The 115343-nt window shown below is 65.9% G+C and carries 97 protein-coding genes and 1 pseudogene (2 of these 98 cut by a window edge); 37 read left to right on the forward strand and 61 right to left on the reverse strand.

Annotated elements, in window-relative coordinates; genetic code table 11:
• Window positions 1–239: the start of a UvrD-helicase domain-containing protein gene (locus tag CEY05_RS06095; protein WP_088596525.1), read on the reverse strand. Its footprint begins 2083 nt before the window's first position; only the first 239 of its 2322 coding nucleotides appear in the window; its start codon is at window positions 237–239; its stop codon lies off the left edge, out of view.
• Window positions 240–247: 8 nt separating this feature from the next.
• Window positions 248–1447 carry a fatty acid desaturase gene (locus tag CEY05_RS06100; RefSeq protein WP_088596526.1) on the reverse strand — a complete coding sequence of 400 codons (1200 nt, stop codon included), beginning with the start codon at window positions 1445–1447 and terminating at the stop codon, window positions 248–250.
• 274 nt (window positions 1448–1721) lie between these two features.
• Here CEY05_RS06100 and CEY05_RS06105 point away from each other — a divergent pair, with 274 nt between their 5' ends.
• The gene (locus CEY05_RS06105) at window positions 1722–2204 is read left to right on the forward strand and encodes a hypothetical protein (protein ID WP_088596527.1); all 483 of its coding nucleotides are present in this window, start codon (window positions 1722–1724) and stop codon (window positions 2202–2204) included.
• Window positions 2205–2257: 53 nt separating this feature from the next.
• Here the strand turns inward: CEY05_RS06105 and CEY05_RS06110 are convergent, their stop codons facing one another.
• Together CEY05_RS06110 and purN are read right to left on the reverse strand one after the other, a co-directional pair.
• On the reverse strand, window positions 2258–3682 hold the full coding sequence (locus CEY05_RS06110) for an RsmB/NOP family class I SAM-dependent RNA methyltransferase (protein ID WP_088596622.1): 1425 nt from the start codon (window positions 3680–3682) through the stop codon (window positions 2258–2260).
• Between the two features lie 602 nt (window positions 3683–4284).
• The gene (purN, locus tag CEY05_RS06115) at window positions 4285–4965 is read right to left on the reverse strand and encodes a phosphoribosylglycinamide formyltransferase (RefSeq protein WP_088596528.1); all 681 of its coding nucleotides are present in this window, start codon (window positions 4963–4965) and stop codon (window positions 4285–4287) included.
• A 68-nt stretch (window positions 4966–5033) separates the two neighbouring features.
• On the opposite strand from purN, the gene CEY05_RS06120 reads away from it, so the two are divergent.
• From CEY05_RS06120 to coaBC, 4 genes are all read left to right on the forward strand, one after another.
• Complete coding sequence (locus tag CEY05_RS06120; RefSeq protein WP_088596529.1) at window positions 5034–5999, forward strand: bifunctional riboflavin kinase/FAD synthetase; 966 nt, start codon at window positions 5034–5036, stop codon at window positions 5997–5999.
• Window positions 5989–8850 carry an isoleucine--tRNA ligase gene (gene ileS, locus CEY05_RS06125; protein ID WP_088596530.1) on the forward strand — a complete coding sequence of 954 codons (2862 nt, stop codon included), beginning with the start codon at window positions 5989–5991 and terminating at the stop codon, window positions 8848–8850. The genes CEY05_RS06120 and ileS overlap by 11 nt, the downstream gene beginning before the upstream one ends.
• Window positions 8843–9409, forward strand: a complete 567-nt coding sequence (gene lspA / locus CEY05_RS06130; RefSeq protein WP_255407748.1) for a signal peptidase II — start codon at window positions 8843–8845, stop codon at window positions 9407–9409. The genes ileS and lspA overlap by 8 nt, the downstream gene beginning before the upstream one ends.
• Before the next feature lie 149 nt (window positions 9410–9558).
• A complete protein-coding gene (gene coaBC, locus CEY05_RS06135; RefSeq protein ID WP_088596531.1) occupies window positions 9559–10755 on the forward strand; it encodes a bifunctional phosphopantothenoylcysteine decarboxylase/phosphopantothenate--cysteine ligase CoaBC in 1197 nt (398 codons plus the stop codon).
• A gap of 25 nt (window positions 10756–10780) precedes the next feature.
• Here coaBC and CEY05_RS06140 read toward each other — a convergent pair whose 3' ends face one another.
• Complete coding sequence (locus CEY05_RS06140; protein ID WP_088596532.1) at window positions 10781–11812, reverse strand: metal-dependent hydrolase; 1032 nt, start codon at window positions 11810–11812, stop codon at window positions 10781–10783.
• Between the two features lie 130 nt (window positions 11813–11942).
• On the opposite strand from CEY05_RS06140, the gene CEY05_RS06145 reads away from it, so the two are divergent.
• The 3 genes from CEY05_RS06145 to CEY05_RS06155 all read left to right on the forward strand — a co-directional run bounded on the left by CEY05_RS06145 (window position 11943) and on the right by CEY05_RS06155 (window position 14049).
• Window positions 11943–12590: a DedA family protein gene (locus tag CEY05_RS06145; RefSeq protein ID WP_088596533.1), complete on the forward strand. Its 648-nt coding sequence runs from the start codon at window positions 11943–11945 to the stop codon at window positions 12588–12590.
• A gap of 11 nt (window positions 12591–12601) precedes the next feature.
• Entirely contained in the window at window positions 12602–13264 is a 663-nt protein-coding gene (locus tag CEY05_RS06150) for a hypothetical protein (protein ID WP_088596534.1), read from the forward strand.
• Window positions 13265–13422: 158 nt separating this feature from the next.
• Entirely contained in the window at window positions 13423–14049 is a 627-nt protein-coding gene (locus CEY05_RS06155; RefSeq protein WP_088596624.1) for a dUTPase, read from the forward strand.
• Between the two features lie 90 nt (window positions 14050–14139).
• On the opposite strand, the gene CEY05_RS30815 is transcribed toward CEY05_RS06155, so the two are convergent.
• The 8 genes from CEY05_RS30815 to CEY05_RS06190 form a co-directional block, all read right to left on the reverse strand.
• Window positions 14140–14376 carry a hypothetical protein gene (locus tag CEY05_RS30815; RefSeq protein WP_143220289.1) on the reverse strand — a complete coding sequence of 79 codons (237 nt, stop codon included), beginning with the start codon at window positions 14374–14376 and terminating at the stop codon, window positions 14140–14142.
• A 97-nt stretch (window positions 14377–14473) separates the two neighbouring features.
• Window positions 14474–15589, reverse strand: coding sequence for an NADH:flavin oxidoreductase/NADH oxidase (locus tag CEY05_RS06160; protein ID WP_088596535.1), 1116 nt, complete (start codon window positions 15587–15589; stop codon window positions 14474–14476).
• Between the two features lie 201 nt (window positions 15590–15790).
• The gene (locus CEY05_RS06165) at window positions 15791–16561 is read right to left on the reverse strand and encodes an amino acid ABC transporter ATP-binding protein (RefSeq protein ID WP_088596536.1); all 771 of its coding nucleotides are present in this window, start codon (window positions 16559–16561) and stop codon (window positions 15791–15793) included.
• Window positions 16558–17289, reverse strand: a complete 732-nt coding sequence (ehuD, locus tag CEY05_RS06170; RefSeq protein ID WP_088596537.1) for an ectoine/hydroxyectoine ABC transporter permease subunit EhuD — start codon at window positions 17287–17289, stop codon at window positions 16558–16560. The genes CEY05_RS06165 and ehuD overlap by 4 nt, the downstream gene beginning before the upstream one ends.
• A gap of 43 nt (window positions 17290–17332) precedes the next feature.
• On the reverse strand, window positions 17333–17974 hold the full coding sequence (gene ehuC / locus CEY05_RS06175) for an ectoine/hydroxyectoine ABC transporter permease subunit EhuC (protein ID WP_088596538.1): 642 nt from the start codon (window positions 17972–17974) through the stop codon (window positions 17333–17335).
• A gap of 63 nt (window positions 17975–18037) precedes the next feature.
• Window positions 18038–18967 carry an ectoine/hydroxyectoine ABC transporter substrate-binding protein EhuB gene (gene ehuB / locus CEY05_RS06180; RefSeq protein ID WP_233161375.1) on the reverse strand — a complete coding sequence of 310 codons (930 nt, stop codon included), beginning with the start codon at window positions 18965–18967 and terminating at the stop codon, window positions 18038–18040.
• A 248-nt stretch (window positions 18968–19215) separates the two neighbouring features.
• The gene (locus CEY05_RS06185) at window positions 19216–20355 is read right to left on the reverse strand and encodes an ABC transporter substrate-binding protein (protein WP_158219263.1); all 1140 of its coding nucleotides are present in this window, start codon (window positions 20353–20355) and stop codon (window positions 19216–19218) included.
• Between the two features lie 403 nt (window positions 20356–20758).
• Window positions 20759–21703 (reverse strand): ornithine cyclodeaminase family protein, encoded by a 945-nt coding sequence (locus CEY05_RS06190; RefSeq protein ID WP_088596541.1) that lies wholly within the window; start codon window positions 21701–21703, stop codon window positions 20759–20761.
• 142 nt (window positions 21704–21845) lie between these two features.
• On the opposite strand from CEY05_RS06190, the gene CEY05_RS06195 reads away from it, so the two are divergent.
• On the forward strand, window positions 21846–22268 hold the full coding sequence (locus CEY05_RS06195) for an OsmC family protein (RefSeq protein WP_088596542.1): 423 nt from the start codon (window positions 21846–21848) through the stop codon (window positions 22266–22268).
• Between the two features lie 502 nt (window positions 22269–22770).
• The gene (locus CEY05_RS06200; RefSeq protein WP_088596543.1) at window positions 22771–24057 is read left to right on the forward strand and encodes an Nramp family divalent metal transporter; all 1287 of its coding nucleotides are present in this window, start codon (window positions 22771–22773) and stop codon (window positions 24055–24057) included.
• A 153-nt stretch (window positions 24058–24210) separates the two neighbouring features.
• On the opposite strand, the gene CEY05_RS06205 is transcribed toward CEY05_RS06200, so the two are convergent.
• The 17 genes from CEY05_RS06205 to clpS all read right to left on the reverse strand — a co-directional run bounded on the left by CEY05_RS06205 (window position 24211) and on the right by clpS (window position 55007).
• Complete coding sequence (locus CEY05_RS06205; RefSeq protein WP_088596544.1) at window positions 24211–26091, reverse strand: PhoX family phosphatase; 1881 nt, start codon at window positions 26089–26091, stop codon at window positions 24211–24213.
• Window positions 26092–26499: 408 nt separating this feature from the next.
• Window positions 26500–27555 carry an extracellular solute-binding protein gene (locus tag CEY05_RS06215; RefSeq protein WP_088596546.1) on the reverse strand — a complete coding sequence of 352 codons (1056 nt, stop codon included), beginning with the start codon at window positions 27553–27555 and terminating at the stop codon, window positions 26500–26502.
• 185 nt (window positions 27556–27740) lie between these two features.
• Window positions 27741–29090: a CobW family GTP-binding protein gene (locus tag CEY05_RS31655; protein ID WP_233161376.1), complete on the reverse strand. Its 1350-nt coding sequence runs from the start codon at window positions 29088–29090 to the stop codon at window positions 27741–27743.
• A gap of 43 nt (window positions 29091–29133) precedes the next feature.
• Window positions 29134–30747, reverse strand: coding sequence for an amidohydrolase family protein (locus CEY05_RS06225; RefSeq protein ID WP_088596547.1), 1614 nt, complete (start codon window positions 30745–30747; stop codon window positions 29134–29136).
• A gap of 74 nt (window positions 30748–30821) precedes the next feature.
• The gene (locus tag CEY05_RS06230) at window positions 30822–32006 is read right to left on the reverse strand and encodes an extracellular solute-binding protein (RefSeq protein WP_088596548.1); all 1185 of its coding nucleotides are present in this window, start codon (window positions 32004–32006) and stop codon (window positions 30822–30824) included.
• A gap of 100 nt (window positions 32007–32106) precedes the next feature.
• Window positions 32107–36009, reverse strand: a complete 3903-nt coding sequence (putA, locus tag CEY05_RS06235; RefSeq protein ID WP_088596549.1) for a trifunctional transcriptional regulator/proline dehydrogenase/L-glutamate gamma-semialdehyde dehydrogenase — start codon at window positions 36007–36009, stop codon at window positions 32107–32109.
• Window positions 36010–36069: 60 nt separating this feature from the next.
• A complete protein-coding gene (locus tag CEY05_RS06240; protein ID WP_088596550.1) occupies window positions 36070–37314 on the reverse strand; it encodes an amidohydrolase family protein in 1245 nt (414 codons plus the stop codon).
• Window positions 37315–37357: 43 nt separating this feature from the next.
• Window positions 37358–38188 (reverse strand): ABC transporter permease, encoded by an 831-nt coding sequence (locus CEY05_RS06245; protein ID WP_088596551.1) that lies wholly within the window; start codon window positions 38186–38188, stop codon window positions 37358–37360.
• 161 nt (window positions 38189–38349) lie between these two features.
• Complete coding sequence (locus CEY05_RS06250; protein WP_088596552.1) at window positions 38350–39420, reverse strand: ABC transporter ATP-binding protein; 1071 nt, start codon at window positions 39418–39420, stop codon at window positions 38350–38352.
• 3 nt (window positions 39421–39423) lie between these two features.
• Window positions 39424–40236, reverse strand: a complete 813-nt coding sequence (locus CEY05_RS06255) for an ABC transporter permease (protein WP_233161407.1) — start codon at window positions 40234–40236, stop codon at window positions 39424–39426.
• A 198-nt stretch (window positions 40237–40434) separates the two neighbouring features.
• Window positions 40435–41148, reverse strand: coding sequence for a membrane integrity-associated transporter subunit PqiC (locus CEY05_RS06260; RefSeq protein WP_233161377.1), 714 nt, complete (start codon window positions 41146–41148; stop codon window positions 40435–40437).
• Window positions 41149–41151: 3 nt separating this feature from the next.
• Window positions 41152–43254, reverse strand: coding sequence for an intermembrane transport protein PqiB (locus CEY05_RS31660; protein ID WP_233161378.1), 2103 nt, complete (start codon window positions 43252–43254; stop codon window positions 41152–41154).
• A gap of 130 nt (window positions 43255–43384) precedes the next feature.
• Complete coding sequence (locus tag CEY05_RS06275) at window positions 43385–44704, reverse strand: PqiA/YebS family transporter subunit (protein WP_088596553.1); 1320 nt, start codon at window positions 44702–44704, stop codon at window positions 43385–43387.
• Between the two features lie 38 nt (window positions 44705–44742).
• On the reverse strand, window positions 44743–47046 hold the full coding sequence (clpA, locus tag CEY05_RS06280; RefSeq protein WP_198952681.1) for an ATP-dependent Clp protease ATP-binding subunit ClpA: 2304 nt from the start codon (window positions 47044–47046) through the stop codon (window positions 44743–44745).
• A 52-nt stretch (window positions 47047–47098) separates the two neighbouring features.
• Window positions 47099–49348, reverse strand: a complete 2250-nt coding sequence (gene pbpC, locus CEY05_RS06285; protein ID WP_088596555.1) for a penicillin-binding protein 1C — start codon at window positions 49346–49348, stop codon at window positions 47099–47101.
• Window positions 49300–54549, reverse strand: a complete 5250-nt coding sequence (locus CEY05_RS06290; RefSeq protein WP_233161379.1) for an alpha-2-macroglobulin — start codon at window positions 54547–54549, stop codon at window positions 49300–49302. Before CEY05_RS06290 ends, pbpC begins: the two co-directional genes overlap by 49 nt.
• 143 nt (window positions 54550–54692) lie before the next feature.
• Window positions 54693–55007, reverse strand: a complete 315-nt coding sequence (gene clpS / locus CEY05_RS06295) for an ATP-dependent Clp protease adapter ClpS (protein ID WP_088596556.1) — start codon at window positions 55005–55007, stop codon at window positions 54693–54695.
• A 225-nt stretch (window positions 55008–55232) separates the two neighbouring features.
• On the opposite strand from clpS, the gene CEY05_RS06300 reads away from it, so the two are divergent.
• Together CEY05_RS06300 and CEY05_RS06305 are read left to right on the forward strand one after the other, a co-directional pair.
• Entirely contained in the window at window positions 55233–55478 is a 246-nt protein-coding gene (locus tag CEY05_RS06300; protein ID WP_088596557.1) for a cold-shock protein, read from the forward strand.
• Window positions 55479–55699: 221 nt separating this feature from the next.
• Window positions 55700–56209, forward strand: a complete 510-nt coding sequence (locus CEY05_RS06305) for a DUF192 domain-containing protein (RefSeq protein WP_088596558.1) — start codon at window positions 55700–55702, stop codon at window positions 56207–56209.
• A gap of 229 nt (window positions 56210–56438) precedes the next feature.
• Here CEY05_RS06305 and pcaF read toward each other — a convergent pair whose 3' ends face one another.
• The 4 genes and pseudogenes from pcaF to xseA all read right to left on the reverse strand — a co-directional run.
• Window positions 56439–57644 carry a 3-oxoadipyl-CoA thiolase gene (gene pcaF, locus CEY05_RS06310; protein WP_088596559.1) on the reverse strand — a complete coding sequence of 402 codons (1206 nt, stop codon included), beginning with the start codon at window positions 57642–57644 and terminating at the stop codon, window positions 56439–56441.
• Window positions 57645–57839: 195 nt separating this feature from the next.
• Entirely contained in the window at window positions 57840–59222 is a 1383-nt protein-coding gene (locus CEY05_RS06315) for a chloride channel protein (RefSeq protein ID WP_088596630.1), read from the reverse strand.
• Window positions 59223–59502: 280 nt separating this feature from the next.
• On the reverse strand, window positions 59503–60081 hold the full coding sequence (sodB, locus tag CEY05_RS06320) for a superoxide dismutase [Fe] (protein WP_088596560.1): 579 nt from the start codon (window positions 60079–60081) through the stop codon (window positions 59503–59505).
• A gap of 251 nt (window positions 60082–60332) precedes the next feature.
• Window positions 60333–61691, reverse strand: a pseudogene (xseA, locus tag CEY05_RS06325) (exodeoxyribonuclease VII large subunit); the annotation flags it as partial.
• A gap of 377 nt (window positions 61692–62068) precedes the next feature.
• Here xseA and CEY05_RS06330 point away from each other — a divergent pair.
• The 10 genes from CEY05_RS06330 to rpsT all read left to right on the forward strand — a co-directional run bounded on the left by CEY05_RS06330 (window position 62069) and on the right by rpsT (window position 70433).
• Window positions 62069–62740 (forward strand): MotA/TolQ/ExbB proton channel family protein, encoded by a 672-nt coding sequence (locus CEY05_RS06330; RefSeq protein WP_088596562.1) that lies wholly within the window; start codon window positions 62069–62071, stop codon window positions 62738–62740.
• Window positions 62737–63153 (forward strand): biopolymer transporter ExbD, encoded by a 417-nt coding sequence (locus CEY05_RS06335; protein ID WP_088596563.1) that lies wholly within the window; start codon window positions 62737–62739, stop codon window positions 63151–63153. The genes CEY05_RS06330 and CEY05_RS06335 overlap by 4 nt, the downstream gene beginning before the upstream one ends.
• Window positions 63154–63238: 85 nt before the next feature.
• Window positions 63239–64309, forward strand: a complete 1071-nt coding sequence (lpxK, locus tag CEY05_RS06340) for a tetraacyldisaccharide 4'-kinase (protein ID WP_088596564.1) — start codon at window positions 63239–63241, stop codon at window positions 64307–64309.
• A 10-nt stretch (window positions 64310–64319) separates the two neighbouring features.
• Complete coding sequence (locus tag CEY05_RS06345; protein WP_088596565.1) at window positions 64320–64514, forward strand: Trm112 family protein; 195 nt, start codon at window positions 64320–64322, stop codon at window positions 64512–64514.
• On the forward strand, window positions 64511–65275 hold the full coding sequence (kdsB, locus tag CEY05_RS06350; RefSeq protein ID WP_088596566.1) for a 3-deoxy-manno-octulosonate cytidylyltransferase: 765 nt from the start codon (window positions 64511–64513) through the stop codon (window positions 65273–65275). Before CEY05_RS06345 ends, kdsB begins: the two co-directional genes overlap by 4 nt.
• 105 nt (window positions 65276–65380) lie before the next feature.
• Window positions 65381–66037, forward strand: coding sequence for an adenylate kinase (gene adk / locus CEY05_RS06355; protein ID WP_088596567.1), 657 nt, complete (start codon window positions 65381–65383; stop codon window positions 66035–66037).
• A gap of 9 nt (window positions 66038–66046) precedes the next feature.
• The gene (locus tag CEY05_RS06360) at window positions 66047–66805 is read left to right on the forward strand and encodes a 3-hydroxyacyl-CoA dehydrogenase (protein ID WP_088596568.1); all 759 of its coding nucleotides are present in this window, start codon (window positions 66047–66049) and stop codon (window positions 66803–66805) included.
• A gap of 146 nt (window positions 66806–66951) precedes the next feature.
• Window positions 66952–68517, forward strand: a complete 1566-nt coding sequence (murJ, locus tag CEY05_RS06365; protein ID WP_088596569.1) for a murein biosynthesis integral membrane protein MurJ — start codon at window positions 66952–66954, stop codon at window positions 68515–68517.
• Window positions 68518–68876: 359 nt separating this feature from the next.
• Complete coding sequence (locus CEY05_RS06370; RefSeq protein ID WP_233161380.1) at window positions 68877–69926, forward strand: FecR domain-containing protein; 1050 nt, start codon at window positions 68877–68879, stop codon at window positions 69924–69926.
• 243 nt (window positions 69927–70169) lie between these two features.
• Window positions 70170–70433, forward strand: a complete 264-nt coding sequence (gene rpsT, locus CEY05_RS06375) for a 30S ribosomal protein S20 (protein WP_088596570.1) — start codon at window positions 70170–70172, stop codon at window positions 70431–70433.
• Between the two features lie 190 nt (window positions 70434–70623).
• Here the strand turns inward: rpsT and garL are convergent, their stop codons facing one another.
• The 3 genes from garL to CEY05_RS06390 all read right to left on the reverse strand — a co-directional run bounded on the left by garL (window position 70624) and on the right by CEY05_RS06390 (window position 73399).
• Window positions 70624–71388 carry a 2-dehydro-3-deoxyglucarate aldolase gene (gene garL / locus CEY05_RS06380; protein WP_088596571.1) on the reverse strand — a complete coding sequence of 255 codons (765 nt, stop codon included), beginning with the start codon at window positions 71386–71388 and terminating at the stop codon, window positions 70624–70626.
• A 47-nt stretch (window positions 71389–71435) separates the two neighbouring features.
• The gene (locus tag CEY05_RS06385; RefSeq protein WP_255407749.1) at window positions 71436–72545 is read right to left on the reverse strand and encodes an Ldh family oxidoreductase; all 1110 of its coding nucleotides are present in this window, start codon (window positions 72543–72545) and stop codon (window positions 71436–71438) included.
• Window positions 72546–72628: 83 nt separating this feature from the next.
• Window positions 72629–73399, reverse strand: coding sequence for a FadR/GntR family transcriptional regulator (locus tag CEY05_RS06390; RefSeq protein WP_088596632.1), 771 nt, complete (start codon window positions 73397–73399; stop codon window positions 72629–72631).
• Window positions 73400–73611: 212 nt separating this feature from the next.
• Between CEY05_RS06390 and CEY05_RS06395 the strand changes: the two genes are divergently transcribed.
• Together CEY05_RS06395 and CEY05_RS06400 are read left to right on the forward strand one after the other, a co-directional pair.
• Window positions 73612–74589, forward strand: coding sequence for a tripartite tricarboxylate transporter substrate binding protein (locus CEY05_RS06395; protein ID WP_088596572.1), 978 nt, complete (start codon window positions 73612–73614; stop codon window positions 74587–74589).
• 117 nt (window positions 74590–74706) lie between these two features.
• A complete protein-coding gene (locus CEY05_RS06400; protein ID WP_088596573.1) occupies window positions 74707–75666 on the forward strand; it encodes a 2-hydroxyacid dehydrogenase in 960 nt (319 codons plus the stop codon).
• Window positions 75667–75734: 68 nt separating this feature from the next.
• On the opposite strand, the gene CEY05_RS06405 is transcribed toward CEY05_RS06400, so the two are convergent.
• The 6 genes from CEY05_RS06405 to CEY05_RS06430 are packed head-to-tail and all read right to left on the reverse strand — an operon-like array spanning window position 75735 to window position 82864.
• Window positions 75735–76760 (reverse strand): formylglycine-generating enzyme family protein, encoded by a 1026-nt coding sequence (locus tag CEY05_RS06405; RefSeq protein ID WP_198952682.1) that lies wholly within the window; start codon window positions 76758–76760, stop codon window positions 75735–75737.
• Between the two features lie 50 nt (window positions 76761–76810).
• Window positions 76811–78454, reverse strand: a complete 1644-nt coding sequence (locus tag CEY05_RS06410) for an arylsulfatase (RefSeq protein ID WP_088596575.1) — start codon at window positions 78452–78454, stop codon at window positions 76811–76813.
• A 47-nt stretch (window positions 78455–78501) separates the two neighbouring features.
• Window positions 78502–79650, reverse strand: a complete 1149-nt coding sequence (locus CEY05_RS06415; RefSeq protein ID WP_088596576.1) for an ABC transporter ATP-binding protein — start codon at window positions 79648–79650, stop codon at window positions 78502–78504.
• Window positions 79647–80501, reverse strand: coding sequence for a carbohydrate ABC transporter permease (locus CEY05_RS06420; protein WP_088596577.1), 855 nt, complete (start codon window positions 80499–80501; stop codon window positions 79647–79649). The genes CEY05_RS06415 and CEY05_RS06420 overlap by 4 nt, the downstream gene beginning before the upstream one ends.
• Entirely contained in the window at window positions 80498–81400 is a 903-nt protein-coding gene (locus CEY05_RS06425) for a carbohydrate ABC transporter permease (protein WP_088596578.1), read from the reverse strand. Before CEY05_RS06425 ends, CEY05_RS06420 begins: the two co-directional genes overlap by 4 nt.
• Before the next feature lie 6 nt (window positions 81401–81406).
• Window positions 81407–82864 carry a sugar ABC transporter substrate-binding protein gene (locus CEY05_RS06430; protein ID WP_088596579.1) on the reverse strand — a complete coding sequence of 486 codons (1458 nt, stop codon included), beginning with the start codon at window positions 82862–82864 and terminating at the stop codon, window positions 81407–81409.
• 234 nt (window positions 82865–83098) lie between these two features.
• Between CEY05_RS06430 and CEY05_RS06435 the strand changes: the two genes are divergently transcribed.
• Window positions 83099–84166 (forward strand): LacI family DNA-binding transcriptional regulator, encoded by a 1068-nt coding sequence (locus tag CEY05_RS06435; RefSeq protein WP_088596580.1) that lies wholly within the window; start codon window positions 83099–83101, stop codon window positions 84164–84166.
• A 74-nt stretch (window positions 84167–84240) separates the two neighbouring features.
• On the opposite strand, the gene CEY05_RS06440 is transcribed toward CEY05_RS06435, so the two are convergent.
• The gene (locus CEY05_RS06440; RefSeq protein WP_233161382.1) at window positions 84241–84546 is read right to left on the reverse strand and encodes a DUF3579 domain-containing protein; all 306 of its coding nucleotides are present in this window, start codon (window positions 84544–84546) and stop codon (window positions 84241–84243) included.
• A 347-nt stretch (window positions 84547–84893) separates the two neighbouring features.
• Between CEY05_RS06440 and argF the strand changes: the two genes are divergently transcribed.
• The gene (gene argF / locus CEY05_RS06445; protein WP_088596633.1) at window positions 84894–85835 is read left to right on the forward strand and encodes an ornithine carbamoyltransferase; all 942 of its coding nucleotides are present in this window, start codon (window positions 84894–84896) and stop codon (window positions 85833–85835) included.
• A gap of 175 nt (window positions 85836–86010) precedes the next feature.
• On the opposite strand, the gene CEY05_RS06450 is transcribed toward argF, so the two are convergent.
• Window positions 86011–86760 (reverse strand): SDR family NAD(P)-dependent oxidoreductase, encoded by a 750-nt coding sequence (locus tag CEY05_RS06450; protein ID WP_088596582.1) that lies wholly within the window; start codon window positions 86758–86760, stop codon window positions 86011–86013.
• A gap of 236 nt (window positions 86761–86996) precedes the next feature.
• On the opposite strand from CEY05_RS06450, the gene CEY05_RS06455 reads away from it, so the two are divergent.
• On the forward strand, window positions 86997–87914 hold the full coding sequence (locus tag CEY05_RS06455) for a LysR family transcriptional regulator (protein WP_088596583.1): 918 nt from the start codon (window positions 86997–86999) through the stop codon (window positions 87912–87914).
• 106 nt (window positions 87915–88020) lie between these two features.
• On the opposite strand, the gene CEY05_RS06460 is transcribed toward CEY05_RS06455, so the two are convergent.
• The gene (locus tag CEY05_RS06460; protein WP_088596584.1) at window positions 88021–88626 is read right to left on the reverse strand and encodes a glutathione S-transferase family protein; all 606 of its coding nucleotides are present in this window, start codon (window positions 88624–88626) and stop codon (window positions 88021–88023) included.
• Window positions 88627–88753: 127 nt separating this feature from the next.
• Between CEY05_RS06460 and CEY05_RS06465 the strand changes: the two genes are divergently transcribed.
• Complete coding sequence (locus CEY05_RS06465; RefSeq protein WP_198952683.1) at window positions 88754–89353, forward strand: hypothetical protein; 600 nt, start codon at window positions 88754–88756, stop codon at window positions 89351–89353.
• A 100-nt stretch (window positions 89354–89453) separates the two neighbouring features.
• Here CEY05_RS06465 and CEY05_RS30830 read toward each other — a convergent pair whose 3' ends face one another.
• The 3 genes from CEY05_RS30830 to CEY05_RS06475 form a co-directional block, all read right to left on the reverse strand.
• Window positions 89454–89975, reverse strand: coding sequence for a hypothetical protein (locus CEY05_RS30830; protein WP_143220291.1), 522 nt, complete (start codon window positions 89973–89975; stop codon window positions 89454–89456).
• A 233-nt stretch (window positions 89976–90208) separates the two neighbouring features.
• The gene (locus CEY05_RS06470; RefSeq protein WP_088596634.1) at window positions 90209–91102 is read right to left on the reverse strand and encodes an alpha/beta fold hydrolase; all 894 of its coding nucleotides are present in this window, start codon (window positions 91100–91102) and stop codon (window positions 90209–90211) included.
• 69 nt (window positions 91103–91171) lie between these two features.
• Complete coding sequence (locus CEY05_RS06475) at window positions 91172–92071, reverse strand: LysR family transcriptional regulator (RefSeq protein WP_088596586.1); 900 nt, start codon at window positions 92069–92071, stop codon at window positions 91172–91174.
• Window positions 92072–92327: 256 nt separating this feature from the next.
• Here CEY05_RS06475 and CEY05_RS06480 point away from each other — a divergent pair, with 256 nt between their 5' ends.
• Entirely contained in the window at window positions 92328–93257 is a 930-nt protein-coding gene (locus CEY05_RS06480; protein ID WP_198952684.1) for an aromatic alcohol reductase, read from the forward strand.
• A 2-nt stretch (window positions 93258–93259) separates the two neighbouring features.
• Here the strand turns inward: CEY05_RS06480 and CEY05_RS06485 are convergent, their stop codons facing one another.
• From CEY05_RS06485 to CEY05_RS06500, 4 genes are all read right to left on the reverse strand, one after another.
• Window positions 93260–93838: a hypothetical protein gene (locus CEY05_RS06485; RefSeq protein WP_369825882.1), complete on the reverse strand. Its 579-nt coding sequence runs from the start codon at window positions 93836–93838 to the stop codon at window positions 93260–93262.
• Window positions 93839–93850: 12 nt separating this feature from the next.
• Window positions 93851–94393, reverse strand: a complete 543-nt coding sequence (locus tag CEY05_RS06490; RefSeq protein WP_088596587.1) for a carboxymuconolactone decarboxylase family protein — start codon at window positions 94391–94393, stop codon at window positions 93851–93853.
• A 3-nt stretch (window positions 94394–94396) separates the two neighbouring features.
• Window positions 94397–95350, reverse strand: a complete 954-nt coding sequence (locus CEY05_RS06495) for a tripartite tricarboxylate transporter substrate binding protein (protein WP_088596588.1) — start codon at window positions 95348–95350, stop codon at window positions 94397–94399.
• A gap of 75 nt (window positions 95351–95425) precedes the next feature.
• Entirely contained in the window at window positions 95426–96289 is an 864-nt protein-coding gene (locus CEY05_RS06500; RefSeq protein WP_088596589.1) for an amidohydrolase, read from the reverse strand.
• A gap of 412 nt (window positions 96290–96701) precedes the next feature.
• Here CEY05_RS06500 and CEY05_RS06510 point away from each other — a divergent pair, with 412 nt between their 5' ends.
• Both CEY05_RS06510 and argG read left to right on the forward strand, forming a co-directional pair.
• Window positions 96702–97616, forward strand: coding sequence for a LysR family transcriptional regulator (locus tag CEY05_RS06510; protein ID WP_088596590.1), 915 nt, complete (start codon window positions 96702–96704; stop codon window positions 97614–97616).
• A gap of 254 nt (window positions 97617–97870) precedes the next feature.
• Window positions 97871–99199: an argininosuccinate synthase gene (gene argG / locus CEY05_RS06515; RefSeq protein ID WP_088596591.1), complete on the forward strand. Its 1329-nt coding sequence runs from the start codon at window positions 97871–97873 to the stop codon at window positions 99197–99199.
• A gap of 64 nt (window positions 99200–99263) precedes the next feature.
• On the opposite strand, the gene CEY05_RS06520 is transcribed toward argG, so the two are convergent.
• The 7 genes from CEY05_RS06520 to CEY05_RS06550 form a co-directional block, all read right to left on the reverse strand.
• Window positions 99264–101171 carry a potassium transporter Kup gene (locus tag CEY05_RS06520; protein ID WP_088596592.1) on the reverse strand — a complete coding sequence of 636 codons (1908 nt, stop codon included), beginning with the start codon at window positions 101169–101171 and terminating at the stop codon, window positions 99264–99266.
• Entirely contained in the window at window positions 101168–102193 is a 1026-nt protein-coding gene (locus CEY05_RS06525) for a HAMP domain-containing sensor histidine kinase (protein WP_233161410.1), read from the reverse strand. Before CEY05_RS06525 ends, CEY05_RS06520 begins: the two co-directional genes overlap by 4 nt.
• Before the next feature lie 147 nt (window positions 102194–102340).
• Window positions 102341–103021 carry a response regulator transcription factor gene (locus CEY05_RS06530; RefSeq protein ID WP_088596594.1) on the reverse strand — a complete coding sequence of 227 codons (681 nt, stop codon included), beginning with the start codon at window positions 103019–103021 and terminating at the stop codon, window positions 102341–102343.
• A 174-nt stretch (window positions 103022–103195) separates the two neighbouring features.
• A complete protein-coding gene (locus tag CEY05_RS06535; RefSeq protein WP_088596595.1) occupies window positions 103196–103654 on the reverse strand; it encodes a biopolymer transporter ExbD in 459 nt (152 codons plus the stop codon).
• Window positions 103655–104587, reverse strand: a complete 933-nt coding sequence (locus tag CEY05_RS06540) for a MotA/TolQ/ExbB proton channel family protein (RefSeq protein ID WP_088596596.1) — start codon at window positions 104585–104587, stop codon at window positions 103655–103657.
• Window position 104588: 1 nt separating this feature from the next.
• Window positions 104589–105413, reverse strand: coding sequence for an energy transducer TonB (locus tag CEY05_RS06545; RefSeq protein WP_088596597.1), 825 nt, complete (start codon window positions 105411–105413; stop codon window positions 104589–104591).
• A gap of 365 nt (window positions 105414–105778) precedes the next feature.
• On the reverse strand, window positions 105779–106921 hold the full coding sequence (locus tag CEY05_RS06550; protein WP_088601218.1) for a mandelate racemase/muconate lactonizing enzyme family protein: 1143 nt from the start codon (window positions 106919–106921) through the stop codon (window positions 105779–105781).
• 62 nt (window positions 106922–106983) lie between these two features.
• On the opposite strand from CEY05_RS06550, the gene CEY05_RS06555 reads away from it, so the two are divergent.
• A complete protein-coding gene (locus tag CEY05_RS06555; protein WP_088601219.1) occupies window positions 106984–107712 on the forward strand; it encodes a GntR family transcriptional regulator in 729 nt (242 codons plus the stop codon).
• A gap of 24 nt (window positions 107713–107736) precedes the next feature.
• On the opposite strand, the gene CEY05_RS06560 is transcribed toward CEY05_RS06555, so the two are convergent.
• Window positions 107737–108816 carry a LacI family DNA-binding transcriptional regulator gene (locus tag CEY05_RS06560; RefSeq protein WP_158219264.1) on the reverse strand — a complete coding sequence of 360 codons (1080 nt, stop codon included), beginning with the start codon at window positions 108814–108816 and terminating at the stop codon, window positions 107737–107739.
• Window positions 108817–109125: 309 nt separating this feature from the next.
• Here CEY05_RS06560 and CEY05_RS06565 point away from each other — a divergent pair, with 309 nt between their 5' ends.
• The 5 genes from CEY05_RS06565 to CEY05_RS06585 form a co-directional block, all read left to right on the forward strand.
• Window positions 109126–110121 carry a tripartite tricarboxylate transporter substrate binding protein gene (locus CEY05_RS06565; RefSeq protein ID WP_088601221.1) on the forward strand — a complete coding sequence of 332 codons (996 nt, stop codon included), beginning with the start codon at window positions 109126–109128 and terminating at the stop codon, window positions 110119–110121.
• Between the two features lie 28 nt (window positions 110122–110149).
• Window positions 110150–110950 (forward strand): aldolase/citrate lyase family protein, encoded by an 801-nt coding sequence (locus tag CEY05_RS06570; protein ID WP_088601222.1) that lies wholly within the window; start codon window positions 110150–110152, stop codon window positions 110948–110950.
• Window positions 110951–110975: 25 nt separating this feature from the next.
• Window positions 110976–112763, forward strand: a complete 1788-nt coding sequence (araD, locus tag CEY05_RS06575) for an L-arabinonate dehydratase (protein ID WP_088601223.1) — start codon at window positions 110976–110978, stop codon at window positions 112761–112763.
• 140 nt (window positions 112764–112903) lie between these two features.
• The gene (locus tag CEY05_RS06580) at window positions 112904–113737 is read left to right on the forward strand and encodes an alpha/beta hydrolase (protein WP_088601224.1); all 834 of its coding nucleotides are present in this window, start codon (window positions 112904–112906) and stop codon (window positions 113735–113737) included.
• A 119-nt stretch (window positions 113738–113856) separates the two neighbouring features.
• Window positions 113857–115343, forward strand: partial view of an inorganic phosphate transporter gene (locus tag CEY05_RS06585; RefSeq protein WP_088601225.1) — the 5' portion only. It continues 130 nt past the right edge of the window; 1487 of the gene's 1617 nt are visible here — the first part of the coding sequence; its start codon is at window positions 113857–113859; the stop codon falls past the right edge of the window.

Consider the following 115343-nt stretch of genomic DNA (forward strand, 5'->3'; position numbering starts at 1 on the left):
AGGCCACGCGTATCGATGGGCAGGCTGGCCGTGAGGCGCGTCAACATCTCGCGCGCCGCCTTGTTGGTGAACGTGACTGCCAACAGCCCAAATGGACTGGCCTGGCCGTTTTGAATCAGCCAGGCCATGCGGGTGATCAGCACCCGGGTCTTGCCGCTGCCCGCCCCGGCCAGTACCAGGGCGTGCTGCGGTTCAAGTGTTACGGCTTCACGTTGTTGCGGATTTAGCTTCTCGATCATGCCGCGAATTATGCTGCATAACGACGCAGCCGGACCGCGAACTGCTCAAGACCTTCGATACCGCTTTGCTGGGCGCGCTGGCACCAGGCTTGCAAATCACCGAGCAGTTGTTCGCTGCTGGCGCTGGAGCTTTCCCACAGACGGCCCAGCTCGCGGCGCATCTGCACCAGGGTGGACAGCTTCTCGCTACGGGCGATGGCCTGGTCAACCTGGGCAACCTGCTCCGGCTGCAGGACATCTTCGTTGCGGTGCAACCAGCTACGCACACGGCGCAGCATGGTCACGTCCTCGCCCTGCGGCGTCGACTGCAGCTTGGCCAATTCCTGGCGGGCCGTGCTCTTGATGATGTCGGCGTAACGCGCCATCACTTCGTAGCGGTGGGTGATGACACCCTGCAGCGTGCTCAGGTCGATCATCGGCTTCTGGCCATCTTCCAGCTTGAGCTTGGGCGCAACCTTCTTGACCTTGGCCAGACGGAAGAACTTCAGCACGCTGATGTAGAACCAGCCGATATCGAACTCATACCACTTCGACGAGAACTTGGCCGACGTACCGTGGGCGTGGTGATTGTTGTGCAGCTCTTCGCCGCCGATCACGATGCCCCAGGGGAACACGTTGGTGCTGGTGTCCGGGCTGTTGTAGTTGCGGTAGCCCCAGAAGTGGCCGATACCATTGACCACGCCGGCGGCCCAGAAGGGAATCCAGGCCATCTGCACGGCCCAGACCGTCAGGCCCATGGCGCCGAACAGGGCGATGTCGATTGCCAGCATGGCCAGGATGCCCCACAGGCTGTGGCGCGAGTAGACCTTGCGCTCGAGCCAGTCGTCGGGCGTGCCATGACCGAACTTGGCCAGGGTTTCGTCGTTGTGCGATTCTTCGCGGTAGAGTTCGGCACCGCGGAACAGCACCTTCCAGATGCCGAACAGCATGGGCGAATGGGGATCACCGTCGCGCTCGCATTTGGCGTGGTGCTTACGGTGAATGGCCACCCATTCCTTGGTGACCATGCCCGTCGTCATCCACAACCAGAAACGGAAGAAGTGCATGACGGCAGGATGCAGATCGAGTCCCCGGTGAGCCTGGCTGCGATGCAGGAAGACCGTGACGGAGACAATCGTGATATGCGTCATCACCAGCGTGTACACAAGAATCTCCCACCAGGAAGATTGGGACAAGCCGCCAGAGATGAAGGAAAGGATGTGATCCATAGACCGTGTGTGTGCCTCAAAATTGAGTAAGGCGAGTTTAGCTTACCTTGTGGCGATATGACAGGGGGGTTTCAAAATAGTTCGCGGCATTTTTGACCCTGATCAATGACGAAGGTTATCATTTCGCCGATTTTGACGCCGTTTCAGCCCTACCCAAGGCCAGCGCGGCGGTGTAAACATAGTACGCCAAGACTTTACGGCCGCCCTGTCCCTGTTGTTTTTTCCGTATTTTCCACCTATGCGCCTGCTTTGCCCAGCCCGCAAGGGCACCAGAATGTCCCGCCCACTGTGGTTCCCTGCTCTGCGCTCATGGTTCCCCGCGCGCAGGGCGGGCCGCGCCCTGCTGCCCGCCCTGCTGCCCTATCTGGCGGCCGCCGGCCTGTTTTCGACAGCGGCGGCGCATGCGGCCAACAACAACATTCCCCACCCGCGCGCCTGGTCGGTACCGCCCAGCAAGGCCACCCTGCTGGCCACGTATTACGAGATCGTCGACGCCAACTGCCAGGCTTTGAGGGCGCCGACGGTGCGCATCACCGACCGGCCGGCCCTGGGCACGCTGACGATCAGCCATGACGTGGGCCTGGCCGACAACCCGGCGAAGTGCGCCAACATCCAGGTGCCCGTGACGCAGGTCTATTACCAGGCGGGGACCAAGCTGGGGCAGGACAATTTTTCCTGGGAAGTACGGTTTCAGTCGCAGAACCTGGGTACCCAGCGGATCCAGGGCGCCGTGGCGATCACGCCAGGGGCGCGCTAGGCGGCAGGGGCCTGGGCGCCGCCTGACGAGATTCAGGCGGCGCGCTAATCAGGTCAAGTGTTGTCAGTCGGCAACTGGTCCGCTTCGGGGACCTGGGCTTCCTCGGTGCTCTCGCCGGCTTCCGGTTCGGCCGCGGCCGCATCGGCGACAGCGTCGACGGAGGCGGACGCCGCGGCGGCCTTGACGACGGCGGCGGCTTCCTCTTCGGCCACGCGCGCGGGCGTCTTGCGGCGTTCGAACACGGCCGCGAAGAAGCCATCGGTGCCATGGACATCCGGGCGCAGCTGGACATAGGGACCGGCCAGGATCAGGCCGTCGCAACGGGCCGCCAGCAAGGCCGCGGCGTCCAGGCGCTCGAACTCGGGATGCGAGGCCAGGAAGATTTCGGCCTGCGCCTCGTTTTCCTCCGGCAGCAGGCTGCAGGTGGCATACACCAGGCGGCCGCCCGGCGCCACGCAACGCGCGGCCGACGACAGGATGCGCGACTGCAGGGCGCACAGCTCGGCCAGGGCGTCGGGATGCTGGCGCCACTTCAGATCGGGATTGCGGCGCAAGGTGCCGATGCCGCTGCACGGCGCATCCACCAGGACGCGCTGCGCCTTGCCGGCCAGACGCTTGACCCGGGCATCGTTCTCGCTATCGATCACCACCGGAACCACATTGGACAAGCCGCTGCGGGCGAAGCGCGGCTTGGCCTTGATCAGGCGCGACGCCGAGACGTCGAAGGCGTAGAGCCGGCCGGTCGAACGCATCAGCGCGCCCAGCAGCAGGGTCTTGCCACCGGCGCCGGCGCAGAAGTCGATGACCATCTCTCCTCGGCGTGGGGCCACCAGCAGGGCCAGCAGCTGGCTGCCCTCGTCCTGCACTTCGATGCCGCCGGACTCGAACAGCGGCCAGCGGTTGACGGACGGACGCCCCTGCAGGCGGATGCCCCAGGGCGAATACGGCGACGCTTGCGGGCCGTAGCGCGACTCCGGACCGACCTGCATCGCACCCAGCACTTCATCGCGATCGGCTTTCAGCGGGTTGACACGGATGTCCAGCGGCGCCTGCTGGTTCAGGGCATCGATCAGGGCATCGGAATCTTCCAGGGCGCCCAGGCGCTCGTCCAGCCAGTCCGGCAAGCTTTCCCGCACGGCGCGCGGCAAGGACGCAGGGTCGATGTTCGCGACGTGGTCCAGCCACTCGGATTCCGTCGGCGCCAGGCCGGATTCGAGTTCCCTGCGGCCTTGGGTGGCCGCCAGGCCCAGCACCGCCAGCCGGCGCGAGGCCGGGCCGACGCCGCTTTCACCGTAGTGACGGTAGCGGCGCAGGTTGCGCATGACGTCGAACACGGCCTCGGCGACTTCGGCGCGGTCGGTCGAGCCCAGTTCGCGGTGGGCGCGCAGCCAGCGCGACAGGGTGGCGTCGGCGGGCCATTGCCACTGCAGGATTTCGCCGAGGACGTTTTTCACCTGCTCGATGCGGATGCCGGCCATGGAAAGCGGTGCGCCTTCGACGCCGCTGCCCCGCGCATCGCGGGCGTCGCGCGGGCTGCGCGGGCCGCGGGAATCGCGGCTATCGCGCTGGCCACGGTATTCACGGCTGCCGCGGGCATCGCCACCATCGCGGGGGCCACGGCTGTCTCGGCTGTCGTGGGCAGCGCGGGCGCCGCGCGGGTCGCGGGAATCGCCACCATCGCGGGGGCCGCGGCTGTCGCGGCTGTCGTATGCATCGCGAGAGCCGCGCGTGTCGCGGGCGTCGCCCCCGTCGCGGGGGCCGCGGGACTCGCCGCGAGCGGCTCCCCTGGAAGCGGCTCCCGGGCGCGGACCGGACGGACGGCGAGTGGAATTTCGCGGATTATTCATGGTGATCCCAGTAGGCGAGCGCATCGCGCGACTCGCTAATTCAAAAAAAGATACTGCGACGACAGCCCGGCGGGCAATGTCGCGCCATGCCGCGCCGGCACATTCGATGCCGACGCCCTTCGTATTTCGGCTGCGCCCAGTCACAACGCTCCAGAGCTCATTCAGCGGCTGAGCCCGGCCAGAACGCCCCAGGCTTCACTTCACCGATTGAACCCAGCCAGGGTCCGTACGCCCTATTCGGCCCCCGCGCCACCCGGTAAACCGAACAGCCGGGCCGGCTCGCCTTGCACCTCGACCCGGTGATCGGGGGTCATGCTTACCCGGCCTTCGGCCAGCCAGCGCACCGCCGCCGGGAAGGCTTCATGCTCCACCCGCAAGACCCGCTCCGCCAGCACATCCGGCGTATCGTCGGCCAGGACGGGCACCCAGCCCTGGGCAATGATGGGCCCGTGATCCAGCAGCGGCGTGACGAAATGCACGGTGCAGCCATGCACCCGCACTCCCGTGGCCAGCGCCTGCGCATGGGTATGCAAGCCCGGAAACGCCGGCAGCAGCGACGGATGGATATTCACCAGCCGCCCGGCGTAACGATTGACGAAATTCGGCGTCAACACCCGCATGAACCCGGCCAGGATGACGTAATCCGGGGCATGACGGTCGATTTCCGCTGCCAGCGCGGTATCGAAGGCGTCGCGGCCATCATAATCGCGGTGGTTGACGGCAGCGGTGGGCAGGCCGCGTTCCCGCGCCCACGCCAGCCCCCCGGCGTCCGGCTTGTTGGCGATGACGGCGACGATATCGGCCGGCCAGTTCTCGCGCTGGCAGGCGTCGACCAGCGCACTCATATTGCTGCCACGCCCGGAAATCAGGATGACGATCCGGCGCCGGCCGGGGGTTGGAGCAAGTTGCACCAAGGTAGAACTTCCATTCAAAACAGGCTGGGGTCAGGAGCGCCCCGGTGCAAAATTGTAAACTCTGCGTCGTGAAACCATCGCTGCATATTTTCCGCTCCCTGCCGCCGCCGTCCGCGCGCCGGCCCTGCGCCCTGACCATCGGCAATTTTGACGGTGTCCACCGGGGCCATCAGGCCATGCTGGCGCGCCTGCGCGACGTCAGCCTCGAACACGGCCTGACGCCCACGGTGATGACCTTCGAGCCGCATCCGCGCGAATACTTCGCCACGCTGAACCAGCGGCCCGAACTGGCCCCGACCCGCATTTCCGGCTTGCGCGACAAGCTGGACGCCCTGGCCCGCGCCGGCGTCGAGCAGGTCGTGGTGGAGCGTTTCAACGCCCACCTGGCCGACATGGAGCCCGAAACCTTCGTCGAACGCCTGCTCGTGCGGGGCCTGGGCGTGCGCCAGGTGCTGGTCGGGCCGGATTTCCGCTACGGCCGCAAACGCCGGGGCGACGTCGACCAGCTGGTCGCGGCGGGCGCCCGCTATGACTTCCAGGTGGAAATCCTGGAAGACGTCACCGACACGCACGGCCACCGCGTCTCCAGTTCCGAGGTGCGCACCGCCCTGGCGGTAGGCGACCTTGCCCGCGCCGGCGACCTGCTGGGCCACGCCTACCACCTGAGCGGCCACGTCATCCACGGCCAGAAGCTGGGCCGCACCCTGGGCTACCCCACGCTCAACCTGCGGGTGGCCGAGCGCTGCGCCGCGCGCTCAGGGATCTACGTGGTGCGCGTGCACGGCCTGGCCGACCGCGCCCTGCCCGCCGTCGCCAGCCTTGGCGTGCGGCCGACGGTCGAGGACCACGGCCGCGTGCTGCTTGAAGCACACATACTGGATGAGCGCGTTGACGCTTACGGTAAACTCGTAAGAGTTGAATTCCTGCACAAGCTGCGGGACGAAGAAAAATTCCCCGATCTGCCCACGCTGACCGCCGCCATCGCCGACGACGCGCGTAACGCTCGCGCCTATTTTGCCGTTCATGGACTCTAAAAAGACTCTCAATCTGCCCGATACCTCCTTCCCCATGCGGGGCGACCTGGCCAAGCGCGAGCCGGCCTGGATTGCCGAATGGGAGGAAAACCGTGTCTATCAGGCCATCCGTGCCGCCAGCAAAGGGCGTCCGCGCTTCGTGCTGCACGACGGCCCGCCGTATGCGAACGGTGACATCCACATCGGCCACGCAGTCAACAAGATCCTGAAGGACATCATCGTCAAGAGCCGCAACATGGCCGGCTACGACGCGCATTACGTGCCCGGCTGGGACTGCCACGGCATGCCGATCGAAATCCAGATCGAAAAGAAATACGGCAAGAACCTGCCGGTCGCCGAAATGCAAGCCAAGGCGCGTGCCTACGCGCTGGAGCAGATCGACCGCCAGAAGAAGGACTTCAAGCGCCTGGGCGTGCTGGCCGACTGGGACCGTCCCTACATGACCATGCGCCATGCGAATGAGGCCAACGAGATCCGCGTGCTCGGCCACATCATGGACAAGGGCTATGTGTTCCGTGGCTTGAAGCCGGTCAACTGGTGTTTCGACTGTGGCTCGGCGCTGGCCGAAGCCGAGGTCGAGTACGCCGACCGTGTCGACCCCGCCGTCGACGTGGCCTTCCGCTTTGCCGACAAGCCCGCCCTGGCGCAGGCTTTCGGCCTGCCGCAGGTGGACGACGGCGCCATCGTCATCTGGACCACCACGCCCTGGACCATTCCGTCGAACCAGGCGCTGAACCTGCATCCGGAAATCGAATACGCCCTGGTGCGCGTGACGCCGGCGCCGGCCAATGGCCCGCTGCTGCTGGTGGCGCGCGAACGGGTCGAAGCCTGCCTGCAGCAATGGGGCCTGCAAGGCGAAGTCATCGCCACCGCGCCGGGCGCCAAGCTGGAGGGCATCACCTTCAAGCACCCCCTGGCCCACGTCGACGCCGGCTATGACCGCGTCGCCCCGGTCTACCTGGGCGACTACGTCACGGCCGACTCCGGTACGGGCGTGGTGCACTCGGCGCCGGCCTACGGTATCGAAGACTTCGTGTCGTGCAAGGCGCACGGCATGCGTGACGAAGACATGCTCAGCCCGGTGATGGGTGACGGCCGCTACGCGCCCGGCCTGCCGCTGTTCGGCGGCCTGTCGATCTGGGATGCCAATCCCAAGATCACCGAAGCCTTGCGCGAAGCCGGCTCGCTGATGCACGCCGAAAAGCATAAGCACAGCTATATGCACTGCTGGCGCCACAAGACGCCCATCATCTACCGCGCCACCAACCAGTGGTTCGCGGGCATGGACGTCCAGCCCAAGGACGGCGGCCCGACCTTGCGCGAATCGGCGCTGGCCGGCATCGACGCCACCGCTTTCTACCCCGCCTGGGGCCGTGCCCGCCTGCACGCCATGATCGCCAACCGCCCGGACTGGACGCTGTCGCGCCAGCGCCAATGGGGTGTGCCGATGGCTTTCTTCGTGCACAAGGAAAACGGCACCCTGCACCCGCGCACGCTCGAACTGCTGGAGCAGATCGCCCAGCGTGTCGAGGAAGGCGGCATCGAAGCCTGGCAAGCGCTGGATGCGCGCGACCTGATCGGTGACGACGCCGACCTGTACGAAAAGAGCCATGACACGCTGGATGTCTGGTTCGATTCCGGCAGCACCCATGCCACCGTGCTGGGCGGCAAGGACGGCGCCTACAAGGGCATGCACAGCGAAGAGCTGGCATGGCCGGCGGACCTGTACCTGGAAGGATCGGACCAGCATCGCGGCTGGTTCCACTCGTCCCTGCTGACCGGCTGCATGCTGTACGGCCAGCCGCCCTACAAGGCGCTGCTGACGCACGGTTTCGTGGTCGACGGCCAGGGCCGCAAGATGAGCAAGTCGGTCGGCAACGTCATCGCCCCGCAGAAGGTGTCCGATTCCCTGGGCGCGGAAGTGCTGCGCCTGTGGGTCGCGTCCACCGACTATTCGGGCGAACTGTCGATCTCCGACGAAATCCTCAAGCGCGTGGTGGAAAGCTATCGCCGCATCCGCAATACCCTGCGCTTCCTGCTGGCCAACGTGGCGGACTTCGACGCCACGGCCGATGCCGTGCCCTACGCCGAACTGGCCGAAATCGACCGCTATGCGCTGGCGATGACGGCGCAGATGCAGGCCGAGGTGCTGGCGAACTACGAAAACTACGATTTCCACCCGGCGGTTTCGCGCCTGCAGACGTTCTGCTCCGAGGACCTGGGCGCTTTCTACCTGGACATTCTCAAGGACCGCCTTTACACCACCGGCACGTCCAGCAAGGCGCGCCGTTCGGCCCAGACCGCCCTGGTGGAAATCACCCAGGCGCTGATCAAGCTGATGGCGCCCATCCTGTCCTTCACGGCGGAAGAGTCGTGGAAGGTGCTGGTCGACTCGGCGCTGAAGCATCAGGCCGATGCCGCGCGCACGACGATCTTCACGGAAGTCTTCCATCTGCTGCCGCCGCTGGGCGAAGGCGACCCGCTGCCGGCCAGGTGGACGCGCCTGCGCGCCATCCGCGCCGATGTCCTGCGCAAGCTGGAAGAAGTGCGTACGGCCGGCAATATCGGCTCGTCGCTGCAGGCCGAAGTGGACATCAGCGCTTCCGGTGACGACCTGGCCTTGCTGCGCAGCCTGGGCGACGACCTGCGTTTCGTGCTGATCGTGTCCCGCGCGGACGTGCATGAAGGCGCGGGCGAGATCGACATCCGCATCACGCCGTCGACCCATGCCAAGTGCGAGCGCTGCTGGCACTATCGCGCCGATGTGGGGGCCGACAAGGCCCATCCGCTGATCTGCGGCCGCTGCGTGACCAATCTGTTCGGTACGGGTGAGAAACGCGACCATGCCTGAAGCCACGCCGCAATCGCCGTCGCCAGCACGGCCATCCGCCAGCGCCAGCCCCGCGCAGACGCGGGCGCAGGCCCGCGGCCGCGGCCTGGGTTTCTGGTTGATGGTGGCCCTGGCCATCATCGTGGTGGACCAGGCCACGAAGTTGTACTTCGACCATGCCCTGACCTATGCGCAACGCATCAACGTCCTCCCCGTGTTCGACCTGACCCTGGTCTACAACCAGGGGGCGGCCTTCAGCTTCCTGGCCAACCAGCCCGGTTGGCAGCGCTGGTTCTTCACAGCCCTGGGCCTGGTGGCGGCGGTCATCATCAGCGTCATCCTGCGCCGCACGGCGGGGCGCCAGCCGCGCCTGTCGCTGGCCCTGGCCATGATCCTGGGCGGCGCCCTGGGCAACGTCATCGACCGCGTGGCCTATGGGCACGTCATCGACTTCCTGCTGTTCTACTGGAAGGACTGGTACTACCCCGCCTTCAACCTGGCGGACGTCGGCATCACCTGCGGGGCCATTCTGCTGGTGCTGGACGAGCTGCTGCGCATGCGCAAGCCCAAGGCGGCGTAGCGGCTGCCGCCAGCAACGCAGGCGGGGCCCGGCAAATCGGCGGGGCCGCCAGCGGCAGGGCCGCCGCGGCCGCGTACGGAAAGCGCCGTTTTAGCGGATAATCGGGCCAATACATCGGGCCAACACGAATCCGCCAGCGGCGCTTCTCCATGCAAGATCTAGCCAATAAACGCATTGTCCTCGGCCTTACAGGCGGCGTCGCCTGCTACAAGATCGCTGAACTCGTCCGCCGCATGACGGAACAAGGGGCTACGGTCGACGTCGTCATGACCGAGGCCGCCACGCAGTTCATCACGCCGGTGACCATGCAGGCCCTGTCCGGCCGCCATGTGTATGTCAGCGCCTGGGATGCCCGTATTCCCAACAACATGCCGCACATCGACCTGAGCCGCGGCGCGGACGCCATCCTCATCGCACCGGCCAGCACCGATTTCATGGCCAAGCTGGCGCACGGCATGGCGGACGACCTGCTGTCCACCCTGTGCGTGGCGCGGGCCTGCCCACTGATCGTGGTGCCCGCCATGAACCGCGAAATGTGGGCCAATCCCGCTACCCAGCGCAATGCGGCCCAACTGGTCGAAGACGGCATCACCATCCTCGGCCCCGCTTCGGGCGACCAGGCCTGCGGCGAAATCGGCAGCGGCAGGATGCTCGAACCGCAAGAGATCCTGGCCGACCTCATTGCGTTCTTCCAGCCCAAGCCCCTGGCGGGCAGGCACGTGCTGCTTACCGCGGGCCCCACGGTCGAACCGATCGACCCGGTGCGCGTGATCAGCAACCGTTCCTCCGGCAAGACAGGTTATGCCCTGGCGCGCGCGGCGCGCGAAGCCGGCGCCCGCGTCACCCTGATCAGCGGCCCGACTGCCCTGCCCGCTCCCCGCGGTGTCGACGTCTACCCGGTGCAGACGGCGCGCCAGATGCACCAGGCCGTGATGGCGCAAGCGCGCCAGGCCGACATTTTCATCGCGGTCGCCGCGGTGGCCGACTGGCACGTGAAGAATCCCGCCGCACAGAAAATGAAGAAGACCGAGAGCGGCGCCGGCGCGCCCGTGCTGGAATTCGAACCGAACCCCGATATCCTGGCCGACGTCGCGCGCCTGGAGGGCGGGCCGTGGTGCGTGGGTTTCGCCGCGGAAACGGAAAATCTGTCCGAATACGCCCAGGCCAAGCGCAAGCGCAAGAACATCCCGCTGCTGGTGGGCAACCTGGCCCAGGAAGTCATGGACGCGGACGACACCCGCATGGTGCTGTTCGACGAACAGGGCGAACATCCCCTGCCCGCCGCCCCCAAGCTGGACGCGGCGCGGCGCCTGATCGCGGAAATCGCCACCCGGCTGCCGCGCTGAGCGTGATAGGGGTAGCGGACGGGGCCTAGTTGCCGCGCGCGGCCCAGGTCTGCAGCGGCAAGGGCGGTTCCTGGACGACGATCCGGCGCAGGATCAATTGCAATTCCGGCCAGCCGCCCCGTTCGCTCTGCCAGCGCGTGGGCGTGACCGATACCCAACGGCCGCCGGCGTCCTGCCGTCCCATTTCGTAGCGAAACAGGAAATGCCCCGGCATCCCCATGCGCAGGTCGGTAACCACCAGATCCTTGCCTGCCGCGTCGTAACGCAGCCAACCGCGGGTGAACCAGTTGAACCGGGCCACCAGCGGGTCGCCATCCAACGCCGCCCCCAGTTCCGTATGCAGCGGCTGGCGCAACATTTCGGGCGGGCCCCGATCGAACGCGCCCGTCACGGCTTCGTAGTACTCCCCGCCCGGCACCTTCGCAATGACCCGCCACAGCAGGCTGTTCAACGGCATGGGCGCGGAAAAGATGGCTTGCACGTGCGTGCCCTGCTGCTTCAACGCATAGCGCACGCGGCGTTCGGCCACGTGTTTGCCGACCAGGGTACACGCCAGGTAGAAGGCGCAAAACACCAGGGCGCCCGCGCGCAGGCGGCTCTGCCGTGCCCCCAGCCACAGGCAGCTGACGAAGGCCGCCAGCAAGGGCAAGGTGAACACGGGATCGACGATGTAGATGCTGGAAATACTGACGGGCGGGTAAGGCAAGGGCCAGAACAGCTGGGTCCCATAGGTCGTCAGCGCATCCAGCAGGGGATGGGTGATCAGCAGCAGCCAGATCGTCAGCAGCAGGCGTCCACCGCTATAAGGCGCAGCCGGCCAGCGCTTGCGGATCAGCCACGCCAGCAGCAGGGCCAGCGCGGTCAGCACGAACACCGAATGGCTGAAGCCGCGGTGATGCGTCAAGGACGATACGGGGTCGGGATAGGACGCGAAGACATCCAGGTCGGGGACGGTGGCCAGCACGGCGCCATACAGCATCGCCTTGCGTCCTTGCCAGCGTCCCATCAACGCGCCCTGCAAGGCGGCCCCCATTACCACGTGCGTCAACGAATCCATCGGCGTCCTTGTCCATATTTCGGGTATTGTTGCCGCAACACCGATTACGCGCGCGTGACGCGGGCGTGACATGCAACGACGGTTAAGATAACGCATCCCACTCGCTTTACGCCTCCTGAAGGGTTCGCGCATGGCAGATTTCATCGAACAGGTTCGCCGTTTCATCGAAACCCATCAGGAATGGGCGGGTCTGGTCACGGCGCTGCTGACCCTGGGCGAGTCCCTGGTGCTGATCGGCCTGTTCGTGCCGGCCACGGCGCTGATGCTGGTCACCGGCGGGCTGGTGGGCAGCGGCACGCTGGACGGCCCGACCATCCTGGCCTGGGGCATTGCCGGCGCCATCATCGGCGATGCCATCTCCTATGGCCTGGGCCGCTGGCTCGGACCGGGCATCCTGCGCCGCCGGCCGCTGAACCGGCAACGCCAGACCGTGGCACGGGCGCGCCTGTTTTTCTACCGTTACGGTTTTGCCTCCGTGCTGCTGGGGCGCTTCCTGGGGCCCTTCCGCGCCATCATTCCCACCGTCGCCGGGGTCATGGGCATGCCCAATGGCCGCTTCCAGCTGGCCAACGTGCTGTCGGCCGCGGTCTGGATGCCGGTCATGCTGGCGCCCGGCTACCTGGCCGCGCGCGGCATGGAGGATGGCCTGGCGGGCGGCGGCGGCCAGATCGTGATGTTGATCGGTACCGCCATATCGGTGCTCCTGGGGCTCTGGCTGCTGGCCACCCTGCTGCGTCCGCGGCGCCAGTCGCCGGCGGCGCGCCGGGCGAAGATCTGAGAAGGCCGACCATGGCGCTGGATGGCGAACCCAAGGACGGCGACTACGTCCGTTATGTCGAACGGATGGTGCATCGTGGGATGCCCGCGCCGGGACAGGTCGGACGGCTCGGCAGTGCGTCAGCGGGAGATGCCGCGGCGCCCGGCCGCGTGCAGAGGAAGACGCGGTCAGGCAAGGGCGAGGAGACGCGCACCGTTGCGGGCACCGGTGCAAGCAGCACCACGGGCTACGCTACAGGCAATTCCACGGGCAACACCATGGGCAGCACCACGGGCGCCGGTACGCGCGCGGCCGACCGGGGCCAGCGGAAATATCCCGCGGGCAGCCCGGCGTGGGATGCCGCGCCCGATGACGGACAGGCGCAAGCCATGCAGGCCGGCAGTGGCGGCGGTCAGCCGCCTTCCCTGGCGGCCCGGTCCGCGCAAAGAAAAGTCTCCAGCGTGGTGTTCGTCGTGGCGCTGTTGATCGGCTGGCACGCCGTGCGCATGATCCTGGGCGCCGTCGAAAGCGGTTATGTGGACGGGCCGGCGCTGCTGCCTGGCGTTTTTCTGCTGGTCTTCGCGTTCATGGTGCTGGCCATGAGCCGCAATATCCGCCGCAGTGCCGAGCGGCCCGGGGGCAAGCTGCCGCCGCTGACCACGGTATCCAACAAGAAGCCGGGACAGGGTGGATAAGGGGCGGTCCCGCTGGCATCAATCTGTGGTGCTAACATTCCCCGCTTCCCCTTTTTCGATGACTCGCCGGCCGCCGCAGGTGGCCGCGCGGCCTGCTTTTGAACGGAGTACGCGTGACCCAGACCCCCGCCGGATTATTGCCCGCCCAGGCGGCGACCATGTTGAAGCTGCAAGACCAGCTCAATTGCCGCATCAATCCCGACTGGACGCGGGCCGGCCAGCGCTTCCTGCGCGCCGCTTTCGTCGAAGCGGCCGAAGCGCTGGAGCATCATGGCTGGAAGTGGTGGAAAAAGCAGACGCTGGATCTGCCGCAAGTGCAGATGGAGCTGATCGACATCCTGCACTTCTATCTGTCGCACGTGATCGTGGTGAACGACGGCGCGGAGGGCGCGGCGCGGGCGCTGATGGCGGACCTGGCGGGCAGCGATGACATCGTGCTGGACGGCAAGACGTATGCCCTGCCCGGCCTGGATATTCCCGAATTGCTGGAGCTGCTGGGCGGCCTGGCCGTGTGCGGCCGGGCCAGCTTCAAGGTGCTGGCCACCACGATGGCGAAGTGCCATCTGACCTGGGACGAGGCGTTCAAGCAATACGTCTCGAAGAATGTGTTGAACCTGTTCCGCCAGGACCACGGCTACAAGGAAGGCACCTACATCAAGATCTGGAGCGGCGAGGAAGACAATGTCGTCCTCGCTCGCCTGATGTCCGGCCTGGACGCCGCCCGGCCGGATTTTGCCGAGCAGTTGCTGGCACAGTTGGAACAAGCCTACGCGGCGTTGAATTAGGCCCTGCGCGCCCCCTTCAGGGCGTCACAGATACTCCTGGTGGGCCGTTCCAACTCGGTATTGCAAAGGGACCACACACAACCGGCCAATTCAATGCCCTCCTGAAATGACAGCCTGCCCGGTTGCTGCGCCAGTGAGACGCAGTTTTCCGTCGTCGTGGGTTCCGCCGGCAACGCGGCCGGAACGCCGGATGCTGAAGAAGTGCTGCATACGCTGCTCATGAATCGCCTCCAGGCTGAGGACCTGCTTCGGTTTGCCCGAATAGCCCCGTATGCAGGTCTCGTATTGCGCGCCGTGTCGATCCACGGTCGCGGTACTCTGAACCAAGGCGATTATCAGGGCTGGATGCCCTGGTGAGCAGCGTATTCCCCCCTTATAAGAAGCCGTCCTTTTTACGGTGGCCGGGCAACCCGCTAACCTTGCATCAGCGCCCGCCGAAGCTGGCGTCGATGAACAGATCCTTCAACTCGCGCGGCTGCGAGCGCCAGTATTGCGGCGGAGCCTGCACGTGGTGGCCCAGTTCGGCCGCCGCATGCCAGGGCCAGCGCGGGTCGTACAGGATGCCGCGTGCCAGCGACACCACGTCGGCCTGCCCGCTGGTGATGATTTCGTCGGCGTGACGGGGCTCGGTGATCAGACCCACCGCCATCGTCGGCAAGCCGGTTTCACGCTTGATCTCCGCGGCAAAATGCACCTGGTAGCCAGGCGACAAGGGAATCTTCTGCGCCGGCGACAGGCCGCCCGACGACACGTCGATGTAGTCGAGGCCACGCGCCTTCAAGGCCTTGGCAAAGACCAGCGTCTGCTCGATATCCCAACCGCCTTCGACCCAGTCCGATGCCGACACGCGCACGCCCACCGCCTTCTCGGCAGGGAAGGCGGCCCGCACCGCGTCGAAGACTTCCAGCGGGAAGCGCATGCGGTTTTCCAGGCTGCCACCGTATTCGTCGGTGCGCTGGTTCGACAGCGGCGACAGGAACTGATGCAGCAGATAGCCATGGGCGGAATGCAGTTGCACCGTGTCGAAACCCAGGCGCGCGGCCCGCTTGGCGGCATCCACGAACGCCTGGCGTAGGCGTTGCAGGCCAGCCTTGTCCAGGGCATGCGGCGGCACCTCGTCCTTGCCGTGCGGGACGGCTGACGGCGCATCGCAGATCCAGCCGCCTTCGGCGACCGGCAATTGTTGGCCACCCTGCCACGGCGCCTGGCTGGACGCCTTGCGGCCGGCGTGCGCCAACTGCAAGCCCAGCTTGATGGGGGCATAGCGGCGGATCGCCTGCACCACGCGTGCAAGCGCCTGCTCGTTGTCGTCGTTATAAAGGCCGACATCGGCCGGCGTGATGCGGCCGCCCGGCTCCACGGCCGTCGCCTCGATGGTCAGCAGGCCGGCGCCGGACAAGGCCAGGTGGCCGAGGTGGATCATGTGCCAGTCGGTGACGTTACCGTCTTCGGCCGAGTATTCGCACATCGGCGCGATGGCGATGCGGTTGACCAGCGGCAGCTTGCCCAGGGCAACGGGCGAGAACAGATGATTGCTCATGCGAGCTCCAGATAGGATGAACTCGTCGTTTATACCTTGGCGGACGACACACGGCGCTGAAATCCCCACAGGCGGCGGGGCCGGCCGCGTGGCGGCAGCGGCGCGCCTTCTACCGCCTTCTACTACGTCAGGGCCTTCACTACGTCAGGCGCCGCAATGATCACCACTATCACGACGAGAAGGTGACGGCCCCTGCCCTCATCATTCCCCGCCGATCACCGCCTCCAGGAATTGCTTGGCGCGCGGATGCCGGGGTTCGGAGAAGAACCGTGCCGAGGGCGCGTCCTCGACCACCTGGCCGGCATCGAAGAACAGCGTGCGGTCGGAGGACCGCTCGGCGAACTTCATCTGGTGGGTGACGATCAGCATGGTCATGGTCCGCTGTGCCGAGAGCTCGCGCATGATCTGCAGGATGCCGCCCACCAGCTCCGGATCCAGCGCCGACGTCACTTCATCGAACAGCATGATCTCCGGCCGCATCACCAACGCGCGGGCGATGCCGACGCGCTGTTTCTGGCCACCCGACAATTGCGCGGGATAGGCATCGCACTTGTCACCCAGTCCGACTCTTTCCAGATACTCCCGGCCCAGCGTCTCTGCTTGCGCGCGCGCCATGCCTTGCACGGTCATGGGCGCCTCGATGACATTGCCCAAAGCGGTCAGGTGCGGAAACAGGTTGAACTGCTGGAACACCATGCCTATCTTGCCGCGCACTTCGCGCAGGTGCGCGGAATCGGCCTTGGCCGGCCGCCCTTGCCCATCGACCCACATCGGCACGCCATCGATTTCGATATTGCCTTGCGAGGGGCGGTCCAGCGTCATCAGCACGCGCAGCAGCGTGGACTTGCCCGAGCCCGAAGGACCGACGATGGCCACGGTCTCGCCGGCCGGGATATCCAGGTCGATGCCACGCAGGATCTCCAGGTCGCCATGGCGTTTACGGATGCCGGTCAAACGTATGCTGGCGCTCATGATTGGTTTCCCGCGTGAGAGGTGGAAGGAGTGGCTGCAACGGGGGCGGCACGGCGGTCGCGCAGCGCCAGATGGCGTTCCAGGACGGCCACGCCACGCGCTGCCAGCAGGCTCAAGGCCAGGAAGATGACGCCGATCAGGGTCAGCGGTTCGGTGTAGCGGAAGGAGGCGGCACCGATCACCTTGCTTTGCTGCAATAGCTCGACCACGGTGATGGCCGACAGCATGGGGGTGTCCTTGAGCATGGCGATCAGGTAGTTGCCCAAGGCGGGCACGACGGGCGGCAAGGCCTGTGGCAACACGATGCGCGTCAAGGTGCGCCAGGGCGACATGTTCAGCGCCAGCGCGGCTTCGGGCTGGCCGCGCGGCACCGACTCCAGCCCGGCGCGATAGACCTCCGCGCAATACGAGGCGTAATGCAGTCCAAGGGCCAGGACGCCGGTGGCCAGCGGCGACAGGCTGATGCCGGTCAGCGGCAAGGCGTAGAACAGGAAGTACATCTGCACCAGCAGGGGTGTGCTGCGCACGAACTCGATCAGCAAGGCGGCCGGCATGGACAGCGCGCGCACCGGAGAACGCCGCCAGATCGCCAGCACCAGGCCCAGCACGATGGCGATCAGCATGCCCAGCACGGTGGCGGCCAGGGTCACCAGCAAGGCGCTGCCCAACTGCGGCAGGATGTCCCAGGCGTATTGCCAGTCGAAGCGGACGGGGACGGTAGCGGTCATTGCATGAGTACCTTTGCGTGGGGCGCGTTCATCGGGGCCACGTTCAGCGGACGGCGACCCGTTTTTCCAGCAAGCGCATCACGGCGGAAATGGCCTGCGCCGCGATGAAATACAAGACCAGCACCGCCAGGAACACCGGCGTGGTGCGCAAGGTGTCGCTGCGCACCAATTGGCCGCTGAAGGTCAGGTCGGTGATGGTGATCAGGGAAACCAGCGCGGTGTTCTTCAGCAACTCGATCAGCAGGTTGGTGGCGGGCGGCAGCATGGCGGCCAGCGCTTGCGGCAGGACGATCCGGCGCATGGCCAGCGCGGGCGGCATGTTCAAGGCCCGTGCCGCTTCGCGCTGGCCGGGCGGCACCGCGGCGATGGCGCCTCGCACCACTTCCGCGCCATAGGCACCGGTGTTGGCCGCCAGCACGGCGATGCCCACGGCCATGGCGGGTAACTCCAGGCCGAACAGCGGCAGGACGAAGTAGAACCAGAAAAGCTGCACCAGCGCGGAGGTGCCGCGGAATACCTGCACGTAGATGGTGGCGGGCCAACGCACCCACGGACGCGCGGACAGCCGGCCCAGGCCGGCCAGCAGCGCCAAGGGCAATGCCAGCAGCGCGGCCGCCGCCGTGATCTGCAAGGTCACGCCCAAGCCGCGCAATAACGGCAATAACAATATCTGCAACTCTTCCATTGCTTGATTCCGATTGATTGGTCGCCAGGCCCTTGCAGCGGGTGGCCGCGGCGGATGCGTCTGCTACTGTCCCGCGCACAGGCGCGCGGCCGTCATGCCCTGCGGCAATTCCTTGTCGGTGAAGCCGAACGGCGCCACCAGGCGTCGATGCGCCGGCGTGCCGATGAAGCGCTTGAGCTCCGCATTGAAGGCGTCGGCGAGCGGCTGGTCCTGCTTGCGGAAGGCATAGGCGCCGTAGCCGCGCACCGGCTTGCCATCGATCACCGGATCAGTGAACGGCTCGGCGCGTTCCAGGCCACCGTCGGGCGGCAGCTTGCTCAGCAGATGATTGACGGTCAGGGCGGTCGCGCCGTAGGCGTCGGCGCGGTCGACCTGCACGCCGGCCAGTGCGCTGACGGAGTCCGGAAAGACGACCACGCGGTCGGATGGCACGCCGACAGCCGCGGCGTAGTCGCTCTGGATTGCCCCGACGACGACGCCCAGTCTGGCATCCTTGTCACGCTTCAGGTCTTCGTAGCTATGCAGATTGCGCGGATTATGCGTGGGCACCAGGAAGGCGTCGCCTACGCCGTAGGTGGGGTCTGAAAACACCACTTGCTTGCAACGATCCGGCGTCACGTACATGCCGGCGGCGATGATGTCGAAGCGGCTTGCGTTGAGACCGGGAATCAGTGAGCCGAACTCGGTCAGCACGGCGTCCACTTTCTTGATACCCAGGCGCTGCAGCACCACGCGAGCGATTTCCACGGATTCGCCGGTGACCTGATTGCTGCGGCTGTCCATGTAGGCGAACGGCGCCTCGTTGGCGTAGCCCACGCGGATTTCACCCTTGGCGCGGGCTTCGGCCAGGGTGTCGGGGGGATGATCCTGGGTTTCATGCGATGACCCCGGTGAGGCAGCGCCGCCCTCTCCGTTCGCCCGCACAGCCGCGTAGCCCAGCGCCGTTGCGATAAGCACCGCGGCCACGCCGGCCAGTCTTAGGGCTTTAGCCAAACCCCGACCTCCTCAGCAAAAAATATGTATTGGCGAAATGATATTGCATAAAACTATTTCAGTACAAATCAATTGGCTGCGAATCAATCTTGGCAGACCACGAGGTTTTCGCTTTTGCCATCGGCTGCGGACCTTGCAGCACGGGCCGGTAGCCCTGCCGCAGCCTGCTGTCGCAGGCTGCGGCAGGAATGAGGAGGATGTGAGACTGGGAAAGCCTCTGTCTTGCCGCCGCCGGCGGGCGGACAGCGCTATTCGGCGGGATAGATGTATTGTCCGCCGCGTACACCGCCTATCACTACGGCCTCGGGGCCCAGGCCTTGGTGGTTGGTGGGGGACAAATTGAGTGTGCCGTTGGGGACGGCCAGGCCGCGGGTGTTTTCCAAGGCCTCGCGCAAGGCGACGCGGAAGGCTTCGGTGCCAGGGTGCAGGCCGGCCCGGGTGACCGTCGCCACGGCGTGGTCCAGCAACTGCCACGCGCCATACGCATCGGCGGAGAACTGCGTCACGGTGCCCTTGCCATATTGCCCTTCATACAAATCGGCAAAGGCCACGGCGGCGGACCGCGCCGGATGCTCCGGCGGCAAGGTGCGCACGAACATGGCCGGGCCGGCGGCAAACAAGGTGCCCTCGACATCCTCGACCCCTTCCTGCAAAAAGTTGGGCGTGGCGATGCCGTGCGTCTGATAGACCTGGCCGCTGAAGCCGCGCTCACGCAAGGTGCGTTGGGGTAATACAGCGTCGGCGCCCGTCGCGGCGATCAGCACTGCCGCCGGCTTCGCCGCGATGATGCGTTGCGCCTGGCCCACCAGGGCCTGGGCGCCGCGCGGATAGCGTTCCTCCGCGACGATGTTCAGCTTGCCTGCCGCGGCCTGGTGCAGCGCCTGGCGCCAGTCTTCGCCGTAGGCATCGTCGAAGCCTAAAAACGCGATGTCGTGATAGCCGCGTCTCACCATGCTGTCCACCAGGGCGCGGGCCATCAGGTCATCGTTCTGCGACATCTTGAAGACCCAGGCGCGGTCCGCATCCATGGGCTGGACCAGGCCAGGCGTGCCCGCGAGGAAAATCAAGGGCGTGCGGGTGCGCGCGGCAGCCGGCAGCACCGCCTGGGCCAAAGGCGTCGTTACGAACCCGACCACGGCGTCGGCACGCGCGGTGCCGGTGGCCTGACCCGCAGCCGTGCCTGGACCAGTGCCGGTGTTCGTGCCGGCCGCCTTGTCATCCCCGGCGGATTCCGTGAACGCCCGCATATTGGCGAGCGCGCGCGCTGGCTCGCCGGCGTCGTCCAGAACGACGTAGCGCGCGGGCAGGCCGCCCAGGGTCAGCGGCCACAAACGCACCGCATTGCGGCTTTGCAGGCCGAGGACGTTGGCGCGGCCCGTCAGGGACAAGGAAACGCCCACCACGACGGGGGGTGTTGCGCCGGTATCCGCGGCGAGGACGACGGACGTAGTGGAAACGGGGTAAGCGGGGGAAGCAGCGGAGGCAGCGGAAGACGTAGATGCAGCAGATGCAGCAGATGTTGAGGATGCTGCAGATGTTGAGGATGCTGCAGGCGCGGCCGCGGCTGCGGATAACCCCGGGACCGGCAACCAGCCAGCAAGACTCAATGAAACAACCGCGGCGATCCACCACGGCCGGGCGCGAGGACGCGACGGCAGGACAGCAAACATGGCAAGGCTCCGAATACAGGCGGAAGCGCGTATATCCCGAATTTTGCCCTAATCCTTCAGGTTTGCTTCAACCCGTCAGCGAATCGTGAAAAAGTGGTTACGGCGACACGCCGCGACGCGCTCAACCCGCCTTCTGCTGATGCGCTTCGTAGACCAGTGCCGCGGCGGTCAGGTCTTCCAGCGCGCTGCCGACCGCCTTGAAGATGGTGATCTCATCGTCCCGCTGGCGCCCCGCCACGGTCCCGCGCGTCAGGCCCTGCAGATCGCCACGAATATCGCCACGGGCCAGCGTACCGGCCTCGAAGGCGCGCAGCAAGTCACCCGACTTGGCGGGCGCTTCATCGGTATCGACATAGACCGACGCGCCACGGAAGCAGTCAGGATGCGCTTCCAGCATCTCGGGCTTGAAGCTGCCGATCAGGTCCAGATGAGTGCCCGGCCGCAACCAGGCCGCCTGCACCAGCGCTTCGGTCGACAAGGTGGCGCAACTGACGATGTCCGCCTGCTCGACCGCCGTGCGTGCATCCTCGACGGCGACCGCGTCCATGCCCGCCTCGCGCAGACTGGCCGCCAGCGCCTGGGCGCCCGCCGGCCGCACGTTCCAGACGAGCACGCGCTCGATGGGCCGCACGGCGCACATGGCCTGCGCCACCAAGCCGGCGATACGGCCGGACCCGATGATGGTCAACACGCGCGCATCGCGCCGCGCCAGGTAGTCCGCGCCCAGGGCAGCGGCGCCGGCGGTGCGATACACCGTCAGCACGTCGCCGTCGACATGCGCCAGCGGTATGCCGGTATGCGCGCTGTACAGCGTGTACGTGGCATGCAGCCCCGGCAGGCCCCGGGCCCCATTGCCAGGATAGATATTGATGATCTTCACGCCCAGGTAACCGCGCTCGCTCCAGGCCGGCATGATCAGCGCGGTACCCTGGTGGCCGCCGGATTCGACGGCATGGGTGTGCCGCAGGGGCACCGTCGCGCCTTGCTGGAAAGCCGTGCGCAAGGCGGGAATGAGTGTGTCGAAAGACAGCGCCGAACGGGTCTGTTCGGTATTGATGAGCAACATCGGACTACCTCCTGATAGCCGAGGATTATCCCGAAGAGGGGCCCGGACTGCTACAAGAGATATCCCGCCATGGGGTATATGATGATTTCTCGGCTTCGCTTGGCGAAGCCGTGTCCTTTCAATCCTTCCTGGGAGTAGCAGCATGAAGAAGAAAGCATCCGCAGTATGGAAAGGCGACCTGAAAACCGGCAAAGGCCAGATCTCCACCGAAAGCGGCGCTTTGAAGGACGCGCCCTATGGCTTCAAGACCCGCTTTGAAAACGCACCCGGTACCAATCCCGAAGAGCTCCTGGGCGCCGCCCACGCGGGCTGCTTCTCGATGGCCTTGTCCAATATCCTCGGCGAATCGGGCCTGACCGCCGACAGCATCCAGACCGAAGCCGTCGTGACGCTAGACCAGGCTGATGGCGGTTTCGCCATCACCGCCGTGCATCTGACCGTCGTGGCCAAGATCCCCGGCGCCGATGCCGCCGCATTCGAGGCAGCCGCCAACAAGGCCAAGGCGGGCTGCCCGGTTTCCAAGGTGCTGAAAGCCACCATCACCATGGACGCCAAGCTGGCCTGATCGGGCCGCGTACCGCGAATCCGTGCAGGTAGGTTCTATATAGAGCCCCCTGCGCGAGGCGGGCAGCCTGCTGCCTGCTGCCTCCATTACAGACTGAACCTGCGCCGACCGGGATCCACCGGTCGGCCGGTTCACTGCCGCCGGATTATTCCGGACGCGATATTCCGTCCGGCTCATGTCCCCGCCGGCGGCCACTGCCTATCCTCCCTGGCACTGCACTTGCAGAGAGACCCCGAGAGCTTATTTCTAACGCTTGCCGCGGCGCTCCTGCCAAGGCACACTCCCCAAATAGATGAGATTCGGACTTCGCGAGCGGTCGATAGTTTTTTTAAATCGCAAACTACATTTCTATTTAGTTGACCGAATCCGCCGGAATACTCACAATGGGAATCATTCTCAAATTAGTCCGATCAGCATGATTTTGCTGGGGGACTGCTCGAAAGCGGTAGCTCCCCGGTCACAGGGAGGGCAAACGGCCTAGGGACTTTAACCGGCGGCACCCTTGACCAAATTCATCCTGGCAATCACCGGCAACAGAGCGATCGCCGCCCACGACAGGCAAGTGTCGTTAGGCCTGCGCCGCCTGGTCGGCTCCGGCCTGCTGGTAGCCGTAGGCTATATCGATCCGGGCAACTGGGCCACCGACATCGCGGGTGGCAGCACCTTCGGTTATCACCTGATGATGGTGGTATTCGTCGCCGCATTCCTGGCCTTGGGCTTCCAGGTGCTGGTGTCGCGCCTGGCGCTGGCCACGGGTGAAGACCTGGCCACCCTGACCGTGCGCCACCTGCCCCGCCCGCTGGCACGCATGGCGTGGCTGGCCGGCGAAGCGGCCATCCTGGCCACCGCCCTGGCCGAACTCATCGGCGGCGCCATCGCCTTGCGGCTGCTGTTCAATCTGCCTCTGCTGGTGGGCGTGGGCGTGACGGCCGCCGGTACCTTCGCCGTGCTGGCCGTAGCGCGTGGCAACGCCGATCGGCACGAGCGCATCATTGCCGTGCTGCTGGCCGTCGTTTCGGTGTCGTTCATCTTCCTGCTGTTCAAGGTCAAGCCCGACTGGACTGCCGTGGCCGTCGGCACGGTCAACCCGGTGCAGGCCTTGCGCGATCCCACCGGCTTCCTGATCGCGCTGGGCATCCTGGGCGCCACCCTGATGCCGCACAATCTCTATCTTCACTCCGGCTCGCTGGCCCACCGCGCCCGCGAGCTGCCGCGCGAGGCCCGCACGCTGGCCATGCGCATCGCGCGCAACGACACCATCTTCTCGCTGGGCATCGCCACGCTGATCAATGCCGCCATCATCATCGTCGCCGCCGCATCGTTGGCGGGCGGCCCGATGCCTGTGACCAGCCTGGACGAAGCCCATGCCGTCATCGGCAAGACGCTGGGCGTGGGTGCCGCCGTGGTGTTCGCGGTGGCGCTGTATGCCGCGGGCCAAAGCTCCACCATCACCGGCGTGCTGGCCGGACGCGTGCTGGCCAATGGCTTTCGCGCCAGCAAGTGGTCGGACCGCAAGCGTGCGCTGTTCACGCGCCTGGTTGCCGGCAGCGTGGCCATCGGGCTGCTGGTTGCCACGGGTGGGCATGATCCCGACGAACTGCTCGTGCTCAGCCAGGTGGTCTTGAGCCTGGCCCTGCCCTTTGCCCTGGTGCCGCTGGTGTGGCTGGCCATGCGCAACGACGTCATGGGCAGCTACAAGCTGCGCGGCACATGGGCCATGCTGGCGATCCTGGCGACCGCGGGGATCGTCTTGCTGGATGGCTATCTACTGGTGTTGCAGGCGATTTGAAGGCGTACATGACACCCCGCGAACGCACCAGGTGAAAGCAAACGCCTGGACGTGCGCCCGAGCGCATATTTTTCTCTTCAGAAAGAAGAAAAGGGAATTTCTTGAGAAATTCCCTTTTTCATTCCATGTTGCGGCTAGCAGCGACCGGTTGCTTTATGCGCCGATCGGCTGGCTATCCGGGCGACGGATCACGATGGTCGACGAGCGTGGCGTGCGGCCGCTTTCCGGCCAGGCCTGCGTGGGATGCTGGATGTTGACGAAGAACGTCGTCAAGTCCGGCGTGTAGGCGATGCCCGTGATTTCGCAGCCCACCGGCCCCACCAGGAAGCGCTTGGACACCCCCGTGGCCGGATCGATGCAATACATGCCGTTATTGCCGAACACGGTGGTCGACGCGGTCGAACCCAGGTTCATGTCGGTCTCAACCCACAGGCGGCCGGCGGCGTCCAGGCGCAGGCCGTCCGGGCTGCTGAAGGCATCGCCGTTGATGTTGCCCGCCAGGTTGGGCTTGCTCAGCGCGGCAGCCTGGACCGGATCGCCGGCCAGCAGGAAGATGCTCCACGTGAACGTGGTGGCCAGGGGCGAATTGCCGGCCTCGTTCCAGCGGATGATGTGGCCATGATGATTTTCCGCGCGCGGATTGGCCGCATCGACCGGTGCATTGGTGCCCCGGCCGCTATTGTTGGTCAGGGTGACGAAGATGTCTTTGTTGGGACCCACCGTGATCCATTCCGGCCGATCCATCACCGTGCCGCCCACCGATACCGCGGCATCCTGGGTTTCGATCAGCACGTCGGCCTGGGTGGCGAAACCCTCTGCCGAAGTCAGGCCCGCATTGCCCTGCACCAGGGGTATCCACACGCCGCCACCGCCCGCGTTGAACTGCGCCACATACAACGTGCCGTCATCCAGCAGATTGGTGTTGGCCGCGCGATTGGCGGGATCGTAAGCGCGGGTGGGCACGAATTTGTAGATGCAGCCCGGCGTCGTATCGTCGCCCATGTAGAAGGCGACTCGGTTGTTCTCGTCGACCAGGTAGGCCACGTTCTCGTGCGCGAAGCGACCCATGGCGGTGCGCTTGACGCCTTGCGACAGCAACTGGCCTTGCGGATCCAGTTCGACCACCCAGCCGTAGTTGATGTCGGGCTGACTGCTGTCGAAGTAGTTGCTGGTGGTTTCTTCGCAGGTCAGGTAGGTGCCCCAGGGCGTGGCGCCGCTGGAGCAGTTGTTCAGGGTGCCGATGATGGTGGCGCCCAGGCGGCTGCGCGCAGGGCCGCCGACGCCGTAGGCCGTGTTGCCGGTGTAGCGGCGGTTGTAGGTGGAATCGTGCTTGACGCTCCAGGTGCCGTCGGTCTGGGCCACTTCGATGACCGACACGCCCACGGCGGACAGCGCCAGGCGCTTCTGGTCCAGGGTGGCGGTGGCCTCGTTGAAGGAACCGCTGAAGGTGCCCGTGGGGAAGTAGACCTTCAGGTCGACCTGTTCGTGGTTGATGGCCAGCAGGCCGCCCTGCTGCGGGTCCACGCCCGGCAAGGCGAAGTAGTGCATGCCGTCGTTGTCGCCGCCGGCACGCTTGTCGGTAACGTCCCAGGCCGGGAAGACGCCTTCGGTCCAGGCTGTCGAGCCGGCTTCCACGGCGTCGCCGGTGGAGAACAGCACCTGCACCTGGTAGCCCGACGGCACGGTCACCGTGTCGGCAGTGGTGCGCGCGACGGATTGGAAGCGGATGGAGTAGTCCTTGTCGGGGTCCAGGCCTGGCTCGCGAGGCGTTTCCTCGGGAGTTTCGGCTGGGGGGTCCTGGGCCGGGGGATCGTTGCTGACGGGCATGTCATCGTCGTCGTGATCGCCACCACAGGCCGTCAGCGACGTGGCGCCGAAGACAGAGAGGGCCGCCATGCCAAAACCGGATTTCAGCCAGGTACGGCGCGCCGGGTCGGCGGCCAGGACCTCGTCCAGGGACTGGCCCGGCTTGGGGCTGATGCGGCCGGACGAGGGGGGACAGGTGGCTCTGGCTTCATCGGTGCTGTGGGACATGCGGCTTCTCCAATTGATAGCAGGTTGAAAGCTACGCATGATGCATATGGAATTTGACAGGAAGTTGTCAGTTGTTCATAAGGAAATTGATAGCTAAGCCATTCGTGCTCGCCCGAGTCGGCGATGAGACCGGGCCGGCTGCCGCCGGCCCCTGCGCCGCATCCCGCTATCGCGCATGGCGCGGCACCTGGACCGGAGGGCGGCCGGGGCCGTGCTGGACTGGACTGGACTGGACTGGACTGGACTGGACTGGACTGGACTGGGCTGGGCTGGGCTGGGCTGGGCTGGGCTGGGCTGGGCTGGGCTGGGCCGGGTCAGGACTGGCGCCGGGGCCGGAGGGGGCGGTAGCCCCCTCAAAAAAAAAGCCGGCGTTTACGCCGGCCCTTCCTTCGCCCCCTGCGGTGGGGATCAGATTTTCGCCTTGAACTCCTTGTTCCAGTAATCCAGGAAGTCGTTCTTGCTGTCGACCAGGGCTTTCAGGTCGTATTTGTGGATACGCTTGATCTCGTCTTCGGTGAAGCCCACCCGCGCCTGCAGATCGGGCGGCAACTGCGCGTTGTGAACGGTCGGGGCATACCCCATGGCCTTGGCGAACTGCAATTGGCCAGCAGGATCCAGCATCGCGTTGAGATACTTCCAGCCGCTTTCCGCATTGCGGCTGTTGCGCGCCAGGCCACCTTCGAAGGTGACCGGAATCGCACCCTCCTTCGGAATCACGAATTCCAGCGGCAACCCCGCATCACGCCACTGCAGCGCGCGCGCCTTCCACATGCAGGCCATCCAGATCTCGCCGGACTTGAAGGCCGCCGCCACGGCTTCGTTGGACGGATAGACCCGGGGCTGGTTCTTCACCAGCTCGGACAGGAACTTCTTGCCCGGCTCGAAACTGTTAGTGCCGCCCCCCGCCGCCAGGCCCACGAAGATACCGTTGAAGTTGAACAGGATGTCCGAGAACCCGGTACGCCCCTTGTACGCAGGATCCAGCGCAATATTGAAGCTGTCCGGCGGCGTCTTGAATTTTTCCTTGTTGTACACCAGCACCATGGCGCTGAAGATATGCGGAATCGAATATGGCGTCTTGAACTGGTCGTACACATTGGCCAGGTTCGGCACCTGCTTGGCCGTGACGTCATGCAGGCACTCGCTACGTGCCACGTCGTACATGTCCAGGTCGCCCAGCAAGGCCACGTCCATGGAACCGCGCCGCGAATTCTTTTCCGCTTTCAGCTTGGTCATGCGGGGCACGGCGTTGCCGGTGTCGAACACCACATCCAGGCCCAGCTGCTTGGCGGTGGGGCCGATGAACTGCTGGAGGAAATTCTGGTAATCGCCGCCCCAGGTGCCCACCACCACATCGCCGCCGGCGGCGCGCGCCATGCCAGGGACCAAGGGAAGCGCCGGAGCCAGTGCCAGCCCCGCTGCGGATTTCAGAAAAGTGCGCCGATCGCGATGCCAGTTTTGCATGCCGTGACTCCTTCCATGAACGTTTATCGCGCTACGCCCCCGTGTGCGTAACGCTGGAGATGACCCTGACGCGGAGAGCCGCCGGGCCGGTGCAACTGCTTGATGCTGCGAATTGATGCTGCGAATTGATGCTGCGAATTGGTGTTGCCGCTTGGTGTTGCCACTATCCTCCGCGCGGTTGCACCTCATTGTGGGTGGAGTGCGACCTCGCCTGAATTGGAGGTTACCCGCAAGGAACCCGTGCCCGACGGCCGTGATGCGTGCACCGTGACGGCAGCATGAACCACCATGGTGTTGAGCGCCTGCGCGTCCAGGTCGCGGGTGATGATGACGAACAGGTTGTCCGTCACGTCACCGGCACGCAGGCGGCGCGGCGCGCTGAACGTGGTGCCGACGCTCTGGATCAGGATGGGGTCGTCGCAGTCGCTCACCCGCAGCACGGCCTTCACCCGCAACAGACGCTCGCCGCAATAGGCGGAAAGATCATCCAGCCATAAAGCCAGGTCTTCCCACGCGGCACCTTCCGCCAGCGCGGCGGTCAGCACGTGTATGCGTGGATGCGCGATGCTTCCTGCCTGCGCCGCCTTGGCTTGTGTGGCCGCGCCCTTGCCCGGCGTGGCGGACGACGAGAACGCGCCGGCCTGCCCTGCCCGCCCGCTTGCCCGCAGCGCGGCCACGGCTTGCGCCACGCCGGCGTCACCCGCCGCCTGCGCGACATCTGGGGCGGTATCTGGCGCGGCGTCTGGCGCGATGTCCGGCGCGATGTCCGGCGCGGTGACTGATGCGACGGCTGATGCGCTGCCCTCGAAGGCGCGGCGGGCAGCCTGCTCGCGTGCGGGCTCATGGACGATATCCGCCAGCGGATTGATACCGGCGATCACCGCTCGATGATGCGCAATGTCCTGCTCGCCGGCCAAGTCGAGCTTGGTCAACACGATACGTTGCGCCGCCGCCAGTTGCGCGCTGGCCTCGTCGAAACGTTCGGCCTGCAAAGCGCCCGTGACGCAGTCATAGGTGCTTATCACGGTCAGCCGCAGCCGGCGCTGCGCCAGTTCAGGATCCGCCAAGGCGGCGATGATGGGTCCCGGCCGGGACACACCGCTGGTTTCGAGGATGATGCGACGTAATGGACCCAACGTCTGACCCAACGTCTGACCCGACGCCGGCCCCGGCCCGAGCGCCGCACCGCCCGCCGGCCCATACCCCGCCGGGCGCCGCGCGTCCAGCAAGGCGACCACGGTGTCCACCAGGCTGCTGCGCATCGCGCAACAGACGCAGCCATTGGCCAAAAGCGTCATCGGCACGGCATCGCTGCCATCGGCAACGATGACGCCGTCGACACCGATCTCGCCCACCTCGTTGACGATGACGCCCGTGTCGGCGGTGCCCGCATCATTCAGATACTGCAGCAACAGCGTCGTCTTGCCGCTGCCCAGGAAGCCGGACAGGATGATCAGATCGACCGGCTCCGCTTCGCGCGGCGCCAGCATGGCCGCATGCGACGCGGCATTTGAGGACGCAGCCCCGGATGCCACAGCCCTCGATGCCACAGCCCCGGATGAAACAACCCCTTCTGTCTCAGCGCGCATGGGGCGGCCCCTCGGGATCGCCGTCCCAGCTGCCGCGTACCAGCTCACGCACATCGGCCAGCAACTGCTCGGTGTCATACACCATGCCGGCCTTGATGGTGTAGCGCAAGGCCCGTTGCCACTCGACCTTGCCCGTATCGTCGTTCAAGCGCATCGCACCCGTGCCGTACAGCAACTTGAAATCCTCCAGGGGATTCTGGTCATGCACCAGCAGGTCAGCGCGCTTGCCCAGATCCACGACCCCGGTGTCGCCATCCAGCCCCAGCAGGGCCGCGCTTTCCGCCGTGGCCGCGCGCAGCACCTCCAACGGATGGAAACCGGCCTCCTGCAACAACTCAAGTTCGCGGATGAAGCCGAAGCCATATATCTGGAAGATGAAGCCCGAGTCGCTGCCGGCGCAGACCCGGCCGCCCAGGTTCTTGTACTCGTTGATGAACTGCATCCACAGCCGGTAGTTCTGCTTCCACTCGATTTCGTTGGTGGTGCTCCAGCGATACCAGTAGGCGCCATGGCCGCCGCGCTGCGGCTGGAAGTATTTCCAGACGGCCTTCCACGTGTAGTCGTCGTGCCAGTCGGCGCGCCGCGCCCGCATCAGGTCGCGATTGGCGTCATAGATGTTGAAGGTCGGCACGAATGTGTGGCCTGCCTCCAGAAAGGCATCCATGACCTCGCGCCATTTGGCGCTGCCGGGCTGGGCCGCCTGCATGAAGGTCTGGCCCGCCAGCGCGAAACGGAAGTACTCGTCGCCGTAGTTGTAGTCCGTGGGGAAATTCTGCACCACGCGGTTCTCGAACAGCGCTTCCGGCAGGCCGTAGTAATGCTCGGAACTGGTCAGCCCCCATCGCGCCGACTTCAGGGAGTTCACCCGAGTCACCGCCATCTGCGCATGATGGCAGCCCGAACGCAGGCCTTCGATGCGGGCCTCGTCCAACGCCGCCTGCATGATGGCGGGCGGCGCCCCGAAGAACTTGATGCCGTCGGCACCGCGCGCCTTGATCTTGCGCACCCACTCGCGCGCCTGCTCCGGCGTATGGATAGTCTTGACGCGGTCGTTCACCGCCGGAAAGTAGGCATGCGCCACGATGCGCGGCGCCGCGATTTCGTTCTTCTCCGCGGCTTCCTTCTGCTGCAGGTTCCAGCCCAGGCCATTGATGGAACCCATCTCGCGGATGGTGGTTACGCCATGGGCCAGCCACAGCTTGTAGATGTAGTCGGCCGGCGGCACGATGCCGCTCATCGAGTGATACGGCGTACCGATGTGCGCATGCGCATCGACGAAACCCGGCGTGACGAACTTGCCATGGCAATCGATCTCGTGATCGCCCGGGCCCGGCCGCCGCGCGGGATTGATCTCCTTGAGCGGCGTGCCCACATTGACCAGCCCGACGATACGGTCCTGCTCGATGACGATGTCCACGGGCCCCCAGGGCGGCGCCCCCGTCCCGTCGATGACGGTGGCGCCTCGCAACACCAGGCGCCCGAAAGGCCCTTCCCCGCGATCGCGCGAGGTGGCGGCGACGGCGGGATGCCATCCTTTGGCGGCATTGAGATCCCGCAATTCCTCGCCAACTTCCGAGCTGGCGTAAGACTGGTCGGCAGACATGGTTCTTCCTTCGACACGATGGGGCACTTGCGGCGGCGCAGGGACGCCTGCAGGGTCCGGGTTAGACAGAAAAGCTAGGCATGAAAGGTGGCGTTCCAGAACGTATTCAGATCGGCCTCGCTGCGCACCAGCAGGTCCATGTCGCGCTTGACCACCCGTTCCAGTTCGGCCGGCGCGAACGCCACCGCCTGGCTCTCGGGCGGCAAAGCCGCATCGACGACCGCGGGCGTCAGGTAAAGGCGCGCGGCAAGCGCCTGCTGCACCTTGACGTCGAGCAAGGCATTCAGGAACGCGGCGGCGCAGGCCCGATTCGGCCCCGCGGCGACCGGCGCGGCCTGCGATACCGAGGGAATCAATCCTTCACGCGGCACCACAGACGCCAGGTCCAGGCCGTCTTTCTTCCACTTCAGCGCGGTCGAGCGCCAGACCAGCGCGGCCCGCACCTGGCCATGGCGAAACGCCCGCGCGAGGCTGTTCTCGTCGTAATAGGCACGCGCGCCCTGGCCCCGCAGCGCGGTCAACCAGGCGCGTCCCGCATCGAGGTCCGCGGCGCCCTTGCCCGCCGCCAGCGCACCGGCGATGGCCAGCGTCACGGGCATGCCGTCGAGCAGACCGATGTGGTCCCTGGACTGCCCTGCGCCGGATGCAGCACCGTTGGCCGCGCCCGTTTTTTCCGAGGAATCCTTGCCGCTGGCGTCCTTGGCGGCATCCTTGGATGCGTCCTTGGCGACGTCCTTCGAGGCGCTCTCGGCGGCCGGCTCAAGCAGCGCGGCCAGGCTGTCCGGCGGCGCCTTGAACTTGCTCTTGTCGTAGACCAGCACCAGGCCGGTCCACGCATACGGAATGGCGGATGGCGACTGCAGCGCCGGCAGCACTTGTGCGCCGCGCGTGACCGCCTGGGCATCGATGGGCGCCAGGCCGCCTTCCATCTGGATCGCGCGCAACTCGCGGTCGCGCAGCACGACGAGATCCAGCGTGGGCTTGCGCGCGCCAACTTCAGCGCGGATGCGCGTGCGCTGCGCCAGGGCGCTGGCAACCTGATACGACGGCACCAGGCCGGCCGGCGCCAGCAAGGGATCGAGCACTTCCTGCAGCAAGGCCTGCCGCGTACCCGCGGCTATGCCAACCGAAACGCCGGCCCCACATTGCGCGGCCGCGCGCGCCAGCCCTGGCAGGCCCAGCAGCGTCGACGCCACCGGGCCGGCGGCCAGCAGCGAAGAAAAACGCAGAAATGAACGACGTGTACGCACAGCGGCCATGCCACAAACTCCAGAAACCTGATGGGACCCTCATTTTCATCCCATGTTTAACCGCTTGTCACGCGGTCGTCCGTTACTTTTTCCAGCGCGCCGGGCGTATTCATCCTATGGTCATCAAGTTGGCGTTACCGCCGGCGGCCGCCGTGTTCACGCTGATGGAGCGCTCCGTCACCAGCCGGTCCGGCACATAGCGTGCGCCCTGCCCCAGCGCCTCCGTCGTCAGCCCCTGCACCGGCACGATGGCGCCATCGCGCGCGGCGATGCGCCTTTGGAACACCAGCAGGGCATCGCCATCGCCTTCGAACAGCGCGGCCTGGAAGTCGGCCTGCTCCAGGTCCGCTTCCGCCACCAGCGTCACGGCCTGTTGCTGCGCGGCGTCCAGGCGCTGCCGCGCTGCGCGCGCCGCGGCGTTGTCGATATACATGACCCGATTGCCGGTGGCCCGCGCCACGGCCCATTGCGCCTGCGCGCCCGCCTCGGAGGCCGCTGCGCACAGCACGGTGCCGCGCGGCGCCAGCCGGTAGGTGTTGGACTCGCCCGTCGGACCCGGCAAGGTAATCGAAAGCGGCAAGGAAGCGGGCGCTGCGGAGGCCTGCACCGCATCCGGCGCCGCATTTGGCATTGCAGTCGGCAGCGCAATTGGCGTCCCACGGCCCTCACCCATCGGGAAAACAACCGGCAGCCCCGGCGGACGCACGGACAGCAGGCGATACATGTACAAGGGTCCGCCCGCCTTGGGCCCCGTGCCCGACAATCCCTCGCCGCCGAAAGGCTGCACGCCCACCACCGCCCCCACGATATTGCGGTTGACGTACATATTGCCGGCATGGATACGCTGGGTCACGCGGGCGATGGTCTCGTCGATGCGGGTATGCACGCCGAACGTCAAGCCATAGCCGCTGCCGTTGATGTCGTCCAGCAAGCCGTCGAGCTGGTCGCGCTGATAGCGCAGCACGTGCAGCACGGGACCGAACACTTCGCGCTCGAGTTCACGCAGGCTGTCGATCTCGATCAGCGTGGGCGGGACGAACGTCCCATGTCGCGCCGCCGCCAGCGGCGTGGTCTGCGCGACCGCCTTGCCGGCCGTGCGCATGGCGTCGATATGGCGCTGGATATTGTCCCGCGCCTCGGCGTCGATGACCGGCCCGACATCGGTCGACAGGTGATCGGGATTGCCCACCCGCAACTCGTCCATGGCGCCGCGCAGCATGTGCAGCACATGATCCGCGCTGTCTTCCTGCAGGCACAGCACGCGCAGGGCCGAGCATCGTTGGCCGGCGGAATCGAAGGCCGACGTCAACACGTCGAACACCACCTGTTCGGCCAGCGCGGATGAATCGACGATCATGGCGTTCTGGCCGCCCGTCTCGGCGATCAGCGGGATGGGATGGCCGGCGTCGTCCAGGCGCTCGGCCAGGGTGCGCGCGATCAGGCGCGCGACGTCGGTGGACCCGGTGAACATCACGCCCTTGACGGCGGGATTGCCCACCAGTGCCGCGCCCACCGTTTCGCCGTGCCCCGGCAGCAACTGCACCGCATCGGCCGGCACCCCGGCCGCGCGCAGCATGGCCACGGCCTGCGCCGCGATCAGCGGTGTCTGCTCGGCCGGCTTGGCCAGCACGGTGTTGCCTGCCGCCAATGCCGCCGCCACCTGGCCCGTGAAGATCGCCAGGGGAAAATTCCACGGACTGATGCACAGCACGGGTCCCAGCGGACGATGGCTATGGTTGTCGAATTCGCGTTCGGCCTGGTCCGCGTAATAGCGCAGGAAGTCGACCGCCTCGCGCACTTCCGCGACCGCATTCGACAGGGACTTGCCCGCCTCGCGCACGATGAGGCCCAGCAGCGTCTGCATCTGCTCTTCGAACAATTGCGCCGCGCGGCGCAGGCATTGCGCGCGTTCCGATACCGGCGTCGACTGCCAGATCGGCGCACCCGCCACGGCATGGCGCAGCGCATCCTCGACGTCGGCTTCACACGCTTCGATGACATGGCCCACCACGTCACGCAGATCGGCGGGATTGCGCAAGGGCTGGGCGCGCTCGTCGTCCCACACCAGGCTGCCGCCTACCGTGGGCGCGGCGCGCCAGGGCATGGCCGTGCTGGCCAGCAGCGCCGCGGACAAGGACGCCAGGCGGTGCTCATTGCTCAGGTCCAGGCCTTGTGAATTCAGGCGCGCGCCGCTGGCGGCGCTGCCGAACAACTCACGCGGCAAGGGAATCTTTTCATGCGGCGCCCCCAGGGGAACGATGGCCTGGGCCGCATCGACAGGGTCCTGCACCAGTTCGGCGACGGACACGCTGTCGTCGCCGATGCGGTTGACGAACGAGGTATTGGCGCCGTTCTCCAGCAGGCGTCGCACCAGATAGGCCAGCAGCGTCTCATGCGTGCCGACCGGCGCGTAGATGCGGCAAGGACGATTCAGCTTGCCTTGCCCGGCCGCGCCGACCACCTCGTCGTACAGCGACTCACCCATGCCATGCAGGCACTGGAATTCGTACTGGCCAAGGTAGTAGTTCTGGCCCGCCATCTGGTAGATGGCCGCCACGGTGTAGGCATTGTGCGTGGCGAACTGCGGAAACACCGCTGCCGGCGCGCCTAGCAGTTTGCGCGCGCAGGCCAGGTAGGACACATCGGTGTAAACCTTGCGGGTATAGACCGGATAGCCTTCCAGCCCGTCGATCTGGGCGCGCTTGATTTCGCTGTCCCAGTAGGCCCCCTTGACCAGGCGGATCATCAGGCGATGGCGGCTGCGGCGCGCAAGGTCGATGACGTAGTCGATGACGAAAGGCGCCCGCTTCTGGTAAGCCTGGATGACGAAGCCGATGCCGTTCCAGCCCTCCAGTTCCGCATCGAAGCACAGTGCCTCCAGCAGATCCAGCGAGATCTCCAGCCGGTCGGCCTCTTCGGCATCGATGTTCAGGCCGATGTCGTAGCTGCGTGCCAGGCGGGTCAGCTGCAGCACCCGCGGCAGCAGTTCAGTCATGACGCGATCGCGTTGCGCGCGCGTGTAGCGCGGGTGCAGCGCCGACAGCTTGATCGAGATCCCCGGCCCCTGGTAAATGCCGCGGCCGGCGGAGGCCTTGCCGATGGCGTGGATGGCCTGCTCGTAGGACGCGTAGTAGCGGTCGGCGTCGGCCGAGGTGGTGGCAGCCTCGCCCAGCATGTCGTAGGAATAGCCGTAGCCCTTGGCCTCCAGCTTGCGATTGTTGGCCAGCGCTTCCGAAATGCTCTGGCCCGACACGAACTGCTCGCCCATCATGCGCATGGCGATATTCACGCCCTTGCGGATCAGTGGCTCGCCGCCCTTGCCGATCAGGCGCGTCACGGCGCGCGACAGCGTCTGTTCGCTGTTGACCGCCACCAATTTTCCGGTGAGCATCAGGCCCCAGGTCGCGGCGTTGACGAACATGGACGGCGAGCTGCCCATATGCGACTTCCAGTCGCCATGCGAAATCTTGTCGCGGATCAGCGCGTCGCGCGTGGCCCGGTCAGGAATGCGCAGCAGCGCTTCGGCCAGGCACATCAGCGCCACGCCTTCCTGGCTGGACAGGGAGAACTCCTGGATCAGGCCCTCCACCCCGCCGCCGGTACGCTTCTCGCGCAGGGACTTGACCAGGCCGGCGGCCATGGCATGGACTTTTTCGGGATTGGCCACGCGCGCCTGGCCCAGCAGCAAGGCCACGCACTCGGGTTCCGGGCGCCGGTACGCCGCCGTGATGGCGGCGCGCAGCACGGACTGCGGTTGCACGTCCTGGCCGAATTCGAAGAACGGCGGCATCTGCGCCTGCCGGGGCAGGTCGGCGTCCTCCGCGCCGGCCTGCAATCCGCCGTTGTAATGCGAGATCTCCGCCGGCAGCTGGCCGCGTTCGATGCGGTCCAGATACGACACGATGGCCTGCTTGTGCAGCCAGTGCGGAGTGCAATTGAGTTTTGCCGCGGCGTTCTTCAGTCGATCGCGCAATGCGTCATCGACCTTGACGCCTAGAGTCGTGGTGGCCATGCTGCCTGATGCGTAGCGCTGGTTGGGTTATGGCGGCGGAGTCATGCCAGCCGGGGCCTGCTAGTCCAGGTAATTGTGGTAGATCTTCCCGCCTTTCATGACCAGGGGAATGCGTTCGCCCTGGCCCAGCAGGCAGGAAATATCCTTGTAGGGATTGCCGTCGACTACCAGGACGTCGGCATAGGCACCCGCCATCAGGCGCCCCAGCTTGTCCTGCATGTTCAAGACTTCGGCGCCGATCAGCGTGGCGCTCTGGATGACCTCGTGATTGCCGAGGACTTCGGCGCGGATGCGGAACTCATCGCTCTGCAGGCGCTGCGAAGGGCCCAGCAGATCGGTCCCCAGGCCCATCTTCACGCCGGCGCGCTTGAACAGTTCCAGCGACTCCAGCCCGGCCTGGCGCACCGATGCGATCTTGACCACGCTTTCCTCCGGCAGGCCGTATTGCGCGCCCTCGTTGGCCAGGGCCTCGTACGTCACCAGCGTGGGCACCACGTAAGCGCCCTTCTCCGCCATCAGGCGGGCCACGCGTTCGTCGATCAGGTTGCCGTGTTCGATGGTGCGCACCCCCATGTTGACGGCGCGCTCGATGGCCTCGGCCGTGTAGGAGTGCGCCATCACATACGTCTGGCGCGCCCGCGCTTCGTGCACCATGGCGCGGATCTCGTCGTCCGAATAGCCCCACGACGCGATGGGATCGGTGGGCGACGCCACGCCGCCGGACGCCATGATCTTGATCTGGTCCGCGCCCATCTGCAGTTCCTGGCGCACGGCGCGGCGCACATCGTCCACGCCGTCGGCCACCCGCCCGATGTCGCCAGCGCGGAAGCAGCAGCCGCAGAAGCTCATCGGACGCAGATGGTCCGAGCGCGGCCGCGGATCGCCATGGCCGCCGGTCTGGCTGATGGCGCGGCCCGAGATGAACAGGCGCGGGCCGATCACCGTGTCTTCCTCGACCGCGCACTTCAGGCCCCAACCGGCGCCGCCCGCGTCGCGCAGCGTGGTGAAGCCACGCCGCAGCATGGCTGCCATGATGGGCACCGAACGCATCATCACCAGCGCATCGGGCAGCACGCCCTGCGTGCTCAGGTTCAGCTGGGTGGCCATGACGTGGCCGTGCAGGTCGATGATGCCGGGCATGACGGTCTTGCCCCTGGCATCGATCACCTGGGCCGACGCCGACTGCAGCGGCCGGTCGGACACTTCCTTGACCAGGCCATCCTCGACCAGGACGTCATGGCCTTCCAGCAATTCGCCCACGGTGGGGTCGAGCAGATTTCCATTCTTGAACAGGACGGCGGTCATCTAAGGCTCCGGATGCGGTTCGGGGAAAAGGGTTCGTAAGGGATCATGACGTCATCGTCTTCACATAGCGGCGATGGATCAGCCAGTTCGACAGCAGCGCCATCAGCAAGGTGGCGCAGACCAGCACCAGGGCCAGCGCCGACCCGAAAGGCCAGTTCGAACCGCGCGTGATCTGGTCGTACAGCGCCGGCGCCATCATGGTGATGCCGCTGCCGCCCAGCAGCACCGGCGTGGCATAGGCATTCATGCACAGGATGAACACCAGCACCGTGCCGGCCGCCACGCCCGGCGCCGCGATGGGCAGCACCACGCGGCGCAGCGTCGTGAAGAAGTTGGCGCCCAGGTTCTGCGCCGCTTCCTCCACGGCGAAGTCGATGCCTTCCAGCACGCTCTGCAAGGTCAGGATGAAGTACGGCAGCACCACCGCCGTCGTGCCTATCACCACGGCCAGGGGTGTGTAGAGCAGCTTGATGGGCTCGGCCGCCAGGCCCACGCCCACCAGCAGCGCGTTCACCGCGCCCGCATTGCCCAGGATGATCATCCAGCCGGCCGCGCGCACCACATTGCCGACCAGCAGCGGAAACACCAGCAGGATGATCAGCAGGCTTTTGTAGCGGCTCTGCGTCTTGGCCAGGAAATAGGCCACCGGAAAGCCAAGCACCAACGCCAGCCCGGTGCACAGCGCGGCCACCCACAGGGTGGTGACGAACACATTGCGGTAGTAGGCGTCGCTGAAGAACTTCGCGTAGTTTTCAAGGGTGAAGCCCGCCTGCATGGTCTTCACCGGATCGAAGTGCTCGAAGCTGTAGCGGAACAGCATGAGGATGGGCACCAGCACGATGACCAGTACCACCAGCGAAGCGGGAAAGGCCATGCTGGCGCCGCGCACGCGCCCGTTGCCAGCCGCGACCCTGGGCGCCGCTGGGGCGGACGCCGCAGACGTAGCAGCCGAGGATGAGGAAGCCGAAGATGTGGAAGCAGGGATAGGAGACGCCTGGGGATCAGGCTGTGCCGATGTCTGCATGGCGGGCCTCGTCACGCGCTGAACGCCACGCAATCGGCGGGATGGAAGCAGGCGTACACCGGCGCGCCCTGGGCCAGCGCGGGCGCGGCATGGGCGGACCCAGCGTGGGCTGCCCCCGCATTCGGTGCCCGGCATCCGAGCACATCGCCATTGTCCAACCGCACGCGCACGTCGATATGCGCGCCCAGATACGACACCGCATCCACCCTGCCCGCCAGGGCATTGGGCCCATCGGCCAGGGCGCGCAGTGCCACCCGTTCCGGTCGCACGCCCACCCGCGTACTGCCCGAGGCGGCATCGCCTACCGCCAGGCGCAGGCCGCGCGCCGTGGCGAAGACACCGGCGCCATCCATGCGTCCATCGAAGAAATTCATCTTGCCGAGGAAGTCGGCCACGAACAGATTGGCCGGCTTTTCGTATAACGCTTCCGGCGTGCCCACCTGCTGCACGCGGCCGTCATGCATGATGGCCATGCGATCGGCGATGGACAGCGCCTCTTCCTGGTCGTGGGTAACGAAGATGGTCGTCAGCCCCAAGCGCTGCTGCAAGGCGCGGATCTCGTCGCGCACTTCCAGGCGCAGCTTGGCGTCCAGGTTGGACAAGGGCTCGTCGAGCAGGAAGACCTTGGGCTGGATCACCAGCGCGCGCGCAATGGCTACCCGCTGCTGCTGTCCGCCGGACAACTGGCGTGGATAGCGGTCACGCAGTTCACCCATGCGCACCATGTCCAGCGCATCGGCGATGCGGCGCTGGCGTTCGGCCGCCGCCACCTTGCGCATCTCCAGGCCAAAGGCGACGTTCTCGGCCACCGTCATGTGCGGGAACAGGGCATAGCGCTGGAACACCATGCCGGTGTCGCGCCGGTGCGCCGGCAAGGCGGTGACGTCGTTGGCGCCGATGCGTATGCTGCCCGCCGTCGGCGCGATGAAGCCGGCGATCATGCGCAGCGTCGTGGTCTTGCCGCAGCCGCTGGGGCCCAGGAAAGCGACCAGTTCGCCGTCGGCGATATCCAATGAGAAATCGGCCACGGCCAGCGCGCCGCCGTACTGTTTACGGAGTCCTTCGAGTGCCACATTGGCCATGTTTCACACCACCTGACTGAGTTTGACGTAGCGGTCGGTGACCAGCATGACGATACCGAGCAAGAGGATCTGCACCGACGCCACCGCCGCGATGGTGGGGTCCAGGTTGAACTCCAGGTACTGCATGATGGCGATGGGCAGCGTCGTGCGGCCCGGTCCCACCAGCGACAGGGACAGCTCCAGATTCTCGAATGACACGATGAAGGAAAACAGCGCGGCCGCGACGATGGCCGGCCGCAGCATGGGCAGCGTGACGCGGAAGAACGCCACGCGACCGCTGGCGCCCAGATTGCGCGCCGCCTCCTCGATGGAAGGGTCCAGGCCGCTCATGCTGGCCGAGACCAGGCGTACGGTCCACGGAATGGTCAGGCAGACGTGCGCCAGCACCAGGCCGCCGTAGGTACCGACGATGTCCATGTCCAGCGTGTTTTCCGCGCGCAGGTAAAACAGGTAGATGGCGACACCGGCGACGATGCCCGGCACCAGCAAGGGTGACAACAGCAGCGTGTTGACCGCCTGCGATCCGCGAAAGCGATGGCGGATGATGCCCAGGGCGGCCAGCACGCCCAGGGCCACGCCGCACAGCGCCGCGATCAGCGCCACTTGCAGGCTGAACAGAAAGCCATTGGCGAACGCCGAGTTGTCCCAGGCCTTGACGTACCAGGACAGCGTGTAGCCCGAGGGCGGGAAATAGAGGATGGCGTCCTTGAAGAAACTGAGCCAGACCACGAACAGCAGCGGGCTCAGCATGAACAGGTAGATCAGCGCGACGAAGCCGCGGTGGACCCAGCGCAACCAGGGCCACGGTACGTGGATGCGGCGGTGAGTGCCGCGGGGGTGGAGAGCGTGGCCGGGGGCCGCGCCACCGGCCTGCGTAACGGGAGTTGGCACGACGTGATTTCCCCTTGGAACGCTGGACGGCAGCTACCGTCCGGTCTTCAGTGAAACCACATCCTACGCGCCGGGTTACCTGAAAGAAATCAAGGCTAACCCTGACCTTCGAACAGGTTGAACCTATTCGTTTATCTGGTTGCACCCCATCAACTGGACCTGTGCCGAACCGGGCCGCGGATGGCCGGTGCCGTCCTGGATGGCGCTGGCAATGGTCAGCGCCAGATCGCGTGTGGCGTCGCGTAGCCCGCGCACGGCGCTCTCGGCGTCCGTACCCTGCACCGGCACGCGGCTGATGCTGCGGCACTGCCAGGCCTGGCCCCGCAGATTGGCGGGCCGCACGCGCCACGTGGCATCGACGATGGCCTCGCGGCCAGTGACGCTGTCCAGGCGCTGCACGTCGACCGTGACACGCCATACCGGCGCGCCAGCCGGGGCACGTATGGCCGCCACATCGGGCGCGCCCAGCGTGCGGGTCAGGGTGTCGGCCAGCGCCCCGCGCACCTCATCGGCCAGGGGTGCCGACCAGCGTTCGGAATACAAGGGTGTCAGCCCGCCCCCCTGTTCGCGCATCATCAGCTGCGGCTGATCGGCGGGCGGCGGCACCGTCACCGGCAGCACTTCCAGCATGAAGGCCGGTGTAGCCTGGGTCGGCGTTTGAGCCTGGCCCTGGCTGGCGTTATCCGGCAGTTCAGCGCCGGTGAGGGTGTAGTAATGCACGGGCGGCGACGTGGAGCATCCCGCCAGCAAAGCCATGCCCAGGACACTGGAAAGGGCCGCGCGTTTGATGGCGGAGGAGGTGGCGGCAGCGCCGGCAGCCGACGGACGAAATTTCATCTTCTATTTCCTGTTTGGACTGCGTCCGGGTATCGGATCGTCGCCGCGTCCGCGCAGCAAGGCCTCCGGATTGACCTGCAGGAACTCGGACAGCACGCGCAGCGAACGCGCGGCGCGGGTGAGCTCCTGGATGGCCCGATCCGAATTCGCCAGCACGCCGTTATCCGAAGACAGCATGGTGCTGATGTCGTTGAGCGACTTGCTGGCCTGCTTGATCATGGCCTGGGCTTCCGGCGCCACCTGCTTGTCGAGCTTGTTCATCAAGCGCGAGGCGGCGGTCAGCGTCGTACTCAGGTCGTTGCCGATCTTGTCGAAGGGGATCTTCTCGATCTTGTTGACGATGTTGGTGATCTGCTGCTGCAACTGGTCCAGATTACCTTGCGTGGTGGGAATGTCGGCCCGGCCTACGCCATCCCACTTGAAGTCCACCGGCGGCAGATTGGGGAAGACGTCCAGCGCCACGTAAAGCTGGCCGGTCAGCAGGTTGGCCGTGCGCAGTTGCGCCCGCAAGCCATGCTCGATCATGGACCCGAGCAGGCGGCCGCCCGGATGCACCACGACAGCCCCTTCCTCGGTAATCGCGAAATCACGCACGCGCTCGAACACGGGGCCCAGGCGTTGCGGATAAAGATTGGCGTCGATCACGGCGAAGAAACGCTTCTTCTTGGTATCGAAGTCCATGTTGATGGCGTCGACCTGGCCCAGCACGATGCCGTTGAAGTCGATGTTCGCGCCCACGGTCAAACCGCGGATGGACTGGTCGAAACGCATGCGAACGAGGAAGGGGTCGCCATCGGGCGTGGCCTTGGCGGCGCTTTCGCTGCCGTAAAGCGTGAAGATCGAATCGGCCTTGGCGACCCGGCTGCTGCCTTGTACCGCCGGGGACGGTGCCGAAGGCGTGGCACTGGAACCCGGCGCCTGGATGGCCTGGGCTGATTTCGGCGCGCCCGCACCGGCCTGGCCGGGGGCGGCGTTGCCGGCCTGCTTGCCGGCATTGTCTTCAGGCTGGATCTGCGTGCCTTGCGGGCGTTGGCCGGCCTGGTTGTTCTGGCTGCGTTGCGTGCCCTGGTTGCCGGCATTGCCCTGGCCACCCTGCCCACCCGCCCCGTCCTTGCTGGCCGCGGCATTCCTGGTCTGCGCGGCGGCGGCGGCCGTCCGCAGCGCCGCGCTGGCGCTCTGCTCCGGCGACATGGGTTGGCCGTCCGCCGGGCCACCCTTGCCGGCCAAGGCCGACGGCGGCAGGCCCTGGGGTGCGGTGCTTGCGCCTGGCGCCGCGCCGCTGGTGCTGTCATCCATGTCCTCGAAGGCGATGCCCCCCACGGCCACCGACAGCAGCGATTGCGTGCGCACCTTCAAGCCATCGGCATTGACGGTGAAGTCGACGCCGCTGGCATTCCAGAAGTGCGTGCTGGTGGTGACGAACTTGTCGTTGGGCGCGTCGATGAACACCTGGATGTTGACGCTCTTGCCCGAACTGTCCAGCTGGTAGCCGATCACCTGGCCCACGCTGATGCGGCGGTAATAGACCGGCGACCCCACGTCCAGCGAACCCAGGTTGTCGGCCTTGAGCGAGAAACGCTTGCCCGGCCGGTCGTGGGTCACCTCGGGCGGTGTCTCCAGCCCGACGAATTCGGTTTTATCGGCGGTAGTGACACGCTTGCCGTCGGCGGAAGTCTGCGCCGGCGCATCGACACCGATATAAGCGCCCGACACCAGCGTGCTCAGGCCCGATACGCCGCTCAGGCCCAGGCGCGGCCGCACCACCCAGAAACTGCTGCCTTCGCGGGCCAGGCTGGCGGCGTCCTTGTCGATATCCGCCGTGACGATCACCCTGGAACGGTCTTCGCTAAGCTTGATGGTCTTCACCAAACCCACGTTGACGTCCTTGTAGCGCAACTGCGTCTTGCCGACTTCCAGCCCTTCCGCGGTCTTGAACGAGATGGTGATGCTGGGTCCGGCTTCCAGCCAGGTGCGCAACACCAGCGAGCCTCCCGCCAACGCGGCCACCACTGGCACCAGCCAGATCCAGGAGACACGCCGCTTCTTGCGCGTGACCTCCGGAACCCTGATACGACTAGTCTCGTCGGGAGAATTTTGATCGGCCATGCTCGCTACTATCCTTCTGATTTTTTTGAGGCGCCAGGCACTCGTGCCCGGGCACTGCGGTCCTGAATCGTCCAGTATCCGCAACCCGCGACACCCGTACGCTCACGTGGCCATGCCTGTCTTCTACTGCTCAACGGACCCCGCGCCCGTCCCCACCCACGGACGCAGGCTCGGCGCCGATGGGCGGCGCGCCGTCGGCAATTTCCGTGCCCGCGCCTTCCATATCCCAGCCGCGGCGCGGATCGAAACTCATCGCCGCCAGCATCGTCATGATCACCACCGTGCCGAATGCCGCCGCGCCTGGCGCCGCGCTGATTTCCATCAGGCCCTGGAAATTGGCCAGCGCCGCCAGCAGGATCACCACGAAGACGTCCAGCATCGACCACTGTCCGATGAATTCCACCATGGTGTAAAGCCGTGTCCGCTGGCGCAGGTTCGAAGTGTTGCCGAACTGGATGAAAAGCGCCAGCGCGGCCAGTGACAAGAGTTTGGTCAGGGGCACCAGCACACTGGCGATGAACACGATGGTAGCCAGGTCCCACGACCCCATCTGCCATAGCTCGATCACGCCGCCCAGGATGGTGTGCGCGCTATCCCCCAACAGGGAATCGATCGACATCACCGGCAACACGTTCGCGGGAATATAGAAGACGGCCGCGGAGATGAGCAAAGCCCAGGTGCGCGACAGGTGATCGGGCTTGCGCAGGTGCAGGGTCGCATCGCAGCGATGGCAGTGATGCCGCGCTTCGGGGTCCGCCAGCGCCACCGCCTGCACCTGGCCGCACACATGGCAGCCGGTCAGGACCTCGCCCGGCCGTTCCTGCGGCACCTGCGCCTCGACCACGCCGGTATCTTCCGCATAGCGCCACAAGGCGTGCGGCGACAGGCGGCTGAGTATGGTCAGCAGAATGGTCAGCAGGGCGAAACCGGCCAGGCCGAAGCCCGGCTGCACGGACGCCATGCCGGACAGCTTGACCACCGCCACCAGCACGCCCAGCATGAACACCGGCACCATGCACCAGGGCCGCAGCAGCCCCAGCAGGCGCATGCAGAAACGAAACGCGGGCGGCAGGCGCCCGCGCGACAAGGGAAAGAGCACCCACAGCAGCAACGCCAGTTGGGCCATGGGCAGGGCAAAACCCGCCGCCCCGGTCATCAGGGCGACCACCCAGTGGTGTTGTTGCCAAGTCACGGTCAGGGCATCCACCAGCGACGCCTGCTGTTCCATGCCCTGCACTTGCATCTTCGCCACCGGATAAGCGTTGGCGATCATGAAGACGATGGCGGCGGTCAATGCCAGCGCCAGCCAACCACCAAGCGTAAGGCCGCTGTAGCGCCACAAGGTGGTGCCACAGCGGCCGCAGTTGGCGACTTCGCCCGGTTCGAGTTCATGCCTGCGATAGATGCTGGCGCAGTGCTCGCAGGCAATCAGGGGCCGGGGACGGGTCATTGCTGCACAGGATCCTTAGGCCGCTACGTCAGCCGACATCAATCGGCCAACGCCACTTCCTGCGCATCCGGTGCGTCCGACGACGGCTTTTCGCCGAAGGACAGCACGACCTTGCCATCACCGTCCAGGTCCACCGTCACCGCCCCGCCGTCGACCAGCTTGCCGAACAGCAGCTCGTCGGCTAACGCACGGCGGATGGTGTCCTGGATCAGGCGCTGCATCGGCCGCGCACCCATCAGGGGATCGAAACCCTCCTTGGCCAGGTGGTCGCGCAAGGCATCGGTGAAGACGGCCTCGACCCGGCGCTCGTGCAACTGGTCTTCCAGCTGCATGAGGAACTTGTCGACCACCCGCATGATGATCTCGCGCGACAGCCCCGCGAACGGAATGATGGCATCCAGGCGATTGCGGAATTCAGGCGTGAACATCCGCTTGATTTCCGCCATCTCGTCACCGGCCACGCGCGCATTGGCGAAACCGATGGACGGCTTGTTGAGCGTTTCGGCGCCCGCGTTGGTCGTCATGATCACGATGACGTTACGGAAATCCGCCTTGCGCCCGTTGTTGTCCGTCAACGTGCCATGGTCCATGACCTGCAGCAGGATGTTGAACACATCCGGATGCGCCTTCTCGATTTCATCGAGCAGCAGCACGCAGTGCGGCTGCTTGTTGATGGCCTCGGTCAGCAGACCGCCCTGGTCGAAGCCCACGTATCCCGGCGGCGCGCCGATCAGGCGCGACACGGCATGGCGCTCCATGTACTCCGACATGTCGAAGCGCAGCAGCTCCACACCCAACGTGAACGCCAGTTGGCGCGCCACTTCGGTCTTGCCCACCCCGGTCGGGCCGGAGAACAGGAAAGCACCGATGGGTTTTTCCGGCTTGCCCAGGCCCGAGCGCGCCATCTTGATGGCGGCCGACAGGGCCTCGATGGCATTGTCCTGGCCGAACACCACGGTCTTCAGGTCGCGGTCCAGCGTCGCCAGCTTGCTGCGATCGTCATTGGAGACCGATTGCGGCGGAATGCGCGCGATCTTGGACACGATGTTCTCGATGTCCACCTTGCCGATGACCTTCTTCTGGCGTGAACGCGGCAGCAAACGCTGCGCGGCCCCCGCCTCGTCGATCACGTCGATGGCCTTGTCGGGCAGGTGACGATCATTGATATGGCGCGCCGACAACTCCGCCGCGGCCAGCAGGGCGGCGGACGAGTAGCGTACGTTGTGGTGTTCTTCGAAGCGGGTCTTCAGGCCGCGCAGGATCTGCACGGTCTGCTCCACGCTGGGCTCGCTGACGTCGATCTTCTGGAAACGACGCGACAGCGCGTGATCCTTCTCGAACACGCCACGATATTCGGTGTACGTGGTGGCGCCGATGCACTTGAGCTGGCCCGAGGAAAGCGCCGGCTTGAGCAGGTTGGACGCGTCCAGCGTACCGCCCGACGCCGAACCGGCGCCGATCAGGGTATGGATTTCGTCGATGAACAGGATGGCATCGGGATTGGCGCGCAACTGCTTGAGCACGCCCTTGAGCCGCTGTTCGAAATCGCCGCGGTACTTGGTACCGGCCAGCAAGGCACCCATGTCCAGGGCAAACACCTGGGCCGCCTGCAGGATCTCCGGCACTTCGCCACGCGTGATGCGCCAGGCCAGGCCTTCGGCGATGGCGGTCTTGCCGACACCGGCCTCGCCTACCAGCAAGGGATTATTCTTGCGGCGGCGGCACAGGACTTGGATCACCCGCTCGACTTCGGTCTCGCGGCCGATCAAGGGATCGATGCGACCGGCCAGCGCGGCGGCGTTCAGGTCAGTGGCGTATTGATCCAGCGGAGACTGGCGCGATTCGCCTTGTTCCTCGGGATTGGGCTGCTGTTCCTTCTGCGTCGCGGCCGATTCGACCTGCGGCTGCTTGGTAATACCATGCGACAGGAAATTGACCACATCGAGACGCGTCACGCCCTGCTGTTGCAGATAATAGACAGCGTGCGAATCCTTTTCGCCAAATATAGCCACCAGCACATTGGCGCCAGTCACCGGTTTCTTGCCGGTGCCCCCTGCCGAAACGTGCATGATCGCGCGCTGGATCACCCGTTGGAAACCCAGCGTCGGCTGCGTATCCACTTCGGCGCCGCTCGGAATCACGGGCGTGTTTTCAGAAACGAACTGGCGCAAATTGCGACGCAGGTCGTCCAGATTCGCTGCGCACGCGCGCAACACTTCGACAGCCGAAGCGTTATCCAGTAAGGACAGCAACAGATGTTCGACAGTAATAAATTCATGCCGAGCCGAACGGGCCTCGACGAAAGCCATATGCAGGCTGACTTCAAGCTCTTGGGAAATCACGCTTCCTCCATAACGCATCGAAGCGGGCAAATACACAAGACATATTCTATGCCTATCGAGCAGTAACGCCAGCGATTTCAAAACCTACCCGATCGTAACGCCCACTGGTATCCATAACCGTAAGCGTATAACGACCGTCGTTCGCCAACGACACCGTAAACGGACGACCCGCCGGGCCATGCCCCAGCACGTGCCCGTCAAGCATCCACCAAATTTCCCCCTCAACCCCTTGCGCATCGACGTCCACCGCCACCCGGTTGGCGCCGGGCACTGGCCGCAGCACCGATCCATCGGACAGGCCCGTCAACCGCAAGGGAGCCTGCGTACCGTCCACATAACCCGCGAAGGTCGGCGGAACGGTGTCATTCAATGCCCAGGCGGGCCGCTGCTCGGGGCACGTGCCATCCAGCACACTACCCAGACGCAGCCCCAAGGGCCAACACGTCACTACTGCCTTGACCGTATCCGGCTGTATACGTTCCCGCGCCGGCCCGTCCGGCAAGGCCGACACGATATCCTGTAACAAAGGCGCGGCCACGTTGGCCCCGAAATACCCCGGATTGGGGGTTCCGTCAGGCCGCCCCACCCAGACGCCTATCGTCCAATTGTCCGTGACGCCCACCGCCCAGGCATCCCGGAAACCAAAACTGGTACCGGTCTTCCACGCCAGCCGCTTACCCGGCGAGCCGGACTGCGACTGGTAAAAAGGCCGGTCGGGATGCCCCCCGCCCTCCAGGATGTCTCGCACGATCCATGCCGCACCGGCACTCATCATACGGGACTCCACGCGCGGCTGATCCGGACGCAGGCGCGGCTTGCCGGACAAGCCGCCGCGCGCCAGGGAGCGGTAAGCACCCACCAGTTCTTCCAATGTGGTGCCACCCCCGCCCAAAATCAAGCTCAGGTTGGGAACCGCGCCGGCAGGCATGCGCAGGCGGACACCGCCACCTAGCATAACCGATGCGAAATGGGTGGGACCGACACGATCCAGAAGGTCCACGGCGGGCACGTTCAAGGACCGCTGCAAGGCTTGCGACACGCTGACGGGGCCGGAGAACGAGGCCTGGAAATTACCCGGAGCATAACCGCCGAAGGACATCGGCACGTCCATCAGCCGGCTTTCCGAGTGGATCAGGCCGTCGTCCAGCGCCAGCCCATACAGGAACGGCTTCAGGGTGGAGCCCGGCGAACGGATCGCGGTCACCATATCCACATGTGCGTAGCGGCTGTCGTCGGAGAAATCCGCCGACCCGGCATACGCCTTGACCCCCAGGGTGTCGTTGTCCATCACCAGCACGGCCATCGAGACCTTGGGCGGCAGATTGTCGACACGATCCAGCAACATCTGCTCGACCCGGTCCTGGAGTTCCACGTCCAGGTTGCTGGCCAGCAGCGGCGGACGCTTGTCACGGCGGCCGCCTGCCGCACGGGCTTCGCGCAACAGGCGCTGCGCCGCCAGGGGCGCCACCCAGCGGGCCCGCAGCGGCGGCGCCACCACGGTCTCGATCTTGGCGTCGTCGACCTCTGCCGTGCTCCAGCGGCCCAGCTCCACCATGCGGTCCAGCACTTTGTCGCGGGCCTGGCGCGCGGCTTCGGGGTGGCGGTCGGGACGCAGCCGGGTCGGCGCCTGCGGCAAGGCGGTCAGCAAGGCGGCTTCGGCGGCGCTGAGATTGCGCGCCGACTTGCCCAGCCACAGCCGCGACCCCATTTCCACACCCTGCACGATGCCGCCCATGGGGGCGCGGCTCAGGTACATGGAAAGGATCTCGTCCTTGCTGTAATGCATCTCCAGCTGGACGGCGCGCAAAGCCTGGCGCGCCTTGGCGCCGAAGGAACGCGAAGGCTTGCCGTTGAGTTGCGGGTCGATCAGGCGCGCCACCTGCATGGTCAGCGTGGACCCGCCCGACACGATACGGCCGTGCACCAGCCACTGCCAGCCGGCGCGGGTCATGGCGATCGGGTTGATGCCCGGATGCCAGCGGAACCAGCGGTCCTCGTAGGTAAGCAGGGCCTGCAGGTACAGGGGCGAGACCTGGTCGCGCGCGATCGGATAGCGCCAGATGCCATCTCGGCTGGGATAGTTGCGCAGCGGCGTGCCGTCGGCGGCCACCACCACGGTGGCGCCGTCGGCATAAGGCGCCGGCAGGGGAAACAGCTGGTCCAGCACCAGCAGCAGCACGGCCAGGCCGGCCACCGACACCAACGCCCCGATACCGAGGCGGCGCAGGCGTCGGCGCCAGGGCCGTCGCGGGCTTACTTGCCCCGCGGGGCGTTGCGGTCGCGGACTTCTATCTTGCTCCATTGCTCGCCTACGCCACGCAATTCCGGACGGTACATATCTTCAGCCACCGTCGACGGGACCGCGAACTTGCCAGGCGTGACCACCCGGAGCAGATAGAAGATATCCACCGTGCCGCTGCCCAGCGACACCGCGGCGACATAACGGTCGTCACGGAATTCGGTGTGCTTGATGTTGGGGTTGGACAGGGCGTCGGCCACGCGGCGATTGCCGATGGTCCAATCGTTCATGTCCGGATTCGCCGTCAGGTTCAGGTTCTCCACCTCCAGGCCGGCCGGTACGCGGTCGACCACGAGGCCATCGGGGATGGGACGCGTCGCATCCGCGCGGATCCACGCCACCAGCATGTCGCCCGTCTGCAGCGCACCGCCGTCCCATGCCTTGCCGTCCGGACGATACCAGCGGCGCTGCACGCGGATGACGTCGGCGCGCGGCGCCGGCGGGGCAATGCTGCTGCCCTGGATGTCCAGCTCGACAAAGACCGGCTGGGTACCCGAGTTGACCAGTTGCAGGCCGCCCATGTCGTTGGCCTTCAGGGAGATGCTCTGGTCACCCGTGGCCTGCACCACCTTGCGCACGGTGCCGTTGGCCAGCGTCATTTCCCACGGCGCATTCTGCTTGCCGCCGGCGGTGCGAGCCGCCAGCAACAACGCCATCTGCTCCTGCGTGGAGAAATAGGACCGGCCGCCCAGGCGTGAAGCCAGGTCGGTCAGCAGCACCTCGCGGCGCTCGTGGCGCAGGTCGTACTGCGCCATCAGCGCGTAGGACAGGGCCAGGTCGCGTACGGGGCTGCCGTAGTCGCCCATCCACTCGTCCACATAGGCCGACGAACCGGAGATGAAAGCCATGCCGTATTGGCGCGTCATGGCCTTGTCCAGCGCGGCCTTCATGCGGCCCTCGTCACCCATCAGCTTGAAGGCGGCGGCCAGTTGCACCAGCGGCAACGGTGAACGCGCACGCTCCTGGTAGTTGTCGAACAGTTGGCGCACGGTGGACAAAGGCGCCTTGCCGTCACGTGCCAGCACCAGCGACGCGGCGGCCAGGCCGGCGAAGCGGCGATGGTCTTCGCGCAGCACGCTCAGTTCGTTGCTGCCGACACGGCCCGCTTCGACACCGCGCTTCAGGTTGGCGGACCACGTACCGAAGCTGCTGCCGGTCTGCTGCACCTGTTGCAGCAGCCAGTTGCGCGAACGCTCGACGGCCGCTTCCGGCACAGTGAAGCCGCGCTCGCGGGCGTCCTGCATGAAGCTGGTGGCATAGGCCGTCAGCCACACGTCACGGCTGCTGCTGGAGTCGCCGCCCCACAGGGAGTAGGAACCGTTGGAGGCACGCATGCCCGACAGACGCGCCAAGGCGCCGTTGACCTTGTCCTCGCGCAAGGCCGGCGAGAACTTGTCGACGTTGTAGCGCTTGGCCGTATCGGCATCCATCAGCAGCCACGGCATGGTGGCGCTGATGGTCTGCTCGGTGCAGCCGTAGGGGTAGGACAGCAGGTCGCGGACCAGGCGCGCCACGTTGAACGGCGGCTCGGTGGACATCGTCAGGCTGACCGTGGTGGAGTCGGGGAAATACTTGGCCACCCAGTCGGCCTGCGTGGCCGAGGTTTCGCCCGGCATGATGCGCAGGCGGCGCACCTGGCGTTCGTCGGCCTGGGCCGGCTGCACCTGCAGCACCGACTCGCGCACGATGTGCACCGGCTTGTCGCCGCCCTGCCCGTCCACGGTCAGGCGCATCAGGCCCAGCCCGTAAGAGCCGGACGTGGTGGCATTGAAGCGGACGGTGGTGCGCTGCTTGTCTTTCAGCGTCACGGTGCGCAGGCCGTCGGTGATGGCCAGCGGATCGTTGGCTTCCAGCTTGACGGTGACCTTCTGCGTCGCGCCGCTGAGATTGGTCACGTCCAGCGCGATGGCCGCTTCGTCCCCGGGGGTGATGAAGCGCGGCGTGCTCAGTTCCGCCACGATGGGCGCGGCCAGCACCATTTCGGCGTCGGCACTGCCGTATTGCTCGTTGGTGAAGGCCACGGCCATCAGGCGCAGCGTGCCATTGAAGTCCGGCAGGTCCAGCGGAATCTCCGCCTCGCCCTGCGCGTTCAGCGCCACCGGACCGGAGAACAGGTCCACCAGCTTGACCTTCTTGGGCAGCGTCTTGCTGTCGCCGCGCATGGCCGCGTCACCGCCCCACTTCAGGCGGCCCTGGGTGCCGTCCATCTTCTCGATCAGCTTGCCGTACATGTCCAGCAGATCGGGCGCGTAACGGTGCTTGCCGAAGAAGAAGTTGAAGGGGTTGGGGGTCTGGTACTGGTCGATGTTCAGGATGCCGACGTCGACCGCCGACAGGGTGACCGTGGCCGTCTTGTTGGCCGCGCCATCCACCTTGATCTTGACCGTCGTGCGGGTCTCCGGCACCACCTTGGCCGGCGCCGTCAGGTGCACGTCCAGCTTGCGCCCTTCGGCCTGCAAGGGCAGATAGGCCAGGCCCACCGCGCGTGCCGGCGTGACACGGTCGCCCGCGCTGCCTGGACGGAACACCACCGCGCCCACATACAGGTCGTGGCGCTTCCACGCGGGATCGATGGGGATCTCGACTTCCGTGCCGGTGGCCTTGGCCGCCACCCAGGTCGACCACAGCATGCGGTCGCCTTCCACGGTGACCAGCGCCTGGCCGTCATGGGGCGGGGTCAGCGTCAGCTTGACCTTGTCGCCCGGCTTGGCGGGCACGCCTTCCAGCTTCATCTGCACGCGGTCGGGACGATTGCCGGCGGCTTCGTCGTCCTGTGCGCCCCAGCCAGCGTAGAAGCGGTACTTGAGGGTCTGTTTGGTTTCAGGATCGTTGACTTCCAGGCGATAGCGGCCGTAGTTGACCGGCAGGCTCATCGGCAGGCGGCCCTGCAGGGCCACCACACGTGAATCGACCAGTTCCTCGGTGTCGGTGTAGCCGCTGTTCCAGCCGCGCTGGTCGTCATAGCGCCAGTAGTACTTGCGCTCTTCCTTGTACAGGCGCACCTGGGCCTGCGCCAGCGGGGCCAGTTCACCCTTGCCATCGACGCGGATGACTTCGAAATTCGCCGGCGCGCCTTCGCGCGTGACGTCACTGTCGAACAGCGGACGCACGGCGATCAGCTTCTCGGCGGGCCAGATACTGCGTTCGATCGAACGCACCACGGGACGGCCGCCCGATTCCAGCAGGCTGGCCGAAACGCGCACCTTCAGCGGCGAGGCCGCGTCCTTGTAGTTGCCGGTATCGACGCTGATATTGCCCTTGCCCTGGTCGTCCAGTTGTGATTCGGGCAGTTCTTCATAATGCTTGATGCTGTCGTCGTTGACGTCGCCGAAAATGAAACCCGGCCACTTCTGCGGCTGCGCGTAGCGATCGCGCTTGACGGTGTAGCTGGACAGCAGGCGGTTGCCGGCGGCCGGCGCGCCATACAGGTAGTCGCCCTGCACGTCGATGTCCAGCGCGTCGCCGGGGCCCAACGGACCGTCGTCGGCCTGCAGCGCCAGCTTCATGCGTTCGGGCAGGAATTCCTCGACCTTGAAAGGCCACGTGGCATCGGCCCGGCGCGCGGCGGGGTCGACACGCAGCTCCAGCATCCACGTGCCGGTCTGGGCATCGGGCGGCAGGTCGATGGCGTGCTGTACGTAGTTGGGGCGATCCTTGTCCTTGTCGGCACTCCACAGCGCGGTCTGCACCACGCGGCCGTCAGGGCGCTTGATGGTCGCGGTCAAGGGCGCGCCCGACAGCGGCCGGCCGTCGGCGTCGCGCGGCAGCACGGACACATTGAAGGTTTCACCCGGACGATACAGATCGCGCCCGGCGTAGACGAACAGGTTGTTGTCGACCGAAGCCAGGCCCTGGATGTCGAATTCGGACAGGTCCAGCGCCGGGTCGCCCAGCGACAGCACCGTCATTTCCTTGCCGCGCGTGGCGCGGATGACGCGCGCCTTGTCGAAGGAGCCGTCGAAACGCACATGGCCCTGGGCATCGGCGGCGGCCTTGGCCAGCGTCTTGCCGTTGGCGTCGATCAGCTCGACCGTGTCGCCCGCGATGGCCTGCCCTTCCTTGAGCGAGACCGTGTAGGCCTCGATGCGGTTGGCATAGCGGCGCGCGTGCAGGCCGATGTCGCTGACGTAGAAATAGGTGGTCTGGTATTCCTCGCGGAAATGGCCGGGCTGGCTCATGACCGCGATATAGATGCCGGGTTCCTGCAGTTCCTTGATCTTCTCGACCGGCAGGAAAGTGACGTGGCTGCGATTGGGCTTGTCGTCGGTAAGGAAGCGGCCCTGGTAGATGCTGGTGCTCAGCGTGGTCAGGCGTTCCAGGTCCCAGGAACTGACCAGGCCCTTGAGCGAGCGATTGCCGTAGTAGTCGTCGTAATCGCGACCTTCTTCGTCATCGTCGCTCGAATTGCCACGGCCGCCAACGACGGCATCGAAGAACTCGGGCACGCGTTCGGGCGCGACGCGCAGGAACTGCACGTCGACTTCCGGCATATTGACGGTGGTCACCGGCAAGCCGCCATTCTGGCCGGCCGGCAGCACCACGCCCTTGCTGGCGAAATAGAACGAAGGCGGCATCGCTTCGGTCACCACTTCGCAAGACGTGGCCGAACCCAGCGTCACCTTGTCGCCCGCCCCCGGCAGGTCCGCGCGCATGCGGATGACATAGCGGTGCTGCGGCACGACGTAGGGGAAATAAATCATGCGGGGATTGTCAGCCACCGACCAGGAGCCTTGCACCGTCTTGCCGCTGTCGGCGGCGGTGGCAGCCTGCGCCTTGGATTTGGCGTCGGACTGGGCGGAGTCATCGCTCTTCATCGGGCCCGTGTCGATGACCTCGATGAAGCGGGTGAGCTCTGCCTTGCGGTCGACCGGCTGGGTGAAAGTCACCGCCAGCGACAGGCTGTCCGCATACTGGCGCGCCTTGCACACCAGCGTGCCGAAGGGATCGGCCGCGCCCACGGTGGCCGAGGACGGCAGCGCGGGGGTAGCTGGGGAGGTGCCCGTCCCGGCAGGGGCGTTATTCGAGGCCGTCCCCGCCGCTGGCGTGACGGTGCCCGAGGCCGCTGGCGCCGCCGTGGGCGCGCTGGACGGCTGTACCGTCGACGCTGGAGACTCCGGAGACCGCTTCAGAAATACACCGACGGCCACAAGCAAGACTATGACGACGGCCGCGACCGCCCCCAAAACGCCCTTGTTTTTGCTCACGCTAAACCCCTCTCCCGCGCCGCGAAGGCGAAACTACCCATAAATGTCTTGATTAATATCAATACATTTAAAAAAAACGCATTTTGATTTTGAATTTATACCGGCGTGTTAACGCGCCGGGACTTAAAACTCACGAAACCGGATCAAACCGGTTCCATGACGCATTGCAATGGGTGCTGCTTGGCGCGCGCATATTGGCCGACTTGGGCAATACGTGTCGCCGCGACGTCGCGGGGATAAACCCCGCAGACCCCTCGGCCTTCGTGATGAACTTGCAACATGATCCGGGTCGCTTCTTCTTGATTCTTGCCGAAAAATTTCTGCAGCACCTTCACCACGAACTCCATGGGGGTGTAGTCGTCATTGAGCAGGACGACCTGGTACATGGGAGGGGGCGCAGTCTTCGCGGCCTCCTTTTCTACAACCAGATCGTGTTGGGTATCCGTACTTGAGCTCATAGCGGCCGTATTTTATTTAAACCTTGAATAAGTAGCACAGGGCAGATGCCACTTTTACATGTAGAAATGCGTAGTTTCCATACTTGACGCCCGAAAGAAAATAAGCGCATTATTCGCCGAATTCTTGCCGCTTTCAGGCGACTGTTAGCGCGGGAATGAATAAAGGGGGGGGACGGCATTGCCGGGGAGCCCTTCTGTCAACATACGATTCATGAGGCAGTCCGCATGTCTGATATGACCGCACCCGCTGTCCAAGGGGACAATCCAAAATCAACCGGAACCGTAAAATGGTTCAACGACGCGAAAGGGTTCGGCTTCATCACGCCGGACGATGGTGGCGAAGATCTATTCGCCCACTTTTCGTCGATACAGATGAACGGTTTCAAGACCTTGAAAGAAGGCCAGAAGGTATCCTTCGAGATCATCCAGGGCCCCAAGGGTAAGCAGGCTCTGAATATAACCGCTGCCTGAGCAATCCGGCCTGGTTTTCTCGGCGTCTTCGGGTACCATACGACGGAGGCGGGGCGTTGAACGCCCTGCCTTTTTTGCCTTTCCGCGTCCGTTGCGCGTCGTTGCCGGGTTTGAGACCGGGTCTCCGGCTGGCTCCCGGGCCCGGTTCCTGCCCAGCCTGGCGCGGTCGCGTGCCCTGGCCCGACCTTCCCGTGTTTTCCCCTTTATTCAAGTAGTTGCCCATGCAAACCAGCGCTGCCTTGCCCTCGACTCGATCCAGTTTCACACGAGGGCGCGGCGCGGCGTTGACCGCCCTGCTCCTCGCTTTCGCGGCCACGTTCACCGCCGCCGCGGGCGCCGCCCGGGCGCAGGAGCCGACCACGGCGCAGCCGCCCCTGCGCACGGTGCAGTTGTCGGCGGGCATACACGTCATCCACGCTGAAGTCGCCAATACCGACGCCACCCGGCAGCGCGGCCTGATGTTCCGCAAGGAACTGGAAGCCAACGACGGCATGCTGTTCGTGTTCGAAGCGCCTGACATGCAATGCTTCTGGATGCACAACACGCCGCTGCCGCTGTCCATCGCCTTCATCGCGGACGATGGCACCATCGCCAACATCGCCGACATGGCGCCGGAAACCGACGATACCCATTGCTCGAAGAAGCCGGTGCGCTATGCGCTGGAAATGGCACAGGGCTGGTTCACCGACCACGGCATCAGCGCCGGCAAGAAAATCGACGGCCTGCCCTGAGCACGGTTCATTTGCGGCGGCAACGGCCGCAAGGCGCCTGCCTGAATTTCAGCCGGATAAAAGGTGCCGAAATGCCGGTCCGACAGCCGATCGCGCGAGGCGTGTATCGTGCCTTCGGAATATTTTGCAACGAATTCACCCCTTATTTGTGAATGAATGTAAAAGCCCCCAGGACGACCTGGGGGCTTTTTATCAGGGCAAAGAGTGCGGCAGCCCGGCGGGACTGGATTTACACGCGTTCCAGGATCACGGCGATGCCCTGGCCCACGCCAATGCACATCGTGCACAGCGCGTACCGGCCGCCGCTACGTTCCAGCTGGTTCACGGCGGTAGTGGCCAGGCGTGCGCCGCTGGCGCCCAGGGGGTGGCCCAGGGCAATGGCGCCGCCGTTCGGGTTCACGCGCGGATCGTTGTCGGCAATGCCGAGGTCGCGCAGGACGGCCAGGCCCTGGGCAGCGAAGGCTTCGTTCAACTCGATCACGTCCATCTGGTCCAGCGTCAGCCCGGTCAGGGCCAGCACCTTGCGCGTGGCCGGCGCCGGGCCCATGCCCATGATGCGCGGCGGCACGCCGGCGGTGGCCATGCCCACCACGCGGGCGCGCGGCTTCAGGCCATGCCGGGACAAGGCGCCTTCATTGGCCAGCAGCAGGGCCGCGGCGCCGTCGTTGACGCCGGAAGCGTTGCCCGCCGTGACCGAACCGCCTTCACGCACCACGCCCTTCAAACGGGCCAGCGCCTCCAGGCTGGTCGAACGGGGATGTTCATCCTTGTCCACCAGTACCGCGTCGCCCTTCTTCTGCGGCACCGATACCGGCGTCAATTCCGTATCGAAGAAGCCGGACTGCTGGGCCTTGACGGCCTTTTCCTGGCTGGCCAGGGCGAAGATGTCCTGGTCTTCGCGGCTGATCTTGAAGTCGTCGGCGACGTTTTCCGCCGTCTCCGGCATGGCATCGACGCCGTATTGCGCCTTCATCAGCTTGTTGACGAAACGCCAGCCGATGGTGGTGTCATAGATCATCGCGTTGCGCGAGAACGCCGTTTCCGCCTTGCCCATGACAAAAGGCGCACGGCTCATGCTTTCGACGCCGCCGGCCAGCATCAGGCCGGTTTCGCCGGCACGGATGGCGCGCGCCGCCGTGCCCAGGGCGTCCAGCCCGGAGCCGCACAGGCGGTTGATGGTGGAACCCGGCACGCCGACCGGCAGGCCGGACAGCAGCGCGGCCATGCGCGCAACGTTGCGGTTGTCTTCGCCGGCCTGGTTGGCGCAACCGAAGATGATGTCGTCCAGCTCGTCCCACTGCACTCCGGTGTTGCGGGCCATCAGCGCCTTGATCGGCACGGCGGCCAGATCGTCGGCACGCACCGCGGACAGTGCGCCGCCGTAACGGCCGAAAGGAGTACGGATGGCATCGCAGATAAAGGCTTGCTCGCTCATGGCAGGCTCTCAGAAGATAGGAGCGACGATGGTAGCGCACCAGGCTTTGCGCGCTGGAGGTGCAAGCGAACAATGTCCATCGAATGGACGTCTACAGCGTGGACACTTCAGCGATTCGGAAGGCGCGATGCGGCCCGTGTGAACGCCCAGCGGACGGGGTGGCTGCCGACGGCGGCGCACCTCGGCATATCAGGCTCAGGCCCCGACCGAGTGCTGTGCGCGGCCGGTATCGACCAGGATCTGGCGGCGGAAGCGTCCTGCCGCCATATGGTAGAAGGCATGCGGACTGAACTGGCGCGACACCATCGACGCCGTCAGCGCGGCGGCGATCAGCCAGAACAGCATGGGCTGGCTGCCCGTCATTTCCATCACCACCACGGCCGCCGTCAACGGCGCCTGCGTGGCGGCGGCGAGGAAGGCCGCCATCGACACCAGGACCAGCACACGCTGGTCGACCGAGCCGCCCGTCCAGGACCAGATTTCATGGCCGATGCCCGCCCCCGTGGTGAGCGCGGGCGTGAAGATGCCACCAGGAATGCCGGCCCAATAGGACAGCAGCGTGGCCAGCCACTTCAGCAGGCCGAAGCCGTCATGGCCGACGCCCTGCCCCGCCAGCAGCGCCGCCGCCGCGCCGTAGCCGGTGCCGTAGATGACGCCATGCGTGGCATAACCGATGGCGGCCAGCACCAGGCCGATCAGCGCCGCGGTCAGCACCGGATGGGCGCGTATGCTGGCGCGCCAGGGCAGCGGCGCCAGTACCGTGACGCCCTTGCCCAGCAGGCGCGCGAACACGCCGCCCAGCGCGCCGTTGACCACGCCGCACAACAGCACCCAGCCCAGCATATTGGGCAACACGCTGCCGCCGAAGATGCCGAAATAGGGATTGTTGCCGCTGGCGGCCACCACGAAGAAACCGCAGGCCAGCACGCCGAGCAGGACCAGCCGCTGCCAGCGCAGCGCCGTGCCGCGACCCAGTTCCTCGATGGCGAAGATGACGCCGGCCAGCGGCGCATTGAAGGCCGCGGCCAGGCCACCGGCGGCGCCGGCGGCAATGAGTTCATTGTTGTGAAAACCTTTCAGCGGCAATTGGCGATTCTTCCAGAACCGGCCCCAGGCCAGCATGACGGCCGCGCCCACCTGCACCGACGGCCCTTCGCGGCCGATCGACGCGCCCACCAGCATGCCGGCGAACGTCAGCGGGATTTTCCATAGCGCATGGCCCAGGGTCACCAGCCCGCCCTGGGCCTGCGGTTGGCCCTGCAGGGTCAAGGCACCGATCACCTGGGGAATGCCGCTGCCCACGGCGTAACTGGCGTAACGCAGCGTCAGCCAGCGTATCGCGGCCAGGCCCAGCGGCATGACGATGAAGGCGGCCCAGCCGGCACGCGCCACCCATTGGGCATTCCATTCCAGCGCCTGGTCCGCCAGCTTGGCGAATGCCAATGACGCCAGCGCCACCAGGGCGGCCCCGCCCAGTACCAGGCCCAGTTGCACGGACTTGCGGGAAAGCCGGCGCGCATGGCGCAGTTGCCGGCGGGACAACAGTCGCAGCCGGCGCATCAGGGAGGCAGATGACATGGTCGGGGACGTCCGGGCGAACGGACGAGGCGGGAAACCCATGACCATAGCACTGTCGGCGTCAGGTTGACCTGAATCGCCTGTCGATGACCTGCATCAGATTAAACGTCCGGGTGCAGCGAGGTCCCCCGACGCACGCCCTTCGCAGCCCCCGAAGCTTTTTATAAAAAGCTTCCCGCAAAGCTTCCCTGGGCTTTCGAGGCATCCCCAAGACAAGGGGCCGGCCCCCTTGCGGATGGCCGGCCCCATGCAGATGCCGAAACTGCGGCGTGAAACTGGATCAGCCTAGGTTCTGCGTCGCGAATTCCCAGTTCACCAGTGCCCAGAAATTCTCCAGATACTTGGGACGCGCGTTACGGTAGTCGATGTAGTACGCGTGTTCCCAGACATCACAGGTCAGCAGGGGCTTGTCGGCGGTGGTCAGGGGGGTGGCGGCGTTGCTGGTGTTGACGATGTCCAGCGAACCGTCGGCCTTCTTGACCAGCCAGGTCCAGCCCGAACCGAAGTTGCCGGCGGCCGACTTGTTGAAGGCTTCCTTGAACGCATCGGCGCTGCCCCACTTGGCGTTGATGGCGTCAGCCAGCTTGCCGGTGGGTTCACCGCCGCCCTTGGGCGACAGCGAGTTCCAGTAGAAGGTGTGGTTCCAGACCTGGGCCGCGTTGTTGAACACGCCGCCGGAGGACTTCTTGACGATGTCTTCCAGGGAAGCGTTTTCGAACTCGGTACCGGCGATCAGGTTGTTCAGGTTCGTGACGTAGGTTTGATGGTGCTTGCCATAGTGGAACTCCAGCGTCTCCTTGGAAATGCGGGGAGCCAGGGCATCCAGAGGGTAAGGCAGGGGGGGAAGCGTGTGCGCCATTTTCAGTTCCTTCTTGGTTGAGAGCACGATCACAGCCGAGCATTGTATCGGCTGTTTTTTGAGTGGCCGTCTTATCCCTGCGTGCACCCGGGATAAAAAATCGGTCTTAGGATATTCCAGTGAAGACGGTGCCGGCCGCGGCCGGTTCAGCCGAGCAGATCGCCCTGGCCGCCCGGTTCGAGAGGCGCGCGACGCTTATCCCTGCTGCCTTTGCCGCCTTTGCCGCCCGGCCCGCCTGTGCCGCCTTGCGGGTCCTTGGCGTTCGCCGGATCCACCACGTCGACCAGCGCAGCGCCGCGCGCGAACTCCAGTTGCAGCCGCTGCCCCGGCGCCAGCGCCGCGCCATCGCGCACCAGCTTACCCTCGCTGTCGCGCGCCAGGGTGTAACCCCGCGCCAGCACCTGTCCGGGATCGAAGGCGCGCAACTGCGCCGCCAGGGACTGCAGGCGGCCCCGCCGTTGCTCCAGCAAGCGCCGGTGCGCCTGGAGCAACTGACGTGCCTGTCGCGCCACCGCATCGCGCACTCTCGGCACGTCCGGGCCGCGGTGGCGCAACCGCGCCATCAGCAGGTCCAGACGGGCCTGGCGGCGGCCGCGCGGCCCGGGCCAGGCGCTCTGCAAACGGTGGCGCAAGGCGGCCAGGCGGTCGGCCTGGTGCGCCAGCCGCTGCTGCGGCGACTCCAGTTGCGCGGCAGCCCGGTCCAGGCGTTGCGCGGCACGGTCGAGCTGGCGTTGCTGCACCCGGTGCAACTCCCGCGCCAGGACCTGCACGCGCTGGTACAGCTCCTGCCGCGGCAGGCAGGCCAGCTCGGCCGCCGCGGTGGGCGTCGGCGCCCGCACGTCGGCGACGAAGTCGGCAATGGTGAAATCGGTTTCGTGACCGACGCCGCAGATGATGGGAATGGCGCTGTCGGCCACCTGGCGTGCCAGGGCTTCGTCGTTGAAGCTCCACAAGTCTTCGATGCTGCCGCCGCCGCGCACCAGCAGCAGGGTTTCGACCTCGGCACGCCGGTTGGCGGCGGCAATGGCGGCGGCCAGCCGCGGCGCCGAGTCGGCGCCCTGCACCGGCGCGGGATAGATGATCACGGGCACCTGCGGCGCGCGCCGCGCCAGGGCGCTCAGCACGTCGCGCAGGGCCGCCGCGTGCAGCGACGTCACCACGCCGATGGCGCGCGGCAGCAGCACGGGTGGGCGTTTGCGCGCCTCGTCGAACAGCCCTTCGGCTTCCAGTTTCTGCTTCAGGCGCAGGAAGGCCTCGAACAGATCGCCCAGGCCGGCCCGCCGCATACCCTCGATCTGCAACTGGTAATCGCCGCGCGGTTCATACAGCGTCACGCGGGCACGCACCTCGACCTTGTCGCCGGCCCGCGGCGTAAAGCCGACGGCCGAGGCGCGGCCGCGGAACATGACGCCGCGCACCGCCGCCTGGCCGTCCTTGAGGGTGAAATACCAGTGGCCCGACGCCGCGGCGGTGAAATTGGAAATCTCGCCGCGAACCCACAGGGGCGGGACATTGCGATCCAAAAGCCGCCCCACCGCTTGGTTCAGCTGGGCAACCGTGAGGATATCCCGCGTAAATACGTCGTCTTTGACCGTAAATTCAATTGTCATAAGGCTTTCCGGGGCGAACCTTTCCACAGGCCAAAGAAACACGGGCTGAATGATACCTCGACCCGAAATCCAGCCAAATTGTGCACATTTACATTAAGAAACCGCCATAACCATATGATTTTATTCATATTGTGGCTTAAATGTGATTTTTACCCACTGCTGCGTACCGACGCGCAGCCCGCAAGAATGCGGCTTCCGCCCAAGTTCTGCACAGAATTATCCACAGAATCTGTGGATAGATTGGCCGCTCGTCCTGACGGCTGATGCGGGATGGCCCACTATTGCCAGGGCGGCGCTCCGCCCGTTACAGTTCGCCCTGGTCTTACCGATTCCCGCCCTCCGGACGCCCCGTGCGGCGCCCTACCTGGAGCTCCCTTTTGCTGTCCATCCTTCGTGACGCCGGCTGGCCGATCTGGTTCTTGCTCGCTACCTCGGTCCTGTGCCTGGCCTTGATTTTCGAGCGGCTGCTTTCCTTGCGCCGCAGCCTGGTCGTGCCCGCGGGCCTGCTCACGCAGGTGCTGGACATGGTGCGCAACCGCCAGGACAGCCCGGAAGCCGTCAACCGGCTGGAACGCAACTCCCCGCTGGGCCGCGTGCTGGCCGAGGTCCTGCGCTATCGCCACGCGCCGCGCGACGAGATGCGCCTGGCGGTGGAAGACGCCGGCCGCGCCGTCGCCCATGACCTGAACCGTTATGTCGCGGCGCTGGGCACCATCGCCGTGGTGGCGCCCCTGCTGGGCCTGTTCGGCACGGTGGTGGGCATGATCGACATCTTCGGGTCTTATTCGCCGGTGGGCGGCGACCCCGCGCAGCTGGCCCACGGCATCTCGGTGGCCCTTTACAACACGGGCTTCGGCATCCTCATCGCCATCCCGGCCATGATCTTCCACCGCTATCTGCGGGGCCGCATCGAAGGCTATCTGCACCAGATGGAACAGGCCGCCGGCCGCGCCGCCCGTGTCCTGGGCGGCGGCGCGCGCGCCCGTGGCATGGCGGCCGACGAGGACGCCGGCCCGCGCGACCCGATGTTCCAGGACGCGCTGTCATGAATTTCGGTGGACCGCGGTCGCGCCATGGCGATGAGCTGGAAATCAACTTGATCCCGCTCATCGACGTGCTGCTGGTGATCCTGATTTTCCTCGCCGCCACCACGTCCTTCGCCCGCTTCAGCCAGCTCAAGGTGACCCTGCCGCAGGCCGCTGCCGAGCAGCAGACCGTCGCGCCCATCGAAGTGGCGATCAGCCAGGACGGCCACTATGCGCTGGACGGCAAGCTGCTGGACGCCAGCACCGCCACCGATATCGCCGCGGCCCTGCGCGGCATCGCGGCCGGCCGCAAGGACCCGGTGCTGGTCATCAACGCCGACGCCCTGGCCACCCACCAGACGGTGGTCAATGTCATGGAAGCCGCGCGCCAGGCCGGCATCGCCCGGGTGAACTTCGCCACGCAGACGGCGCGGTGAGCACCTTCGCAGCGGCTTCCTCCAAAATGGCTTCCATCAAGATGGCTTTCTTCACAGTGATTCCCTTCACGGTGACCTCCTTCACGTGACTTCCTCCACTACGCGCCTGATTCAACGCCAATGGCAGCGCGCCGGCTGGCTGTCCAATCTGCTGCTGCCGCTGGCCGGCCTGGCCTGGCTTGCCATCACGGCCAAGCGGACGGCGTACCGGCGCGGCTGGCGCCAGGCCTATCGCCCGCCCGTGCCCGTCATCGTGGTCGGCAACATCTACGTCGGCGGCACCGGCAAGACGCCGGTGGTGGTAGCGCTGGTGAAGGCGCTGCGCGAGCGCGGCTATACCCCGGGCGTGGTCAGCCGCGGCTACGGCGTGAAGGTCGGCCAGCACGCCCACGTGGGCCGCGGCGACCTGTCGGCGGACCGCTTCGGCGACGAACCCGCGCTCATCGCCCGCGCCACCGGTGCGCCCATTTCCGTGCATCCGGACCGGCCGCGCGCCGCGCGCACGCTGCTCAGCGCACATCCGGAAGTGGACGTCATCATTTCGGACGATGGCCTGCAGCACCTGGCGCTGGCGCGCGACGTTGAAATCGTGGTGCAGGACGACCGCGGCGTGGGCAACGGCCGCCTGCTGCCGGCCGGCCCGCTGCGCGAACCGCCCGGCCGGCTGGCCGACGTCGACGTCATCATCGACAACGTGGCCGACGCCGAAGCACCGGGCGCGGCGACGGCTCCACGCCAGAAGCCGCGCCGCATCCATATGTGGATGGAATTGACCGAGGCCTGGCGCCTGCGCGACGGCCAGCGCCGCACCCTGTGGGAATTGCGTGACGACTTCGCCCACGACCGCATCGCCGCGGCCGCCGGCATCGGCAACCCGCAACGCTTCTTCGCGTCGCTGCGCGCCAGCGGCATGCCCCTGGCGGCCACCGTGCCGCTGCCCGACCACTACAGCTACACCCGCTCGCCCTTTCGGCAGGTGCCCGCCGACCTGATCCTGGTCACGACCAAGGACGCCGTCAAATGCCTGGGGCTGGGCGACAACCGGCTGTGGGTGGTGCCGGCCGTGCCGCGTTTTTCCGACCCGCACTTCTTCGACTGGCTGGCCGGCGTGCTGCATTCGACCACGCCCCCGGCGCAGCCCGCCAATCTGCACTAGAATTCCGCCCATGGAATCCCGACTGCTCGACATCCTCGTCTGCCCCATCTGCAAAGGCCGCCTGCAATACGACCGCCAGCAGGCTGAACTTACCTGCAACGCGGACCGCCTGGCGTTTCCCGTCCGTGATGGCATCCCGGTCATGCTCGAATCCGAAGCGCGCCCGCTCGATGGCGAACGCAACGCCGCCAGCCAGCCGCAATGAGCTTCATCGCGATCATCCCGGCGCGCGCCGCCTCCACCCGGCTGCCCGACAAGCCGCTTGCCGACATCGCCGGCAAGCCCATGGTGGTGCGCACGGCTGAACGAGCGGCTGCCTCCGGCGCCGCTCGCGTGCTGGTGGCCACGGACGACGACCGCGTTGCCCAGGCCGCCCGCGCGCATGGCATCGAAGCCTTGATGACGCGCGCCGACCACCCCACCGGCACCGACCGCCTGTCGGAAGCCGTGCAGGCGCTGCAACTGGCTGACGATGCCGTCGTCGTCAACGTGCAGGGCGACGAGCCGCTGATCGAACCCGAATTGATAGATGCCGTGGCCGGCCTGCTGGCCGCGCGTCCCGACGCCGACATCGCCACCAGCGCCTGCCCGATCGCCGACGCCGCGGCGCTGTTCAATCCCAACGTCGTCAAGGCCGTCTGCGCCGCCGACGGCCGCGCGCTGTATTTCTCGCGCGCGCCGATCCCCTGGGCGCGCGACGCGCTGGCGGGTGGTGAGCGCCTGCTGGCGCCCGCCCTGCCCGCGTGGCATCACATCGGCCTGTACGCCTATCGCGCCAGTTTCCTGCGCCGCTTCCCCACGCTGCCGCAAGGCACGCTGGAACGCTGGGAAGCCCTGGAACAGCTGCGCGCGCTCGAACACGGCCATGCCATCGTGGTGCATCAGGTCAACCAGGCGCCCGCCGCTGGCGTGGATACGCCGGAAGACCTTGAACGCGTGCGCCGCGTCTACGCAAATCGGTTATAAGGGCCCATCGTCTGGCGGTCTCGCCCAGCTTCAGCAGGGCAGTACAGCGCGCATTACGGCATAATCGGCCCAACCAAAAAATACACACCCATCCCAGGAGCTTTCATGCGTCTCATCCTGCTCGGCCCCCCTGGCGCCGGTAAAGGCACTCAGGCCGCCTTCATTACCCAGCATTTCGGTATTCCGCAGATCTCCACCGGCGACATGTTGCGTGCCGCGGTGAAGGCCGGCACCCCGCTGGGCCTGGAAGCCAAGAAGATCATGGACGCGGGCGGCCTGGTGTCCGATGACATCATCATCGGCCTGGTCCGCGACCGCCTGACCCAGCCGGATTGCAGCAACGGTTACCTGTTCGACGGCTTCCCCCGCACCATCCCGCAAGCTGACGCGCTCAAGGATGCCGGCGTCAAGCTGGACTACGTGGTCGAGATCGAAGTCCCCGAGGACGACATCATCGAACGCATGAGCGGGCGCCGGGTGCACCCGGCCAGCGGCCGCAGCTACCACGTGCGCTTCAATCCGCCCAAGGTTGAAGGCAAGGACGACGTCACCGGCGAAGCGCTGGTGCAGCGTGACGACGACCGCGAGGAAACCGTGCGCAACCGCCTGACGGTCTACCGCAACCAGACGCGCCCCTTGGTGGACTACTACGCCAACTGGGCCAAGGCCGACGCCCAGCAGGCGCCGCGTTACCGCAAGATTTCCGGCGTCGGTGCGGTCGACGAGATCAAGGCGCGCGTGTTCGGCGCCCTGCAAAGCTGAGGCCCGCGCATGGAGATCGCCAACAAGGTATTCATCGTCACGGGCGGCGCTTCGGGACTGGGCGCGGGCACGGTGCAGATGCTGGTGGCCAACGGCGCCAAGGTCGTCATCGCCGACGTGCAGGACGAAGCCGGCGGCAAGCTGGCCGAGCAACTGGGCCAGCACTACGTCCATTGCGACGTCACGCAGGAAGCCGACGCCAAGGCCGCGGTGGCGGCCGCCGTGGCCATCGGCCCGCTGTTCGGGCTGGTCAATTGCGCCGGCGTGGCGCCCGCTTCCCGCATCGTCGGCAAGAACGGCCCGCACCCGCTGGACCTGTTCCAGAAGGTCATCGCGATCAACCTGATCGGCGGCTTCAACATGATGCGCCTGTGCGCCGAAGCAATGGGCAACAACACGCCCGAAGCCACCGGTGAACGGGGTGTCCTGATCAACACGGCATCCGTCGCGGCCTATGACGGCCAGATCGGCCAGGCCGCCTACGCCGCCTCCAAGGCCGGCGTGGTGGGCATGACGCTGCCGATCGCACGCGACCTGTCCAAGGTCGGCATCCGCTGCATGACCATCGCTCCCGGCATTTTCGGCACGCCCATGATCTTCGGCATGCCGCAGGAAGTGCAGGATTCGCTGGCCGCGAGCATTCCCTTCCCGGCCCGCCTGGGCCGTCCGGAAGACTACGCCAAGCTGGTGCAAAGCATCATCACGAATGACATGCTGAACGGCGAGACCATCCGTCTGGATGGGGCCATCCGCATGCCGCCGAAGTAAGTGGCCTGGGGATCACGGATCTGGCCCGGATCCGCGATCCTTGATGCGCGATCCGCCATCCGTGCCGGCCCGGGGTTGCTTACCGGGCCGTGTTCATCCTGGCCTTGCCGTTGCGGCCGCCTCTCTTTTTTCCCTGTGCTCCCGCCATGAGCCTGTTGCGCTCGGCCTCCACGGTCAGCAGTTTTACCTTGCTGTCGCGCATCGCGGGCCTGGTCCGCGACATCCTGGTGGCGCGCGCATTCGGCGCCGCCCCCCTTACCGACGCGTTCTGGGTCGCCTTCCGCATCCCCAACCTGCTGCGGCGGCTGTTCGCCGAAGGCGCGTTCGCGCAGGCTTTCGTCCCCATCCTGGGCGCCGCGCGCGCCAAGCACGGCGACGAGGGCGTGCGGCCCTTGCTGGACAAGGTCGCCCTGCTGCTCACCGTGGTGCTGATGGCGATCACCGTGATCGGCATGGTGGCCGCGCCCTGGGTCGTCATGGCCATCGCCAGCGGCCTGCGTGGCGGCGCCGACGCCGCCGGCTTCGACGGCGCCGTGTGGATGACGCGCGTGATGTTCCCCTACATCCTGTGCATGTCCCTGGTGGCCTTCGCCTCGGGAGTACTCAATACCTGGCGCCATTTCGCCGTGCCGGCCTTCACGCCGGTACTGCTGAACGTGGCCATGATCGTGGCCTGCATCTGGCTGGCGCCGCATATCGATCCGCCTATCTATGCGCTGGCCATCGGCGTGCTGGTCGGCGGCGTGCTGCAGCTGGCCATCCAATGGGCCGCGCTGCTGCGCCTGGGGATGGCGCCGCGCTTTTCGCTGCGCCTGGGTGAAGCCTGGGCCGATCCCACCGTGCAGCGCATCCTCAAGCAGATGCTGCCGGCGACACTGGGCGTATCGGTGGCGCAGATCTCGCTGCTGATCAATACCAATATCGCCACGTGGTTGCCTGCCGGCAGCGTGACGTGGCTGTCCTATGCCGACCGCCTGATGGAATTCCCCACTGCCATGCTGGGCGTGGCGCTGGGCACGGTGCTGCTGCCCAGCCTGTCGGCGGCCAATGCGCGCGCCGATACCCAGGCCTACAGCTCGCTGCTGGACTGGGGCCTGCGCCTGACGCTGCTGGTGGGCCTGCCCGGCTCGGTGGGCCTGGCGCTGCTGTCCGACGGCCTGGTGGCCACCCTCTTCCACTACGGCGCTTTTTCCGCGCACGACGTGGCCCAGACCCGCATTGCCGTGATGGCCTATGGCGTCGGCCTGATCGGCCTGCTGTCGGTGAAGATCCTGGCGCCCGGCTTCTACGCGCGCCAGGACATCCGCACCCCGGTCAAGATAGCCGTGGTGGTGCTGGTGCTGACCCAATGCCTGAACCTGTTGCTGGTGCCGCGCCTGGCGCATGCCGGCCTGGCGCTGGCCATCGGGCTGGGGGCCTGCCTGAATGCCCTGCTGTTGCTGACTATTCTGCTGCGGCGCGGTGTCTACCGGCCCGGCCCCGGCTGGGGCAAATTCGTTCTGCGTCTGCTGCCGGCCCTGTTGGCCATGGCTGCGGTGCTGGTCTTTGCGCAGCAGCATCTGAACTGGATCGCCCTGCAAGCCCACAGCGGCGAACGTGCAGTCTGGCTGGCCGTCGTCCTGGCGGGCAGCGCCGCCACCTACGGCGCTGTGCTGTTGCTATGCGGCGTGCGGCCGGCCGATTTCAAGCGCCGCGGCCTGGAATCCCACTAAGAAGAAAGACGCCGAGGCAAGAAGCAGAGGCCGCCACCGACCCGAGCGGCGGTGCCATACTTTTCAGGCCCTGAAAGGCGGGATCAAGTCCGAGCACGCACCGCTGGCCCGCCCGATGGCGACCGACAGCGTCAGGGTATGCCCCGAATACCCCTAGACCTGTCCCCGGAATTAAGCGTATTTCAATAAATTTCCGTATATTTCGACTCTGGTCCTCATCCATAAGCACGAGGTCTGCACTACTTCTCTTTAAATTCATTGGGGAAACCGCCCCATAGCTTAGAAAACGCTTTAATATTTACAATCCGATTTACAATGCAATATCCCCTAATACCGATGCAGCTCGCCCTGGAACGCCATTGAGACAGGACGCAATACCGGAGCCCTCTTCGCCCGTAGCAGACCAGGTAGTCAACTGGCTGCTGCTGTTGCGTTCCGGCCGCGCATCGCCAGCCGACTATGCGGACTTCATGGCATGGCGGGAATCGGATCCCCTGCATGAGAACGCCTGGAACCAGCTGACATCCGCGCTGGGTTCTTCCTTCGGCCGCCTGAGCGATTTCTATCCCGCCGGCTACGCTCCGCAGGCCCAGGCCCAGGCAGCGACCGGTGCCAACCGGCTGCAGGTGGGGCCGGCCCGTACTGCCGCCAACACGCCTCTGGTGTCGCGCAAGCTGGTGCACAGTGCCTCGCGGCGCCGCTTGCTGGCAGGCGGTGGCGCCCTGGCGGCCGGCCTGGTCGGGATGAGCGTCGCCAATGAGCTGTATCCGCTGAAGAATCTCTCGGCCGACGCCGCCACGGCCACGGGCGAGCGGCGCCAGTACCTGCTGTCCGACGGCAGCCAGATCCTGCTGGATGCGCGCACGCGTATCGAGCTGGACTTCGCCGGTGCCTCGCGCAACGTGCGCCTGCTGGAAGGCGCGGTCACGGTTTCCGTGGCGCGCGATCCCAACCGGCCGTTCTATATCCACACCGAACAAGGGTCGGTGCGCTCCCTGGGCACGCGTTACATGGTGCGCCAGCAGATGCGCCGGTCGCTGGTGGTGGTGCACGAGCACGAAGTGGAAGTCGTCACCAGCAACCAGGCCCGCGCCACGGTGGGCGCCGGCACCGGGGCGCGCTTCGACGATATGCAGATCGACACGCCGCGCCCGGAGCTGATGGCCGACGCGGCCTGGGAAACTGGCTGGATCGCCGTGCGCAATCGGCCCCTGGCCGATATCGTGGCGGCCTTGCGGCCTTATCGCAGCGGTCTGTTGCGCGTTTCGATGGCCGCCGGCGGCCTGCTGGTCACGGGCCAGTTCCCGCTGGACGACTCCGACGCGACACTGGATACCCTTGCGCGCACAATTCCCATTACAATCAAACGCTTGCCCTGGCTGGTCTCGATCGACGTCTTGCAGGCGTGAAGACGCAAGCTTTCCAAGCCAGAGCACTGTTGTTGTAGAGCTGCAACGCGCTACACCTTCCGCCTGCGATTCGACGCAAACAGATCGAAGCAGCGGGTCCGACGCCACCGCGTCGGCGCACTTCCAAGCCGCCCGGCCGCATTTGCTGGGTATTTATCCAGACAACCCGTAGACAAACGCTTGCATTCGCCTCGATTCTTGTTAGAATGTTGAGCTTTGCCGAATTCTTAACTTAATAGCAATATGGCCAACACTGCCCAAGCCCGCAAGCGTGCCCGTCAATCCGTCGAGCGCAACAAGCACAATTCGAGCCTGCGCTCGATGCTGCGTACCGCCATCAAGCGCGTTCGCCAAGCCATTGAAGCTGGCGACAAGACTGCCGCTACCGCTGTGCTGCAAAAGTCGACCAGCGTGATCGATCGCGTTGCTGACAAGAACATCATCCACAAGAACAAGGCCGCTCGCCACAAGAGCCGCCTGGCTGCCGCCGTCAAGGGCCTGGCCTGATTGTGATTGTCCGGATCCCCGGATCCGGACCTGCACGCGTATCTGATCTCCCAACCGTGGTGTGCAACCCCAGGTTTGAGATTCTTTCTCGCGTGCGCAGCAAGGCAAGATAGGCAAATCAAGGGCTGAGTCCTCGTGGATTCGGCCCTTTGACTTTGATTTTGTCTTCCTGGCTCGCCCTACTTCCGCATCAACGGAACGCCTCTCGCAACGCGAACGTGGCTTGCTTGAACACGCCCAGGTCCGTCCCGACCGCGATGAAGTGCATGCCCATGTCGATATAGCGGCGCGCGTCCTCCACGACGGGCGCCAGGATGCCCACCGCCTTGCCATGCGCGGTGGCGCATTCGTACAGGTGGCGGATGGTCTTCTGCACGTCCGGATGGCCCGGATTGCCGAGATGCCCCAGCGCCGCCGCCAGGTCCGAAGGACCGATGAAGATGCCGTCCACGCCTGGCACCGCGGCGATCTCGTCGATGGCGTCGACCCCCGCCTGGCTTTCGATCTGCAACAGCACGCAGATGTTGTCGTTGATCGTCTTCAGATAGTCCGGCACCGTCCCGTACAGATTGCTGCGATGCATGCCCGCCACGCCGCGGATACCCTCGGGCGGATAACGGGTCGCGGCCACGGCGCGGCGCGCCTCTTCCGCCGACTCGATGAAGGGAATCAGGAAATTGTAGAAGCCGATGTCCAGGAAGCGTTTGATTTCCACCGGATCGTTCTGCGTCGGCCGGCCCACCGGCGCGGCGTCGCTGCCCTGCACGGCCTGCAGTTGCTGCAGGAACATGGGAATTTCATTGGGCGAATGTTCGCCGTCCAGCAGCAGCCAGTCGTAGCCGGCCAGGCCCGCCAGTTCGGCGGTGATGTGGCTGGACATGCACATCCAGAAACCGATGACCCGCTCACGCGCGAGAATGCGCTGACGGAAACGATTGGGTAGTGGTGAAGTCATAGTGCGTACTGCCTCCTGAGTAAATCCGCGATCATGTCGTTTGCTCCTTACGCTGCCAGCAGATACGGCGCGCCGCAGCGCTCGCAGATGGCGCGCAGCTTCTCGGCCAGCGCCGGCGGAATCGGCACGCCCTCGACTTCGCGGCGGGCCCGATGCGCGGCTTCCGGCTCGCCAGCCACCAACACGGGTACGGCGGGATCGGCGCGCGGCATGTCGTGCACGGCATCTATCATTTCGTCCAGGTCGGACTCGAACGCGCCCGCGTCGCGAAACGCCGCCGGGTTCAAGGCCAGGAAGAAGTGGCCGATATTGTCGGGCTGGCCCGCCTGGCGCCGCTGCGAGTAGGTCAGGGCGAACTCGCTGCCGGTCAGCGTCGATCCCAGGATCTGCGCCATCATCGCCAGGCCATAGCCCTTGTGGCTGCTCATCGCGGAGGTGCCGCCCACCGGCGTCAGCCCGCCTTCCGGCCGATCGAAGATGTACGCCATGGCCTCGGCCGAATCGGTTACCGGCTGGCCTTGTCCGTCCACCGCCCAGCCCGGCGGCAGGTCCTTGCCGTGGAAGTCATACACCTTGACCTTGTTGGCCGCCACCGTGGTCGTGGCCATGTCCAGCACGAAAGGTTCATGCCTGCCGGCCGGCGCCGCGAACGCCAGGGGATTGGTGCCCAGCATGGGCCGCGCCGCGCCGGTGGGAACCATGATCACGCCGTTGGCGCTGCTGGTCACCAGGCCGACCACGCCACGGCGCACGGCGATGCGCGCGTACACGCCCGCCGCGCCGAAGTGATGTGAATTGCGCACCGCTACCGCACCCACCCCCTGCGCCAGCGCTTTGTCCACCGCCAGGTTCATGGCCTGCGCGGCGGCCGGATAGCCCAACCCCGCCTGCGCATCGAGCAAGGCGCTGGCCGGACTGTCACGCACCACGCTTGCGCGCGCCGCGATATTCAAGGTGCCGGCGCGCACCTTGTCCTCGTAGCTGGGCAGCATGGAGATGCCGTGCGAGTCGACACCCAGGGCATCCGTCTCGCTCATCAGCGCGGCGGTGGTCTGCGCCAGGTCGGCGGGCATGCCCCACGCCTGCAGCACTTGCAGAATCTGTGCGCGCACCTTGTCCAGGGGCGCTTTGAAGATCTCACTATCCTTGACTGCCACTTCCTGTCTCCTGTGGAATGTTCTGGCTTGCTCCACCGCGCGGCTTCACTCCCCGCGGCGGCCGTTCCATCCTTGCCTGCCGCCTAGTCGCGCTCCCGGTCGACCAGGCGGTTGCGCGCCTGGCCCAGGTGAAACTGCATGGCCACGCGCGCGCGCTCGCCGTCCTGCTCGCGGATCGCGGACAGGATGGCGGCATGCTCGTCCGCCACCCGTTCGGCGCGTTGCCGCGAACCGGTACGGGTCAGGTTCAGCGACAGGCGCATGAAGCCCTGGATGGATTCGTGGATGGTTTCCAGCACGGCAAGATAAAAATCGTTGCCGCTGGCTTCGGCGATGCTGGCGTGGAACGCCAGATCGGCCTCCGAGGACACGCGCCCATGGGCCAGCCCTTCGGAGAACGCGCGGTCCGCATCGACGATTTTCTGCAGCTGGTCGTCCGTACGGCGCATCGCGGCCAGGCGCGCGGCATCGCCTTCCAGCGCCATGCGCACTTCCTGCGCGCGCAGGTAGGCGCTGACATTCTGCACGTCGCCCAAGGCCTTCAGGCGCGGCGCGGGCTGATGGCTGACGAAGGTGCCCAGGCCTTGATAGGCATTGACCAGGCCGTCGGCGCGCAGGCGCAGCAAGGCTTCCCGCACCACGGGCCGCGACACGCCGAATTGTTCGCAGATTTCATGTTCGGAGGGCAGCTTGTCGCCGACATTCAATCGGCCTGAGGCGATCTGGTCGAAGATCTGCCCATACAGCTGGTCCCCCAGCCGCACCCGCTGGCTGCGGTCGACGGACGGCGCTTTCGCATCGGGCCTGGATGCGCCGGCGGACGTGCCGGCCCCGGCGCTAGGGCTCGGTGTCATGCCGTTGCTGGGGGTCGGCTGGTTGCGCGGTCTGGACAAGGATGTCTCCGGTCCCTCGGAAGGGTCGTCAGTATACTTGGTTGACATATTGACGTCGGAATCATACGTTGTTTAACAAGCTAGACATCGGACAACCGATCACATAAGCTGCGAGCGCGGGCAATAGCGCCGATGCCGGGCCAGACCCGCTGACAAAAAAATCAGGAGACAACATGAAGCCCATCATCCGCACCCTTGCCTCGGTCACCGCGGGACTGCTGCTTGGAGGCGCCGGCCTTGCCCAGGCCGCATCCTACCCCGACAAGGCCGTCACCGTCATCGTTCCTTTCGTGCCGGGCGGTTCGTCCGACATCACGGCGCGAGCCGTCACGCCGGGCCTGTCGCAGCAGCTCAAGCAGACTTTCCTGGTGGAGAACAAGCCCGGCGCCAATGGCGCCATCGGCGCCCAGGCCCTGGCCCGCTCGGCCGCCGACGGCTACACCATGATGGTGGGCTCCATCGGTACTTTCGCCATCAACCAGGCGCTGTACCAGAACTTATCGTACAACCCCAGCAAGGACTTCACGTACCTGACCCAGGCCGTGCGCAATCCCAATGTGCTGGTGGCATCGCCCAATTTCCCGGCCAAGGACGTCGCCGAGCTGATCGCCTACGCCAAGGCCAATCCCGGCGCGGTGTCCTATGCGTCGTCCGGCACGGGTTCGTCCGATCACCTGTCCGCCGTGCTGTTCCGGCAGAAGACCGGCACCACGGGAGTGGACGTACCTTACCGGGGCGGCGCCGCGGCCATCAGCGACCTGATGGGCAACCAGGTCAACGTGTCCTTCCAGAACCTGGGCGCGGTCCTGACCCACATCAAGGGCGGCAAGCTCAAGGCGCTTGCCACCACCGGCGAGGCCCGCATTCCCGAGCTGCCCGACGTGCCCACCATGGCACAGGCCGGATTGCAGGACATGGTCGTCTACTCCTGGCAGGGCTTCGCCGTGCCGGCCGGCACCCCCAAGCCGGTGGTCGAGCAGCTTTCCCATGCGCTGCGCACCACGCTGCGTGACAAGCAGGTGCAGCAGACGCTGCACGGCCTGGGCTTCGAGGTGGTTGCCAACAGCCCCGCCGACTTCACCGCTTTCCAGCAGGGTGAGGTCAAGCGCTGGCAGGAAGTGATCGCCAAGAGCGGCATCAAGATGGAGTAGCATTCGTGGACCTTGGCGTTGCTTTCCTCATCCTTGTCGAAAGACAGTGCGCAAGAGGCCGGCAACGCAAAGGTCCGATTTCTTTCCCCTTCCTTTCTCACTTTTCAGATACAGATCATGACCGCCAAGACCCGCATCATCCAGGTCGGCTCGTATGCCGGCTCGCCCACCGCCAACGACCGCCTGGCGCGCGCATACGACATCGTCGAACTCTGGAAATATCCGGATCGCAAGGCGGCGCTGGCCGAGCACGGCAAGGGCATCACCGCGCTGGTGACGTCGGCCAACTTCGGCTGCTCGGCCGAACTCATCGATGCCCTGCCCGATCTGAAAGCCATCTGCAGCTGGGGCGTGGGCTATGAGACCCTGGACATCAAGGCGGCGCATGCGCGCGGCATCCAGGTAAGCAATACGCCTGACGTGCTGACGGACTGCGTGGCCGACCTGGCCTGGGGCCTGATGCTGGCGGGCGCCCGCCGCATCGCCCATGGCGACCGCTTCGTGCGCGCCGGCCAGTGGGGGCAGGTGCATGGCAGCATTCCGCTGGGCTCGCGCGTCAGCGGCAAGAAGCTGGGCATCGTCGGCCTGGGCCGCATCGGCGAGGCCATCGCCAAACGCGGGCTGGGTTTCGACATGGACGTGCGCTACCACAGCCGCCGCCAGCGCGACGACGTGTCCTACAAGTATGAAGCGTCGCTGGTCGAACTGGCCAAGTGGGCCGACTTCCTGGTGGTCGCCACCGTGGGCGGCCCGGCAACCTTCCACCTGATCAACAAGGAAGTGCTGGAAGCCCTGGGTCCGACGGGCACCATCATCAACATCGCGCGCGGCCCGGTCATCGACGAAGCGGCGCTGATCGAGTGCCTGGAGTCGGGCAAGCTGGGCAATGCGGCGCTGGACGTGTTCGAACAGGAACCCAAGGTGCCGGACGCGCTCAAGGCCAATGAGAAGGCCGTGCTGCTGCCGCACATCGGCAGCGCCACCCTGGAAACCCGCAAGGCGATGGAAGACCTGATGGTGGAAAACCTGGAAGCGTTCCTGAAGACCGGCAAGGTGATCACGCCGGTGGAAGGCTGATCCGGAACAGGGTTGCGGGGGGGGTCTTGCGGCCGCGATACGCGGCCCGCGGTTCAAGCGGCGGCATTTCAAGCAGCCGCCACCCTGAACCCGCAATTGCTCGATGTACTGTCCGGCGTATTGGAATTGCGCGCGGCGACGCGGTAGCGGTTGCAGTACGAGACGTGACAGAGAAAGGAGCCGCCGCGCATCGAACGTCGGCCTGTCTGCCCGGTGTGGACGGGGTCGGCCGCGGCGGTGACCGCGTGGTACCCCGGCGTGAACCAGTCCGCGCACCACTCCCAGACATTGCCGGCCATGTTGTACAGGCCATGGCCATTGGGTTCGAAAGCGGTGACCGCCACGGTGCCAGGGTGCCATCCCGGCGCCGGCCGGCCGGGAAACTCGCCGCGCCAGATATTGCAACGGACCTGTCCGCCAGGCTCCAGTTCATCGCCCCACGGATATTTCCTGCCTGCCAGGCCGCCGCGTGCCGCGTATTCCCACTGCGCCTCGCTGGGCAGGCGCTGGCCGGCCCAGGCGCAATAGGCCTGCGCGTCGAACCAGGAGATATGCACCACCGGATGGTCCAGGCGGTCGTGGATATGCGAGCCCGGCCCTTGCGGCCGTTGCCAGCAGGCGCCTTGCACGGGCAGCCACCAGGGCAGGCCGGACGGTACGCGCCGGATGGCGGCGCGATCGGATTCGGGCACCTGCAGGTAGAACACGAAAGACGCGCCCGCGCGCTCGGCGGATGTGACGTATTGCGTAGCGCGGACGAAGTCGGTGAATTCGCGGTTGGTCACCGCGGTGCGCGCAATAGCGAAAGGCTGCAGGAGGACGGCGCGCACCGGACCTTCGCCATCGCTGGCGAAGCCGTCGGGATCGTCACTACCCATCATGAAGCGGCCACCCGGCAAGTGTGCGAAGCGATCGCCGTGATCGCCCTCATCACCCGCGTTACCTGGATTACAGGTATCACCGGCGCGGCAGGCGCGCCACGCCGGCACGCCGGGCGGGCCGGCAGGCAGCGCCGTCGTCGCGTCATCATCGGCGCGATGCGTGCCGCCAGCGGCGGACGGCATGCAGCAGGACTTACCGGGTGGATGGCTCATCGCTCGTTCCAGCATTACCGAGGGGGCGCACGCCTGCGGCTCCAGACGCCTTAATCCTGATCCTCTTCCCAGAACGCCGGCGTGGTCTGTTGCTTCATCAGCGCCAGTATCTTCTCGCGCGGGATGACACCACAGCGCTGCGCCCATTCCTCATAGCGCGCTGCCATGTCCTGCACCCGCTCGGGCTGCTCCGATGCCAGGTCGTGCAGTTCCGTGCGATCGGAGTCCATGTCGTAGAGTTCCCACGGCCCGGGATACCTGCGCACCAGTTTCCATTTGCCGATGCGTACCGCCGCATTGCCTTCGTGCTCCCAGAACATGGGCGGCCGTTCGGTGCCGCCGCCGGCATCGTCGGCGAACGTGGCCCGCAGGCTGCTGCCTTCCAGCGGCGCGATAGCCTTGCCCTCCCATTGCGCGGGATACGTGGCGTCCGCGATATCCAGGATGGTGGCCATGATGTCGGGCAGGTAGCCCGGCGCATGGCGTATCCCGCCCTTGTCGGCGATGCCGTCGGGCCAATGGAAAATCAGCGGCGTCGAAATTCCGCCCTCATGGATCCAGTGCTTGTACAAGCGAAATGGCGTGTTCGACAGATTGGCCCACGCGGTGCCATAGCTCTGGTAGGTATCCTCGGCACCGGGCATGATGGACGGATCGTTGCCGAAGCGCACGGGCTTGCCGTCCCGCGTGTGCGACTTGGCGATCATGAGCTTGTTGACCAGCTCGTCGACCGTCACGGTTTCCGGAATATCCTCGGCGCAAGCGCCGTTGTCGGCCAGGAAGATGACCAGGGTGTTGTCGAGTTGGCCGGTCTGCTCCAGGGCGGCCAGGATACGGCCTATGCCCTGGTCCATGCGGTCGATCTGCGCCGCATAGACTTCCATGCACCGCAACAGCCACGCCTTCTCCTGGGCGTCGTTCCAGGGCGGCTGCGTGGGATCGCGGTCGCTCAGCTTCCAGCTGTCCTTGAGAACGCCGCTGTCCACGAGCCGGCGCAGGCGTTCGGCGCGCAGATCGTCCCAGCCGGCGTCGAAGCGCCCCTTGTACTTGGCGATGTCCTCGTCATGCGCATGCAGCGGCCAGTGCGGCGCGGTGTAGGCGACGTATTCGAAAAACGGCTGGTCGGGATGCGTGCGGGCGTGTTCGCGGATGTAGTCCGCGGCCTGGTCGCTGATGGCATCCGTGTAGAAGAATTCCTTGTCCTGCGTCGCTTCGTGTTCGATGTTGTCGTTGCCGCGCGTCAGCGTATTGGGATCGTAGAAACTGCCCGCGCCGATGATGGTGCCGTAGAACGCGTCGAAGCCGCGCTGCATCGGCCAGGTGTCGGTGGGCTTGACCAGGCTGCTGGCGACATGCCATTTGCCGCTCATGTACGAGCGATAGCCGCTGGCCTTGAGCGCCTGGGGTATGGTCACGCAGCGCTTGTTGAGGTTGCCCGCGTAGCCCTCGGGACCGAAGTCGTAGGTGAGTATGCCCACGCCGGTCTGATGCGGATGCAGCCCGGTCATCAAGGACGCACGCGAGGGACTGCAGCGCGCCGTGTTGTAGAACTGGGAGAAGCGCAATCCGCCGGCCGCCAGGCGGTCGAGATTGGGCGTGTCGATCTCGCCGCCGTAGCAGCCGATATCGGAATAACCCATGTCGTCGTTCAGTATCAGCACGATATTGGGCTTGCGTTGCGTATCGTTGTTCATGCTTCCCTCACCAGAGGATGCTCGGATTCGGCTACAAGGATTTGGCTTCAAATACGTCGTCCCGACGCGCGCTCGAACAGGTGCATCGCGGCAGGTTCGAAAGACAGGCGCACGGCCTGGCCTTCGGCAAGCGGGATACGGTTGTCGTGGCGCGCTTTCAGACGCTGTTCGCCCATCTTCAGGTTGACGATGGCACTGTCGCCCAGGTCTTCCACGAACTCGACGATGGCGGCGATGCCCGCGCCGGTCCCGGCGTCGGCGGCCGCGGCGGTGGCGGTGGCGGCCGCAACGGCATTGCCATCGGGGTCGCCACCAACGCCGCCGCCCGCGACGATGCGCAAATCGCCCGGCCGCACCCCCACGACGATCTCGCCGGCGCCGGCCGCGGCCGCTGTTGCCGCCGGCGGCAAGGGCAGACGAGTCCCGGCGATCTCCACCTGTCCATCCCGCAGCTGCGCCGGCAGCAGATTCATGGCCGGCGTGCCGATGAAAGCCGCCACCCGTACATCGGCCGGGCGCGCATAGACTTCCCTGGGCGTACCGACCTGCACCACCCTGCCCTCCATGAATACCGCCATGCGGTCCGCCACCGTCATGGCCTCTTCCTGGTCGTGGGTCACGTAGACGGCAGTGACGCCCAGCGACCGTTGCAGGCGCCGCAATTCCGCACGCGTCTCGATGCGCAGCTTGGCGTCCAGGTTGGACAGCGGTTCATCCAGCAGGAACAGCTTGGGTTTGCGCACGATGGCGCGTGCCAGCGCGCAGCGCTGTTGCTGCCCGCCCGACAGTTGCCCCGGCCGGCGCGCGAGCAGATGCGCGATATCGACTTTCTCCGCGGCTTCCCGCACCGCGCGGGTGATTTCCGCCGTGGGCGTGCGCACCATCTTCAACGGGAATCCGATGTTCTCGGCCACCGTCATGTGCGGATACAAGGCGTAGCTCTGGAACACCATGGCCACGTCGCGCTCGCCGGGCGCCGCATGCGTCATGTCAGCCTGGTCCAGCCAGACGCGGCCGTCATCGACCGCCTCCAGGCCCGCCAGGATGCGCAGGGTGGTGGTCTTGCCCGACCCCGAAGGCCCCAGCAGCGCGAAGAACTCCCCCGGCTGGATATCGAGGTCGATCCCGTGCAAGGCAGTGAAAGCGCCATGCCGCTTCACCACGCCCTGCATGTTTACACGTCCAACCTGGCTCATCGCCGCCCTCCTCCCTTGACCGCGCCGACGGTGAGCCCCTTGACGATGTGGCGCTGCGCGGCCAGGCCGATCAGGATGACCGGCGCCATCGCCAGCATCGCGCCCGCGGCCAGGCGCGCCCACTGCGTCTGCTCCACCGAGATGAAATTGAACATCGCTACCGTCACCGGCCGCACGTTGTTGCCGCCCAATACCACGGCGAACAGGAATTCGTTCCACGCATTCAGGAACACGAAGATGGTGGTCACCGCGATGCCGCCTCGCACCTGCGGCAGGATGACGTACCAGAACGTGCGCAGGCGCCCGGCGCGGTCGAGCAACGCCGCCTCTTCCATCTCGAAAGGAATGTCCTCGAAGTAGGACACCATCAACCAGATGGCGAAGGGCAGTGAAAATGTCAGGTACAGGACGGTCAGTCCGCTGTACGAGTCCAGGCCGCCGATACGCTGCAGCATCAGGTAGAACGGAATGATCAGTCCCACCGGCGGCAGCATCTGCGTGGCCAGCACGTAGAAGCCCGACGCCCGTTTACCCGGATAGCGCAGCCGCGCCAACGCATACGCCGCCGGCACCGCCACCAGCATGGTCAGCACGGTGGACCACGTCGACAACACCATGCTGGACCACATGTTCGGCAAGATGGACGACGACCCGAAGATGACCTCGCGATAGTTGTCCAGGGTGGGCACGAACAGCAGCTTGGGCGGATACGCGAGGACGTCGCGTTCGGTCTTGAAAGACGTGAGCAGGCCCCACAGCACCGGGAACGCCCATACGGTCAGCAGCAGCGCCGCGCCCAGCCATGCCGTCGTACGGCCTGCCCTGGCCTTGAAGGTCAATGCCGCGCTCATCGTGGTCTCCGCAGGCGAAACATGCAATACGAGATGATCAGCGTGACGATCATCAGCACCACCGCCAGGGCCGACCCATAGCCGATGTTCAGCTCGGTGAAGGATGTGCGGTAGGCATACAGATTGAGGATTTCGGTAGCCGAGCCGGGCCCCCCGCCGGTTGCCGCGAAAATGGCCGCGAACGCCGACAAGGCAGTCATCATGCGCATGATGACCACCACCACGATCGCGGGCCGGATCAAGGGCAAGGTGATGTACACGAAACGCTGCCACGGCCCCGCGCGGTCCAGCCGGGCCGCCTCGTAGATGTCCTCGGGCAGCGTGCTGAGCGTGGCCAGCAACACCAGGAAGGCAAAAGGCGTCCACTGCCACGTATGGATGGCGATGACGGAGATCAGCGCCATGCGCGGGTCGCCCAGCCAGTTATAGCTGCCGAGGCCCAAGGCGCGCGTGACCAGGTCGACCAGGCCGACGTCCGGCGCCAGCACCAGCGTGCGCCAGAACAGGCCCACCACCACCGGCGCCAGCACGATGGGCAGGATGGCGCCCACCCGCAAGATGCCCTGCCCTTTCGGAATGCGCAGCACCAGCAACGCCAGCGACAATCCCACGACGATCTGCAGCGCGACCGTGCTGCTGGTGTAGATGACGGTCAGCCACAGGGAATTCCAGAATCGTGGATCGCCCCCCATCTTGGTGTAGTTGTCCAGACCGGCGAAGCCCGCCAGCCACGGCATGCTCATGTCCAGATGCTGCAGGCTGTTCCACAGCAGATAGACCAGCGGGGCGGTGGTGATGGCCAGCAGCAACACCAGCGCCGGCGCCAGCAACGCCAGGGCGAAGCGGCGTTCCTGCGCGGCCAGGGTGCGCGGCGCGTTTCCCGATTGCGCGTTTCCCATGACGCGTCAGCGCTTCATGAACTGGGCAATGCGGGTTTGCGCTTCGGCCAAGGACTCCTTGGAAGACTTTTGCCCCACCAGCGCCGACTGGATGGCCGTCGCCATGGTGTCGCCGATGGCCGGCCACTGCGGCACGCGCGGACGCCAGTCCACATCCGTGTCGTGTTCCAGCGAATCCAGCGCGGCCGCAATGAAGTTGTCGCCCGCGCCGGCCATCGCCGCCGCGAATTCCGCCGACTTCCAGCTCGACAGCCGGTTCAGCCCGGACCGCTTGGCGGGCCCCTTGAATTTCCAGGAAGTGCGCGCCTGCGTCTCGGCCGCGGCGGCCCAGCTGATGAAGAGCCAGGTGGCGGCCTGCGCGCGCGGCTTGAGCGCCGCATTGATGGGAAAGCCCCAGTTCCAGATCGAGGTGACGCGTTTGCCAGCCGGCCCCTTGGGCCAGCGCGCATAGGCAATCTTGCCGACCACGCGCGATTTTTCTGGATTGTTGATGACCGCGGCGGAGGAGTGCGCGTCGATATAGCACCCCAGCGTGCCTTGCGAGAACGCGTCGGCGATATCCGGCCAGTTCCAGTTGCGCACAGCCGGCGGCGCGTACTGGCCCAGCGCCTTCACATACCAATCCAGCGCTTCGACAGCCTTGGGGCTGTCCACCTTCAACACCCCCCCGTCGAACCAGTCGCCACCGAAACCCCTGAACAGCGACGGGTAGATATACATATTCTGTCCGGCACCCGCGAAGCCGCGCAGCGCCAGCCCATACATGCGGCTGGACGGATCGGTCAGCGCCTTGGCATTGGCAAGCAGTTCCTCATAGGTCTCCGCCGGCTTCAGACCCTTGGCGGCGTACAGGTCCTCGCGATACACCTGCACCGTGACTTCGCCATCGTAGGGAATGCCATAAGGCTTGCCGTCGATGGAGTCGGCGTCGCGCCAGGCCTTGAAAATGTCGTCGTAGTCGAACCAGGCCTTGTCGGTCAGGGCGGGATCGTTCAGGAAGCGGTCCAGCGGCTCGACCCATTTGTTGGCCGCGTAGAGCGGGTAATACATGGGATCGGCGGCATGCGTGGCATACGTGCCCGTGCGCGAGGACAGGTCCAGCATGGCCTTCTGGCGAATCTGCCCGGGCGGCACTTTTTCCATCCGCACCTTCACGCCCGTCAAGGCCTCGAACTGCGGTACCAGGTCGACCAGGTTGTCGAAGTAGCTGGCGGGGATGACGGCGACCGTGATCGATTCGCCTTCGGCCTGGCGCCAGTTGATCCTGGCCTGCTTGTAGGGGCCCAGGTCGTCGGTCCCGGCTTGGGCGGCGGGGGCCGCGGGTTGGGCCCAGGCGCTGCCCAGCGGCAGCATCGTGGAGCCCCCCAGGGCCAGCGCACCCAGGCCGGCCGCCTGCTTGAGAACCGTGCGCCGCGTGGGGTCGCTGACGCCATCCGGACGAATGGAAGCGGGGAAAGTCTTCAAGAGCGTCTCCTCGTGAATTTCCGCGCGACTGGCGCCGGGCGGCTCGTTTCACCGTTCTATGCGACCCACGGCTTTTCATGTAAACGATTACAGATGAATTTATCAGCGTCGTCGTGAGAGAACAATAGGAAGGACTTAGGAGTTTCCCGCAGTCCACCGCCTGCCCTGGACGTGGTTATCATGTAATCGATTGCACTGAGTCTTTGGCCGTGCCTCTGTTTATAATTCCGTGCTATGCCCGAACCGTCCCGAGATTCCCAAGACCCTCCAGGCTCGCAAGGCGAAGAAACCCGCAACCGGGCGGCCGCCCGGGATGTGGCGCGGCTGGCCGGCGTGTCCACGGCGACCGTGTCGCGCGCCCTCAACACCCCGGACCAAGTGGATCCGGACACGCGCCGGCGCGTGCTGGACGCGGCTGCCAAGCTGCGTTACGTCCCGCATGGCGCGGCCCGATCGCTACGCAGCCATCGCAGCAAGATGATAGGCGCGGTGGTGCCCTCTTTCGACTACGCCCTGTATGCGCGCACCACCAGCGCCATCCACCAGTATCTGGACGAACGCGGCTATTCCCTGGTCCTGGCCGAGCAGCATTACGACCTGTCCGCGGAAGTCCGCGTGGCCAGCCAGTTGATACAGCATGGCGTCGATGCCTTCGTCTTCGTCGGCCTGGACCACGATCCCGCGCTGTTCGCGCTGCTGGAGGACTATGGCCGGCCATATGTGCTGACATGGGGCGTCGATCCCCTGCGCCGCCATCCCAGCATAGGTTTCGACAACCAGGCGGCGACGTTTGCCGTCACGCAACACCTGCTGCGCCTGGGACATCGCAAATTCGGCCTGTTGAGCGCCCCCTTGCCCGGCAACGACCGGGCGCTGACGCGGGGCGCGGGTGTGCGGCAAGCCCTGGCCGAGCACGGCCTGGCACTCGATGCACCCTACGTGCAGTACGCGCCGATTTCCCTGAAGGCCGCCGAAGATGCGATGTATCGCCTGCTGGCGCTGCCCGCCCCCCCTACCGCCGTGATCGCCACCAACGACGTGTTCGCGGTGGGCGGCATGATGGCCTGCCGTCATGCGGGTGTGCGGATACCGGATGACATATCCATCACCGGCGTGGACAACACGGATCTCGGCGCCACCCAGACGCCGGGGCTGACGAGCATCGCCACTCCCATCACGGAAATCGGCCGGGCGGCTGCCGCCCAGTTGGTGGCCCGCCTGAATGGCCAGGACTGTGAAGCCTTCCAGTCATTTCCTGTCGAGGTCGTACACCGCGGCAGCACGGCGCCGCCGCGGCGTTAAGGCTGTGCTCGCCGGTGGGTTCTGACCTCCGCGCCCGCAGCGGGTGCCGCCATCCGGCACCGCACGATGGCCTTTCAGGCCGGGGGCGCCGATTCCGGATTGTCCGTATCGTGTTCTTTGGTCTGCAGCTTGTTGTCGCGGGCGAAGTCCACCACGAACTTCCAGGCCAGGGGTTCCAGTTCACGCAGGCGTTCGTCGACGACGACGCTGCGATTGCCGTCGACGATGACAGGCAGGACGTAGGGTGAGTACGTGATATGGCTGGGCGCCATGCCAGGCGGACGGAATTGCGCCATGACGCCGGCCAGGCGCTCCGCCCAGTCGCTGGGGCGGAAGCGATGACCGTCTTCCGTGACACCGAGGATAAAAAGTTGTCGCACGCGGAATACCGTTGATTTGCTACCTGGGACGGATGCATGAAGCGCCCGGGTGGGACGCCCTCGATCATCCGAGCCGCGCTGCGGATTGTATATGATAGGCCTTCACTCTTCATTTTCAGCCCGCTCCGCCCGCCTGCATGCCGGGCCTGGAGCAAGGCCCGGACCCGCCACGAGGCGCGCAACGAGCCACGGCTTCGCAGCACAAAACCGCGCGCAATGCCGGCAATTTCACGTAAGAAGCCCATTTTTCGCCGCAAAAACGCCGAGCTAGGGCTTTTTCATGCGGACAAGGCATAATGAGCACCCCACCCATGAGGTGGCGCGGCCTCAACGACCTGCAAATCATCATGACGACAGCCAGCACCCAAAACGGCCCTCTGCGGCATTTCCTCCAAGTGCGTGACTTTTCGGCCTCCGAGCTTAACTATGTGTTCGATCGCGCAAAACTGATCAAGGACAAGTTCAAGCGCTACGAACCGCACATGACCTTGCACGATCGCACCTTGGCGATGGTGTTCGAGAAGGCCAGCACCCGCACCCGCGTTTCCTTCGAAGCGGGGATGTACCAGATGGGCGGGTCGGTCATCAACCTGACCTCCAACGATTCCCAGCTGGGCCGCTCCGAGCCCATCGAGGACACCGCGCGCGTCATCTCGCGCATGGTCGACATCGTGATGATCCGTACGTTCGAGCAGACCCGCATCGAACGCTTCGCCTCGCATTCGCGCGTGCCCGTGATCAATGGGCTGACCAACGAATACCACCCCTGCCAGATCCTGGCCGACATCTTCACGTACATCGAGCACCGCGGCCCCATCGCCGGCAAGATCGTGGCCTGGGTGGGCGACGCCAACAATATGGCCTATGCCTGGCTGCAGGCGGCCGAGCTGCTGGGTTTCACCCTGCACGTGTCCACGCCGTCGGGTTACGAGCTGGAGCCGGCCCGCATCGGCACACCGCCGGCATCGGTGCTGCGCCAGTTCAAGGATCCGATGCAGGCCTGCGAAGGCGCTCACCTGGTGACGACGGACGTGTGGACCAGCATGGGTTACGAGGCGGAGAACGAACAGCGCCGCGCCGACTTCGCCGACTGGTGCGTGGATACCGAAATGATGCAGGTCGCCGCGCCCGATGCCCTATTCATGCACTGCCTGCCCGCCCATCGCGGCGAGGAAGTCACGGGCGAAGTCATCGACGGCCCGCAAAGCGTGGTGTGGGATGAAGCGGAAAACCGCCTGCACGTGCAGAAAGCCCTGATGGAATTCCTGTTGCTGGGCCGCCTGGACTGATACTTCGTTCGGGCAGCTTTCCCGGATAAACCCGGGAATCGCCATGCCGCTTGCCGCAACGGCCAAAGACAACGCCCCGCTCTGCCGGGGCGTTGTCTTTGGCGGCGCCGGGCCAACATCGCCCGCGCCGACCCGGACCCATTGACAGGTAAACGATCCGCGCGAGTTGCGCCGCTCAGACCTGGGCCATGCCGCCGTCGACGAAGAACTCGATGCCGTTGACGAAGCTGGCGGCGTCGGAAGCCAGGAAGGCCACTGCCTTGCCGATTTCCTCGGGTTCGCCGATGCGGCCGAGCGGCACCTGGGCGGCCAGGGCGTCGAACAGGCCCTGGCGTGCTTCATCGGGCACCAGGCCACCCAGGCCGGGGGTGCGCACCGGACCGGGGCTGACGGCGTTGACACGGATGCCGCGGTCTTTCAGGTCAAGCGCCCAGGAGCGGGCGAAGTTACGCACTGCCGCCTTGCTGGCGCTGTAGACGCTGAAATTGGCGGTGCCCTTGATCGACGTGGTCGACGACGTCAGGATGATGGACGCGCCATCGACCAGCAGCGGCAGCGCCTTCTGCACCGTGAACAGCACACCGCGCACATTGGTGCCAAAGATGCGATCGAAATGCTCCTCGGTGATGGCGCCCAGCGGCATCATGTCGCCGCCGCCGGCATTGGCGAACAGGATGTCGAGCTTGCCCGCGGTCTTGGCGATCTGGGCGTAGACCGCATCCAGGTCGGACAGCTTGGAGGCGTCGGCAGGGATGGCGGTGGCGCCCGCGCCGATGGTGGCCACGGCGGCGTCGAGTTCCGCCTGGCGGCGGCCGGTGATGAAGACACGCGCGCCTTGCGCCGCCAGTTCCCGCGCGGCCGCCAGGCCGATGCCGGTGCTGCCGCCGGTGACCAGGGCGATCTTGCCATTCAGTTGCTTGTTCATGTCTTGCTCCGTTGCGTAAGTTTGTGGATCAGTCGATCGGGATTTGGGTATCGATGCGCCCGGGCCGGTTTTGGCTGCCTGTCCTGCGACGCGTCGTTCAGTGCATGGGTGAACTTTAGCGCCGCCGGATTTATTGATAAATATCGAATAAGCTAAATGACTATCCATGGCCATGTACAATCTTGGCGGCAGGTGGTTTTTTCCTTGCAGGCAGCGGAACCGAGGACGAGGCTCGAATGGATCAGTTATTGGCAATGCGCGCGTTCGCCCGCGTGGTGGAAGCAGGCAGCTTCACCCGGGCGGCGGATTCCCTGGACATGCCCAACGCGACCATGAGCAAGCTGGTGCAGGATCTGGAGGCGCACCTGGGAACGCGCCTGCTGCAGCGGACCACGCGGCGGGTGACGGTGACGCCCGAGGGTCAGGACTACTACGCCAAGGCCACGCGCGTGCTGCGCGATATCGAAGACATCGACACGTCGTTCAACGTGGCGCGCGGCAAACCGCGCGGGCATCTGCGCATCGACGTCGGTGGCTCCACCGCGCGCGACGTGCTGATTCCGCTGCTGCCGGATTTCCTTGGCCGCTATCCGGACATCCGCATCGACCTGGGGGTATCGGACCGCGCGGTGGACCTGATCGGCGATAACGTCGACTGCGTCATCCGTGGCGGCCCGCTCGACAATTCGTCGCTGGTCGCGCGGCATATCGGCGATGCCAGCATGGTCACGTGCGCGACGCCGGGCTATCTGAAGCAATTCGGCGTGCCCGCTTATCCGGAGGAGCTGAAGAACGGGCACCGCCTGGTCAGCTATGTCTCGACGCAGAACGGCCGCGCCATGCCCTTCCGGTTCCTGCGCGACGGCGAGCGCAGCGAGATCAAGATCGATCACCGCATCGGCATCAACGAGAGCAATGCCCACACGGCGGCCGCCGTGGCCGGCATAGGGATCATCCAGACCTTCACCTATGCGGTGGATGCGGCGCTCAAGGACGGCACGCTGGTGGAGATCCTGAAAAAATGGCGCCCGCCGGCCTACCCTTTCCATGTGGTGTACCCGCAGAACCGCTACGTGACGCACCGGCTGCGGGTCTTCATCGACTGGCTGGTGGAGAGCTTTCCCGGCAAGGTGCGCGGGACGGCGCGCCGGTGATCCGGCCACCGCGCGATTTGGTAAGGCAAGGGTCTTTAGAAAAAAAAGGGTTTTTTATAAAACCCCTTTGAAAAAATCCTTGCTCGATCCGAAACGGCGGGATGGGTCAGGCGGTGGCCAAGGCCTGGGTGTCGAACTGGGTTGCGAAGGCCGCGCTGGGGCGCGCTACGCAACGGTCGACCCAGGCGTCGATCAGCGGGTCGCCCGGCTTGCCCGCCCAGGCATAGGCCGAATGCACCAGCAGATCGGCCGCCGTGCACGTGTCGCCCAGCAGGAAGTCACGGCCCGTCAACGCGTCCCGCAGCCGCGCTTCGGCCTCGGTCTTGGTACGGAAGGTACGCACCAGCGCGGGATGTTGGAGGTTGGCGTAGCCCAGGGTGATGAGCGGTTCCAGCACGCCGGCATACCAGGCGAACCAGCTGAGATAGGCGCCGCGCCGAGGATCGTCGAGCGGGATGCCGAGGCCGGTCTTGGGAAAGCGATCGGCCAGGTATTGCATGATCGCCGCCGACTCCCAGATCTGCTGGCCGTCTTCCACCAGCAGCGGCACCTTGCCGTCTGGATGCGGGTTGCGCGGATCGCGCGCGCCGGAGCCGTCCAGGCGCTCGATGGTGACGATCTTTACCTCGACGTCGTCCAGCGCGTCCAACTCATGAAGCAGCCCAAGCACACGGGTGGAACGGCTGCGAGGGGAATGGAAAAACGTCAGCACGGTAAGCTCCTTGAATGGTTGGTCGAGGCAGGTAATATAGCCAGCGCTACTGCCAGTTTCTGTCAGTAGTGAGCGACAGATTGGCCTGGCTCGACTGCGGACCAGCCCCACATCGGAGAGAAACAGCGTGGACGGAATGCTCAAGGAGGTGGAACTTGCGTATGACAACGCCAAGGAGGGCCGGTGGGACCGGGTCATGGCCGGATGGGAGCAATTCCCCGTCCTCGCTCGTCGCTGCAGCCGCTACCGCAAGCCTTCATCCGGCTGGACCTTCCTGCATCAGGCCGCTTATTTCGGTGACGAGGCAGCGAGCCGGCTCCTGATCCGCTGGGGCGCACGGATAGGACATGTAGCAGGCATCGCCGCCGACACCGGCGGCAACGGCGGCAGTGGCAACAGCTGCGCCAGCCAGACCCCAGCGGATGTCGCTGAAGAACGTGGCCATGCCGCTCTCGCAAGCTTGCTGCGCGCGGCCAATCTGGACGACCGGAAACTCTATGCCGCCCCGACCGATGACGACCTGCTACCCAGTAGTTGCCACTGGGACGAAGCCGCCGAGCGCCGCGCGGCGGAACCCATGCTGGTCAGCTACGGCGGCGGCATCGTCAAGATCCCCAAGGGCTCCCGCCATTTCGTCGACGCCTTCGACCGCACCCTGATCGGCTGGCACGGCACCTTCGACCCGCCGCTCGACATGGGCGGATACCCTGCTGTCGGCATCCGATAATCGCCTCGTGTTGGCCCCGCTCCAAAGCCCCGCGGAGGTGCTTACGCGGGTGGCGTGGCGAACAACTTTAGAAAATCAGGATCGTTGAGCAATTTGCCTATCAGTGCCTGAAAAATGGACGATGCTTGCGTAAGACCGTCTTGGACTGCCAACACCCCGATGAACTGCACATCCCAGGATCTGTGCACGTCCAGCTCTTGTCGTAGACGACCTGACCTGCCTGCTGAACCGTGATGCGAGCGCTTGCGTCCGCTTTACCGTCTCTGATTTCGGCGGAAGTCAGCGTGGGAACAATGGTAGTGTCCGCCATCGCATCGAAATTCCCAGAGGTCGTCAGTTCCGCACGCACCGCATCCACTAGATAATCGGACCACGACTGTTCGCCCGGTGCAGCGATCTTCACCACCCGAACAGAAGCGTGTGTGCCCAAGGCCCCACTTGTCGCCGCGTTGACCTTCGCACGCGCCGTTGGAGGCAGGCGGTTGAGAGCGATCTGGTTGGCAAGGCCAACTTGATACGGTGGTGCTTGTTGCGTGACGCACCCCGAGAGCAAAAGCGTAGAAACCAGCGGATAAACCGCCGCGGCCTTTGCGTGGCGTAAAACCGAACGCAGTTTTTTCATTGTTGAGCCAAGTCAGATCCGTCATCGATTTCTTGGAGTGCCTTACCTAGCAGTTGGGCAACGACGGTCCGCACGGCTTGGTCCAGGCTGAGCGGCCTGAGTCCAGGCGGCCCTGCCTTATTGCCCACAGTCGACTGGATCGACAGAGAGAAAGCTTCATCTACGCCGAGTCCCTCGCCTGTGACCCGGGGCGGATAATCAATGCGCGGCGGCGCCCTGCTCAGGCACAGGATTCAAGCCGCCCAGGCGGCAATATCCAGCACCGCGTCGGTGAACGCCCGCGGCGCTTCCTGCGGCAGGTTGTGGCCGGCGTTCGCCACGACGCGATTTTCGTGGCGTCCGGTGAAGCGCCGCGCGCCCGCTGCCCTGCCGCCCGGCGGCGACACGCCATCCGTGGCGCCTTCCAGCGTGATCGTGGGCACGGTGATGGGCGGCATGGCGGCAAGGCGGCGCTCGATATCGTCGAACAGGGGATCGCCCTCGACCAGTCCGAAACGATGCCGGTAAGAGTGGACGACCACGTCGACGAAATCGGGGTTGTCGAAGGCGACGGCGGAACGCGCGTAGGTGGCGTCGTCGAAGGGCCAGGTGGGCGACCATAGCGACCACAGGAGGCGGCAGAACTCGCGTCGGTTTTCCGTCAGTCCGGCGCGGCCGCGGTCGCTGTGCAGGTAGTACTGGTACCACATGCGCAGTTCTTTTTCGGGACTGGCCGGCCGCCCCGCCTTGGCGATGTCCTGGATGTTGTAGCCGTTCACCGAAACCAGCCCGCGTGCCCGCGCCGGATCCAGCGCCGCCACGATGCATGCCGCCCGGCCGCCCCAGTCATAGCCGCCCAGGACGGCCTGATCGATTTGCAGCGCATCGAGCAGCGACAACAGATCCGCCCCCAGCGCCGCCTGCTGCCCCGAACGCAGGGTCGTGGGCGCCAGGAAACGCGTCGGCCCATAGCCCCGCAGATACGGCGCGATGACGCGCGCGCCCTGCGAGGCCAAGGCCGGCGTCACTTCATCGTAGGCATGGATGTCGTAAGGAAACCCATGCAGCAGCACCACCGGCCATCCGTCGGGCGGGCCTTGCTCGTCATACGCAATGTCGAGCTGGTGGCAGGCGATATTCTTGAGCATGAAGGCCTTCTCCAAAGCATTGCAATGTGCGCGCCGTGCACGCTGGTCGTCCAGGAATTCGAACACGAATCACGCCGCCAGTTCGGGCTGCGCGATCTCGATCACCCATGCCACGAAGGCCTTCACCGCGGCGGTGGCGCGGGCTTGCGGATAGACGATGGAAATCGGCACGGGAGCGCAGCGAGCGTCCGCCAGCACTTCCCGCAGCCGCCCGCTGCGCAGATAAATCGACGCGGCCAGTGCGGACAGCTGGATCAGGCCCAGCCCTTCCAGGCCGCAGTGCAGGTAGGCCTCGGTCTCGTTGAGAGCATAGCGGCTGGCATAGGTCATCGCCACCTCCTGGCCATCGATGCGGAAGCGCCAGTCCAAAGGGCGCCCGGTCGCGTTGGACAGATAGTTGACCACGCGGTGCCTGGCCAAGGCGTCGACGGTATCCGGCTCGCCGAAGCGGGCCAGGTACTTGGGCGACGCGCAAGTCAGCCAGGCCATCTGGCCCAGCGGGCGCGCCACCAGGGTGGAATCCGCCAAGGCGCCGCTACGGATCGCACAATCGATGCCCTCGTAGATCAGGTCCGCCGGCCGGTCACTCAAACCCAACACGACTTCGATGTCGGGGTAGCGCGCCTCGAATTCGAGCAGCCGGGGAATCACGATCGCACGGCCGATGAGACCCGGCATATCCACGCGCACGCGTCCACGCGGCGCCTGGTTGGTGGCGGACAGGTCGTGTTCGGCCTGCGCGATATCGGCAAGAATGGCGTGGCAGGCCGCCAGATAACGCTCACCCGCGTCGGTCAGGCTCAGGCTGCGGGTGCTGCGGCGAAGCAAAGCCGTGCCCAGATGAGATTCCAGGTTCTTGACCGTCGTCGTTACCGACGAACGCGGCATCCCGAGCGACTGCGCGGCCTTGCTGAAGCTGCGCGCCTGGACGACCCGTACGAACGTCGCCATCGCGTGAAGTTTGTCCATGGATCCTGTCTGCCTGTCGTACTTGCTTGCGGGAATGCCTTCGCGCCTGCGCCCTATTCGACACGAAGCGCCTGATGTTATCAACCCGCCCCGTTCAAGCGCCTGGCTTCCCGTGCATTGTGCATTCACGCGCGGCGAACAATGGCGAAGGCACGCGCCCCTACACTGGAAATCACACAGGGGGCGCGCTTTCAAGCCGTGAGCGCATCGCGCGGCGCCCCATTACGCAAACACGTATATCTGGGCGAGACCCTTCATGATGAACGACAAAGCAATCCTGGTCCTGGGCGCGGGCCAACTCGGCATGGCCGTGCTGCGCCACCTGGCGGCACGCGCGCGACAGGGTGCCGGCGTTACCCTCTCGGTGCTGTTGCGCGCCGCGACCATCGCTTCCAGCGATCCGGCCAAGCAACAGGACCTGGCGGACCTGGACGCCCTGGGCGTGCGCATCGTCCAAGGTGACCTGGCCGCGCTATCCAGCGCCGAACTGGCCGCCAGCTTCGGCCGCTTCGACACGGTAATTTCATGCACGGGTTTCGTCGGCGGGCCGGGCGTGCAACGCAAGATCGCGCGTGCCGCCCTGGATGGTGGGGTCGGACGCTTCATCCCGTGGCAGTTCGGCGTGGATTATGACGTCATCGGCCGGGGCAGCCCGCAGGACCTGTTCGACGAACAGCTGGACGTACGAGACATGTTGCGGGCGCAGGAAAGGACCGAATGGATCATCATATCCACGGGCATGTTCACCAGCTTCCTGTTTGAACCCGCATTCGGCGTGGTCGACCTGGCGGCCAATACCGTGAACGCGCTAGGAAGTTTGGACACCGCCGTCACGCTGACGACAGCCGACGACATCGGCGCCTTGACGGCCGACATCCTGTTCGCCGAGCCGCGCATCGTCAACGACGTGGTGCACATCGCGGGCGACACCGTCACCTACGGCGAGATCGCGGACGCCCTGGATCGCGTTCGCGGCGTCAAGGTGCGGCGCCACGTATGGACCGTGCCGGCGCTGAAAGACCAACTGGCTGCCGATCCCGACAATTCCATGCGTAAATACCGCGCCGTCTTCGCCGAAGGGCGCGGCGTCGCCTGGGACCAGAAGCAGACGTTCAACGCAAGGCGCGGCATCGCCGTGTGCGGCTTGGACCAATGGCTGGACGACCACGCAACGGCGTTCGGCTAACGCTACTCCACCGCCTGGAACATCGTTCGCTTGGTGTTGCGAAACGACGGCCGGACGCGGTCGCTCCAGGAGCTGGCGCGCACGGCCAGCCATGGGGGGCTGCCGAAGGTTTCGCGGGTGTGCAGGTCGTAGCAGGCGTGATAGCGCGGCGCTGCTTCGCACAGATAACGACGCGCGCGCACGGAGCCCGGAACCGAGGCCAGGCCGGGCAGATGCTCTTCCTCGTACCAGGCGTTGAAGTCCTGCTCCGCTTCAGCCAGCACATCCGTTTCCACCACGTAGTGCCACGGCGCCGGCTGGCCCGCCGACGCGCCCGCACGGTCTGTCGTCAGGCGCAGGACGCGCACCGCCACCTGCGGATACAGGCGGCCGGCCACCGCGCGCAAGGCCGCCAGGCTGCGATCGGCGATCTGCTCGTCGGGATGCAGATACACATAGGTCTCCGCGTGCTCCACCGCGCTGTACGCATGCACCTTGGCCGTGCCCGCGCCGGCGTCCATGGCGATCTGCTGGCGCAAGGCTTGCAGATCCGCTCCGCCCAGGCGCCGGCCTTCCAGGCGCAACAACAAAATCTCCGTCATGCCTGTCCTCTCTCAATGCCCTATCCGCAAGGCGGACAGAAAACGCGACACCATGTTGTAGGCCGCCACCGTGGCCGCCAGTTCCACCATGCCCTGCTCGCCCAGGGACGGCGCCAGCGCATCGTAGCAGGCGTCGCTGACGTCGATATCGCGCGTCATGGCGTCCGTGAACGCCACCACGTCACGTTCCTGCGCGGTCAGGCCCGCGATGTCCACGGGCGCACGTTCGGTGCGCAAGGCCTCGACCAAAGCGTCATCCATGCCCGCCTTCAAGGCATGCGGCACATGCGCCTCGAACTCATAAGGCGCACGATTGAGCACCGCCACGCGCAGGATGACCAGCTCGCGCAGGCGCGGCGACAGGCCGATGCGATTGCGTATGGCGGTCAGCATGGCCTCCCACCCCTGCACCACCGCCGGGCTGTTCAACAGCACTTGATATAGCGGCGAAATGCGGCCGCGCTCGGCCATGATGCGCGCTTCCATTTCCGCCAGTTCCGGCCGCGTTCCCGGCACCACCGGCGCGACGCGCGGTCCTTTATGAGTATCTGCCATGTCTCAATCCACCTTGATGTTCTTGCGTTGAATCAGGTCCGTCCACTTCTTGCGGTCACTGGCGATCAAGTCCGCCAGTTCCTGCGGCGAAGTCGGCGCGGGTTCGGCGCCGAAGCCTTGCAGCTTCTTGTTCGCCTCCGGGTTGGCCAGGGCGGCACGCACCGCGGCATTGAGTTTATTGACGATCTCCGGGGGCGTGCCAGCCGGCGCCAGCAAACCATACCAGTTGTTCGACTCGACGTTGGGGACGCCCTGCTCGGCCAAGGTCTTGACGTTGGGCAGCACCGCCAGGCGCGCCGGCGCGGCAACGCCCAGGGCCTTGAGTTTGCCACCCTGGATATGCGCGATGAGCCCGGGCACGTCGCCGAAAAAGCCCGCCACCTGATTGCCCATCAGGTCGTTGATCACCGGCGCGGCGCCCTTGTAAGGCACGTGCAGCAGGTTGGCCTTGCTGGCATCGGTGAACATCTCCAGCGCCAGATGGGGAATGCTGCCGACGCCCGACGAACCGATGGCCACCGGTTGCGACGCGGTCTTCGAACGGGCGACGAAATCCGCCGCATCGGTGGCCGGGTTGGCCGGGTTCACCACCAGCACGGTGGCGTTGTTGACCACGCGCGAGACCGGCGCGAAATCCTTCACCGGGTCATAAGGCAGGCTTTGATACAGCGCCGGGCTGATGGACACCGCGCCGACGCTGGTGAGGAACAGCACGCTGCCATCGCGCGGCCCCTTGGCGACATAGGCCGCGCCGATATTGCCGTTGGCGCCGGGCTTGTTCTCGACGATCACAGATTGGTGCAGCTCGCGTGTCAGCTGTTCCGCCAGCACGCGGCCCACCAGGTCCACCGGGCCGCCTGGGGGAAAAGCCACGATGAGGCGGACGGGACCGTCGGCCGAGGCGCTACCGCAGGCGGCCAGCGCCAACACGCCGACGGCGAAAATTCGTTTGAACATGGCAAGTCTCCTTTGAATTCTTTTCTTTGTATGCATGACACGCGGGCAGGCACCACGCCTGGCCGCGGATCCCGGTCAGAAGCCGTACAGGCGCGCCGGGTTGTCGACCAGGATGCGTTGCCGTGCAGCGGCATCCGGCACGGCCTGGAAGAACAGGTCGACCAACTCACCGTCGTCGGGCATGTCGCCCACCACGTTGGGATGCGGCCAATCGGTCCCCCACAGCACGCGGTCCGGCATGGCCTGGACCAGCGCGCCCACGAAAGGCAGGCTTTCCGCGTAGGGACGCTTGCCCAGGCTGATGCGATCCACGCCCGACACCTTGACCCAGGCCTGCGCCACATCCGCCAGGCGCAGCAGCCCCTGGAACGCGGGCTGGTCCAGCCCGTCGCCGGCTCGCACGCGCCCCATGTGGTCCACCACGAAAGGCAGCGGCAGTTTGCGCAACGTTGGCAGCAGCGCGGTCAGGGCCGGTCCGTCGACATGCAGGCAGACGTGCCAGCCGAAGGCGGCCACCTGCCGGACGATACGGTCGAAGACCTCGGGCGCCGGCGGCTTGCCCAGGTGCGCGACGAAGTTGAAGCGGGCGGCGCGGATGCCACCGGCGTGCAGCGCCTCGATCTGCGCATCGGTGGCGCCGGCGCCCAGCAGGCCGACGCCGCGATAACGGCCCTGGCTGCGGGCGATGGCATCGAGCAGCGCCCCGTGGTCGGCGCCATGGCAGGCGGCCTGCACGATCACGGCGCGCTCCACGCCCAGGTGACGGTGCAGTGCGGCCAGCTTCTCGTAGGGCGCGTCAGGCGGCGTGTACGACCGCTGCTCGGCGTAGGGAAACACCGACGCCGGGCCGAAGATATGGCAATGGCTGTCGCAGGTCAGTGGCGGTAGAACGTTGCGTGGACGTGAGGGCGTGTCCAGCGGGGGCAGGCAATCCGGCATGTGTATCTATGTCTCGAATTCGTTTTCGCGGTCTTGTCATGACATGGTGATGCAAAGCCGAAATCGAAACAACGCTATATCTTTGATTTCTGATATAGCAGAATTCGATATCTTGGTGAGTTGGAGGGTAGCGCCTCGCGGCGCGGGAAAGAAGGGGGGCCGGGGCGGCCCCTCCGGCCCCCTCCCTTTGGCCCTGCCCCTATCCTCGATTCTTCCGCCTGTCCCTGATCCCGGCACCTGATCCCTACCGCCTACCACCTACCACCTGTCCCCCGCCACCTACCACCTACCACCTTCCACCTACCACCTACCACCTTCCACCTTCCACCTTCCACCTTCCACCTTCCACCTTCCACCTTCCCCTTTCTTCTTTCCACCTTTCACCTCCACCTTCCCCGTCATCTTCATCGTCATGGATCTGCGTCAGATCGAATACTTCGTCCGGGTGGCCGAACATCGCAGTTTCTCCCGCGCGGCCGGGCAGTTGGCGGTGTCGCAGCCTTCTCTCAGCCGCCAGGTCGGCCTGCTGGAACAGGAACTAGGCCAGCATCTGCTCTACCGCAACGGCCGCGGCGTGGAGCCCACCGAAGCGGGCCTGCGCTTCCTGGAACATGCGCGCGCCCTGCTGGCGCTGGCCGAGCGCGCCAAGGAAGACCTGCGCAGCATGGGCGACACCCCCAGCGGCAAGCTGATCCTGGGCCTGCCGCCGCGCATCGCCCTGGTCCTGACACCACCGCTGGTGCGGGCCTTTCACCAGGCTTTTCCCGACGCGTCCATCACGGTGGCCGAAGGCCTCAGCGTGCAGGTGCGCGAATGGCTGCTGGCCGGCCGGGTGGACCTGGCCATGCTCTACGATCCGCCGCCCTCGCCCCAACTGACCTATGAATCGCTGTTTCGCGAGGAACTGGTGCTGGCGGCAGCCCGCGTCCATCGCCCCGACCTGCCGGCCCGCGTCACCGTGGCGCAGCTGCGCGACTACCCCTTGATCCTGCCATCGGCGCCCAATGCCATCCGCGCCCTGGTGGAAAGCGTCTGCCGCGCGCATGGCGTCCATCTGCGGGTGATCGCCGAAGTCGACGCCGTGCATACCCTCGTCGAGCTGGCCAACCAGGGCCCCGCCTGCGCCATCCTGCCGCGTTCGGCGGTGCGCGGCCCCGAGCCGCAGCCCGACCTGGCCGTGGCCAGCATCGTCGCCCCCCGCATCCTCAACGACCTCGTCCTGGCCAGCCCACGCCATCGGCCCGCCACCCGCCTTGCCAGCGCCACGGCCACGCTGCTGCGCGGCCTGGACCTGGCTGCCGCGTTCCAGGGACGCGCCGCGCCCTGACCCCACGCTGGATTGTGTGGCACCGGTGCCGAGCCGCCCACGCGCCGCCGGAGCCGAGCCAGCCCGCGTTGCGCCTGAGCCAAGCCACCCCGCGCGGCGCCTGAGCCACGCCAGCCCGCGCGCCGCCGGAGCCAAGGCAGCCCGCGTGGCGCCGGCCGCAAGTCCCGGCCGGCAGGGCCGGACACACGCCCGCTGCCCAAGGCGCCCAAACGCGATAAAATCCCCGGTTTCGTCCTTTACCTAGCTGATACGCAATGGCAACGATCCTCCAGCACATCCCCACCGGCCAGAAGGTCGGCATCGCGTTCTCCGGCGGCCTGGATACCAGCGCCGCGCTCCATTGGATGCGTGAAAAAGGCGCGGTGCCCTATGCGTACACCGCCAATCTGGGCCAGCCCGACGAACCCGATTACGACGACATCCCGCGCCGTGCCATGCAGTACGGCGCCGAGAAGGCCGTCCTGGTGGACTGCCGCCAGCAACTGGCCGCCGAAGGCATCGCGGCCCTGCAGAGCGGCGCTTTCCACATCACGACGGCCGGCGTCACCTACTTCAACACCACGCCCATCGGCCGCGCCGTGACCGGCACCATGCTGGTGGCCGCCATGAAGGAAGACAACGTCAACATCTGGGGCGACGGCAGCACCTTCAAGGGCAATGACATCGAGCGTTTCTACCGCTACGGCCTGCTCACCAATCCGGACCTGAAGATCTACAAGCCCTGGCTGGACCAGACCTTCATCGACGAACTGGGCGGCCGTGCCGAAATGTCGGCGTACATGAACCAGGCCGGTTTCGAATACAAGATGTCGGCGGAAAAGGCTTACTCGACCGATTCGAACATGCTGGGCGCGACCCACGAAGCCAAGGACCTGGAGCACCTGAACTCCGGCATCAAGATCGTCCAGCCCATCATGGGCGTGGCGTTCTGGCGCGATGACGTCGAGGTCAAGCGCGAAGAGGTGCGCGTGCGCTTCGAGGAAGGCCGTCCGGTCGCCCTGAACGGCGTCGAGTACACGGACCTGGTCGAACTGCTGCTGGAAGCCAACCGCATCGGCGGGCGCCACGGCCTGGGCATGAGCGACCAGATCGAGAACCGCATCATCGAGGCCAAGAGCCGCGGCATCTACGAAGCCCCCGGGCTGGCGCTGCTGTTCATCGCCTACGAGCGCCTGGTCACCGGCATCCACAACGAAGACACCATCGAGCAGTACCGCGAGAACGGCCGCAAGCTGGGCCGCCTGCTCTACCAGGGCCGCTGGTTCGACCCGCAAGCCATGATGCTGCGCGAAACCGCCCAGCGCTGGGTGGCCCGCGCCATCACCGGTGAAGTCACCGTCGAACTGCGTCGCGGCAATGACTATTCCATCCTCAACACCGAATCGGCCAACCTGACCTACAAGCCGGAACGCCTGACGATGGAAAAGGGCGAATCGATGTTCTCGCCGGCGGACCGCATCGGCCAGCTGACCATGCGCAACCTGGACATCATCGACACCCGCGAGAAGCTGATCACCTATGTGAAGACCGGCCTGCTGGCCCCGGCCGCTGGCGCCGCCCTGCCGCAGATCAAGGAAAAATAAGCCCCACGTTTTCCGCGCTTCAAAAGAAAAACGCCCGTCAGTTGATCAGGGCGTTTTTCTTTTCCTACAACTCTACCTGCATCCCCATCTCCACCACGCGGTTGGGCGGGATCTTGAAGAACTTGGTGCTACGCGTCGAATTGCGCGCCATGAAGGCGAACAGGGCGCGGCGCCAGCGCCGCATGGCCGGCCGCTTCGACGACACTACGGTCTGGCGCGACAGATAGAAGGACGTGCGCATCGGCTCCAGGTCCAGCTCCGGCGACGACTCGGCGATTTCGCGCAACACTTCCGGCACGTCGGGCTCTTCCTTGAAGCCGTAGGTCACCTCGGCCTGCCAGCTGGACGCACTGAGCTTGGTCAAGGTGAAACGCTCTTCCTCGGACAGCACGAAAGGCACATCGGCGCTGCGTATGGTGAGGAACAGCACATGATCGTGCAGCACCTTGTTGTGCTTCAGGTTATGCAGCAGCGCCGGCGGCACGTAGCCCGGGCTCATGGTCATGAATATGGCCGTGCCATGCACGCGCGCCGGCGGATACGCCTCCAGCTGCTCCATGAATTCCTTCAGCGGCTGGCGATCGCGCTGTTGCAGGCCGCCCAGCAGATAGCGCCCGCGCCGCCATGTGACCATCAGCGTGGCCACGACGATGCCCACCATCAGCGGCAACCAGCCGCCCTCATGCACCTTCAGGGCGTTGGCGGAGAACAGCAGCAGGTCGAAGACCAGCAGGAAACCCAGCACCACCGACCACATGATGCGCTTGGCGCCAGCATTCAGGCGCATGGTCAGGGAAAACAGCAGCACCGACGTGGTCAGCATCGTGCCCGTCACGGCGAAGCCATAGGCCGCCGCCAGGTTGTCCGAACTGCGGAAGACCAGCACCAGCACCATCACCGCGGCCAGCAGCAGCGCGTTGACCTGCGGCAGGTAGATCTGCCCTTTTTCCACCACCGACGTATGCAGGATTTCCATGCGGGGCCAATAGCCCAGTTGCACTGCCTGGCGCGTCATCGAGTACGCGCCGGATATCACCGCCTGCGACGCCACCACGGTGGCCACGGTGGCCAGCGCCACCAGGGGCGCGACGAACCAGTCCGGTGCCATCAGGAAAAAAGGATTCTTGATCGCGCCCGGATCGCGCAGCAGCAGCGCGCCCTGGCCGAAATAGCACAGCGTCAGCGACGGCGCCACCATCCAGAACCAGGCACGGCGGATGGCGCTGCGGCCGAAGTGGCCCATGTCCGCGTACAGCGCCTCCGCGCCGGTCAAGGCCAGCACCACGGAGCCCAGCAGCACGAAGCTGGCGCCCGGAGACTCGATGACGAAGCGCACGGCCCAAATGGGATCCAGGGCCTGAAGGATCGCGGGCGTCTGTACGATCTGGTATCCACCCAGCACCGCCAGGGTGCCGAACCACAGCGCCATCACAGGCGCGAACAGCTTGCCCATCGTGCCCGTACCGCGCGACTGGATCATGAACAGGGCAATCAGCACGACCATGGAAATCGGCACCACCCAATGCTCCAGGCGGTGCGACACCACGCTGATGCCTTCCAGCGCCGAAAGAACCGAGATCGCCGGCGTGATCATGCTGTCGCCGTAGAACAGCGCCGCGCCGAAGATCGCCAGCATGATGAGAAAAGTGCGCACCCGCCCGGTGCGTCCGCGGATGGCCAGCTCCAGCAGCGCCAGCGTGCCGCCCTCACCCCGGTTGTCCGCGCGCAAAACCAGGGTCACGTACTTGAACGAAACCACCAGCATCAACATCCAGAACAGGATGGACAGCACGCCCAGGACGTGGCCGGGCTGCAGGTCGCCGTAACCGGTCAGGCAGGCACGCAAGGTATACAGCGGGCTGGTGCCGATGTCGCCATACACCACGCCCAACGCGCCCATGATCAGCGCGGCCTTGGAGGATGGTGCATGCGTCACCGGGCCCTTGGCCGCGGTTGCGGTGCTTGAAGTCATACCTGTTTATCGTGTCGGGTCAGTTGCGCGCCCTTGCGCGGGCCGGGAAACACCACCGACAGGCGGGTACCCGGATATTCAGGCCGGCTGGTGAGTTTCCACCAGGCGCCGTGTGCGTGGGCGATCTCGCGCACGATGGCCAGGCCCAATCCAGAACCGCCCGCCGTGGCCGACGGCGAACGATAAAACGCTTCGAACACGCGATCCTGGTCTTCCATGGGAATTCCGGGTCCGTCGTCCATCACCGTCAACGAAGGCGGATTGCTGCCTACATTCAGGGTGATGCACCCGCCGGGATTACCGTAACGCATGGCGTTGTCGATCAGATTACCCAGCAGCTCATCCAGCAACAAGGGATCGGCATCGATCCAGACCGATTCCTCCGGCGCCACCAGGTCCAATTGGACCTGCGCCGCCCGCGTGCGCGGAATCCACTCGGCGCCGCTGGCCCGCACCCAGTCGCACAGGTCGATCCGCTGGAAACTGTCCTGCGGCCTGGCGTTAGGGTCGGCACGCGCCAGTACCAGCAACTGCTGGCCCAGGCGGATCATGCGATCGCTGACAGCCTTGATCCGTTCCGCGCGCGCACGCACGTCATCGGGCAGCGGCCGCGACAGCATCAGTTCGGATTCCAGACGCAGGCCGCTCAGCGGGGTGCGCAATTGGTGTGCCGCGTGGCCGATGAAACGGCGCTGGGCCGCCAGCGAGGAATCGAGGCGGGCCAGCAGGTCATTGGTGTGCAGTACCAGCGGTTCCATCTCGGCCGGCACCCCCGCCACTTCCAGCGGCTGCATATCGTCGATGGAACGCTGGCGGATTTCTTCGGACAGCAGGTTGACCGAGCGCAGTCCGGAGCGCACACCGTGCACCACCACCCAGGCGAAAGCCACCATCAGGATGACCTGCCCAACCACCATCAGCCAGAAGAAATCCTCCAGCATCCAGATGGCAAGGTCGATTTTGTGGGTGATGACCCAGGTGGCTGCGAGGTCCAGCAGCACCAGCAGGAGAATGGCCGGCAGCAGGCGCACCACCAGATGGCGGGCCAGCGAGCCGGCGGGCAGCAGCCCGCGGCGGGTCACGGCCGCGGCGGGGCTCAGCCCTGCCGGCGGTTCCGTTGCATTGTCCCGCTGAGCGTGATCGAGCGGGTCGATGGAGGCCATCGCCGGTCAGGCCGAGGGGGCCGCTTCCACATCCAGCAGATAGCCGAAGCCGCGTACCGTCTGGATGCTGGCGCCGGTGCCTTCCAGGCGCTTGCGCAGGCGATACACATAGACCTCGACCGCGTTTTCGCTGAAGTCCGCATCCCAGGCGGACAGCGAATTGACGATTTGCCGTTTGGTGACCACGCGGCCGACCCGTGCCATCAGCATTTCCAGCACGGACAGTTCGCGCACCGACAGGGCCAGGCGTTCGCCGTTGACCCGCACTTCCCGGCCAACCGTGTCGAACACCAGGGGACCGACTTCGATGAGCGGCTGCGCCTGCCCACTGCGGCGACGGGCGAAGGCGCGGGCGCGCGCCGCCAGTTCCGGCAGGTCGAAAGGCTTGGTGACGTAGTCGTCGGCGCCGGCGTCCAAGCCCGCTACGCGGTCTTCGATGCCGTCACGGGCGGTGAGGATAAGGACGGGAACCTGATTACCGTCCAGCCGTAGCTGGCGCAGCACATCGAGGCCGCTCATGCCGGGCAGGTTGAGATCCAGGAGTAGAAGGTCATAGGGTTGACCGGCCAAGGCGCCCAGCACCTTGTCGCCTTCAGTCAGCCAGTCGACCGCATACCCCTGGTCCGCCAGGAATTCCTGGAGCGCGTGGCCCAGGGTGGTGTCATCTTCGATTACGAGTACTCGCATGGCGCGATTCTAGCGCGATCCAGCTTGCAACGACATGACGTGCTCAACCTCGCAACAAATTTTTTACGACAGGGAGGATGTGGCCCCAAAAACGACAAGGCCCCGCGATCTCGCCGATCGCAGGGCCTTGTTCGAGGTCTGCCCCCTGGGTGCGCCCGCTGGGTCTGCCCCCAATTACTTGGCGGGTGCGGCTGCCGGCGGGATGGCCGGTTGTCCGGCTGCCGGGGTGGTGACGAAGCCGATGCGGCCCAGGCCGGAGCGGCGGGCCGACGCCATCACCTTGGCCAGGGTCTCGTAACGCGTGTTCAGATCGGCACGGATACGGATCTCGGGTTGCGGCTTCTTGCCGGCCTCGGCGGCGAAACGCCCCTGCAGGTCGTCAAGGAAAACCGGTTTCTCGTCCCAGAACAGCTGGCCCTTGTCGTCGATGGCCAGGTCGATCACCTTGGGATCTTCCTGCACCTGCTCGGCGCTGACCTGCGGCATATTGATACGGATGGAGTGCGCCAGCAGCGGCGCCGTGATGATGAAGATCACCAGCAGCACCAGCATCACGTCGATCAGCGGCACCATGTTGATCTCGGACATCGCATGGCTGCCCGAGCCCTTGTTGTCGAAACCGCCAAAGGCCATTTATTCGCTCCCGCGGGAATTCGCGTTGGGCACACCGGCCGAACGGCGCAGCGCGCGTACCTTGCCGTCGGACAGGGCCACTTGCTGGCCAGTCATCAGGAAGGCGAACAGGTCGTGCGCGAAGGCATCCAGGCGCGACAGGAACACCCGGTTGTTACGCACGAACATGTTATAGGCCAACACGGCGGGAATTGCCACCGCCAGGCCCAGGCCGGTCATGATCAGCGACTCGCCCACCGGGCCGGCGATGCGGTTGATGGTCATGCCATCGGACATGCCGATACCCACCAGCGCGTGGTACACGCCCCACACCGTCCCGAACAGACCGACGAAAGGCGCGGTGGAACCGACCGACGCCAGCACCGTCAGGCCGTTTTCCAGCTTGGCGGTTTCCTCGTCCATGACCTTGCGCATGGTGCGGGTGACGAATTCGCCGTTCGAGCCGGTTTCTTCCAGCTTGGTGGCGCCGTACTTGGCATGGTGGGCCCGCGCGTGCATGGCATGGCTGGACAGATGCGAGAAAGGATCGCGCGCGCCGTGCGTGGAGATTTCGTTCTCGACCTGCTCCAGCGAGCTGGCATTCCAGAACTTGTTGAGGAATTCGCGCGAGCGCTTGCGCAACCACACGTTGCTGATGGCCTTGACGATGATCAGGTACCACGTGATCACCGACATCACCAGCAGGATGATGAACAGTGCCTTGCCGACGCCGTCGGCCTGCGCAATGAAGTGCATGATGCCCATGTCGGGTGCGGGCACGGGCGGCGTGGGCAGCGCGGCACTGGCCTGCTGGACGGCGTTGGCCGCCTGTTGAACGGCGTTGGCGGCGGCCGGCAAGGCGGCGGCGCCCTGTTGCGCGGCGCCCGGCGCCGCTGGCGCGGCGGGGGTCGCCTGCGCCAACAGCATGGCGGCAAGGTCAAGAACGTTGGACATGTCAGTTCCTCATGTTGAAATCGAACGGGATCCGGGCCTGCACGGTGTAGGCCACGCCGTTGCGTGTATACGGTTTGAAGTGGACCCGGCGCAACGCATCGAGCGCGGACTGGTCCAGGCGCGGATAGCCGGACGACTGCACCACAGTCGCCTTCTCTATCGTGCCGTCGGTATTGATCACTACCAGCACCATGACGCGGCCCTCTTCGCGGTTGCGGCGCGAGGAGTCCGGATAGACCGGGCGCGGACCGCGGCCGTCGTAGGCGACGTTCGAGACCAGCTCGGGCTGGTCTGGCGGCGGACCTTGTGTCGGCGCCTGCGGCTTGCTGTCGCCCTGCGGCGTACCCGAAGGCGGCGTGGCGGGGGGCGGCGGCGTCTCCACCGGCTTGACCGGCTCAGGCTTCTTGGGCTGCGGCTTGGGCTGGGGTTTGGGTTTCGGCTTGGGCTTGGGCTTGGGCGCGGGTTCCGGCGGCTTCTCGATCACCGGTTCCGGCTCGGGCTCGGGTTCCGGCTTGACGTCGGGGGTCGGGTCGGGCTTGGTGTCGGGCGGCGGTGTTTCTTCCGGCGGCGGCGGAGGCGGCGGTTCTTCCACCGGCGGCGTGGGCGTTTCCGGCGTGGGCTCGGCCTTGGCCATTTGCGGCACAGGTGCCTCCACCACGCTCACCATGATGGGCGCATCCTGCGGCAGTTCCAGCTTTGTATCGTCGTTGACGAACAGGGCTAATGCCACGCCCACATGCAGAAGTCCTACCGCCACGCCGGCGCCTATGCGCAAGGCTGGAGAAATCGAAGAGGATGTTGACCAACCGCGTTTAACGCTGGGCATGAATCAGCCGGGAAACAATATCTATACGCACCCCGTGAGGAAAAACACAACCCGGGGCGAATGGAGCCCAAGAATATATAAGAAATAGGAATTATTCGCAAATCGATTCAGAATGTTCTTGAATCGACTGCAACATGCGACCGAACGCGCCGAATTCGCCTTCGCCGCTGGATGGCTCCGGCTGGATGGCTCCGGCTGGATGGCTCCGGCTGGATGGCCCTGGCTGGATGGCCCCGGCTGGATGGCCCCGGCTGGGTGGGACCGGGTCGGCACCGGCCAAACCGCCGCGCCAGGCGCTGGCGTTTGGCGTTTGGCGTTTGGCGTTGGCGCACGTCTTGTCAGTACTTCCTGTCGATACTTCTCATTCAGCCGCCGTGCGATGCAACGATGAAGGGGCGCAGGCGTTCAAGGTCCGGCGTCACGCCGAGCCCCGGCGCATCGGACAGCGTCACCTGCCCTGCCCTGACCGCATAGCCTTCCGGCAACAGCCAATCGCGCAGGGCATTGGGATTGGAATCCACCTCCACGTAGCCGACACCGCCCACCGCGGCCTTCAGGTGCATGGACGCGGTCAGCCCGACGCCCCCGCCCAGCCAGTGCGGGCAGAACGTACGCCCACGCTGCACTACGTCGCGCGCAACGTCCAGGCAGGCGGTAATGCCGCCCCACTTCCCCAGATCAGGCTGGATCACCGACATGCCGCCTTCTTTCATCGCCGCGACGAAGGACTCCGCGCCACGCAGGTTCTCGCCGCCGGCGATGGGCAAAGGCGCGTCGGCCGTCAGCGCACGCCACACCGGCCAGGGCGTGTCGGCTGGCAAGGGTTCCTCCAGCCACGCGACGCCGTGGGCCGCCAGACGACCCGCCATCTGCGCTGCCTGCCGCGGCGACCAGGCCTGGTTCGCGTCCACCATCAGCGTGGCGTCGCTGCCCATGGTCCGGCGCAGGGCCTGCACATTGGCCTCGTCGCGCTGGTCGCCAAAGCCGACCTTCAGCTTGAATGCGGTATAGCCCTCGCGCGCCTTCGCTTCGGCGACGCGTTCCGGCTGGTCGGGATTGATGCCCGAGGTATACACATTGATGTTCGGCTGGCCGCCCAGCAGTTGCCAGAGCGGCAGCCCGGCACGGCGGGCCAGCATGTCCCAGATGGCGGTATCCACGCCGGCCACCGCCTGGGCCAGCGGCCCGGGCTCGCCGGACTGTATCGCCAGGATGCGCAGGCCTTCGCTCAAGGTGTCGAAACACGCCCGCGGCGACGCCCAGGCCCGGCCCGACACCAGCGGCATGACGCAACTGTCCAACAGCCGCGCGCGATGCTCGGCCCCCACGGCAGGAAAATTGCACCATACTTCGCCCCATCCCTGGACGCCGTCCGCACCGGTGACGCGCACCAGCGCGGCGGGCCGGTCATGCATGACACCGAAGGAAGTGCGTACCGGCGGCTCGGCGGGCACGCGCAAGACGAAAGTTTCCAGGCTAGTGATTTCGAAGGCGTAGTCGTGGTCCATGGCGGGAATGTCGTCCAGAAAATCCGTTTTAAATCTTAAAGTACAGAATACTATACTTAGGTATGTCCACACATCCCAAGGCAATTCCGCATAGCCCGATCCCCCGTTACGTGGCCGTGGCGGATCAATTGCGCAAGCGCATCGCCAATGGCGAGTGGCCCGCCGGCCATTGCCTGCCTTCGCTGCAGCAACTTGCCGAGGCATTCGGCGTGGCCAGGCTGACCGCGCGGCAAGCCGTACAACTGCTGGTTGCCGAGGGCCGTCTCAGCAGCCACCGAGGCCAGGGCACGTACGTGACCGAGGATGCCCCGCCCATCCGCACGGCACCGCTCGCCAGTTCGTTGCGCGAACTGGGCGACACGTATCGGGACCTGGAACCCATCATCCTGGCGATCGACGAAAACCCGCGTCCGCTGCCCCTGGCGGAAACCGGTCTCGATGAGGGCTATGTCTACATGCGCCGGCTGCACATGCACGAGGGCCGGCCCTACTGCCTGATTTCGCTATATGTCGCGCAATCCGTTTTCGCACTGTGCCCGCAGCGTTTCAAGGACCGGGCCGTGGTGCTGGTCTTGCTGGAACAGCCGGAGGTGGACATTGCCCGGGCGCATCAAACCTTGACCATCGGCACGGCCGACGCCGAGACGGCTTCGTTCCTGCGGATATCCAAGGATGCACCCACCGCGGAGGTACGGCGGGTCTTTCGCCGTCCCGACGGCGAGGTGCTCTATTACGCCGAGGTGACCTACCGCGGCGACGCCATCCGGCTGGAGATCGACCTCAAGCCCTGAGGCTGTGCGGGCCGCAACCGGCTTCTACACCGCCATCGCGCTGCTCGCGCGGGCTACCAATTCGCAAGGCACGTCCTGCCGCAACGCCACGCCTTCGGTCGACGCAACGCCCGGAATCAGGCGCAGGACCATCTGCGCGGCCGCCGTGCCGATGGCATAGGGATCCGGACGCACGGTGGTCAAGGCAGGCGACAGCAGCGGCCCCAGCAGCGCGTCGCCGTAGCCGGCCACGCCGCAGTCGCGCGGCACCGCCACGCCGTAAGCCGGCGCGCGCAACAAGGCCGCCATCGCCATATTGTCATTGGCGAAGGCCAGGGCGCGGGGGCGCGAGGCGGGCGCTTCGGCGGCGAACGCCGCGATGGCGGCCTCGCCCGCGGCGAAGTCATCCGCGACGGTGGCGCGCACGCACTGCACGTCGCCCGCGGCTGCGCGCATGGCCAGTGCGAAGCCCTCGCCCCGGCGGGTGGCGCGGCTATCCTGCGCACTCGCGGGCAACACATAGCGGACGCGCGCCGCGCCTTGTTCAAGGAAATGGCGCGCCACCAGCGCGCCCGCGTCCTGCTGGCGAAAGCCGACCTGGTAGAAAGGCCGGTCCTCCGCCAGATCCCAGGCTTCCACCACCGGTACGCGCGTACCGCGCAGCAAGGCTTCAATATCGGGCGCATGGTCGCCGCGCGTCAGGATCAGCGCGCTGGGATGCCAGCCCAGGAAAGTGCGTATCGCCCGCGCTTCGGCATGCTGCAGGTAGTCGCTGCTGGCCAGCAGCAGTTGCAGGCCCTGGCGGTCCAGCACTTCCGTGATGCCCTGCACGACGCGGGCGAACGTGGGACTGCCGATGTTCTGCATGACGGCGCCCACCACGCCGCTCTTGGACGACGCCAGGCGGCGCGCCACTTGGCTGGGCACATAGCCGGTCTGCGCGATGACTTCGCGCAGGCGCTCGCGCACGCCCTCCGACACCAGCTCGGGCGCATTGAAATAACGGGACACGGTGACCACCGACACCTGCGCCAGGCGGGCAATGTCGCGATTGGTGGTCGCCAGCAGCTTGGGGCGCGCGCCGCGGCGGCGGGCTGCATTGTCGTCCGGCGCGTCGGCGTTCATGGAAATCCCGGGATGGCCGCGCTGCGTCCAGGACGCAAGGCGATGGATTGACGGAGGGCGAGGAGGAATAATACACTTTTGCCATGGAACCGGTTCCATATTGAGTTCTACACGGCTGTGATAGCGGCTTTTCCTTTTGGTCCATGCGGACCGGCGGCTCACCGCGATGATGGCCACGACGACGTCGGCACCAGGCGCTGGCGTTTTTTTCGAAGCGCTGATGAAACCGGTTCCATAAGCAAATATCCCAAGCTTATAAGACCGCCCGGGCTTGCCCCTGGCCAATAAAGACAGACGGAGACGACACCCATGCCATCGACAGCCATCGCGCGCGCCTTGCTCACCGGCGCGCTAACCCTGACCGCCAGCGCCATCCTGCCCCACGCCGCGCACGCCAGCTCGGACTACCCGAGCCAGCCCATCACCATCGTGGTGCCCCAGCCCGCGGGCGGCGCCGCGGACCAGTTCGCCCGCCCCTTCGGCCAGGCACTGGGCAAGGCGCTGGGGCAGTCCGTCATCATCCTGAACCGGCCGGGCGCCAACGGCAACATCGCGGCGGCCAACGTGGCGCACATCACCCCGGCCGACGGCTACACGATCTTCTACGGTTCGGTCAGCACGCTGGCCGTGAATCCCCACCTGTACAAGGATGCGGGCTTCGATCCCGTCAAGGATTTCCAGCCGCTGACGCTGACCAACCAGACCCCCAACGTGCTGCTGGTGGGGGCGCAAACGCCCTATCGTTCCGTGGCCGACGTGGTTGCCGCTGCCCGCGCCAAGCCGGGCAGCCTGGCCTTCGGCTCCGCCGGCAATGGCAACACCATGCACCTGGTGGGCCTGCAGTTCCAGGCCAAGGCCGGTGTGCAGCTGATGCACATCCCCTACAAGGGCGGTCCCGCCGCCTTGAATGACGTGCTGGCCGGACAGATTCCGATGATGTTCCACAATCTGTCGGCGGTGATTCCCTTCCACCAATCGGGCAAGGTCCGCGTGCTGGCGGTGGCCGATACCAAGCGCTCGCCGCTGCTGCCCGATGTCCCCACCATGGCCGAGGTTGGCTTGACCGGGGTGGAATCCGTGGCCTGGAGCGGCATGCTGGTGCGTTCCGGCACTCCCGCGCCCATCGTGGAGAAACTGAACGCGGCCATGCGCAAGATTCTCGACGATCCCGCCTTCCGCAAGCCCCTGGAAGCGCAGGGCTTCGAGATCCTGTCGTCCTCGCCCGACGATTTCACGGTCCGCCTGAAAAAGGATTACCAGTCCATGGGTGACGTGATCCGCGCCGGCAACGTACACATCGACTGAGCCGCGGCAACAACAAAGAGAGCCCAACATGCCCTTGCACAACCCCTTCAAGCACGCCCTGAGTGCCGGCCGGCCGCAGATCGGCCTGTGGTCCACCCTGGCGTCGCCTTTCGTCTCAGAACTGATCGCAGGATCGGGCTACGACTGGCTGCTGCTGGACACCGAACACACGCCCAGCGACGTCCCGCTGATGCTGCAGCAGTTGCAGGCCGTCGCGGCCGAGCAGCGCCGGCCCTCCAGCGCCGTGGTGCGCCCCGCCTGGAACGACGCCGTGCTGATCAAGCGCTACCTGGACATCGGCGCGCAGACGCTGCTGCTGCCCTTCGTGCAGAACGCCGAGGAAGCGGCGGCCGCCGTCGCCGCCATGCGTTATCCCCCGCACGGCATCCGCGGCATGGGCGGCACCATGCGTGCCAGCCATTTCGGCCGCGATGCGGACTATGTGCGCGACGCCGACAAGGAACTGTGCCTGCTGGTGCAGGTGGAAACGGAAGAAGCCCTGGACAATATCGAAGCCATCGCGGCGATCGACGGCGTCGACGGCATCTTCGTCGGTCCGGGCGACCTGTCCGCCAGCATGGGCTATCCCGGCGAGATGCAGCACCCCAAGGTCAGCGCCGCCATCGACGACGCCATCCGCCGCATCCGCGCGTGCAACAAGGCGCCGGGCATACTGATGCTGGACGAGAAACGCGCGCGCGCCTGCCTGGAACTGGGCGCCCTGTTCGTCGCCGTGGCCACCGACCAGGTGCTGTTGCGCAAGGCGGCCGACGACGTCGCCGCCCGTTTCGCCCAGCACCGCACGCCCGTCACCGACAGCCAATACTGATCGCCGCATCAAGGAGGACCTCCTCGTGAGCCCCACTCGCCCCACCGCCCGCAAGACGCTGGACCAACTGCGCAGCCAGCGCTGGTTCGCCAACGAGGAGATCCGCGGTTTCGCCCACCGCCAGCGCATGCAGCAGCAAGGCTTTGCCCGTGAAGCCTTTCTCGGCCGGCCCTGCATCGGCATCCTCAACACCTGGAGCGAACTGTCGCCCTGCCACGCGCATTTGCGCGAGCGCGCCGAATCGGTCAAGCGCGGCATCCTGCAAGCCGGCGGCTTCCCCTTCGAACTGCCAGCCATGAGCCTGGGCGAAGTGATGGTCAAGCCCACCACCATGATCTACCGCAACTTCCTCGCCATGGAGGCCGAGGAACTGATGCGCAGCCTGCCCCTGGATGGTGTGGTGCTGATGGGCGGCTGCGACAAGACCACGCCCGGCCTGGTGATGGGCGCGCTGTCCATGGACATCCCCGCCATCTATCTGCCCGCCGGTCCCCTGCTGGACGATCGCTACCGCGGCGAAGCCGTCGGCGCGGGCACCCATACGAAGAAGTTCTGGGCCGAATACGCCATCGGCAATATCGACCACGCCGAATGGGTGCGCCTGGAAGGCAGGATGGCGCGTTCGCCCGGCACCTGCAACACCATGGGCACGGCCAGCACCATGACCGCCATCGTCGAAGCCATGGGCCTGTCGCTGCCCGGCGCCATGGCCATACCGGCGGTCGACAGCGCCCATCCCCGCATGTCCTGGGCCTGTGGCCAGCGCATCGTGGACATGGTGTGGGACGACCTGAAACCCTCGCGCCTGGTCACGCGTGCCTCCTTCCACAATGCCATCGTCGCCTACATGGCCCTGGGCGGATCGACCAACGCCGCCGTGCATTTGCCGGCGATGGCCAACCGCGCGGGCATCGCGCTGACGCTGGACGAACTGGATGCCGTGGCGCGGCGCGTACCGGTGATCGTCGACCTCTATCCTTCGGGCAAAGGCCTGATGGAAGACTTCTACTACGCGGGCGGCCTGCCCGCCGTCCTCAAGCAGGTCCGCCAGCATCTGGACCTGGCCGCGCTCACCATCACGGGCCGCACGCTGGGCGAGGAACTGGACGCCTGGCCGGACGCCGACGAAGGGCCGGCGGCACAGGCGGCCCCCACCATCCGCGGTTGCGACGCGCCGTTGATCGCCGCCACGCCCGACTGTCCCGAAGCGGGCATGGCCCTGGCCGTGCTGCGCGGCAACCTGTGCCCGGACGGCGCCGTCATCAAGCCATCGGCGGCAAGCCCGCGCCTGCTGCGCCACACCGGACGCGCGCTGGTGTTCGACTCCAACGAGGAAATGCTGGCGGCGGTCGACGATCCCGATCTGGACGCCGACGAGAACACGGTGCTGGTCCTGCGCAACGCCGGGCCGGTGGGCGGCCCCGGCATGCCGGAGTGGGGCAACCTGCCCATCCCCAAGAAACTGCTGCGCCAGGGCGTGCGCGACATGGTCCGTATCTGCGACGGGCGTATGAGCGGCACGCACTACGGCACCTGCATCCTGCACGTGGCCCCCGAAGCGGCGGTGGGCGGCCCGCTGGCCTTGCTGCGCACGGGCGACCTGGTGCGCCTGGACATCGGCGAGCGGCGCCTCGACATGCTGGTCGCGGAGGAAGAACTTGTTATCCGCCGCCAGGCCTGGAGTGCCCCGCCGCAGCCTTACCTGCGCGGCTATACGCGCATCTATCAGGCGGAGGTCACGCAGGCAGACCAGGGCTGCGATTTCCGCTCGTTGGCGGGCACGGCGCCCACGCCGGAGCCACCGATTTTCTGACGGGGTTTCCGACGGGTAGGCGGCACGGCGCCGCGCATGCATCCGACGATCTACGGCACACGGCCATCGCGCTTCGGCATCTTTGTATCGGCTGGCCAGCCAGATTATCCTTGTATGTCCAATGACCGCCGTGCGTGCCTATGCCTTCTTTCGATTTCAGCCTGACCGACCGTCTGCCCTCCTACCCCGCCGGCGCCGGCCGGCTGCTGCTGGGCGCGCCGCCCTCGCATGGCCAGCCCCTGCTGCTTTTCGTGCATGGGGCGTATCACGGCGCATGGTGCTATGCCAACTACCTGAGTTACTTCGCCCGCCAGGACATCGCCTGCGCCGCGCTGGATATGCCCGGCCATGGTGGCCTGCCGCAGGATGCCAATTTCCTGCACGCAGGCATCCGCGACCTGGCCATTTCGGTACAGCGCGCCGCGGAAAGAATGGAAGGCCCGGTGGTGCTGGTCGGCCATAGCATGGGCGCGTTACCCGTGCTGGTCGCCGCCACGGAAATGGCGCGTGCGCCGGCCGGCATCGTCCTGCTGGCGCCCTCCCCGCCCGCCAACCTGCCCGGCGCCGCGGCCCTGCCGACCGTGCCCGAAGACGTGCTGCGCGCCCCGCCGGGCGACGATGAAATCCGCGCGCGCTTTGCCGGCTGTGCGGCGGACGTGGACGTCAGTGCCATCCGCCGGCGCCTGTGCGCCGAAAGCCCGCAGGTGCTCAACGACCGCTACGCCCTGCGCGTGGCCGTCAATCCCTTTGCCATGCGCAGCCAGGGCCTGTGCCTGGAGGCGGGACGCGATGACCCCGCGCGCCATCCGGCCGGGCAGGACCGCGCCATCGCCGATTTCTTCGGCTTCGAACACCAGGCGCTGGCCGACCAGCCGCACGCCATGATGTACGGGGAACAATGGGAAAGCAGCGCGGCAGTGTTGCTGGACTGGTATCAACGGACCTACGACAGGCGCCGGCGCGGCACACGCTGAAGCCTCTACACCTTTCGGATAGTACCTGCGGGCTGGCGACCGTCATGTCAGTGTCACCGGGCGGTCATAGCATCGTTGCACCCCCCAAACGATAAGCCACCCCCGAGAGGCAAAAACCCATGAATACCGCAACCGAGACCGCGGCGCTGCCGCCTTCTCACGGCGCAGCGCGTTCGCGCTTCGACCAGAAAACCGGTCCCGCCACCGTGATCGTCTTCATCGGCCTGCTGGCCATCGGCCTGTTCTACACGGGGCACAGCCTGTTCCGTGACATGGACAACTCGCATGCCAACTTCACCGCCTGGTTCTCCGTGGTGCTGCTGGGCCTGGCGCTGTTGATCGCGCTGGGCTTCGAATTCGTCAATGGCTTCCACGACACGGCCAATGCCGTGGCCACGGTCATCTACACCAACTCGCTCGCGCCCAACTTCGCGGTCATGTGGTCGGGCATATTCAACTTCCTGGGCGTGCTGCTGTCCAGCGGCGCGGTGGCCTTCGGCATCATCTCCCTGCTGCCGGTGGAACTGATCCTGCAAGTGGGCTCCAGCGCCGGCTTCGCCATGGTGTTCGCGCTGCTGATCGCCGCGATCCTGTGGAACCTGGCGACGTGGTGGCTGGGCCTGCCGGCGTCGTCCTCGCACACGCTGATCGGTTCCATCATTGGCGTGGGCGTGGCCAACGCCCTGATGAACGGCCGTGACGGCACCGCCGGCGTGGACTGGGCGCAAGCCAAGAGCGTAGGGGTCACCCTGCTGGTGTCGCCCATCGTCGGCTTCGTGTGCGCGGCGCTGCTGCTGGTCGTCCTGCGCGCCCTGGTCAAGAACCGCGAGCTGTACCAGGAACCCAAGGGCAATGCGCCGCCGCCCTGGTGGATCCGCGGCCTGCTGATCCTTACCTGCACCGGCGTGTCCTTCGCCCACGGTTCGAACGATGGCCAGAAAGGCATGGGCCTGATCATGCTGATCCTGGTGGGTACCGTGCCGCTGACCTATGGCCTGAATCGCGCCATGCCGGTCGACGAAATGAACCGCTTCGCCGCGGTGGCACAGGCCACGCAAGCGTCGCTGATCCGTTCGGCGCCCGCCGCCGCGCCGGCCGATCCGCGTGGCGCCCTTACCACCTTCATCCGCACCAATGAAGTGAACGGCGGCGTGATCCCGGCGCTGGCCGCGCTGACCGGCTCCATCGGCACCCAGGTGCGCCAATATGGCTCGCTGGCCGCGGTGCCGGCCGACGCCGTGGGCAACGTCCGCAACGACATGTACCTGGCGTCGGAAACCATCAACCGGATGAAGAAGAACAGCAGCATCACCCTGGACGACGAGACGAAGTCCAATCTGGATGCGTTCAAGCGCTCGCTCGATGACTCGACCAAATTCATTCCGCTGTGGGTGAAGGTGGCCGTGGCGATCGCCTTGGGCCTGGGCACCATGGTGGGCTGGAAGCGCATCGTCGTCACGGTCGGTGAAAAGATCGGCAAGACGCACCTGACCTATGCGCAGGGTGCTTCCGCCGAATTGGTGGCCATGGCGACGATCGGCGCCGCTGACGTCTATGGGCTGCCCGTCTCCACCACCCACGTGTTGTCGTCCGGTATCGCGGGCAC

The sequence above is a fragment of the Achromobacter sp. HZ34 genome (genome assembly GCF_002209485.1).
Lineage (GTDB): Bacteria > Pseudomonadota > Gammaproteobacteria > Burkholderiales > Burkholderiaceae_B > Bordetella_C.

Coding starts and splice junctions, on each gene's coding strand:
- garL (WP_088596571.1), bottom strand. CDS start 71,388: ATGACTTCACCACTACCCAATCGTTTCCGTCAGCGCATTCTCGCGCGT.
- CEY05_RS06205 (WP_088596544.1), bottom strand. CDS start 26,091: ATGTCCCACAGCACCGATGAAGCCAGAGCCACCTGTCCCCCCTCGTCC.
- CEY05_RS06155 (WP_088596624.1), top strand. CDS start 13,423: ATGTTGAAGCTGCAAGACCAGCTCAATTGCCGCATCAATCCCGACTGG.
- CEY05_RS06470 (WP_088596634.1), bottom strand. CDS start 91,102: ATGCTCAAGAATATCGCCTGCCACCAGCTCGACATTGCGTATGACGAG.
- CEY05_RS06420 (WP_088596577.1), bottom strand. CDS start 80,501: ATGAGCGCGGCATTGACCTTCAAGGCCAGGGCAGGCCGTACGACGGCA.
- CEY05_RS06150 (WP_088596534.1), top strand. CDS start 12,602: ATGGCGCTGGATGGCGAACCCAAGGACGGCGACTACGTCCGTTATGTC.
- CEY05_RS06510 (WP_088596590.1), top strand. CDS start 96,702: ATGGATCTGCGTCAGATCGAATACTTCGTCCGGGTGGCCGAACATCGC.
- CEY05_RS06495 (WP_088596588.1), bottom strand. CDS start 95,350: ATGTTCAAACGAATTTTCGCCGTCGGCGTGTTGGCGCTGGCCGCCTGC.
- CEY05_RS06405 (WP_198952682.1), bottom strand. CDS start 76,760: ATGAGCCATCCACCCGGTAAGTCCTGCTGCATGCCGTCCGCCGCTGGC.
- CEY05_RS06480 (WP_198952684.1), top strand. CDS start 92,328: ATGATGAACGACAAAGCAATCCTGGTCCTGGGCGCGGGCCAACTCGGC.
- CEY05_RS06490 (WP_088596587.1), bottom strand. CDS start 94,393: ATGGCAGATACTCATAAAGGACCGCGCGTCGCGCCGGTGGTGCCGGGA.
- CEY05_RS06570 (WP_088601222.1), top strand. CDS start 110,150: ATGCCCTTGCACAACCCCTTCAAGCACGCCCTGAGTGCCGGCCGGCCG.
- CEY05_RS06315 (WP_088596630.1), bottom strand. CDS start 59,222: ATGTCATCTGCCTCCCTGATGCGCCGGCTGCGACTGTTGTCCCGCCGG.
- CEY05_RS06100 (WP_088596526.1), bottom strand. CDS start 1,447: ATGGATCACATCCTTTCCTTCATCTCTGGCGGCTTGTCCCAATCTTCC.
- CEY05_RS06190 (WP_088596541.1), bottom strand. CDS start 21,703: ATGTTGCTCATCAATACCGAACAGACCCGTTCGGCGCTGTCTTTCGAC.
- CEY05_RS06415 (WP_088596576.1), bottom strand. CDS start 79,650: ATGAGCCAGGTTGGACGTGTAAACATGCAGGGCGTGGTGAAGCGGCAT.
- CEY05_RS06520 (WP_088596592.1), bottom strand. CDS start 101,171: ATGACTTCAAGCACCGCAACCGCGGCCAAGGGCCCGGTGACGCATGCA.
- CEY05_RS06305 (WP_088596558.1), top strand. CDS start 55,700: ATGCAAACCAGCGCTGCCTTGCCCTCGACTCGATCCAGTTTCACACGA.
- ileS (WP_088596530.1), top strand. CDS start 5,989: ATGGACTCTAAAAAGACTCTCAATCTGCCCGATACCTCCTTCCCCATG.
- CEY05_RS06485 (WP_369825882.1), bottom strand. CDS start 93,838: ATGACGGAGATTTTGTTGTTGCGCCTGGAAGGCCGGCGCCTGGGCGGA.
- CEY05_RS06400 (WP_088596573.1), top strand. CDS start 74,707: ATGACCGCCAAGACCCGCATCATCCAGGTCGGCTCGTATGCCGGCTCG.
- CEY05_RS06260 (WP_233161377.1), bottom strand. CDS start 41,148: ATGAAATTTCGTCCGTCGGCTGCCGGCGCTGCCGCCACCTCCTCCGCC.
- CEY05_RS06245 (WP_088596551.1), bottom strand. CDS start 38,188: ATGGCCTTTCCCGCTTCGCTGGTGGTACTGGTCATCGTGCTGGTGCCC.
- ehuC (WP_088596538.1), bottom strand. CDS start 17,974: ATGGAAGAGTTGCAGATATTGTTATTGCCGTTATTGCGCGGCTTGGGC.
- CEY05_RS06160 (WP_088596535.1), bottom strand. CDS start 15,589: ATGAGCAATCATCTGTTCTCGCCCGTTGCCCTGGGCAAGCTGCCGCTG.
- CEY05_RS06425 (WP_088596578.1), bottom strand. CDS start 81,400: ATGGGAAACGCGCAATCGGGAAACGCGCCGCGCACCCTGGCCGCGCAG.
- pcaF (WP_088596559.1), bottom strand. CDS start 57,644: ATGAGCGAGCAAGCCTTTATCTGCGATGCCATCCGTACTCCTTTCGGC.
- CEY05_RS06435 (WP_088596580.1), top strand. CDS start 83,099: ATGCCCGAACCGTCCCGAGATTCCCAAGACCCTCCAGGCTCGCAAGGC.
- pbpC (WP_088596555.1), bottom strand. CDS start 49,348: ATGGAGCAAGATAGAAGTCCGCGACCGCAACGCCCCGCGGGGCAAGTA.
- CEY05_RS06455 (WP_088596583.1), top strand. CDS start 86,997: ATGGATCAGTTATTGGCAATGCGCGCGTTCGCCCGCGTGGTGGAAGCA.
- ehuD (WP_088596537.1), bottom strand. CDS start 17,289: ATGACCGCTACCGTCCCCGTCCGCTTCGACTGGCAATACGCCTGGGAC.
- CEY05_RS06530 (WP_088596594.1), bottom strand. CDS start 103,021: ATGCGAGTACTCGTAATCGAAGATGACACCACCCTGGGCCACGCGCTC.
- murJ (WP_088596569.1), top strand. CDS start 66,952: ATGAGCCTGTTGCGCTCGGCCTCCACGGTCAGCAGTTTTACCTTGCTG.
- lspA (WP_255407748.1), top strand. CDS start 8,843: ATGCCTGAAGCCACGCCGCAATCGCCGTCGCCAGCACGGCCATCCGCC.
- CEY05_RS06540 (WP_088596596.1), bottom strand. CDS start 104,587: ATGTCCAACGTTCTTGACCTTGCCGCCATGCTGTTGGCGCAGGCGACC.
- CEY05_RS06565 (WP_088601221.1), top strand. CDS start 109,126: ATGCCATCGACAGCCATCGCGCGCGCCTTGCTCACCGGCGCGCTAACC.
- CEY05_RS06240 (WP_088596550.1), bottom strand. CDS start 37,314: ATGACCGCCGTCCTGTTCAAGAATGGAAATCTGCTCGACCCCACCGTG.
- coaBC (WP_088596531.1), top strand. CDS start 9,559: ATGCAAGATCTAGCCAATAAACGCATTGTCCTCGGCCTTACAGGCGGC.
- CEY05_RS06195 (WP_088596542.1), top strand. CDS start 21,846: ATGAAGAAGAAAGCATCCGCAGTATGGAAAGGCGACCTGAAAACCGGC.
- CEY05_RS06275 (WP_088596553.1), bottom strand. CDS start 44,704: ATGACCCGTCCCCGGCCCCTGATTGCCTGCGAGCACTGCGCCAGCATC.
- CEY05_RS06225 (WP_088596547.1), bottom strand. CDS start 30,747: ATGTCTGCCGACCAGTCTTACGCCAGCTCGGAAGTTGGCGAGGAATTG.
- putA (WP_088596549.1), bottom strand. CDS start 36,009: ATGGCCACCACGACTCTAGGCGTCAAGGTCGATGACGCATTGCGCGAT.
- CEY05_RS06215 (WP_088596546.1), bottom strand. CDS start 27,555: ATGCAAAACTGGCATCGCGATCGGCGCACTTTTCTGAAATCCGCAGCG.
- adk (WP_088596567.1), top strand. CDS start 65,381: ATGCGTCTCATCCTGCTCGGCCCCCCTGGCGCCGGTAAAGGCACTCAG.
- CEY05_RS06545 (WP_088596597.1), bottom strand. CDS start 105,413: ATGCCCAGCGTTAAACGCGGTTGGTCAACATCCTCTTCGATTTCTCCA.
- CEY05_RS06390 (WP_088596632.1), bottom strand. CDS start 73,399: ATGACACCGAGCCCTAGCGCCGGGGCCGGCACGTCCGCCGGCGCATCC.
- CEY05_RS06580 (WP_088601224.1), top strand. CDS start 112,904: ATGCCTTCTTTCGATTTCAGCCTGACCGACCGTCTGCCCTCCTACCCC.
- CEY05_RS06555 (WP_088601219.1), top strand. CDS start 106,984: ATGTCCACACATCCCAAGGCAATTCCGCATAGCCCGATCCCCCGTTAC.
- kdsB (WP_088596566.1), top strand. CDS start 64,511: ATGAGCTTCATCGCGATCATCCCGGCGCGCGCCGCCTCCACCCGGCTG.
- CEY05_RS06140 (WP_088596532.1), bottom strand. CDS start 11,812: ATGGATTCGTTGACGCACGTGGTAATGGGGGCCGCCTTGCAGGGCGCG.
- CEY05_RS06475 (WP_088596586.1), bottom strand. CDS start 92,071: ATGGACAAACTTCACGCGATGGCGACGTTCGTACGGGTCGTCCAGGCG.
- CEY05_RS06250 (WP_088596552.1), bottom strand. CDS start 39,420: ATGGCCAATGTGGCACTCGAAGGACTCCGTAAACAGTACGGCGGCGCG.
- argF (WP_088596633.1), top strand. CDS start 84,894: ATGACGACAGCCAGCACCCAAAACGGCCCTCTGCGGCATTTCCTCCAA.
- sodB (WP_088596560.1), bottom strand. CDS start 60,081: ATGGCGCACACGCTTCCCCCCCTGCCTTACCCTCTGGATGCCCTGGCT.
- CEY05_RS06335 (WP_088596563.1), top strand. CDS start 62,737: ATGAATTTCGGTGGACCGCGGTCGCGCCATGGCGATGAGCTGGAAATC.
- CEY05_RS06560 (WP_158219264.1), bottom strand. CDS start 108,816: ATGAACGCCGACGCGCCGGACGACAATGCAGCCCGCCGCCGCGGCGCG.
- CEY05_RS06360 (WP_088596568.1), top strand. CDS start 66,047: ATGGAGATCGCCAACAAGGTATTCATCGTCACGGGCGGCGCTTCGGGA.
- CEY05_RS06300 (WP_088596557.1), top strand. CDS start 55,233: ATGTCTGATATGACCGCACCCGCTGTCCAAGGGGACAATCCAAAATCA.
- rpsT (WP_088596570.1), top strand. CDS start 70,170: ATGGCCAACACTGCCCAAGCCCGCAAGCGTGCCCGTCAATCCGTCGAG.
- CEY05_RS30830 (WP_143220291.1), bottom strand. CDS start 89,975: ATGAAAAAACTGCGTTCGGTTTTACGCCACGCAAAGGCCGCGGCGGTT.
- CEY05_RS06145 (WP_088596533.1), top strand. CDS start 11,943: ATGGCAGATTTCATCGAACAGGTTCGCCGTTTCATCGAAACCCATCAG.
- CEY05_RS06550 (WP_088601218.1), bottom strand. CDS start 106,921: ATGGACCACGACTACGCCTTCGAAATCACTAGCCTGGAAACTTTCGTC.
- argG (WP_088596591.1), top strand. CDS start 97,871: ATGGCAACGATCCTCCAGCACATCCCCACCGGCCAGAAGGTCGGCATC.
- CEY05_RS06110 (WP_088596622.1), bottom strand. CDS start 3,682: ATGGCCGGCATCCGCATCGAGCAGGTGAAAAACGTCCTCGGCGAAATC.
- CEY05_RS06105 (WP_088596527.1), top strand. CDS start 1,722: ATGTCCCGCCCACTGTGGTTCCCTGCTCTGCGCTCATGGTTCCCCGCG.
- CEY05_RS06500 (WP_088596589.1), bottom strand. CDS start 96,289: ATGCCGGATTGCCTGCCCCCGCTGGACACGCCCTCACGTCCACGCAAC.
- CEY05_RS06410 (WP_088596575.1), bottom strand. CDS start 78,454: ATGAACAACGATACGCAACGCAAGCCCAATATCGTGCTGATACTGAAC.
- CEY05_RS06450 (WP_088596582.1), bottom strand. CDS start 86,760: ATGAACAAGCAACTGAATGGCAAGATCGCCCTGGTCACCGGCGGCAGC.
- CEY05_RS06395 (WP_088596572.1), top strand. CDS start 73,612: ATGAAGCCCATCATCCGCACCCTTGCCTCGGTCACCGCGGGACTGCTG.
- CEY05_RS06165 (WP_088596536.1), bottom strand. CDS start 16,561: ATGAGCGCCAGCATACGTTTGACCGGCATCCGTAAACGCCATGGCGAC.
- clpS (WP_088596556.1), bottom strand. CDS start 55,007: ATGAGCTCAAGTACGGATACCCAACACGATCTGGTTGTAGAAAAGGAG.
- CEY05_RS06230 (WP_088596548.1), bottom strand. CDS start 32,006: ATGGCCGCTGTGCGTACACGTCGTTCATTTCTGCGTTTTTCTTCGCTG.
- CEY05_RS06535 (WP_088596595.1), bottom strand. CDS start 103,654: ATGGCCTTTGGCGGTTTCGACAACAAGGGCTCGGGCAGCCATGCGATG.
- CEY05_RS31660 (WP_233161378.1), bottom strand. CDS start 43,254: ATGGCCGATCAAAATTCTCCCGACGAGACTAGTCGTATCAGGGTTCCG.
- CEY05_RS06345 (WP_088596565.1), top strand. CDS start 64,320: ATGGAATCCCGACTGCTCGACATCCTCGTCTGCCCCATCTGCAAAGGC.